Below are 115,343 nucleotides of genomic sequence, written 5' to 3' on the forward strand. Positions count from 1 at the left end.
AATCCAATGCGCCGTGCGTCCGAAAAGCCTTATGTCACCGGATTGAGCCAGTTTGGTATCCGCAATGTGTCCTCGACCGCCAAGGAAGGCTACGACGATGCGCGTGAGCGCGGTTCGGATATCTTGTCGGTGCGGCAGATCCGGTCCCTTGGCGTGCAGGCTGTCGCGGATCGCATACCGACAGAGGCCGACATTTACCTCACCATCGACATTGATGGATTTGATCCCTCCATTGCCCCCGGCACTGGCACGCCAAGCCATGGCGGCTTCATGTATTATGAAGTGTTGGACATGGTCGCAATCGTCGCCCAGCGGCAAAGGATTGTCGGTATTGATCTGGTCGAGGTTGCGCCCGATTACGACCACAGCGGCAGCACTACGACGCTGGCCGCACAACTGCTCCTAAACATTATTGGGCGCATCCTTTATGCAAGGAAATCCATAGTATGAGCTTTCGACCGCCTTCCACACCTGACCGTTTCGCCCCTCGGTTCAGCGAGGTTGCGACTTTCATGCGCGCGCCGCTGGCCGCGACCCTCGAGGAGGCTGACATTGGCATCTTTGGCATTCCCTATGACGGTGCACTGACGCACCGCGCGGGCGCACGTCAAGGCCCGCGTGAAGTGCGCAACCAATCGTCGTTGATGCGGGCGGTTCATCATGTCACCCGTATGGCGCCTTTCGAATTGGCGGAAGTTCGGGATATGGGGGATGTGCCCTTTACCGGCATTTTCGACATTGAGACCGCGCATAATGACATCGCGGCATTTGCCAACAAACTAGTCTCCAAAGACGTCATTCCATTTGGTATCGGTGGTGATCACTCGGTCAGCCTGCCGTTACTGAGGGCCGTTGCGCAAGACGGTCCGATTGCACTGATCCATGTGGATGCACATACCGACACACAGGATGAATTTCAGGGATCCAAATTCCACCACGGTGCCCCGTTCCGCCGGGCTGTCGAAGAAAACCTGATTGATCCCAAGGCTACCATTCAAATTGGGATCCGAGGCACTCAGAACAACACCGAAGGGTGGGACTATTCGGCTGAAACAGGCATGCGTGTCATCTTCTGCGAAGAGTTGCATGCCAAAGGGGCAGAGGCGATCGCTACCGAGACGCGCGCCCTTGTCGGGGACAGACCTGTTTACCTGACCTTCGATATCGATTGTCTGGACCCTGTCTATGCTCCGGGCACCGGCACACCGGAGATCGGTGGCATGACTACGCATCAGGCACAGGTTTTATTGCGTGGTTTGAACGCGTTAGATTACGTTGGCGCCGATTTGGTCGAGGTCTCGCCGCCCCTGGACAATGGCACGGGTACATCTTTGGCTGGAGCTGCACTGGCGTTTGAAATTCTGTGCCTTCTGGCGCAGAAGGTAGGGCAAAAGTAGCAAAACTGCCCAAAAATTGATCGCATTGACCATGAACGCCCACTTGGCGGGCAGTTCCTTGTATCACCCAGGTGTCGCCATGGTTTGGCATGCCATCCTGCATCATCACCTTTATGGATACCAAATAATTAAAGGGGATCGTAATGATAGGAAGAATACCACGCCACTTCGTTTTGGCCGCAGGCGCGTTTGCCGCCACAATATCCGCAGGCTCAACTCGAGCAGAAGATACGATAAACTGTGTGTTTCCGTTTTGGTTTGGCTTTGCGCCGGTTTTTGTCGCGGAAGCTAAGGGCTACTTTGCCGAAGAAGAACTGACAGTCACATGGGCATTTGATAATGACCGGGCCAATGTTCTGCCAGCGCTGGAAACCGGAGCCATCGATTGCACGATGCGTACCATCGGCGAAAGCATGGCACGGCCCCGCACGGCAGAAACATCCGGAACGATTATCGCGACGATTGACATCTCAATCGGTGCAGATGGGGTTGTAGCAGGCCCGGACATTGAAAGCGTCGCGGACCTGGTTGGAAAGACTTTCGCTGGTGAGATCAATCACCCCGGTACAGTCCTGACACAAGTTGCGCTGAACGAGATCGGGAAATCCGTCGCCGATATGGACATGCGCTTGATCAACACAGATGATTCCATCGCCGTTTTCGAAGATGACAGCATCGCTGCTGTGGCCACATGGGAACCAATGCTCAGCCAGATTGTGAACAACACATCACGGACCGGGTCCAAGGTTTTGTTGTCGTCTGCAGACTACGAAGGTCTGATCACGGACATCGTCCTTGTCCGCACGGACGATTATCAAGAGAACCCGGAGAAATACGCGAAGTTCTTGCGGGGTATTTTCCGTGCTATCGATGACTACATGGAAGATCCAGACGATTTCATCGCACTGTCGGCACCTGAATATGGAGTGCCCGATGCAGAGATGAAAGAAGCGTTGGAAGGGGTCAAATACACCACATACGAAGAGACAATAGAGTACATGCCGATGTCTGAAGACGGCAAGTTGCGCGCAGTCTTTGATACTTTCAATGACATCAATATCTCGCTTGATTTGCAAGACACACCATTGCCTTACACACCGTACATTGACGGTTCTTTGTTGCCAGATCTGTTTGAAGGCAAGACGCGTTAAGCCGTCGTAATGTTGTCCTTTCGCAAAGCGATCCCGCGGCGCCAAGAAATCATCCTTGGTGCCGCAGGGCTCATCGCATTCCTGGGCGCGTGGCAGTTGATCGCCATGTCGGGTTGGGTCAAGCCGCAGTTTCTGCCAACGCCGCCGGCAGTGCTGGCGGCTTTTTGGCGATTGTTTACAGAGGCTGGCTTTACCAGTGACATTCTGATTTCTGTCGGACGGGTTTGGTTTGCCTTCTTGTTGGCCGTCGTTATTGCGGTGCCCCTCGGGTTACTGATGTCATGCTATCGGTCCGTTGGCGCATTCTTCGAGCCCTTCATAGATTTCATCCGCTATCTACCGGTGCCTGCGCTTGTACCTTTGTTGATCATCTGGTTCGGTGTGGGCGAGGCATCAAAGATCGCGGTTCTTTGGATGGGCGTGTTCTTTCAGCTGGTTCTGTTGGTGACCGACGACTCCAAAAGGGTACCTGCTGAATACATTGAATCCGGGTTCACGCTTGGCGCGAACCAGTGGCAAGTGATCAGAGATGTGATTTTTCCTGCGGCTCTGCCCAATATGCTCGATAACCTGCGGATCACACTCGGTTGGTGCTGGACCTATCTGATCATAGCCGAAATCGTTGCGGCGTCTTCTGGGATCGGTCACGTAATTTGGTCGCTGCGCCGCTTTGTGAAAACGCCCGAAGTCATGGCAGGCATCATTGCAATTGGCATCATTGGGCTGCTGACCGATCAAGCGTTTCGGTTCATCCACCGCCGCGTTTTCACGTATTTAGATCGCTGACTATGGCTTATCTGTCGATCAATGATGTCTCAAAGACCTTCAGCACCCCAAGTGGTGATGTCCAAGCTGTAACGCCTCTCGATCTGGATGTGGCACAGGGTGAAATCGTAACTTTCCTCGGTCCGTCGGGATGCGGCAAGACCACACTGATGCGGATGGTTGGCGGGTTGGAAACGCCATCGTCAGGACAGATAGTATTGGACGGAGATACACTTGGCGGGCCTGACAGACGGCGGGGCATGGTGTTTCAGTCCTATGCTGCTTTTCCTTGGCTCAGCGTGGCTGGCAATATTCGGTTGGGGTTGAAGTACCGACCCGATCTGAATGGCACTCAAAAAGAGGCCGCGGTGGAACGGTTGATCACACTGGTTGAGCTGGACGGATTCGAGAACAGCTTTACCAACCGGATTTCCGGCGGCATGCGTCAGCGGGTGGCGATTGCGCGCACACTGGCGGCAAACCCCGATATCCTATTGATGGATGAGCCTTTCGGAGCGCTTGATGCGTTGACTCGCGAACATCTGCAAAACCAACTGATCCAGATTAACAGGGCCGAACAGAAAACAACCATTTTTGTGACCCATGACGTGGAAGAAGCCATTCTGCTGGCCCATCGGATCATTGTTTTTTCTGCGCGTCCGGCCCGCATTCTTGAAGACATTGACGTCAATGCGATCCTTCCCGCGGAAGGACGCGATCAGCAGGTGCGCGATCTTCCGGCATTTCTGTCCCTTCGACGCCGGATACAGGATATCTTGCGCAACGAACAACAAAGGGCAGAGGTTGCCAATGCAATTTGATTTCTCCGGCAAACATATCCTGATCACTGGCGGAAACATGGGGCTAGGCGCCGGGGTCGCACGTGGCTTCTTGCAATCAGGGGCGGTTCTGACCGTGGTCGGGCTGGAACCTGATGTATCAGAAGTTGCAGCGGCATGGTCCGCAGAATTCGACCGACAAGTCACTGGGTTGACCATCGACATCACGACGTCCGAGGGTATTGCACAACTTGCCGGTCTCGACACGCCACTGGACGCGCTGGTCAATAACGCCGGGCTGGAATTGATCACGCCGATCACCGACTCTTCACCAGACATTGATGCCGTTTTCCGCAGGATCACCGAGATCAACATCATCGGGACTTTCAGCGTCACACGTGCGCTGTTGCCTAAGCTCAAAGACGGTGGCCGGATCGTCAACACCGCCTCGATGTGGGGGAAAACAGCGGTGGCAGATTTCTCTGCCTACTGCGCGTCGAAACACGCCATCATTGGATTGACGCGCAGTTTGGCACAAGAACTGGCCCCGCGCGGCATTTCAGTGAACGCCGTTTGCCCCGGTTGGGTGCGGACGGAAGCGTCCATGCGGTCACTAACCGCCATGTCAAACCGCAGCGGACGCGATGAAGATGACTTGCTTGCCGAAATCACCGGCGCACAGGCCTTGCCCGGCTTGATGGAGCCGTCGGACATGGCCGACATGTATCTTTTTCTGGCATCGGATGCCGCGCGTAACATTACCGGACAAGCCTTTACAGTCGATCGGGGAGAGCTCATGCAATGAGCGCTTTGAAAGGACAACGCGCATTGGTGACAGGCGCAGCACGAGGTATCGGGCGGGCTTGCGGCGACGCGTTGGCAACACTTGGGGCCGAGGTCATTTGTGTTGACCTGACCTTGCCGAAACCGATCAGCGGTCCGTGTTTTCAAGCCGACGTAAGCGATGCGACATCGGTCAAGGAAACGTTCGCGCAAGTGGGACCGCTGGATATCGTGGTGAATGCAGCGGGCATCTTGATCGAAGAACCAACATTGGACATGGGCGTCGACGGCTTTGACAAACAGATCGCCGTGAACCTTCGCGGGTCGTTTTTGATCGCGCAGGCCGCACTCAACAACATGGCGCCACACGGTCAGGGACGGGTGATCTTGGTTGCCTCTGAATTGGCGCATCTGGGACGCGCGCGCTTTGCGGGTTATTGCGCATCCAAAGCGGGTGTCATTGGGCTAACCCGCGCGTTGGCCCGTGAATTTGCGCCAAACATTCTGGTCAATGCGGTGGCACCGGGCCCGACTGACACCCCAATGTTGTCTGCTGAAAACATGTCGCCCGAAACTCTGGATCTCGAAGCGGATAACCCCATGGGACGTATTGGCCAACCCTCCGAAATCGCGGCCGCGGTAGCATTCCTTGCCGGGCCGGGGGCGACTTTCATGACCGGACAAACCATCTGCCCTTCCGGTGGGGCTGTTATGCTATGAGGTTACGATGATCCAAAATCCAATTCCCTGGCCAAACGGAGCGAAAGTTGCGGTGGCAATCACCTTCGATATGGACGCCGACAGCCTGATCCACATCGAAAAAGGCAAAGCTGGGGTCAACTATCTTTCGTCCATATCAATGCTGCGCTATGGGCCAGAGGTGGCAATTCCCCGTATTTTGGACGGGTATAGACGACATGGGCTGACCCAGACCTTTTTCATTCCGGCCTGGTGCATCGAACAACATCCAAAGGCGGTTGATGCGATCCTGAAGGATGGTCACGAAATTGGCTTCCACGGCTACATCCACGAAGCGCCCAACGCCCTGCTCCCGGAAGAAGAACGGTATTGGATGCAACGGTCCATCGACGTGATAGAACGGTTTACAGGGAAACGACCACGTGGGAACCGCTCACCGCTGTACAACATGTCCGCCCAAACGCCGGGTCTTCTGGCGCAGGAGGGTTTCCTTTACGACAGTTCATTGATGGGGGATGACGTACCTTACATATTGGCCCCACCCGAGGGCGATATTTTAGAGTTGCCGGTCAGCTGGGCCACCGATGACTGGCCGCCCTACGTGCATTCCATCGATCTTGATTACATGTTCCAGATCATGTCGCCGGATCGGGCCATGGAAATCTTCATGGCCGAATTCAATGCCATGCGTGCAGCCGGGAATGGACTGTGGATCGGGATTTGGCATCCCTTTGTATCGGGCCGATTGTCGCGCTGGCAACGGGTGGAAAAAATGATCGAAGAGATGATGGAAACGGGTGATGCATGGTTCGCACCGCTCGAAGAGATCGCCAATCATTGCCTTCAGATGCAAGCGGAAGGCACAGTCACTTTGCGCCGGGACAGCCTGCCCTTCTACGATGGCCACTCTCCGATCCCTAACCCAATGCCCTCCACAATGCCAGGTGCAACAGGAGCGAAGTGATGACCCAGCAAGACCAATTTGGCTTCCGCAACTACGATCTGCCCAAAGAGGTGGAGCGGCACCAAACAGCGACGCCGCAGGCAAACTACACGGATCCCAAGCAATTTGAACAAGAGCTGGACTCGGTTTTTGAGAGCGATTGGGTGATGGTGGGACGGGTTGGGATGATCCCCAACCCAGGCGACTATTTCACCGCTCAGGTGGGGACAAAACCGGTGATCGTGATGCGACAATCAGACGGATCCATCAACGCAATGGGAAATTTTTGCCTACATCGCTATGCCTGCCTACTGGAAGGGGCAGGACATACAAAGCGGATCGTTTGTCCTTATCATCATTGGACTTATCAGATGGACGGCGCACTGATTGGTGTTCCCGACCGCGTGGGTTTTGAAAAAGACGCACTTCAAGGCCTGAAACTCGTCCAACTGTCATGCGACACAGCACTTGGCTTTATCTTCGTCGCTCTATGCGACGATCTTGACCCAGTGGCTGAACGGCTGGGTGACCTTGGTGATCTGATCGGCAACTTCGGGCTTGCCAATTACGAAGACCGGCATGTGGTTCACGAAGAACATTGGGATGGAAACTGGAAATTACTCATCGAGAACTTTATCGAAAGCTATCACACAACCTATACACATACCGGGTCGATTGGGCCAACAAACCCTACAAATCTTGCCGAGTTCGGTCCTTGGGGTGCACCGGGGTTTGCCATCCATTCCAACAGTTATCGCGAAGAAGATTTGCCCGAAATCTACAATCCCAATCTGACCGAGGACGAAAAACGTCGTTTTTATGTGATCTCGCTTTTTCCAAACGGACTGGCCGCGGTTGATGCAAACTTCGTCTGGTGGATGGCGTTGGAGCCTACAGGGGTCGCGCAAACAAACGCACGGTGGGGATTGAGTTACGCGCCGCAAACCATGGCTGACACGGCCGACGCAAACGCCTTTTGCGCGACAATTCGAGACGTCATCGAAACTGCAACTGCCGAAGACAAAGAAATGGTGCAACGGGTTCAAAAGGGAGCCAGTTTCGGGACCCAAACACCGGGATTTCTGCATGCGCCGCTTGAACTAAACATCAAAGAATTTAACAATTATCTTGCCCAGAAGATCGCAGGCGAAGAAGCGTCATGCTGACCGATACCGAACGCAGGATGTTGCGCATCGCCTATGACGAAGCCAAAGCCGGATTTGACGAAGGTGGCTGCCCGATCGGGTCGGTTTTGGCGCGGGGCGATCAACTGGTCTCCCAAGGTCGGAACCAACGCGTACAGGCAGGTGATCCGATTGCCCATGGGGAAATGGATGCCCTGCGCAAGGCCGGGCGGCAGAAAACCTATCGTGATACAACGCTTTATACCTCGCTGAGCCCCTGCATGATGTGCGCCGGCACGATTGTGCAGTTTGGTATCCCCCGTGTCGTAATTGGCGAGAACACGACATTCAGCGGCAACGAAGATTTTTTGCGAGAGCGCGGGATAGAAGTCGTCGTGGCAGATGATCAAGACTGTATCGACATCATGACCCGCTTCATTGCAGAAAAACCCGACCTATGGGCTGAAGACATCGCCGAAGATAACTAGTAGCGCGGCGGACGCTTTCTCGTTAGCGGACACAGGTGTCGGTCATGATTATGCACGCAACGGCGATGCTTCTAGTTGCTCTACGAGTGCATTGAGACGCAATCCGTAAAGCATGAAACAGTATTCGGAACACATTACACAATAGATTAGTTGGCTAGATCGGCTTGCCTAATTCAAATTTGTCTTTCACCTCACTAAGATCGGAAGCAGATCATTGACGCTTGAGCCGCGAAATCGTTTTCGCAAATTTTCTGCGACGCGACCAATGATTGATTTGCAAGAAGGCACCGACGCAATAGGGCACAAGGCGGTCGCGATCACAAGCGTCGCTTGCCACTAATCGTCGGCAGGCCTGTTTAGTCACCTGCAAACCCGCCGGAAGCTGACGCCCCTCTCCAGACGGCCAAAACCATTGCGGTCATCTAACATGGATATATGCGAGACGCATTTACAGCATCGCGCGTTCAATTCTCTGACTGAGCAAACAGACCCCGCGCAACATCTTCTGTGATTAAACCATCCGCAACATCTGCAGCAATTGCCTCTGCAGGCCGCAATTCAGGATCGCCATAGCCGCCGCCACATGGGCCATTTGACACCAGTTTGTCACCCGCATTCACTTTGAAAAAAGGGACTTTGGACGGCAATGACTGCGTCATCCCATCCGGGCGCACCAGCGTCAATGAGGCCACGTGCCCATCTGCGCCACCATCAAAGCCCCAGGGTTCAAAAGCGTGACCGTCACCCTCCAGCGAAAACCCCGCATCATCCAGGAAGGTAAATTCTCGGACGGCACCAATCCCACCACGCCATTGACCTGCGGCCATCACATCCTCTCGGAGTTCGTAACGTTCCACCCGCAACGGAATATGCGATTCAATGTCCTCGACAGGGTTATTGCGCGTGTTTGCATAAAGCGTGTCCACTGCATCCATCCCGTCCATACCCAACCGACCTCCATAGCTGCCTTCCATGATCTCCATATGGACCCAATGGTTGCCGTCCTCGAGCCCGGAAAATGCGACGACACGCAGATTGCCAATTCCGGCAGAAACCTGGTGCGGCACAACCTGCGCAAAGGCGCGCATAACGGTATCGGCCAATTGGTTGCCGGGACAGAACCTGGCTATGACTGGTGCGGGAAAAATCGGATTGGCGAGGCACCCTTTCGGGGCAATAATCTCAATCGGTCGCGTCAGGCCGGAATTCTGTGGAATCGCCCCGTATGTCACCGAGTCCAGCAAAATCGACCGGATGGTCAGCCAGACAGCACAGTCAACTGTACCAACCAAGGGCATGTTGATGGGTTTGTCAGGCAGTTGCGGTGCCGTTCCCGTCAGATCCACCGTCAGGCCGTCCCCTCGGACCTTAAGCGTCACGACCAAAGGTAGCTTACTACGTGTGGGGTCGGGATCATCAAGGAACCCATCAAGATAGGTCGTAGCACTGTAATCCCCATCCGGCAGATCCCGGATCGCGTCGCGCATAAGACGTTCTGAATAGTCCATCAGATCATGGAAAGCGGCCATTGTAGCCTCAATCCCGTGATGTCCGACCAGTTCAAGGAAGCGTTCGGCCCCGATCCGTGCAGATTCAATCTGCGCTTCCATATCGCCAACCACCAACGCTTGGGCGCGAATGTTCGCCCGCAGGATATGCCAGACAGCTTCGTTCCTGCGGCCTTCGTCAAAGACCTTGATCGCCTTGAACTGCAGGCCTTCCGCGTAGGTATCCACCGCATCAACAATGCCGCAACTGCCCGGTGACAGCGCGCCGATATCAAGATGATGGGCCGTCGTTACCGACCATCCGACCAGTGTTCCGTCTAGGAACACTGGTACACAAAACGCAACATCTGGCCCGTGGCTAGCCCCACCGTAGGGGTCGTTATGCATGATGACGTCCCCAGGGTGGATCGGATCGCCCCGCTGTTTCAACACGGAGAGCACGTTGCGGACGTAGCCGGGGATGGGCCCCGATTGCAGCGGGGTGGACATCTTGCACTCGCACATCTGTAAACCCGCCGCGTCCGTCAAGGCCGCGCCAAAATCCTCAGATTCACGAATAATGGATGAATAGGACATGCGCATCAGCTTATGGCCCATTTCGATAGCGATGTTCTCAAGACCCCCTTGAATAACGGCCGCGGTAACGGGATCAATCCTTGTCATGGCTGGCCCTCCAATGTGATGATAATGCTGCCGGATGGATGAACCCGGGCCATGCCCTTTGGCGGGATTACAGTCGTACTGTCCTTTTGCAGGAGAATGGCAGGACCTTCAAAGGGTTGATCTACAGGCAAGGTGTCACGGCGATAAACGCGCGTTTCAAAAACCTTCAAGGCACCCCCGTCGCGGAACACGCTGTCACGCTTGTACAAGAAGGCCGTATCAAGGCAGCCATCGGAAGTAGGCGGCATCTGTTCAAGCTTGCGCAGCTTGCCAATGGCGGTCACACGCAGGTTCACCACCTCAACAGGGTTGCTTTCAAAGGCATGGCCATATTCGGAAGCATGAATGACATGAAACTTGTCCCAAACATCTGCGATCGCATCCGCGTCGAGGGTGCCATCGACAACGGGTACATTCAATTCGTAGCCCTGACCTACATAGCGTAGATCCCCTGATCTTGCGAATGTCGCGTTGGCCGCATTAACGCCGTCATCTGAAAACCGGGCCATAAGTTCTGTTTCCATGGCCGCAAAATCACTGTTGATCCGGTCCAGATCATAGGTCGTTGACTGCTGAAACAGTGTGCGAATGGCGTCGTACTTGAGGTCGGCCGTCAAAAGCCCCATTGCCGATGTGATGCCTGGATGGGGTGGCACGATCACTTCTGGGATTTGCAACATGGCCGCAACTTCGGCCCCATGCAAAGGCCCGGCGCCGCCCATCGCGACCAAAGCAAAACCGCGGGGATCGATACCTTTCTGGACCGTGCGTGACCGAATGGCATTGGCCATATTGGCATTCAGGATCGTCAGAACACCTTCCGCAGCCTCCAGCTTGTCGATGCCCAGTTTGACCGCGAGTTTCGCGATCGCAGCGTCCGACGCGTCTGCATCAAGTCCCATTTCACCACCTAGGAAGTCTCGGGGCTCCAGGCGTCCGAGCACCAGATTGGCATCCGTAACGGTCGGCTGTGTCCCACCTTTGCCATAAGCAGCGGGCCCCGGCACAGCACCCGCGCTTTGTGGCCCGACACGGAAAGCACCGCCCTTATCCACATAAGCGATTGATCCGCCGCCTGCACCGATCGTGTGGATGTCCAGCATTGGCATCAGCAAAGGAAACCCGGCAATAGACGTGGACCGCGCATCGGTTTGAGCAAAAACCCCATCCACAGCAATTCCAATGTCGGCGGAAGTTCCGCCAATATCAAAGGTAATCAAGCGATCCCGCTCGCATTGTGCACCGATCCAACCGCCGCCAAGAACACCCGCCGCCAGACCCGACATCAGCGTCAGAGCAGGGTTTTCCGTTACCATGCGCGGGGTAGCGACGCCGCCATTTGACGCCATGATCCGCAAGTCTCCTTTGACGCCCAATCCGTGCAGTGCCGTCTCAAGGCCCGCGATGTAACTGCCAACTTTTGGCCCAACAAATGTGGCCAAAGCGGCTGTCGTGAATCGTTCAAATTCCCGAAACTGTGGTGAGATTTCTGCAGAAGTGGTCACAAAAGCGTCTGGCATAACGTCTTGCACGATGGCTTTTGCGCGCATTTCGTGGGCGGGATTCAAATAGGAAAACAAAAAGCAGATCGCAACCGAGTTGACACCTTCCAATCGCAGAGCTTCGGCAGCCTCTCGGACTTCGGCTTCATCCAGTGGGATCAACTCTTCGCCAGTTGGTGGGATAAGCCGTCCCGCCACAGTTTTGCGATAGCGGCGTTTGATCAACGGCCGGTTTTGCCAGGGGAGTTCCTGCATGATCGAATAATGTTCAACCCGCTGATGGCGACCGATGTGTAGCACATCGCGGAAGCCCTCGTTCGTGATCATCCCTGCCCGCGCACCTTTGCCTTCGAGCACGGCATTGGTGGCGGTCGTCGTGCCGTGGAACACGTGATCGATGTCCGCTGGACTGATCGCATTGAGGTGGCACAAAGCTTTAATCCCAGCTATCACGCCAACGGACGGATCGTCAGGTGTCGTTGCCACTTTGTGAATCCCGATGTCACCGGACTTTGGATCAAAATATATTAGGTCCGTGAAGGTTCCCCCAACATCGACGCCAATGGTCTTCATGACCGCTCCCCCCCCGTTCATATTGCGCGGAATAATCTCTGCATTGATGCGCGGGCGTTGCCCAGTTATCCAGAGGAGATCCAGTTTGATGGCATTTCGCCTGCTGTGCAGGTTGGCGACAAAGACGATAACGCCCATTCCTTAGGCAATCGGGAAGAATGAGCCCAAGGCGCCGCGCGCAGACCTGTCCTCCGCGAGGACAGATGTTAAGCCCTAAGCAAAGCCGAGGAAAAGTTTCATGCAAGCCAACCAAATCCCAGAAATCGACCCGAAAAAAGTCGCTGACATGATTTTTACGTTAGGCGAATTCGGAGCCCATTCCGGCACAGGTGTCTGGCGAACCGCGTTTTCTGAACAATGGGTTGCCGCGCAAGACTGTATCGCTGGATGGAGCCGTGAGGCGGGGCTCGAGGTCCGCTTTGATGCTGCTGGTAACTTATGGGCCCGCGCTGAAGGAACAGAAGGCGGCGACGCAATTGTCTCGGGATCTCACATCGACAGCCAATGCCCAGGCGGGCGCTATGACGGCGCGCTTGGAGTTCTATCCGCTCTGATTGCGATCACCGCTTTGAAAGATGCGTTTGGGCCGCCCCGAAAGCCATTGGAACTCGTTTCCCTTTGCGAAGAAGAAGGGAGCCGATTTCCCACCGCCGGGTTCTGGGGATCGCGCGCGATTGTTGGCCGTGTGCGGCCAGGAGACTGTGACAATACAGTTGACATATCTGGAATAAGCATTGGGACGGCAATGGCCAATGCGGGTTTCGACCCGGCCCAAATTTCACAGGCAGTACGTGATGACATCGCGGCATTTATTGAACTTCACATCGAACAAGGCCCTTTTTTGGAGGATGCCGATCTTCCGGTTGCAGTGGTAAATGCGATCACACATATTCGCCAGACAAAGGTCAAACTAACAGGACAGTCTAACCATGCCGGGGCCTTTCCGATGGATATCCGATGCGATCCGATGGCAGGGTTCGCTGAGGCCGTGACGACTGTGATCGACCATGCTAACGCCCTTGGACGACCTGCGGTCACAACAGTCGGAAAATGCAGCGTCGATCCCGGCGGTTCCGCAATTATCCCAAGCAGCGTAACCTTCACGATTGATGCCCGCCATCCCGACCCAAAGGCCGCCCTGGAGCTCTACAAGACCCATGACATAATGCTGTCGGATATCGCTGCCCGTCGTGGCTTGTCGGTTGAAACCGAAATTCTGCTGGATCTGCCACCGTGCCTAAGTGATCCCACATTTCTGCAAGCCATGGATCGGGCCGCGCAAGCTGCAAGTATTGCTACGATGCATATGGCCAGTGGCGCAGGCCACGACGCGCAGCAAATGGCCGAGATTTGCCCCGTTGCGATGATCTTTGTCCGCAGCGAAGACGGCCGCAGCCATACACCTGAAGAGTTTTCCACCATCGAGGACATCGTCGCCGGGATAAAGGTTCTGGCCGGAACCCTGTACCAACTCGCTTACTGAAAGAAGGGAATACCAATGCGCGCTGTTGTCTTCGAAAGGCCTGACCGGAATCCCGCTTCGACCGTGATCAAGGATGTCCAGATGCCATCGGCTGGTACCGGCCAAGTTGTTGTGAAGGTTGCTTACGCAGGACTGAACTACGCAGACTTAATGATGCGCACAGGCATTTATCCTCACCCGAAAGGGTATCCGCTTGTCGCTGGCCTCGAACTTGCGGGTACGGTTACAGACATCGGGGCCAACGTGATCGACATTGCGGTTGGTGATCGTGTCACCGCCTTTAGCGAGGATGCCGGGGCTTTTGCAGAATATTGTGCCGTTCCAATCGAACGCATCGTTCGACTTCCGGACGGCGTGGCTTTTGATGTCGGGGCTGCGTTCTACGTGCAGGCGCTGACCGCTTGGAATTTGCTGCATACAGTTAGCGAAACGAAGCTTGGCGATACGATCCTGATACACGCAATCGGTGGCGGTGTCGGGCTTTACCTGACGCAACTCGCGAAAGCAGCGGGTGCGCAGGTGGTTGGAACAATCGGAACCGCCGGCAAAGAAAAACGCGCCTTGGAGTTTGGCGCTGATCTCGTGATCGACCGGACCGATACTGATTTTGTTGAGGCCACACTGGCTTTCACGAACGGGCGCGGCGTTGACAAAGTTGTCGATTCAACCGGTGCCACGATCCTTGACAAAAGCTTCGAAACAATCCGCCAACTTGGCCATGTCGTCAGCTTTGGCGAAGCAGAAGGCCCCCCACTTCCCAACCTTTGGGAACAACTGATCAAGAAATCACTAACCTTCACCCGGATGCATTTGGGTCACATGGATTTTGGATCTGAAACCTGGTCGAAAGGAGTAGAGACGGTGCTCTCAATGATCATGGATGGCACACTCGCCTGTCCAATTGAGGGTGTATATGAGCTTGAAAACGTGAATGACATGTTCACGGCGCTTGCGTCCCGCAAACTCGCAGGCAAGGCAATTCTCAAGGTGTCGTGACAACAAGCGTCGCTGCTTGATCGCCAATGCATTCGCAAATTTGCTGGCTCATGTTCTAGTTGAGCGCCAGTTTTTATCAATAATATGGCCAACAGCCTTCGATTGTTCAGCGAAAGCTGGCCTTACTCGACGATCAGGCAGGTTGCAAAAACCAGGCAAAGCCATTGCAGCAAATCAAATCATTGCCATCAAAAAGAGACTTCAGCCTACTTCGATTGCGTTCGTCACGGCAAGATCTTCGCGGACTTTTGCGATGGCGAAACTTGGTTGTCTCCGATGCATTGTATTGTGATCTGCAACGAACATACTCTCGCATCTTTCAAACCATTGTCCGCATCGCTTGGTGTTACAGTAGCCTGTATCTTCCACGTCCAGTTTGGATCAGTCGCCCATCATTGCACAATGAACGAAGTGCTCGATAGCAAGCCTCATGGGTCAAATGAATACGGGTGGCAAACTCGGTGACCGCTCCTTCAAGATAGCCCGCCGATACAGCCGCCAGAACCCGTTCATCAGCAGACTTGATCGCAGTGATTTCCAAAAGGAACCGATAGCTTTGGACCTGTCGAGCCAGCAAAGCTGAGAATGACAATGCAAAGTCTTTGTCTTTGGACAATTGGTTCAGCGTCGCCGTCTTACAGATGTGCTGCACCTCGCCAGCCACCGTGCAGATGGCGTCGCAGTGATACTGATCCGAAAACACCGACGCTTCGGCAAAGAGCTCACCAACCGTTGCACGGTGTAGTGTCAATGTATCTCCCGCCTTTGTGGTCCTGCGAAGTGTCACGCAACCGGTTTGAACCCGGTAGAAACCAATCGCGGGCTCAGCTTGTCGGAACAATACGTCACCCGCAGACATCGGGAGTAACTGAATGGCTGTATCAGGTAAATTGTGAAATCTATTGTCCATATATGATCCAAATCATATCAAAGTTATGGAGGGTCGGCTACTGCATCTTCGAACGAAGGAGGTCCAAATGGCATTGATCCAATTAACAGGCACCATACTGCTGTTGATCGCCGCACCAGTCACGGCACAGCATTCTCACGATAGCCCCGGCGGCGGCGATCTGCTTCAGACAGGGCAAGCACAGTTTGCCGCTATTTCAGAGATCGTAGAAATTCTACGAAACGATCCCGCAACCGAATGGGAGAACGTCAATTTACGAGCGTTGCGAGATCATCTGGTTGACATGGACAACGTGACGGCCCGATCGACCGTGGTGACAAAAGCGGACGGTAACATTGTGACGTTTACGATCATCGGAGAAAATGAAGTTGTTCCTTCAATCCAAAGTATGGTGACTTCCCACAGTCCAATGTTGGCAGCGGAGACTGGCTGGTCAGTGGCTTCCACATCGATTTCGGATGGCGCCACCATGGCGATTGAAGTGCCGGACCACACAGATCTCAATCAGGTGTTGGGCCTCGGCTTCTATGGAGTGTTGACCATTGGCGCGCATCATAAAAAACACCACCTCATGATTGCAACTGGTAACTCGCCTCACTGATGAACCGGCGAACAGACCTTTAGGCGGAAAATTCCAAGGTCGCGATTTCTCCCTAGGAAACCTGGAACTGAAGCACAGCGAAAGCAGGCTCCTTACAGACTACGCTATCAATCGCCTATCAAGACGATAGTCAGAAGCGACGCGCTGAAGCCGCCCCTGCTCAGAGCGTTTTAACACTCATCAAGTCCTTGATCGGCGCGACGCGGGACAAATGGCTATGTCGCATTGCAAGGAAGTATGAGTCGTCGAGCCGGTCTCTTTCAACTCATTTCCACGTGATCGAATCCGTGCAAACGGCAAAAGCTCAAGATAGCGCGCCCGTAGGCGATTTCATGTTGTAAACAAGGTGCACACTGGTCCCTTAAAGCAATTGAAATGTAAGCTTAGACTGCTCGATCAGTGATCCGCGCAAAATATAGCAAAACGGGTTGTTTTATTTGTATTTTAAAACTGTTTCAGGGCAAATTTGCGGCCCAGAAAACCGCCCGAATTTCGCCCGATTTGTCCCTTTTCGACGACACAAGCCACACCCTATTGCCGCCACATGCAAGATTCTCAGTATTGGATGACCTATGTCCAGATCAAACGTAAAGGCCACCAAGCCATGCTATGACCGTTCACCGCCAAAAGGACGTACTCGTATGGGTCGTGCCCGGGCGGATAAATGGATCACAAAGTCCTCCGTCTCGATCGCCATGCGCCTTGGCGAGACCCGCCGCGGCCGACGGCTAAGGCTGGATGCTGAACACCTGAAACTCGAAGTCTACCACCGCAAGGTCCCAAGTATTATGATCGAGATTGACCAAGGCATCACGTTGATTGATGCCACCGGTTTCGACTCTTGGGTCTTGGTCAAGGCGCAGGGGAAACATCCAGAGAAGACTAAGGAAAAGGTCTTCCAATGTTTGTCTCGATTTGTCGGCATCGCTTTCTACCACGCTTATACACAAGCGCCTTTGAAATGCATGGATTTCCACGAATAGCACCATGAAGGCGCAAGCCGCAGTTTCGAAGCAGGTTCGGAGATCGAAAGAGAGATTTTCGGCCGCTTGTCGCGGAGGTTTCTTCAAAAAAACCTAAGTTGTCGACGTCGGGTACCAGAACGGCGGCGTCCGCCGGAAACGCTGGGAGAGATCAACCCGACTCTCGGCCCGGCCAAACAAGGCGCAGAGCAGGTCGAGACCATGCAGGTCGCCAACCGACGCGCGGCACTGCAAGCGCCTTCCGTTAACGACGATGTCCGCAGCTAAAACCACGTGCTTGTCTCTGCCATCCATCGTATCGCCGGACAAGGCTTCAGCGATCCAAGCGTTCATCAAACCAATACTGGGCTTCGAAAGAAGGCAAGGTTGGCGCAGGACGAAACTGCCGGTGCCGTATTGCGCGAAACGATCACCCCTAGCACTGGTCGCCAGCAAGGCCAGATTCAAAGGATCAAAGCTTCCGGCAATGCGGCGGCTCTAATTGGCGACTATTTTAACAACTGAACCGAGTACATTCTTGGCAAAAGCGTATCTGTCGTCGGCTACATGTTTGCTGACCTACATGTCGTTGCGGAGATCGTTTCCGTTTATTTCGTCAATATCTTACTGCCCTTTATAGAAGAACTTCTGGTCCCGATCTAGGCCGCTACGACTGTCGTCAGGAACAATTACTGCATACTTTCCGCAGCCTTTTTTGCTTTCACCGCACACAAGACTAATTTTGTTTTGATATCCGCGGCGATCACTACCCGGGCCTGTTTGACTAAACGCGCTGATTGCAGACTGTCGCTGATGCCTAGCTGTCGGCTGACCGCTTTTCAGACGAGACAGACAGCGGCACTATCGACGATGCCATTGCCACAGGAAAAGCGCGCCTCGCGGCCGCTGAATGGACCGACCGCTAGGTTGCAACTCAATAGCCTTCGCGCAAACAAGTTTGGAAAGAATCGATTATTATTTACTCAAAACCTGAACAAGCCGCCTGTTATGACCAGCATTTACTGGTCAAAATGAAAGTAGTGTTTCATCAGAATCGGGGGGCGATAAATGAAACAAGATATTTCTGAAGCCGATATCGCGGGGGCCGAACGACTTCTTGGGTTGGCATACACAGAACGCGAACGGGCGCAAATGCTGGATAATCTCGATGGACAACGTGAGGCTGCCATCGCAAGGCGTGCTCTTACTTTCGATAACAGCACACCTATGGCCGCGCGATTTGATCCACGTCTGCCAGGTTTTGCGATGCCGTTTGGCGCCGATACGCTGACGTTTTCAACCATTACGGACCCCCTGCCCGAAAATTCAGAAGACATCGCCTTTGCGCCACTGACACATCTTTCTCATTGGGTCCGTAGCGGTCAGATAAGTTCGCTTGATTTGACCAATCTTTATCTTGATCGTATCATCAGCCTGAATCCAAAGCTTGAATGTTTCGCGACAGTGACGGCTGACCTTGCCCGCGCCGAGGCCAGTGCAATGGATAGCCTCTTGTCTGCCAGAGTTTGGCTGGGGCCGCTGCATGGTATTCCCTACGGTTTGAAAGATCTTTTTGATACAAAAGACATAACGACAGGCTGGGGCGCTGAACCATTTGAGGATCGGATCCCCGACAGCGATGCGGCGGTCACAACCAAGCTGCGCGCTGCAGGTGCCGTATTGATCGGTAAAACGTCGGTGGGTGCATTGGCCTATAACGATCTGTGGTACGGCGGCTGGACACGCAACCCGTGGAACCGAAATGAAGGATCAAGTGGATCAAGTGCGGGATCAGCCTCTGCCACTGCGGCAGGTTTATGTGGCTTTTCTATTGGTACTGAAACACTGGGTTCGATCACGTCTCCCTCGCAGCGGTGCGGCACGACGGGTCTGCGCCCAACATTTGGCCGCGTCAGTCGCGCAGGCGCAATGGCGCTTTGTTGGTCGCTGGATAAGGTCGGCCCAATCTGCCGCGGAGTCGAGGATACCGCCATGGTGCTTGCCGCGATCAATGGCGGCGACATCAATGATCGTGGGTCAATTGCAGCCCCATTCCAATTTGATGCCACTACCAGCATTGACGGCATGACGCTGGGCTATTTACCGCAAGCCTTTGAGGAAGGTGCTACAGACATCGATCATGCAGCTTTGGCAGCCGCGCACGATCTCGGGATCACCGTCAAGGAAGTCGCGCTCGAAGATCTGCCCTACGGGTCACTGATGATTTCGGTTTACGCCGAAGCCGCCGCGGCATTCGAGGCACTGACACTCGACGACATTGACGACAGCTTGCGCTGGCAAGACGATGGCGCGTGGCCCAATACATTTCGGAAGGCGCGGTTCATTTCGGCAGTAGATCTGGTCCAGACCGACCGTCTACGCTACCGTGTGATGCAAGCGGTGGGCGAGATGATGGGAAGTGTTGACGCGCTGATCGGGCCATTTTCGACCGGTCCAATGCTGGTGGCCTCAAACTTCACCGGCCACCCGTGCCTGCATATTCGCGCAGGCTTTGACGAACTGGCCAGTCGCACAGCGGCTTCGCTCGGCTCGGGCAAACTGACCACAGGCGAAGCGATGGGCGAAAAAACATTCACCGTGCCTCAAGGTATTTCCCTTTGGGGGCAACTCTTTGACGAGGGGCCGCTATTGTCACTTGGTATGGCACTTGAGCAAAAACTGGGTGTTGCAGACAAACGCCCCACACTTCCAATCTAACATGCAAAAAAAACGACCCGCGCTAAGCGGGCATCTCAATTAAGAACCGGGCGGTCAAAGCAGTGCCCCAACATGGAGATGTCACTATGAAACGCAGAACTTTTCTTACAAATACATCCGCCCTATTCGGCGCTACGGTTTTTTCGGGTTGGGTCCCGCTGACCGCTTCAGCCCAGACCACGCCCGTCACCGGTGGGACCCTGATCTGGGGTCATTCAGAGACGACGCAAAATCTTGATATGCACCAGACCGGCACGGCCTCGACTGGTCGGGTCCTGCAGAACGTCCACAACTCAATTGTGACGGTCGATAAGGACCTGAACGTGATCCCCATGCTTGCTGAAAGCTTCAGCCAGAGCGATGATGGTTTGGTCTACACTTTCAATCTGCGTTCCGGCGTGAAGTTTCACAATGGGGCTGACATGACGTCAGCTGACGTGAAATACGCATTCGAGCGCTGTGCGAACCCCGATACAGGGGCCGTGAACTTCGAGGTCTTCAATGCTGTTGAAAGCATCGACACACCTGATCCCTTGACGGTTATCGTGACGTTGAATGCCGTCAATGCGCCTTTCCTGTCGCGCCTGGCTGAAAACGGCGCGGGCGTTGTGATGCCGGAAGGCAGCGGCGATGTCCAAGGGGAGACGCCGATTGGAGCTGGCCCTTTCAAATTCGTGCGTCGTGAATTCGGCAACGAAGTCGAACTGGAACGTTTTGATGATTACTGGGACGGACCTGCATACCTCGACAAAGTCATAGCCCGCGAAATACCCGAACCCACAGTGCGCCTGACCGGTCTGCGCACGGGCGAGTTGCACATGATCAACGATATCCCCGCCGACCGCATGTCGGAGATCGAAGATGCTGGCGAATTGCAGGTCGTCAAATGGTTCCCTCTGAACTGGGATTTCGTGAACCTCAACCACACCTACGAGCCGTTTCAGGATGCCCGCGTGCGGCGGGCATTTGATCTGATCATCGACAAGGAGGTTCTGCTGGAAGGCGCGCTTTGGGGCCAGGGCGCAACGACCGCGTCGCCCAGCTATCCAACCTCGGCCAGTTACAACAGCGATCTCAAACAGAGGGGACAGGACATAGCCGCAGCTCGCGCGCTACTGGACGAGGCCGGATATCCCGAAGGCAGCCTGGACATCGTGTTCAAGGCCACAACGAACTATCCTTACCACATTGAAAGCGCACAAATTCTGGTCGAATGGTTCCGTTTGGCGGGCGTCAACCTGACAATCGAGCAACTGACATGGGCCGATTGGCTGTCACAGTGCTGGGTCGACAAGGATTACCAGATGACCATGATGAACTTCTTCACATTGTGGGAGCCCGATTTCCTGTATTATAGTCTGTTCAACTCGACCGGAGCATTCAATTATCGTGGCATCAATGATCCGGAGATTGATGCGCTAACCGAACAAGCCCGGATCACCGTTGATCCAGCCGCACGCGCCGACATCTACAAGGCCGTACAGCAGCGGGTTTTTGACGAGGCGCATGACATCATCCTGTGGTTCCGCAATGGCACGATCGGCGCGCAGCCTGACGTAGGCGGTCTGGACACGATCGTACATCCGAACGGGTCCAATCTGAACTTCCACAAAGTCTGGCTGAATGCCTGATGCCTAGGGTTCGGGCGGTAATCGCCTGGACCATTTCTCCGATCGGACATTGCGATGGCTTATGTGATCAACCGCCTTCTGTCGGTCGCACTCACGCTCTTCCTAATTTCGGTGATCACCTTTGTGGTCACCAACATCCTGCCGGGCGATGTGGCGATGATGATCATGGGCACGCAGTCCAATCCTGAAGCCCTTGCAGGGTTGCGCCAGAGCCTTGGGCTCAATGATCCGCTGGTGGTTCAATACGGGCGTTGGGTGGGTGGCATTCTGACCGGAGATTGGGGCAAATCGCTGGTTTTCAAAGAATCCATAGGGCCTCTGATCGCGCAAAAGGTGGTCGCCAGCAGCGTGATCGTCTTCATGTCCATGGCGATTGCCTTGGCCATTGCCATTCCTTTGGGCGTCTGGGCTGCAATCAACCGCACGCGATGGCAGGATAACACAGCCAGCACATCCGCGCTGATCGGGGTCAGCTTGCCGGATTTCTTCTGGGGGATCGTGCTGATCCTGTTATTCGCGCGCTGGCTTGGCTGGTTTCCTTCGTCTGGCTTTGTTCACCCTGCGGAAGATCTGCTGGGCGCCATCCGCCACGCGTTCTTGCCATCTCTGGCGCTTGGGCTCGGCCTGATGGCTCATCTCACACGCATGACCCGGTCCACGATGATTGGCATTCTGGGCCAAGAATTCATCCGCGTGGCACGTGCCAAGGGCTTGCCGGAACGCGACGTCGTGTGGAGCTATGGGCTGCGCAACGCCATTGGACCGGTCATGACCGTAGCAGGGTTGCAGGTCGGGTATCTTTTCGGGTCAATCATCGTTATTGAAAGCCTGTTCAACTATACAGGCATGGGCTGGCTGACCTACCAGGCACTGCTGAATCGGGACATCCCGCTGATCCAATCCTCAGTCTTTGTGATTGCGGCGGTTGTGATGCTGACCAATTTTGTGGTCGATCTGTTATATGTACTTATTGACCCACGGATCAGGTTAAGCTGATGCGCGCGTTTCTTTCAGGAAAGGGGCTGATCGGCAGTGGGATCGTGGTTGCGATGCTGCTGATCGCTATCTTTGCACCCGGTTTCATTCCGGAAACAGCCGCAACGCAAATGGATATGCGCGCGCGCCTTTCCGGACCGACCGCGAGTCACATCTTTGGCACGGATCAGCTGGGGCGTGATCTGTTCTATCGCGTTGTTCTAGGGGCGCGAACCTCTGTCATGATTGCTGGATCGGCGGTGTTGATGAGCATCCTGGTTGGCCTGCCCTTGGGTATCATATCCGGCTACTATGGCGGTGTTATCGACAACATATTGATGCGGCTTGTAGATACGTTGCTTAGCTTTCCTGCATTGCTTCTTGCGCTGACCATCAGCGCCGTTCTTGGTCCCAATCTGACCAATACGATCATTGCCATCGGCGTTGCGTTTACCCCCTATCTGGCGCGCATTATCCGAGGCGAAGCCTTACGGGTCGCACAGATGCCTTACGTAGAAGCAGCCCGTGCCGCCGGAACCAATGACTTTCAAATGATCCTGCGCCATATCCTGCCAAACACAATGCCCGCCATAATTGTCCAAGGTACGATCAGTCTTGCCTTTGCCATCCTTGCCGAGGCGGGTCTGTCATTCCTTGGGCTTGGCACTCAACCGCCGGAGGCAAGCTGGGGTCTGATGATCCAGGCCAGCCGCGACTATCTGGACGTGGCCCCATGGACCGCTCTGGTGCCCGGTGCTGCCGTGGCCATTACTGTGCTGGGGTTGAACATGTTCGGCGATGTCTTGCGTGATGTGCTTGATCCGAGGACGCAAGAATGACCCCAATTGTCAGCATTGAAAAACTGCGTGTCACCTTTGGCAAAGGGCGGGACCGTGTCACAGCGGTAAAAGACGTTAGTTTCACGATCAATCCCGGCGAAACAGTGTGCGTTGTAGGCGAAAGCGGGTCGGGTAAATCGGTCACATCTCTCTCTCTGATGCGCCTAGTCGAATTTGGCGGTGGGAGCATTGTTGACGGTCGCATGTCGTTGCTACGCGACGATGGTCCTCTTGATCTGATAGGCGCTGATCCCGCCACCATGCGTGACATCCGTGGCAATGAAATCGGCATGATCTTTCAAGAACCGATGACATCGCTGAACCCTGTTTTCACTGTCGAACGCCAGTTGACCGACGGGTTGCATGTGCATCGCGGCTTGACCGGCCAGGCTGCGAAGGCCCGCGCGCTGGAACTGCTCATGGCAGTGCGAATTCCCGAACCGGAACAACGGCTAAAGCAATATCCGCACGAATTGTCTGGCGGCATGCGCCAGCGCGTCGTGATCGCCATTGCAATGGCATGCCAGCCGCGCCTGCTGATCGCAGATGAGCCGACAACCGCACTCGACGTAACTATTCAGGCGGAAATTCTTGCACTGATCAATCGGCTAAAACGCGACACCCGGATGGCGGTGATGTTCATTACCCATGATATGGCGGTGGTCGCACAAATTGCCGACCGCGTCGTCGTGATGTATCGCGGTGACATCGTAGAAGAAGGTCCAGTTGCAGATATCTTTGCCAATCCAAAAGCGGATTATACCAAAGCATTGCTGGCCGCCGTCCCGCGCCTCGGCGACATGCAGGACAAGTCCGCGCCCGAGCCGCTGCGACTTGTCGGTGACACATCTGTTCCAAAGCCCCTGCTCCCCAGCGACCGACCGGAACCGCTGTTGGAGGTCAAAAATCTCACCACTTATTTCCCCGTTAAGGGGGCGGTTCTGCGCCGTCATGTGGCCAATATCCATGCGGTCGAAGATGTGTCATTTACCCTCAACAAGGGCGAAACACTGTCACTTGTCGGTGAATCGGGATGCGGGAAATCTTCTTGCGGGCGTTCCATCCTACGCCTTGTCGAGCCAACGTCTGGATCAGTGATCGTTGATCGCAAAGACATCCTTGCCGCAAATCGACGGGATCTGCGCAAGTTACGGCGCGAAATGCAGATGGTGTTCCAGGATCCGTTTGCATCGCTGAACCCTTACATGAGGCTTTCAGCACAAGTCTCTGAACCTTTGCGCAATTTCAATCTGGCCAGTGGCTCTGAACTGGAAGAGCGCGTAGCACATCTTTTCGACCGGGTCGAACTGCCCCGCGACTATATGCGCCGATTTCCCCATGAGTTATCAGGAGGACAGCGGCAGCGTGTCGCTATTGCCCGCGCGCTTTCGGTATCCCCCAAACTTATAATTGCAGACGAAGCCGTTTCAGCGCTGGACGTTTCAGTGCAGGCACAAGTCCTGAACCTGATGATGGAACTTCAAGCTGACCTCGGCTTGTCGTTCCTATTCATCAGTCACGATATGGCGGTTGTTGAACGGGTCAGCCATCATGTTGCAGTCATGTATCTTGGCCGGATCGTGGAAATCGGCTCACGTGCCGCGATTTTCGAAAACCCGCAACACGCCTATACCAGGGCATTGATGCTGGCCGTCCCCATCGCGGACCCCGCCATCCGTCAGCTCAAGGGTGATTTGAACTTCAAGCCGATCCCCTCCCCCTTGCATCCTCGGGACTACGTTCCCGCACCTTCGCACTATGACATGATCGCTCCGGGACACCTTGTCCTGCGCGAAACTTGAGATAGTAGAGCCAGACCGATTCGTGACCAACTGGCCCACATGTATGCCGCCATCACTGTGCAGCGGTCTGATTTTACAATGCATCCCAATCTTCAATGCGACACGCACGGCACTTTTTGCGTTACAGCCGAAAATCTGCGCGCTTTTCGACTGCAATTTGATGGATCCCTGGATCATACGCATTGGCGTTGCCAGCTTGTTCCATGGCGAGTTAAACGACTCCGACTGTACCATCAGCATTCGGGCTGAAATCGATGCACTGGCCATCGTCAATGATGGGTTTCCCGACCGTTTTCATATTTGTGACGACGATGACATGCATGCTGGGCTTTCGCACCCGAAGGCGAATTCGAGTTACAGTGAGGCGCAATTTACAACGCCGCGAACGTGTTAGAGATCACTCTCAGCGCCAAAATCTCATAGGTCGTGAACGACGGAATATCCACATTCAAACCTGTCGGGTCAATTGAGCCATAACGGCGCGGGGCTTGGGGTCCAAAAGACCTAAGTGCCAAAGGTGTCCGTTAAGTTCGGAACCGACTCTTCGTTTTACGCGGAGTGCACCAGAAATACGTCAGCATCCAGTTTCCCGGTTGTAGCAGCAGTCGTAAGGTTGGCGTAATCTTCAGACAGCATGGTCGCCATGAACTCTGACAGACTACCGCCTGTTGCGATCAGAGTATGCGAAGGCCATTGAGTCCGGTCCTTGGCGCGCGGTTGCTCCCAAGTGTGTCAACTAAGGCGCAGGTATCGGGTCCGGTCGCATCGAACTTGGAAAAAACTGACAGGTCCGCCAATGCCACCTTTGTCGTCAAAGCAACCGTCTCCCCGGCGACATGAGAAACCGGTTTCGGCGCCGGCAACTGTAAGTCGAAGCATCTGCGAGTGCGGCCGAAAACCAATTGAACCGCTCCCATCCAAAAGTGAAACCTAAACGGCGTTCACACGGCGGACCGTTCCTCATAGAGATGTGCAGAAATCAAGGTCAAGCCGTTGGACTGCATTTTACGCGGTAATCGCGGTCCGGCCATGAACAGGAACGCTGGTTTTAAATCGCCAGTGGGCCCATTGGCAGACTACCGAGTGTCATTATTGGGCGAAGAACCACCATGCTCCAACTGCCTCCATCATCCATATCGACGATCCGGCGAGCTGCCATTCGTTATGTAAACCATTTCGCCAGTAAGTGGATTGGCATCAGACGTAAAACTAATCGGCCTGTTGATGAAGGATTTCACGCCGCTGTTGGCGAATGACGGTGCGCGGTTCATGGCCGCCTCAAGGTCGGCGCCAAAGGTGGTACACTGCTGATGGATCGGGGCTGGCCTTCCATCGCGTAAGGTCCAAGGATCAGGTAATCGCGCTCTTGCAGAACATACCAGCTTTCCTCAAGATCAAAAAAAACATGTTAAAGAGGATCTTTCCGACACGTGTTTAAGCGAGTCCTTAATCGCAACGGCGTGAGAGTCTAGATGCGCTTTTTATCCATTTCATTATTTGCGCCGCTTGAATGCGTCGGCGTTGAGTAAAAAGAACTAAGCTTGTCTTTTCCTGTTTTACGTCCAACTTTAGACCGGCTTGATAAATTGACGTCGCTCATCAGCTTGTCTGTTTTGCCAGTACTGTACCAAGCGCCATGCCCACCGCGGCTTGAGTCGGGTCGATGATGGGGCAGCCCAACCTCCCTTCCAATCGCTCTCGATGCACTGCCATGCCCGCGCACCCAAGGATAAGGGCTTCTGCGCCGTCCTTGATCAAGGCCGAGCCAACTTCGATCAACCGATCAAACGTCCCTGCCCCACGTGCGCTTTCGTCTACACTGATGTTGAGCGCACGTTCGCCCGCGACACGCTCCAGCACACCCATGCGCCGCATATAGAGCCGGTGGCGCCTTTCAGATGCGCTCGAAATTGCAATGATGCCTATCCGATCTCCACGACTGAGTGCCGTAAAGACCCCACTTTCCTGAATGCCAAATACCGGCACGGGCGACACGGACCGACAGGCGTCAATTCCAGGATCAGAATAACATGCAATCACAAATGCTGACGCGTCACTGCGGGTGTTGAGCAATGCGACCAGAGGTCCGACTACCGCATCAGAGTCTAGTTGGCTTTCGATCCCGAACGGGCCTTCGTGCAACGTAACACACTCAATCTGCGGTCCATTGCCAGGTATATTGAACCTCTGCAAGGCCGTGGCCAGACCATCGGTAACAGCCTGATTGGAATTGGGATTGATGACAATAATCGGGCCTGTGCTGTTTTGATCTGTCATGGGGCGATGCGCGCACCAAAATTCGTGACGGGATCAAGCTCCGGCACCTTGCCGCCGGGATGGCCGGTCAAATCAATGCGGGAGCGGGCGACGAATTGCCCGTGACCCGGCTCTGCGATCAGCGCACCATTCTCGATGACGCGGGCACCGCGCGATAAAACCGTCGACGGCCAACCGGTTACGGACATGCCATCGTAGGGTGTATAGTCCATATTGTCGTGCTGATCCTCGACAGTGACCGTGCGAGTTGCCTTAGGATCCCAGATCGCAATATCGGCGTCCATGCCGATGGCAATGCTGCCCTTCTTATCCAACCCGTAAAGCCGCGCAGCATTGGTCGATCCAAGGGCCACGAATTGTTGTAAAGTGATGCGGCCTTTGATTACGCCTTCGCTGAACAACAGCGGCAGACGCAGACCGATACCGGGCATACCATTTGCAATCTGTTTGAACGTGGCGTCAGGACCATTGGCCAGCTTACCCGTCTCGTCGTAACGATAGGGCGCATGATCGGATGAGAACACGCTGAAGGTTCCAGCCTGGAGGTGGCGCCACAGGGCCTCTTGTGTGGCCTCATCCCGCAACGGCGGCGAGCACATGAACTTCGCGCCCTCCATACCGGGACGGTCGAGGTCATGGCGCGTGAGGAACAGGTATTGCGAACAGGTCTCGCCGAAGATTTTGGCCCCTGCCATGCGGGCGTCTGCCACAAGCCCCGCGCCCTCTGGCGTCGACACATGCACAATCAGAAGCGCCGCATCTGCCAGCCGCGCAAGCGAGATGGCGCGATTGATGGCTTCGGATTCCGCCAAGGCGGGATGCGACACCGCATGATACCGTGGTTGCGTGTGACCAGCCGCCACCAGCCTGTCCGAGACCCAAGAGATCATTCCTGAGTTTTCTGCATGCACCATAGTCAACGCGCCGTGAGAAGCAGCAACACTTAAAATATCAAGGAACTGGCGGTCATCGACCCGCATCAGGTCATAGGTCATGAACACTTTGAACGACGTCACACCACGTTGAAACGCGGCAGGGAGTTCTTCGGTCAGGACCTTTTCCGTCGGGTCCGCGACAATTAGGTGATAGCCGTAGTCAATCACAGACGATCCTTGCGCGCGGCTGTCATAAAGATCCAGTGTCTCGGTCACGCCCATACCGCGATGCTGTGCGGCGAAAGGCACAAAGCAGGAATTACCGCCAAAAGCCGCGCTGATGCTTCCCGAACGGTAGTCATCCGAGGTCATGCCACCTGTCGCGCTTTCCTGCGCGATATGGCAATGCGCCTCAATACCACCGGGCAGAACCAGCTTATCCGTGGCATCAATCGTGTCAGAGGCTGCGAGCCCTGTGCCAATCGCCGCAATGCGACCTTCCGAGATACCTATATCGGCTTTATACCGGTCGCATGCTGTAACGATTTCTCCGTCTTTAATGACCAGATCAAACATGTGTACCCTCCCTAGATCGACTTGATTGACCCACCATCACAGCGGATCAGACCACCGGTGACATAACTGGCGCGCTCTGAGGCCAGAAAGGCCGCGACTGCGGCGAATTCCTCGACCGCCCCATAGCGCCCCATCGGTATCGTCGCACGTGAGGCCGCGCGAGTTTCGTCCATCGACTTGCCCGTCCTTTTGGAAACGGCGGCGTCCAGTTCATCCACACGTTCTGTGTGAATGCGCCCTGGAAGCAGCATGTTGACAGTCACGCCGTCCGCAGCGACATCCCCCGCCAACGATTTGGACCAACCTACCAGGGCAGACCGCAGGGCGTTAGACAGGCCAAGGTTCGGGATGGGTTGAATGACGCCCGAAGACCCAACCGCAATGACCCGGCCCCATTTACGGTCGCGCATGCCTGGAAGAAGGCGCTGGGTCAAAGAGATTACACTCAGAACCATGGCATCAAACTGCGCAGACAAGACACTCATATCTGCATCCACCATCTGACCAGGAGGCGGGCCGCCGGTGTTGGCAATCAGAATATCCACGCCACCCAAGATCTTTTCTGCAGCGGTTGCCAGCGTCTCGACCGCATCGCCATTGCTCAGATCAGCCACCACGTAGTCTGCTTTGCCTGGCCCTTGCTCCGTGAGTTCGGCGGCAGCCTCTGCGAGGCGGGTTTCGCTGCGTCCGGTGAGCAATACATGGCATCCCTCCGCTGCCAATGCTTGCGCAATCCCAAGCCCAAGTCCGCGAGAGGATGCCATTACAAGGGCACGTTTGCCAGTTAATCCAAGATCCATCAGTTCAGTTCCTTCAAACGGAGTTCAAGTCGGGTGGTGAGCCGTGTCAGTTCGGCCACGTCCAGTGCGGACAGCGACGGCCCAGGCGCGCGCACTTTGGCGCTGCCAAGAACACCACGCCGCCGCAGCACTTCCTTGCGAATGGCAAGGCCAAGACCAAGCTGCTGTTCATAGCGCACAAGTGGAAGGTAGGCGTCAAACAGATCCTCGGCGCCATCCACATCCCCTGCCTGATGGCGCGCAACAACCTGCACCAGCATTTCCGGATAGGCAAAGCCGGTCATCGCACCATCGGCGCCGCGTTGCATTTCTTGAGGCAGGAACAGGGCGGAATTGCCTGTAAGGATCGACATGCGCGGCACATCACCCGTGTCAGTCTCGGCGCGCATTCTGCTCAGTTTCGTCAATCCCGGCCAATCTTCGTGTTTAAGCATCACGATCTGAGGGTGATCAACGGTCATGCCGATAATTGTCTCGACCGAAACCTGAACACCAGTGGTTTGCGGGTAGTCCTGAAAACAGATCGGAATATCTTTTCCCAAGGCCGCGCAAACCTGAGCCAGATAGCCCTTGAGCTTGACTTCGGTGTTCATGCCCGGCTGCGGAGCGACCATCACGCCGCCCGCGCCCGCATCCATCGTTGTCTTGGCAAGCCGCACCATGTTATCCAGACCCGCCGCCGACACGCCGACAATGACCGGCACACGGCCATTTACCCGTTTCAGAACATGGCGCGCAAAGGTTTCCGCCTCATCGCCGCCAAGCTTGGGAGCTTCGCCCATTATCCCCAGAATGGTCATCCCGCTTACACCGCACTCGAGGTAGAAATCCACCATCCGGTCTGTGCTGGCCAGATCCAGTGCGCCCGCTTCATCAAACGGCGTTGCGGCAATTATGAAAACGCCGCTGGATTGTCTGTCTATCATAGGTTCTCTCCTCTTAAGGGTGGCGCAGGCGGGATTGATCTCGGTGCGATCTCCTCCAGCCGCGCGTAGCGGTCTGCAAATAGACGCGCGATTGGGTAGTCACCATTCCAATGGACATGCCAGTCGGAGGGATCGACAAGTCCGTCGCGTGCCGCAAGGCCCACGGCCTCGCCAATCACGATCTCGCGCTCTGCGGAATAAGTCCGCACATCGATCCGCCGACACTCAATTGCCACTGGTACGTCTGCCAGCCGTGGCGGTTTAACATGCGTTGAGGGTGCCGTCGCAAGGCCAAGCGCTCCTGTTTCGCTGATTGCAGGAACATAGGCCGCTGCTGTGTCGACCATCGCGTCCATCAGGTCCGGGGTCGCGATATTGATCACAAACTCACCAGTGTCGCGAATGTTGCGTGTCGTGTCCTTGGCCGACCCATCGGCGCGATGCTCTAGCCCAAGGATCACCAGTGCGGGATCCTTTCCGAAGAGATTGAAAAAGGAATAAGGAGCCGCGTTTATCACACCCGACGGGCTGATTGTCGTCACCCATGCAACCGGGCGCGGCAGCACGACAGCAGTGAGCAGCTTGTATCGGTCTTGCGGGTTCAGCGCGCCCAGATCTACATTCAAAGTCAATCCGGAACCTCGACCCCTGTTTGGGACGTGATCCGCGTATAATGTTCAACACGGCGGTGGCGCGCGAAATCAAAGATGGTTGTTTTGCCGAAGTTGCACAGATCCATGTCGCAGGCATGCGTGATCAGCTCGTCCCCTTCGGTTTGCGCCCTTGCAACAACAAATCCGTTCGGGTCGACGATGATCGAGCCCCCCATCAATGGGTGTCCGTCTTCATCCCCGGCCTTAGCCACGCCAACGACCCATGCGGAATTTTGATAAGCACCTGATGTCATAGACAAATCTGAATGGTACAGCCGCTGCTCCAGCCCCTCGGATCCCATCTGTGAATTAACCGAAGGCGTGTTATAGCCAAGCATGATCAACTCGACCCCCTGCAAGCCCATAACGCGGTACACTTCGGGCCAGCGCCGGTCGTTGCAAATGCACATGCCCATCACCGCATCCATGTTATGCCAAACAGGAAAGCCCAGATCCCCCGGCTCAAAGTAGCGCTTTTCCAAGTGCTGGAACGCCCGCTCTGTGTCGAATTCGGAATGGCCGGGCAAGTGCACCTTGCGATATTTCCCGACAATGTTGCCTGTACGATCGGTCAGGATGGAGGTATTAAAATATCGTCCTTCCGGGGTTTTTTCGGCAAATCCAAAGCTGATGGCAATATCGTGCGCGCGGGCGCGGTCAAACAGAGGCTGCGTGTCGGCATTCGGCATTTGGGTTTCAAACCACCGGTCAACCTCAGCCTGATCTGCCATATACCAGCGCGGAAAAAAGGTTGTCAGCGCCAGTTCGGGAAAGACCACCAGATCGCAGCCCGCATCCTTGGCCTGATCCAGCAGGGCGATCATCCGTCCAACAACCGCCGCTCGACTGTCGGCTTTTTGAATTGGCCCCATCTGGGCACCTCCGATAACGATCTCTCGCATAAAAAATCCTTTGGTCTTCAAGTTGAGATACGCCGCTCAAAACGGCTGACAAGGCGGACAAGAGGCCACAAAAGAGCTAGATAAATCCCCGCGGCAAGAACAAGGGGCGACGCGTTATATGTGAGCGACCGCACCAGCCCGGCCGCATGCAGCATTTCCCCAAGCGATACCACCGAAGCAAGCGAGGTCAGCTTTACCACTTCGACGACATTTGACAACAAGTCTGGCAGTACATTCCTTGTCGCTTGAGGCAATGTCACCCAAAGCAAAGTTTGCGCCCGGTTTAGACCCGTTGAGCGTGCCGCCTCTGTCTGTCCTTTGGGGACAGACAACAGCCCTGCACGAAAGATTTCGGCAAAATATGCGGAATTGTTCAGAAAAAACCCAATGGTCACGGCTGCAAACGGCGACAGGCGCAGTCCGGCAAAAGGCAAGCCCGCATAGATAAAAATCAGCAGGACAAGTGGCGGAATGGCCCGAAACAGATCAATGAAGGCAATCGAAACTATCCGCAGCCAACGACTTTCGCTGAGCGCGCCGAGTGCTGCAAACAGCCCTCCAAGAATACCCATAGGGATTACAACGGCACAGATCAAAAGCGTCATGCCCAGCCCTTTGATCACCAAAGGAACGGAGTTGGTCATCACCTCAAGATTAAAGAACTGATCAAGAATGGCCTCCATGTCTCAGACCTTCGGATGCGCAAAACGCATCTCCAGCCAGCGGGAAAAAACAACCAGAGGCAGGAACAGCAAGACATAAGCAATCGCTGCCAGCGTCAACGGCGAGGCGTTGGCAGAAAAACTCTGCGCGGTAGTTGCTTCACCCAGAATGTCCGGTACGCCGATCACCATGCCCAATGCCGTCATCTTGGTGATCGCGATGGCTCGATTAGTCAACGGCGGGATCACCATCCGAACGGCTTGGGGCAACACCACATAGCCCAGCGTCTGAGTATATCCCAGACCCGTCGAGCGTGCCGCTTCCCACTGTCCTTTCGGAGTTGCGGTGATCCCGGCCCATACAATCTCTTCTGCAAACGCGGCCAGAACCAGCGTCAGGATCAGGAACAACACTGTGAAGCTGCTCATCACCACACCGACGTTAGGTAACCCAAAAAACGCAAGCAGGATCAGAACAAGGGGCGGCAAGGCACGAAAGATATCCGCAAAGATCACGATGGCAAAAGAGATGGGCCGGATTCGGTATGCGCGCAAGCAGGCCAGTGCGGTACCAACGCCCACGCCCACCACCACGATCAACAGCGATAGCACAACCGTAACCCCAAGCCCGCTGAGAATAGCCGGGGTATATTTCACCAACACAGTGACGTTGAAAAATTGGTCGAGAAACTGTTCCAAGGTCAGACGGGTCCCGATACCCGTGACAGAAACGCCTGCGTTCTCGACTCGCGCGGGGAATCAATCACTTGCTCGGGTGTGCCCTGCTCAATGATAAGACCGGCATCCATAAATACGACTCGGTCCGCAGCATCACGGGCGAATTTCATCTCGTGACTTACGACGAGCATCGTCATTCCTTGTGATTTCATATCCCGCATCACTGCAAGCACGTCTCCGACGAGTTCGGGATCAAGCGCAGACGTCGGTTCGTCAAACAACATAACCGTTGGTTCCAGAGCGAGGCTACGGGCAATTGCCACCCGTTGCTGTTGCCCACCCGAAAGCTGCGATGGAAGACTGTCAGCCTTGTGCTTTAACCCAACCTGGTCAAGCGCCTCAAGCCCAAGGCTCTGAGCCTCGCCGCGCGTCATGCCGCGCACTCGGCGCAATGCAAGAGTGACGTTACCCAATGCACTAAGATGCGGATAAAGGTTGAACGATTGAAAAACCATTCCGATCCTCTGTCGCATCCTGTTCAGGTCGACGCTGGCCCCAGTCAGCCGGTCGCCTTCGATCAGAATTTCGCCTGCGTCCGGTTCTTCGAGACGATTGCAGCAGCGCAGCAAGGTGGACTTGCCCGATCCAGACGGACCAAGGACAAAAACCATCTCGCTGTGTGCAACATCCAGGTCAATGCCCTTCAAAACGGGGTCGGACCCGAAGGACTTGCGCAAACCCCGCACAGACAGCGTTTGCGGAAGAACCACCTGCGCCTCGCCCGGAGTCGCAGCCACTAATAATTCAGTCACAGCCGAGCGCGTGATCGTCCTCGACATAGCCCTCAAAACCCGGCTGACCAAATCCTGCCACAGGTGTGATCGCGGCCGATCCATCGGCAGGTTCAACGCCAAACCATTTCACACTGAGTTCCGCCATTGTGCCGTCAGTCTTCATGCATTCGATAACGCTTTCGACCTTTGCGCGAAGTTCTTCATCGCCCTTGCGGAATGGCATGCCCCAGTAAAGGCCCGTCGAATGCAGATAGCTCAACTTGATCGCCGGGCTCTGCTTAACCGCCCAGGCTGAAACCGTGTTGCCGGCTACGTTGGCGAATGCCCGCCCCGAAACAACCGCCTGCACCGCATCCGTGTTGGTACCGTAACTTTCCACGGTCCAGCCGATCTCGCTGGCCAACCCTTGTGCCCAGCTGTCGTAAACTGACCCCTTGTTGACCGCGATGATCTTGCCCGCAAACCCTTCGAGTTCAGCGACCTCTTCCGCGTCCGCTGCCACGACAAATTGGAAGTCAGTGTTCAAATAGCCCTCTGAAAACAGCAGGCTGGCTGCCCGTTCTTCGGTGATGGTTGTGGGTGCCACAACGAAGTCGTAAGTGCCTGCCGCAAGCCCCGGAAGGATGCCAGAGAACTGTGTGGCAACAATATCCATCTCCGCACCCAAACGCTCACCGATGATATTTGCCAGATCGACGTTAAACCCTTCAACGCCACCGCTCAAGCTGGGCATCGCATGCGGCGCAAACGTCCCATCAAGCGCTACCGTGTAAGAGGTGTCTTGCGCCAAAGTAGCCGTCCCAAAAGTAAGTGCGGCAATACCAGCACAAAGCATCGTTTTAACTGTCATATTTTTTCTCCCGTATTTTTGTCATTCGACAGAACGTTGCGCACTTTGCCCAATCAAACCAACGATTTCCGCCTTGGATGGCACTCATGAGCGATTGGGGCCGGTTCCGAGCCTTAAACATATAGGGCCATAGCACAATCGCCTAATTAATAATCGGAAAATAGACACGCGATAGAATTAACAAAGGCTACGTGAATACAACCATACCGTCAGGTATAGTGAATGAAGCAAGTGCACCGGTTTAGGAAAAGCTTTCCAGGTATCTTCATAAGCGAACACCGGAGCTTTACCGGGCGCTTGATCGACACCCATCGTCCGTAATCACAACGAAAAATTCAACTTATATGGTACCTGCGGAACAGATAATTGTGAGACGCTCGCACAAGATTACACTCTGCAGAAAATCTCCGAAGTGCCATTGGTAAAAGGTGGGCACATTAACGAAAAATACTATTCATCATTGTGTGACGGGATTGAGAGCGAGGCTGAGCGACCTCGTGCAAAGACAATTTCTTAGTGAGTTGCCAAATAAAAAGGCATTTCATTTTCGACCGCACATCTTGCGGTTGGCGATGTGGCAGCGCATTGTCAAATGAGGTTGCGATCATACACTTCGATGACCATCATGAAACCATGAAACAATTCCTGCTCACCGCAGCCTCCACGCGTCAAAGCGTAACGTTATGAGCAGCCTGCGCATCGGTGTGGATGTGGGAGGTACGTTCACCGATGTTGTTGTTACCGACACGGTAACCGGAGTAGAATGGCACCACAAAGAACGCTCGACACCGCAAGACCCGGCGCAGGCTATTCTAGATGGGACTCGTCACCTGTTGACAGCCATAGGTCGTACTGGCGCCGAAGTGTCTTTCTTTGGTCACGGAACAACCGTCATCACAAACATGATCCTCGAAAGAAAAGGTGCAAGGGTTGCTCTTGTCACGACAAGGGGGTTTCGCGATATCCTTGATCTGGGGCGTCAGGCGCGACCCCATGTCTACGACTATCGGCAGCGCAGACCGACCGCATTGGCCGCGCGCAGGGATCGATTTGAACTGTCTGAACGGATCGGGGCTGACGGAAATGTCATATCAGCTCTTGATGTTGGTGAACTTTCGACGCTGATCGAAAAACTTGCAACAGGCGGCTATCACTCTGTTGCAGTGTGTTTTCTGCACAGTTACCAGGCCCCTTCCCACGAGAAACAAGCCGTGGATGCACTGCGCTCCGCTCTTGGTTTGATATTTGTAACCGCGTCGCACGAAGTGGCTCCCGAATACCGCGAGTTCGAGCGCTTTGCGACAACCGCGCTGAATGCCTTTGTCGGTCCCCGAGCATCGAGATACTTTGGTGATCTTGAGTCTGGACTTCGCAACCTCGACATTACAGCTCCGCTTTATACCGTGACATCGAACGCAGGTCTTGTGGACAGTGACACAGCCCGGCAGGTTCCCGTGCGTACGGCCTTGTCTGGGCCAGCGGCGGCTGTTGGCGGTATCGGACGCATCCTTGCGCGACACGGGCTAGGGGATCTTGTGACCTTTGACGTTGGTGGCACCAGCACGGATATCGCCATTCTGCCGGGAGGTCAGGGACGCACAGCGCGCGCGCGCTCGGTTGCCGGGCATCCGGTGTTGGCACCAATGGTCGATATTGAAGTGATTGGCGCCGGGGGTGGATCGGTCGCTAGGCTCGATCCTGGTGGCGCGCTGATTGTCGGCCCCGAAAGTGCGGGTGCCGACCCGGGGCCCGCAGCCTACGGGCGTGGCGGCCAGGACGCGACAGTTACCGATGCAGCTCTTGTCATTGGCTGGATCGGCGACGGAAGCGGGTTGGGCGGAAACATGTCACTGGATCGCGCCGCATCCCAAGCGGCGGTTGCGCGCTCTGTCGGCACGCCTCTAAGCCTTAGCGCAGAACAGGCCGCTCAAGGCATTATTAAAATCGCGACGGCGGGAATGGCGCGTACGATCCGCACGGCAGCTTTGTCACGCGGTGTCGAGCCGGAACGGCTGTGCCTCGTGGCTTACGGTGGAGCGGGCCCCCTGCTGGGTGCCAGTGTTGCAACTGCGCTAGGAATCCGGCGTATGGTCGTGCCGAATGCGCCGGGCACGTTGTGTGCACGGGCGGTACTCGTCAGCGACATCGCTCGCGATTTTTCGGAAACGCGCCTCACACCGCTGGAAAATTCCCCGCTTCACAGTTTTATTGCTGCTTTCGAAAACATGCGCAGGCAAGGCAGCGACTGGCTGGCGGGCGAAGGTCTTGCGGAAGACGCGCAACACTTTGATTGCACAATCGAGTGCCGTTACACCGGTCAGAACTTTGAGATCGCCGTGCCCTTTGATCCGAAATCGGATGACGTGCACAGCATCCGCACCAAGTTCGACGAAGCACATGCGCAATCCCAAGGGTTTTCCCTGCCTGCCCGCGCTGTCGAGGCCGTCACATTCCGGCTGAAGGCGCGATCAAATTCAGTGTATACAGGCGACACTCGGCGGCGTCAGAAAACGCAACATGAATCAATCTGTGACAGACGGTCCGTCCATTTCGACGGACACGACTGGCCCGCGCAGGTATGGCAACGTGCCGTTTTGCCGGGGGCATCACCTGTGCTCGGCCCGGCTGTCATCGAGGAAGCGACATCCACAACAATCGTGCCGCCGGGGTGGATGTGTCACGTTCTGAATGACGGAACGCTTGAACTTACCCGCGATGAATCGATCCCCAGCCTTGAAGAAGCCCGACCATGAGCCCACCAACCCCAACCGATCCGACGCCTAAGTTGAACAGAATGGACGGGCTTGCCACTATCCGTATGGGCGTGATCCAAGAACGTCTGCTGGCCGTGGCGGAAGATGTGGGCCAACTGCTGATCCGCGGCGCGTTTTCCACAAACATCAAGGAACGACGCGACTGCTCTACCGCCATCTTTGATGCCGCCGGACGTTTGATTGCCCAGGCGGATCACATGCCGATCCATATCGGCTCGCTACTGTGGGGGTTGCGCGCGCTGCTGGCGCGTTATCCGCTCCAGGAGATCGTTGAGGGTGACGCCTTTGTCATGAATGACCCCTATCTCGCGGGCGGCACCCATTTGCCTGATATCTCTGTGCTGACCCCGGTTTTTGTTGCCGGACGGATCACACATTTCATTGGAAACATTGCGCATCATGCGGATGTCGGTGGGCCCGTCGCCGGGTCCGTTTCGGGCCAATCGCCGGACATCTTTTGGGAGGGTATCCGCTTGCCGCCGATCCGTATTGCGCGGGCTGGCGTTCCGGAGCTTGATGTGATTGATCTGATCGCCGCCAACACCCGCGCCCCGACCGAGCGCCAGCTTGATCTGACCACCCAGGTCGGGTCCAACGCGCGCGGTGTGGCTCTGTTGCAGGCCGTCATCGCAGAGTGCGGAGTGGATGAAGTGGCCGCGGCGGGCGAAGCCATTATCGCGCATACCGGTGCGCGGATACGCGCGGGGTTGCGCCACCTCAAAGACGGCCATTGGACCGCGACGCGCTATCTTGACGATGACGGCGCTGGCTCTGATCCGGTGCCCCTTTGTGTCACGGCCACGATCAAGGGCGACCATCTGACGCTTGATTTTGCAGGGTCCGGGCCGCAGGCAAAGGGGGCTGTGAATCTGAGCGCATCCTCGCTGGAAGCCACGGTCGCCTATTGCATCAAGGCGTTGATCGACCCGCAGGTCGCGGCCAATGGCGGCTTGCTGGATGCGGTGGAAATCCGAGCGCCTCATGGCAGCATTGTCTCGCCTAAACCGCCCGCTGCAGTCGCCGCACGGGCTGTAACCAGTAATCGGCTGGCCGGCGCCATCTTTGATGCGCTAGGTCCGGCCTTGCCCGAAAATCGGCGCATGGCCGCCAGCAACGACTCAACATCGCTTGTAGTGTTTTCGGGTAAGACTGCAGATGGGCTTGGCTATGTCTATCCTGAAAGCATCGGAGGCGGTGCAGGTGCCATGACCGACTGCGACGGGATGGATGCTGTACATGTTCACACTGTCAATTCAACCAATTTGCCTATCGAAGTGCTTGAAACTTCTTACCCGCTGCGCTGTGCGCGCTATGCTCTGGTCTCTGGCTCCGGGGGCGCGGGACGGCACTGCGGCGGGCTTGGCATCGCACGCGAGGTCGCGGCGTTGGAAGATGGAACACAGATGACCCTTCGATCGGACGGGCACCTTTTCCCAGCCCCGGGTGCCGCTGGCGGGCGAGACGGGTCCGTAACGCAGGCCACAGTCATTGGTGCAGACGGGAACGAAACAGAACTGGCTTCAAAGTCCAGCCTCACCCTAAATAAGGGCGATAGGCTGGTGATCGAAACCCTGGGCGGCGCTGGCTACGGCGACCCCGCAGAGCGCGCGCCGTCCGATCTGTGCGCGGACCTGCTGGATCAACGCATTACATTGCGCGCTGCACGCACAATCTACGGGACGGATGCAGTTGATGCGGCGCTGGGTACCAAGGACGAATGATCGCGGCTCAGACCCTTAAAATCAGGGACTTGTTGGCAGTCAATTTTGCGCCCTTTGAACCAATGCACATTTCGTGCAGAACGATACTCTCGGACGCAGCAGATCACAAACCGACCTGTTAATTAACTCCAAACCATCGCCGACTGCACCATCATTCGCCTATCCTCCCCTTGCCGCATAATAGGCCGCCAGCATTTCTGCGTTAGGCGGATAGGTGCCATCCAGCGGTGCGCCCTGTTTCAGCCGCTCCAGCAAAAACCGTTCCATCCGTTCTTTTTCTTCAGCAGCCTCCGCGATCTCGGCAACCATGGCCCAGGGGATCACAGCGGCGCCATTTTCATCCCCGACCAATACATCACCCGGACAGACCGTGACCCCCATACAATCCACCGGGCGCTCGAGATCGCCAACCAGCCAGCGCGCCGGGCCGGGGATAGGCGCGGAGCCTTGGCAGAACACCGGCAGACCAGTGGCCGCCACATCCGTGACATCCGCGATCCCGGCATCCGTAACGATCGCCGCAACGCCCTTACCCACGAGGAAAGTCAAGATCAACTCACCAAAGAACGATATCCCACGATCCCCACCACAGTCTGTGACGATCACCTGCCCTTCTGCCACGTCGCGCATGGCCTGGCGGTGCAGATTGGGCGCGGACCCGTCCGACACGGCACGCAGCATATCTTCGCGCACAGGCAGCGCACGCATCGTATAAGCCGTTGCCACAAACCGCGCATTGCCCGGATCAAGCGGCGTCAATCCGGCCAGAAATCCATTTGCAATGCCTTTGGCGGCTAGAGTTGCCGTGATTGTCGGCACTGGCAAGCCCATCAGCTTATTTTTCAACGCCGGATCGATCTGAATGGCCTGTGGCATCGCGTGGTCCCTTTCGCTGGATTGATCTTTCGGCATACCATCGGACGGACAAGGCGGGATTGTAAATGCCCGTTGCGGGGAGAAGACCATATGGAATTAATGGGTAAGCGCGCCTTGGTCACAGGGGCTGGAAGCGACGGGATCGGCCGCGCCGTTGTGCGCGCGCTGGCGGACGCAGGTGCGCGAGTTGCGATCCATCACTTGGGTCAGGCTGACTCTGCCACAGCATTGGCAGAAGAAGTCGCGGCGCCAGATGTACGACACTGTGTGTTGGAAGGTGATTTCGGCGATCCAGATCAGGCGCGTAGAGTCGTACGCGTGGCCTGTACGGCGATGGGTGGGCTGGATATCGTGGTGCATTGCGCAGCGACGCTGGCGCGCGTGCCATTTCTGGAGATCGACGACGCCGAATGGGACCGTGTCCACGCAGTGAACCTGCGCGGTGCCTTCGCCATTGGCCAGGAATCGGCGCGCGCGATGGTCAATAATCCTGATGGCGGCCGGATCATCTTTGTCTCTTCCGTCAATCAGGACAACCCAACGATGCATCTCGTGCACTACGTCTCCTCCAAAGGCGGGGTTCGCATGTTGGCGCGGTCGATGGCCATGGAATTGGCTGAGCACGGCGTCACCGTTAACCTCATCGCACCCGGCACGGTCGAGACTGACCTCAATCGCATTGCCCTCGCTGACACTGCGTTCCGGCAAAGCAAACTCGACATGATCCCGATGAAACGTATTGCGACCCCTGCCGAAGTGGCGGGCGCTGCTTTGTACTTTGCTGGGCCAACGGCGGGCTATGTGACTGGAACGACCATAACCGTGGATGGAGGGCTGACGCTATGAGCGACGATACCTACGAAATCTACGCGATCCGCTATGGTAAATCTGTGCGTAAACGCTCGGAAAGCTTTATTGGCGGAGATCCCCATGAGGGCCCGATGGATATGGCATATTACGTCTGGCTGGTGCGCAACGCAGCGCGCACAATCGTTATGGACACTGGTTTTGCCCCGGATGTCGCCAAGTCCCGTGCACGCGAGTTTCTGAAATGTCCCGGCGAGACAATCCGCGCTCTGGGCACTGATCCCGACAAGATTGACACTGTGGTTCTCAGTCATCTGCACTATGATCACGCAGGCAATCACAACCTTTTTCCGAACGCTACCTTTCACGTACAGGCCGCTGAGATGGCGTACGTAACGGGACCATGGATGCGTTTTCGACACTTGCGCGCGGGGTACGGCGCACAGGATGTTAAGGCGGTCGTGGACAGGATTTTTGCAGAACGCCTGGTTTGGCACGAAGGCGACAGCGCGTTGGCCCCCGGGCTCGATCTATTGCATATGGGAGGGCATTGTGCGGGGCTTCAAGCAATGGTTGTAAATACAAGGCGCGGTCCCGTCGTTCTCGCCTCTGACAGTGCCGTCTTTTACGAAGGGCTCGAGACCGGGCGCCCTTTCCCCCCTGCTTTCCACGTGGGCGATGAGCTAGCCGGATATGAGCGGTTGCTGGCGCTGACGGGAAGTGCAGATGGGATCATTCCTGGCCATGATGTACGGGTGATGGAGCGCTACCCCCAAACCATCGAGGGGCTAGCCTGGCGGGTCGACGAAACGCCAATAGCACCATGAACGATGTTGGCACCCTGCCCGCCACACCCCATATCGATCCTGTAACGCTCGAGATTTTGGGACACCAATTCCGCGCAGCTGCCGAAGAAATGGGCATCGCGTTGTCTAGAACGGCCCGAACAACTTATGTGCGCGAAGCCGCCGATTTCGGCACCGCTCTGGCAACGCCCGGCGGCAAATTCTTTGGCTATCCCGCGGCCCTTGGCGTGTCCGGATTTCTCGACCTTGACGCGGGTCCGGCGCTCCGTGCGGCTGGTCCCTACGAAGAAGGCGATGTCGTTCTGACCAACCATCCCTACGATTCGGGCGGGCTGTCTTCGCATATGCCCGACCTGCAATTGTTGCGTCCCTACTTTCACGACGGACGCATCGTGGCCATTGGATGGGCGTTCGTGCACACTGCTGATATCGGCGGCATGGTCCCGTCCTCCATCGCACCCGATCTGAACGAATTGTTTCAAGAGGGGCTGATCCTGCCGCCGCTCAAGCTGGTCAACGCAGGCGAGATGAACGCAGATGTGGTGACGCTATACCGGGCGAATTGCCGGATGCCGGATGCGAATATGGGCGACATTCAGGCGATGCTGACCGCGCTTGACACAGGCGCACGACGTGTCGCGGACCTGATCACGCGGCACGGGATCGACGTTTTTGTGGCCGGGCAACAAGCACTAGCAGACTACGCAAAGGCCAAGGCTACTGCCGTTCGCCGCCGCATTCCAGATGGCTCCTATACGTTCTGGGATTACCTCGACGACGATTACGTCAGCAAAATCCCGGTACGTGTGCGTTGTAAAATGACCGTCAGCGACGGAACGATCCATCTCGATTTTACCGGCACCGATCCCCAAGTGCCCGCAGCCTACAACGTACCAACCGGCGGGGTACGCCACCCGTGGCTGACGCTGCGGCTGATGCAGTTTGTGGCAAGCTATGATCACACCATCCCGATGAATCACGGTCTGTTCGAAGGGATCACGGTCACGGTTCCCAAGGGATCGCTTTTGAATCCGATCTTTCCCGCGGCTGTCGGCATCCGCTCAGCCCCGGCCATCCGGATTGGCGATGTAATGACCGGTTGCCTCGCCCTTGCGGCACCCGAACTGATCCCCGCCCCTTCCGGTGGTACGGTTGTGCCCACAGTTCTGGCCGAATACGACGCTGCTTTGGGCACGCGCCGGGTACAGGTAATGCAATCTTTGGTCGGGGGAACTGGCGCGCGGATGGGCGCAGATGGCGTGGACGGGCGCGATACCAGTCTTGCAAATTGCTTTAATACTCCAACAGAAGCGAGTGAGGCCGAAGTTGGCGCTGTCGTGACCCACTATGGACTACGACCGGGTTCTGGTGGCCCGGGCAAGTGGCGCGGCGGAACCGGCCTGATCTTTACGATGCGGATCGATCAGGCAGGTAGTGCTGTCCTGGGTCGCGGATTGGAACGATATGTGTTTCGTCCCTTTGGCCTGATGGGCGGTCGCCCCGGCGCACCGGCCCGCGTGATCTTGAACCTTGGACGATCCGGTGAGCGGGAACTGGGGAAAATCTCGATGGTAGAACCAGAACCCGGCGATACTGTGACACTGATGAGTGCAGGTGGCGGTGGCTATGGCGACCCGTTTGAACGTCCGATTGAACGGGTGATGCAAGACGTGCGCGCTGGTTTTGTCAGTGTCGACGAAGCGCGGCGCGATTACGGTGTTGTGGTGGTTGATCAAGAAGTCGATCACGCAGAAACATCTTCGCTGCGCAATGCGCCGCGCGATCCACCCGCGCGCTTCAGTTTGGGTCCAGAACGCGCAGCTTGGGATCGCGTTTTTACTGACGCGCGCATGATGAAATTGGTCTCGGCTTTGCTGACGCGGCCCCCTGCTCTCGCGACGCGGTTGCGCCAACAGCTTTTCGACGCGTTGCTACCCGAATTGGGCCGGGTTCCAATCGAGACACTGCTCGCCGAACCAGATGCAATTGGCAACCGGCTGGATGTATTGATCACCAAGATTACCGAGGATTGATTGTGGGCGTATGAGCCTATGCCTCTGTTGCCAGCGCTTCGAGTGCGGCCTCAATCAAGGGGCCCACGGCTCGACATTCTTCGGGTGTCGTGTACGGGGCCACCGAAAGGCGCACCCAGAACGCGCCAGCGAAAGGCATGATGTGGATCTCGGCGCGCTTTTCCACCCAAAGCCAGGTTTTTAGACGTTCGGAAATTGCGCGATCCGGCGGAAGCGATCCGGGCATACGAACGGTCGCCATCGTCCCGAAAAGATCATCAGAAGCACCCGTTTGCGTGCCCCAGCGTTTTGCAAGCGCGCGCCCTTCGGCAACCGCGACATTGTGACAATACTTGCGCAGGTGCGTTCCACCCAAGTCCTCATGCAGCGATATGGCCGCCGGAACCGATAGCCACGCCGAGGCATCTCGTGTTCCGATCTTGTCAAACTCGAAGGTAAAACCCTTGTTCATATCATGAGATATCACAGTCGGATGCAGCCCGTTCTGGCGCGCCGCGTCTGCCCAAAGAAACGCAGACCCTTTTGGCGCGCACAGCCACTTGTGGCAATTTCCGACATACCAGTCGACGCCGAGACTGCAAACGTCAAGGTCCAACATACCCGGCGCGTGGGCGCCATCGACCAGCACCGGAATACCGCGTTGCCGCGCAGCAGCTGCGATCCGGGCGACGGGAAACACCACGGCTGTGATCGATGCGATGTGATCAATCAAAATCAGACGGGTCGCCGGTGTCACCGCCGCCATCACGGCGTTGAAAATTTGATCCTCATCCGCAACTGGAAGCCCGATGTCGGCAACAACAATGCGCGCTCCGGCGGGGTCGGCGACAAATTTCACCGTGTTGCGCGTGGCGTTGTAAATATGATCGCTGATCACGATCTCGTCCCCCGACCCAAACGGGATTGATTGCAACACAGCGTTCAGTCCGCTGGTCGTGTTTTCAACAAAAACAGTATCTTCACCGTGGGTGCCGATAAAATTGGCAAGCATGCCCGCCGCGTCACGGATCGCGCGAGGCGCTACCACGTTGATGAACTGGCAGGGCTGGCTTTCGAGCTGACGTTGCCAATTTGCCTGTTCGGAAAGCACTTGTTTGGGCGCGGCTCCGTAAGAGCCGTGATTTAAGAAAATCATGTCTGGCTCCAACGGCCAAAGCTCTTTCAATTCAGCCCCATATCTGCTCATCATTTTTCCAATACACAGGCGGATCGTTGCGCCGCCGAAATACGTTGATGCAATTTGTTCAATCCGTTTGGAGCCCAGTTATGACCCATAAGCTTGAAGATGACACACGCGCGCTGCTTGAAGGCTGTTCGGTGCCGTCGGTGGTCTCGACACTTTACCGAATGGGGTTTCAGAATGTATTTTTGCGCGATGTGCGCCCGCTCGCACCAGATGCCCCTGTCATGGTCGGCCCGGCCATGACCTTGCGCACCATTCCCATTCGCGAAGACATGCGCAGGGAGATCACCGAAGGAAAGACCGAGAATCTGCAAGGGCGCGCTTTCAATGAAGCCGGTGCGGGCGAAGTCATGGTGTGCGAGGCTGCGGGCGTCACAGAAACCGCGCTTTTGGGTGATATGGTGACCACTGCATTCAAGGTGCGCGGTGTGGCCGGGATCGTGCTGGACGGCGGGGTGAATGATCGCGCGGCGATCGAGACAATCGGCTTTCCAGTCTATGCCTCGGGCGACGCATCGCTGCCGTTTACATCGCACCGCCATATCGTTGCGCTGAATGTGCCCATTGGCTGCGGCGGCGTCGCGATTTTTCCCGGCGACATTATGATCGGGGATCGCAACGGCGTGGCCGCTATCCCGCTTGGCGTGGCTGATGAAGTTGCCGCCAAAGCCCGTGAGCGTGAGGAGTTGGAAGCCTATTGTGCCGATCTTTTGCGTGCAGGCGCGCCGCTTTCGTCCAGTTATCCGCCAAACAATGAGACGATTGCTGCATTCCACGCGAGCCGCGCAGGCAAATAGCGTGGCAAGGGTGCCGTGTTGTGCCATTAACCGGTAGGCTCTGTTGCGTCGTAATTCGCGACAAAGCTTGAAGTCGGCGCAGAATGCGCTGTTTCACTGCTCAAGAGATCGGCGTTGACACAAGATCGCAAGCGACCGTCGCGCAGATAGTTCACCACATTTTCCGTTGCAATCCGGCGCATGTCGATGACCGAATCCGGGCTATAAAACGCTGCATGCGGGGTGATGATCAGCCTACCGTCCAGCCAATCTTCGGAGGCCTCAAACGCAGCGATCATGGGATGCGAATAGTCAATGGGTTCCTGCGGCAGCACATCAAGGGCGGCACCACCAAGACGCCCGTCCCGTAGCGCGGCCTCAATAGCGTCCAGGTTCATCGTCCCCCCTCTTGAGGTGTTGACCAGCAGCAAACCCGGCTTGGCCTGTGCCAAACTGTCTGCGCCGATGATCTCTGACGTTTCGCGTGTCAGAGGCGTGTGGACGCTGATGATATCACAGCTCGAAAACAACGCATCCATAGTCTCGCAGCGCACAAAGCCAAACGACTTTTCCGCCCCTGGATCTAGATAGGGATCAAAAAATGCGATTTCGAACCCAAAGGCCCGCGCGCGCAAAGCCGCAGCTGTTCCGATCCGACCAAGACCCAGTATGCCGAACCGCATACCCCTACTGCGACGTATGGTTTTTTGATCACGCGCAGCCCAGCCGATCTGCTTGCAGCGCAACTTTGAGTCGTAGGCTACGATGCCGCGGACAAGACACATCGCCAGAGTCACAGCGTGATCCGCCACCTCTTCTGTGCCATAGTCCGGCGCATTACACACCGGAATGCCCCTTGCGGCACAGGCTTGTATATCAATGTGATTAAATCCGACACCCGCCTGACTGACAATGCGACAACGGTCCATAAGTGCAACTGTTTGGGGCGATATGGCGTTTCGACTTCGGCAATTGATAAGCGCATCGCAGGTAGCGAATTCCTCATCTGGCGGAAAGCCCTGTTCAAGTGTACGCCAGACCACGATATCAGCGTCAGGACCCGTTACGGCTCTTTCGACATCTGGTGCGGCTTCGAATTGGGGATCTATGATGAGAATACGCATGCGCGCGATTAAACGTCCGTGAACATTCCCTTGCAAGTCATCACTGTGACGATGTTCGCAGTTTTTTGGGCTTTGAACTGGCCGCTTATGAAAATTGGGCTGACGGTGGTGGAACCGTGGACATTTCGGGCAGCAATTGTATTTGTCGGTGGGGCCGGATGTCTGATAGTTGCACGGCTTTCGGGACTCTCAATTGCGATTCCAAGACAGGATTTGCGCCCGCTTTTGTGGCTGACCCTGTTTCAGGGCGTTTTATGGAATGCATTTTCCGGCTTTGGTATCGCGATGGTTGAGGCCGGCCGGGCTGCGGTTCTTGGCTTCACGATGCCGATCTGGGCCACGATTCTTTCGATAATCTTTCTCAAAGAACCAGTAACCACGCGCCGCATGTCTGGTCTTGCTTTGGGCATGGCCGCCATGGGTTTGTTGCTTTGGCCTGCTCTGGACGCCTTGGGGTCCGAACTTTTCGGCGCGTTGTTGATGATAGCGGGGGCCATGGCCTGGGGCGTAGCAACCATTATCGTCAAGGCGGTGAATTGGAAAATGGGCGTGCTCGCGTTGTCGGGATGGCAGTTTTTGATTGCATCCGTGCCTCTGACCATCGCGGCAATCATGGTCGGTGATCCGGCAAGCCTTTTGCGCGTTGACTTTGTGACGGGCAGCGCATTGGCGTATTCGGCGCTGATCCCGATGGTGTTTTGTCAGGCTGTCTGGTTCACAATTGTACGCCGACTGCCCGCTTCGCTGGCCTCTACCGGCACGCTTCTTGTGCCACCTTTGGGTGTCTATCTTTCCGCGCTCATCCTCGACGAGCAAGTTGGTGTGTTCGAGGTACTCGCCCTCGTTTTTGTGATTGTCGCTCTTGTGCTGATCCTGCCGGGATTCAACTGGCGAGCCAGCCTCCGTCCACTGCCAAAGTCTCACCCTGAATAAAGCTGGCGTCGTCGCTGGCCAGAAAAAGTGCAGCGCCTGCAATGTCTTCCGGGCGGCCCAATCGGGGCCATGGCGTGCGCGATTCGGAGAACGCGATGACGTCAGGCGCGATGGCAGGTCCGGTTTTGCCAGTCAGCATCTTGCCCGGTGCAATGGCATTCACCATGATATTATGCGCCGCGTAGTCGCGCGCAACTGAGCGAGTCATATAGTCGATCCCGGCCTTGGACACCCCATAGGACAGATTACCCGGTGCTGCGCGGATGCCCAATTGCGAGGACAGATTGATGATGCGGCCACGCACCTCTCCCACGAGGTCCTGGTCGATCATCTGTGCGACGGCGCGTTTGCAGCCAAAAAAAACGCCTGTCAAATTGACATCAAGCACGGCCTGCCATTGCTCTTGGGATGTTTCCAACAGCGGTTTTGGCGAATACCGTGTGGTCATCGCGTTGTTGATCATGATGTCGAGCCGCCCGTGGTGGGCAACATGCCCTGCGACCAGCGCATCAATCGCACTCCAATCGGATACGTCGCAGGTCACAAACTCTGCCTGACCGCCCTCTTTTCGGACCAAATCTATCGTCGCTTCACCGCCTTCGCGCGGCGTCTGATCCAAATCGGCCACCGTGACGGCGGCCCCCTCTGCCGCAAAACGCAGTGCCATGGCCCGACCGAGGCCGGAAGATGCTCCCGTAATAATCGCTGAACGTCCTTGCAGCCGCATGGTTGTGCGTCCTGTCCTAAATTAAGCAATAAGCCATTGCAGCATTATTACTCTCCGCCCATCATCGCACAACGACCAAGTTCCACAGTCAAGCGCGCCGCCTGGTTTGCTTGACAAGATCAGGCAAACCCATGATGGGAGATGAAATGAGCGGCACTTTATGACCCTCTTCTTAGTGCAAAGACTGCTTCAGGGCGTTGTGATCATATTCGTGATGTCACTCATCGTTTTCATGGGGGTCTATGCTATTGGCAACCCGGTTGAGATTCTCATCAATCCGGACGCGACACCCGAGATCAAACAACAGGCGATTGAAAAACTTGGGCTGGATAAACCGTTTCATGAACAATACGGCTACTTCCTGATCCGCGCTCTTCAAGGTGACCTTGGCAATTCATTTATCTATGACGAACCCGCTTTGAAGCTGATCCTCGCGGCGATGCCGGCTACGCTGGAGCTGGCCATTTCTTCGCTTGTTTTGGCTATGGTCTTCGGCATACCGCTTGGTATGGTCGCGGGCTATTGGCCCGAGGCGTGGTTTTCAAAGCTCATTTTATCCGCGTCGATTCTGGGGTTTAGCCTGCCTTCATTTTGGGTCGGCCTGATGCTGATTGTGTTGTTTGCCGTGCATTGGGGCGTGCTGCCTTCTGGCGGACGGGGCGATACCGTGTCACTGTTCGGTGTCGAGGTCAGTTTTCTGACGTGGGACGGACTCAAACATCTATTCCTTCCAGCACTGAACCTTGCCCTTTTCAAGATCGCCTTGGTCATCCGTTTGACTCGCGCTGGCATGCGCGAAACGCTGCAACAGGACTACATCAAGTTCGCCTATGCAAAGGGTTTGTCTGTACCACGGGTCGTTTTCGTTCATGCGTTTCGCAATATCCTGATTCCCATCGTGACGGTTCTTGGACTGGAGCTTGGCACCGTCATCGCATTTGCTGTTGTGACGGAAACAATTTTCTCATGGCCTGGCATGGGTAAGCTGATCATCGATTCAATCAACCTGCTCGATCGACCTATTGTGGTCGCATATCTTATGCTGACGGTTCTGATGTTCGTGATTATCAACCTGCTTGTTGATTTAACCTACTCTTTCATCGATCCGCGCGTCCGCCTCACGGAGACCGACGAATGAGCCTGAACTCTGACATCCCTCCCCTGTCGCCGGCGCAGGACGGAGAGCCCGCAGAATACAAAGAGCGTACGGGTTTTTCAAAATTTGCAACCGACTACGTGGCAAGTCCGATTGCAGTATTTGCGTTGGTTCTTTGCATCATCATCGTGCTAGCTGCAGTCTTTGCGCCCTTTGTTACGCCGCAGGATCCGTATGACCTGATGAACCTCGATCTGATGGACAGTCGACTGGAACCAGGTGAAATCGGAATGACGGGAATGACTCATTGGCTGGGAACTGACGGTCAAGGGCGTGATCTTTTCTCGGCGATCATCTATGGGCTGCGGATCAGCCTCGGCGTGGGTGTGGTCGCGGGGATCATCGCGCTGACAGTTGGCACGACCGTTGGGTTAACTGCCGCATTTTTCGGAGGCCGGGTCGACACACTGATCATGCGACTGGTGGAGTTTCAACTGTCATTCCCGGCCATCCTGATCGCACTCATCATGCTCGCGGTTCTGGGTCAGGGCATCGACAAGATCATCATCGCGCTTGTCGCGGTTCAATGGGCCTATTTCGCGCGCACGATCCGATCCGCCGCACTTGCGGAACGGCGTCGGGAATATATCGATGCCGTGCATTGCTTGGGCTTGTCTAACAGGCGTATCATGTTCGGCCATCTGATGCCCAATTGCATTGCCCCGCTGATCGTTGTCGCAACCGTTCAGGTCGCCAATGCCATCGCGCTGGAAGCGACCCTTTCCTTCCTTGGCCTTGGCATGCCCGTCACGCAACCCAGCCTTGGATTGCTAATTGCAAACGGGTTCGATTATGTCCTGTCTGGCCGCTATTGGATTTCGACGTATCCGGGGGTCGCGCTGCTAATCACCATAGTGTCCATAAACCTTGTCGGGGATCGAATCCGCGACGTTCTCAACCCGCGGCTTGAAACATGACAACTGGCACAAAACCCGCGCTTGAAGTCACGAACCTCAAGACGCACTTCTTTACCAAAGCGGGCACGGTAAAGGCCGTTGACGGGGTCAGTTTCAGGGTCGCACCAGGCGAAATCATGGGACTGGTGGGTGAAAGCGGATCTGGCAAAACCGTCACCGGTTTTTCTGTGATTGGGCTTGTGGACCCCCCGGGCAAGGTGGTCGAGGGCAGCATTAAGATCGAAGGCGATGATATTGTCGGCCTGTCCCCCCGCACGCTGCAAGACATTCGCGGACGACGTGTTTCGATGATCTTTCAGGATCCTATGATGACGTTGAATCCTGTACTGCGCATCGATACCCAGATGACCGAAGCCATCCATGCTCATGAAAATGTCTCACGCAAAGCGGCAACGGCACGCGCGTTGGATGCATTGAAGAAAGTTGGAATACCCGCACCCGAAGAGCGGTTGCGCTCCCATCCCCATCAGCTATCTGGCGGGATGCGTCAGCGCGTGGCCATCGCAATTGCCTTGCTGAACCAACCGGCTGTCATCATTGCAGATGAGCCAACGACGGCGCTTGATGTCACAATTCAGGGTCAGATCCTTGCCGAAATTCGCTCCCTCGCGGCAGAGTTCGGCACTGCCATCGTCTGGATCACCCATGATTTGTCGGTGGTTGCGGGTCTGGCTGACAGCATTTCGGTAATGTATGCGGGACGGATTGTCGAAAACGGAACCGTCGACGATGTTCTGGACAATCCGGTGCACCCTTACACACGCGGCCTATTGGACAGTGTGCCGCAAATTGGGCAGTCGCGCGGACGGCTTCAGCAATTTCCCGGCATGACACCTTCCCTCTTGAACTTGCCAAAAGGCTGTCCGGTTCAACCCCGCTGCTCTCGCGCAACTGCACTGTGCGGAGAAGCCCCGGAATTGTCAGAACATGGCCTGGGGCACTTTGCGCGCTGTCATCATCCGCTTGGCGCTAATGAGGCTGCACATCCACCTGACACGCGGTCTAAAACCACACCAGCAGGGCTTTAAACATGACTTTTTCAGCCCCCCAACCCAAGCCCGCGACAAAACCCCCAAGCGCTGATACGGGCAGTGAACAACCAATTCTTGAGCTGTCCAACATCTCAAAACGGTTTACCAAGCGGATCGACATCGCGGCCCGGCTGCTGAATTTGGCTGGTGCAACCTACAAGGACAAGGTCGTTCATGCGGTGGACCGCGTTGACCTTCAGGTCGCCCGCGGCGAAGTCGTGGGTCTGATCGGCGAGTCTGGATGCGGAAAGTCCACATTGGGCCGCGTGGTCGCAGGTATACACCAGCCCAGCGACGGCACTTTGGCCTTCAAGGGGCGCAATCTCGCCTCCATGGCTGCCCACGACGCACTGGACGCCTCGATCAAGATCCAGATGATCTTTCAGGATCCGATGTCATCTCTAAACCCGCGTAAGCGCGTGATCGACACTGTTGGTGAAGCGCCGGTGTTCCATGGCATCGTTCAGCAAAACGATATTGAGGACTATGTCGATCAGTTGCTTGAGCGTGTCGGGTTGAACAGGGACGCAAAGCGACGCCTGCCACATCAGTTTTCCGGAGGTCAACGTCAACGCATCGGCATCGCCCGTGCCCTTGCCGTTCAGCCTGAATTCCTGGTCTGTGACGAAGCAGTCGCCGCCCTTGATGTATCTATTCAAGCGCAAATTCTCAACCTTTTCATGGACTTGCGAACTGATTTTGATCTAACCTACCTATTCATTAGCCATGATCTTGGCGTGGTGCATCACATCGCCGACCGCATTGTTATTATGTATCTGGGCCGTGTGGTCGAAATGGCGTCAAATGCCGATCTGTTCTCGAGTCCAAACCATCCCTATACACAAGCATTGCTGGCCGACGTGCCGCGGATTGATCGCCGGCGTCAAACCTACACACCGATCAAGGGAGAACTGCCGTCGCCGTTGAACCCGCCAACAGGATGCCATTTTCACCCTCGATGCCCGTTCGCGATGAAACGCTGTTCCGAAGAAACACCTAAATTGCGCGAGATTGCGCCCGGACGCCTTTCGGCGTGTCATCTCAACGACGGATAACCACCGCAGCCAAGTTGTGGCGTGGTCATGTTCGCCAGTATTTTTGCAACATGGCCAATGTATGACCACATCACCGTCGCACACCGCCTTAACCGTATTTGCAACCAAAACGCTGCCTCTTGTCAGCAGATGAATGCTCGAGGTGCAATCAAACACAGGCCAATTTCGGATGGAGGCGGAGTCACTCGCCAACAGCCGCTCCGGGCCCAAAGCAGCCGTTCCACAATCGGCCTTGCTGAAATGAGTTGCTCTCGAACTTAGTGCAGCTGGTTCTTGTATATTTTGCCGTCCTTCATGATCAGGTCAAAATTTTCATGTGGGTCCGCGATCAGGTCGATATCTTCCAGAGGGTTGCCATCAACAAGGATCAGGTCGGCATAAGCGCCCTCTGCGACCACACCCAAGTCGCCTTGTTGATAGGGGTGGCGCGGGCCGGAGAGTTTAAGCAGTTCGGCATTGGTCGAGGTCGCCATTTTCAGCACCTCGTAAGGTGAATACCAACGCTCCAATTTAGCGAGGAACGCGCCCTGACGTTCAGCCAATTTGGGATCGAACAGAATATCGGTGCCAAAGGCCACTTTCACACCAACTTCTTTCGCTGTTTTGTAAGTGAAATCTGTTCCGTCAGTAACGTCAATCCATTTCTGCTGGCTGACGGGATCGTCAAAAGAAAAGCCATCCTCGTCATCCAGAAGAGGTTGCACTGACAACCAAACGTCATTTTCCCGCATCAATTCCATGGTCTCCCGACTCATCAGGAAACCATGCTCGATGGATTTAACTCCCGCGGCAACGGCAATTTCCACTGCTTCGTCCGTGAAGACATGCGAAGCGACATAGGTGTTGTATGTCTCGGCTACTTCTACGAAAGCCTCGATCTCGGCCTTGGTATACTGGCGTACATCCAGAGGGTCATAAGTCGACGAAACCCCGCCGCCGGTGGAAACTTTAAGCTGGGTCGCGCCTATTCGCATGATCTCACGGGCGCGTTTAATTACCTCCGGCACTCCGTCAGCTTGCGCCATTAACCCAACGCTGTACCAGTACCACTGTGAGTCTGCGGCGTTGGACGGCACAGCTTGATAGGGGCGATAATCAAAGTGACCCCCGGTTTGTGTAACTGGCGGGCCTGACGGCAGGATACGGGGGCCTTCGATCTCTCCCGCGTCAATCATCCGTTTGATCGCAAATGAATTGCCGCCAACGTCGCGCACTGTTGTGAAACCGCGCATCAATGTGCCCTCGGAGCCGATAGCACCACGAACCGCGACTTCAAGAATATCGCCGGTTACAACCACGCTCTGCGGGTTGCAGCAGTATAGGGTGTGCCAGTGTACGTCGATCAGGCCGGGCATCAAAGTGCGTCCGCCGCCATCGATGACGATACCATTGGCGACTGCGAGGGGTTCTGAGGACACTTCTGTAATCAGATTGTCAGTTACAATGACATTCGCATTCTCAATAATTTCCTCATTCACACCGTCAAACACGTTGACGTTCGTGAACAGTATCGGTGCCCCGTTCTGGGAGAACGCTTGCGAACCGATAATGGTAAGGGCAATCGACGAAACCGCCGCAAGTTTGGACAAATGCATCGTCAAATCCTCGAAAAACTCTGTTGAGGAAACCATCCCAGCGGAAGCGAACTTTTACAAGAATTACCTGACTTTTCTAAAAGTCGGCTTTGTCCACACTGCCGACCTTCGGCGTGCCAATTGAACCAACGCCGCTTTGGGGCGGTTATGACCTCAGCGCAGTTGGAGGCTTACACCGCGGTGTTTAAGTAACTTTGATTGGAGCAGGATACCCAATTGAGCTTACCGCACGTTTGCCCCATTCTACAGGCCTCACACAAACAAAACATGCTAAGCTGCGATGATCCGTTCCGTTTTTGGTGTAAATGATGTCACGCCGATCTCGGTCATAGACTCCATGACAGCATTCAGGATCAGTGTCATATCCGCCTCTGTCAGATCTCCCATTGTACCGATCCGGAAGGTGTGGGCAGAGGTAAGACGGCCGGGAAAAATCAGGAAACCCCGTCGCTCCATTGCGGTGTAGAAAGCCTCGAACGAATAGCTCGGATCGTCCGGGTCGTGGAATGTCGCGATGATGGGCGAGGCGTGTTCATCAGGCAGGAACGTAGCAAAGCCATGCTGCCGCAAACCGTCGACCAACCGGCGCCAGTTGCGCACGTAGCGAGCTTGTCGGGGTGCGATGCCACCCTCGGCCTTGTGCAGTTCCATCGCCTTTGCGATTGCCAGCAACACATGGGTCGGAGGCGTTGTGCGAAAGCACCCTTTCTCCTCCATGAACGCCCATTGCGCAGACAGATCGAGCACCGAGGACTGCGCGCGGCCGATCCCCTCTCGCAGACTCTCTTTTTTGGCCAGAACAAGGGCCATCCCCGGCACAGCCTCAAAACATTTGTTTGGCGAGATAAAGACCGCTTCGACATCCAACGCAGGTGCATTGATTTCGAACCCGCCATAGGCCGCGATCGCGTCGATCATCAGCTTGGCCCCATGGGTGCGGCAGGCCTCGGCGATATCCTCAATCGGGTTGAGAATTCCGGTTCCGGTATCACAATGGCACACCGCAACGTGGGTAATGGACGGGTCAGCTGCGAGCCTTTGAGCCACGTCTGCACCCGACACAGGGGGCGACACGGCTCCTTCAAGCCGTGTTACGCGGTATCCATTCGCTTCGATCACTTCGCGCAAACGCAACCCGTAAAAGCCGTTTTCGACCACAAGCACGTGCGCAGTTTCCTTGTCGACCAGCGAATTAAACCCCGCCTCGATGCCATATGTGGCGCTACCCTGGATCGGCACGCAATCATAAGTATCGCCACCATGAGACAATTCGACGACATAATCGCGAATACTCTTCACCAGGGCGATCAATTCGGGACCGTTCGGGCTTTTATCGTACTGCATGGCCGCCTTGACCTCGACAGAAGTGGTCAGGGGGCCAGGCGTCAACAGGTAAGTCGCGTGTCTTTTCTCGGTCATTTCTGTCTCCCTTTACATCGCACGTTCTGGTCTAGCTTTTCGTAATCTGTGACGCCGTCCGTGCCGCAATCCTGTCGCGATGTGTGGCGTATCCGACGGAGGCCAAAATCACGCCAGCGCCAGCCCATGTCCAGATATCTGGCACTTCGTCAAAGATCATATAACCAGCACCAACCGCAAAAATCAGCCTTATGTAATCGACCGGCGCCAATGCTGAGGCTTCTGCCAGTTGAAAGGCTCCTACCATCAGGAACTGTCCGACCGTACCCGATGCACCCACAAGAGCCAGCATGGGCAGGTGGCGCGCTTCAAGAGGTCGCCAGGTCAACGCCGCTGGAATGCTGATCAGCAGCAAGCCCAGTGAGGCGGAATACAGCATGATCGCCATCCGGCTCTCAGTTGCGGACAGACTGCGCGTCAGGATCATAAGAAGCGATGAGGCGAATGCAGCGCCTAAAGCGATCAGCATTCCAGGTTCGATTACCGCCATGCCGGGACGCACCACGATCAGCACTCCGATGAACCCGACCACGACCGCTGCAATTCGGCGTGGGCCAATTTTTTCCCCGAGCAGAAGCGCTGCCAGCACAATCACGAAGGTAGCCTGCAAAAATGTCAGCGTTGTCGCAAGCGCCAGCGGCAGCATCACAAACGCCAGATAGAACATCAACATTCCGGTCGCACTGCACAGCGCGCGGCCAAAGTGGGCAGGAAGCCTTGCGGTCCGCATCACCGCTCCGCCTGTCCAAATTACCAATGGCGCCAATGCTACCGCCTGAGCAGTCAAGCGAAACACCGCGATCTGTGCCACTGACAAATCATCCGATAGAAGTCGTACAGTCACCATCTCAGTGGTAAAGAACACCCACGAAAATGCCAGCAATAAAGCGCCCAGTAAATTGCGTGATGGGCGGGTCACGGTGATCAAAGTGATACACGCGCGCCAGAGGCAACCGAGGTCGAGACACCTTCGAACACAGCAATGCCGTTGATCACGTCCTCCTTGGAAATCGGATAGGCCGCGCCTGTTTTGATCGCATCAGCGAAGGCTTCAAACTGCAACCGTTCGGTGGACACACCCGGATAGGTCCAGACTTCACGCACGCCGTCCACTGGCGTCCAGGTCAGGTCGTTTTCACCACGCAATTCAAGCCAGCCCTTTTCACCAAAGACCTGAATGCGAAAGATTGGAGCGGTCGCCGTCATGGCCGTAAGATAGCCCGTTGCGCGGTTTTCAAAACGCAACAACATGTTGGTTGTATCATCAAGGTCGATGTCATGGACCAGCCGATCGCTCTGGGAAAAGACGGAGGTGATCGGGCCCAGTAAATGGATCATAGCATCAATAACGTGGATGCCGGATCCCGCCAGACCACCTGCGGGGCTTTCGACCGGATCGACCCGCCACATGTCTGACGTATAACGCGCGCCAACATGGCCGCTCATGTTGCCTTCGATGTGCAAAACAGTGCCCAGATCGCCGCTGGCAACCATGGCTTTCATCCGCTCTATCGCTGGTAGAAAGCGTCGGTTGTGGCCCGCAGCGAATACAATACCAGCGTCCTTGACCGTTTGCATGGCAGCCTCAGCAGTGGCCCGTGTCAGTGTCACGGGCTTTTCGCAAAACACATGCTTTCCGGCGCGCGCGGCTTGTTTAATTTGCTCTTCATGTTGGGAATGGGGTGTGGCCAGCACAATGCCATCAATCGCTGGGTCGGCCAGCACGGCAGCGAGATCGTCGCCGAGCGCAATGCCATGCGCTGCGCACCAATCAGCCGCCTTTGAGGGCGTTCGTGCGACGGCGCGGGTGAAAGTGACAGTCTCCGAGACACCCTGAACAGCCTCGACAAGAATGCGCCCCCAGCGCCCCGGTCCGATAATTGCCAGACTGATCATACTCTTCTTTCCTTCCAAGAATACGCACCGGCGACCGATGGGCCGCCGGTGCGTTTTATGTGAATGCCTGACAGTGTTACTGAGTCGGCAACGCGTTGATCGCGAGTGTATCCTCATCTGCGCGCGGCAGATATGTCAGCTTTTCAGAGTCTCCTGCCCAGATTGCCGAAAGGTTCACGATCGGAATGGCCATCAAATCATCCATCGTCACCTTCATCGCCTGCTCAAGCAACGACTTGCGTTCACCCTCATCGATTGTGCCCAACGCCGTTTCGACCAACTCATCAATCTCCGGATTGGAGTAGGAGAAGTGGTTGAAAACGCCATAAGAGCCATCTTCGATCTTGGTGTGCACCATCGATGACAGGATGTAGGAGGCTTCACCCGTGAGCGACCCCCAACCATTCATCATCAGCGAGTATTCGCGACCGGATTGTGCCGGGAAATACACCGCACGTGGTGTAGCGTTCACACTTGCATCGATTCCGATGCGGGCAAGCATTGGTCCAAGTGCCGCACAGATATCGCCGTCCATTGGTAAACGGTCAGATGTACAATGCAGATCGACCTGAAAACCATCCGGGTATCCGGCCTCGGCCAAAAGCGCTTTGGCCTTATCAAGATCATAGGACAGTTCCCCTGCCTCGGGAGACCAGCCAAAGAACCCTTCGGTAATGATTTGCGACGCCGGAGTCGCTAGGTCTTCCATCACGCGGCTCGCAATCGCATCGCGGTTTACACCATATGAAATGGCCTGCCGCACCCGAAGATCCTGAAACGGGTTGCTGTCAAGTGCCCCGCCATCTTTGGCACGCACCAATGGTGTTTCATCCCGGTAGTCAGGGAACAGCATGAAAATATAAACCGAAGAGCCGGAAAAGACTTCCAGGCCGTCCTCACTGCGCAACCGTGCCACATCTGTTGGCGGCGCGTAGTTGATCAGGTCCACCCGATCCGACAACAACGCCGCGACACGCGCGCTGTCATTGGAGATTTCAGAGAAGGTGACTTTGTCCCACTTTGCTGCGTCGCCCCAATAAGCATCATTGGGAACAACGACCATGTCGCCCTTTGCAGCCCATGAGTCCAGCTTGTACGGGCCAGTCCCGATGGCCGCCGCGCCAGAGTTAAATTCGGACACAGGTGTGTCGAGAGCAATCTCAGATGGGATAACAAACAAGCGCGTGAGATCCAATGGTAGCGTCGCTGCCGGGCTGTCTGTCTTGAGGGCCACTGTCAAATCGTCAACGACCGAGGCCTCTACAATCCGACGCGTATAGGTGACAAGACCGCCATCGGGGCCCGCAGCCAATGGGATGCGATTGATCGACTGAACCACGTCGGCGGCATCCAGCGTCGAACCATCATGGAAAGTTACACCTTCGCGCAGTTTGAAATGCCATGTGAGATCATCGACCGGCTCCCAGCTTTCGGCGAGACCAGGCTGAAGCTGAAGATTGTCGTCGCGCGCTGTCAGTGTTTCATAGACGTTTTTCATCGCCGAGACGTTGATCCCAATGGCGGAGAAATGAGGGTCCATGGATTCTGCGCCGGAACGGACGCCTATCGTTAGCTCTTCCGCCGTTGCAGCGCCGGCAAGCGCAGTGCTTGCAGCAAGGGCTGCCAAAAGTGGTCTGTTTAATTTGAGTATTTTCATAGGTGAACGTCTCCCACTAGCTTTTTTTGTACGCCAAGGGTGGCGCTGTCATTAGAATAGCCAAGAAAGGCACCATCGCAAAACGCCAAAAAAGCAAAGTATCTACATGCCTTAGTGTCGGATGCCGATACGGTTACTTTGGAAAATTGCGAACAAAGCCCCTCAAGGTCTGTGAAAGTTGCAGCAGGTGTGGGTTTTTGCGCAAGGGCTAACTGTAATTCGCACCATCGCCTTGCAACCATGAATTGTATTCTTCGGCCGACTGATTAATATCACAGCAGGTCACAAGAAGGTCGTCCGCCCGAAGGCGATCCACGGACAACGGACGGCGATCGGTTGGCGCATGTAATGCGATGTTTGCTGCCTCTCCGGGCTCAGCCAATCGACACACGCCCCCCTCAAACCATACGGCCATCGCTTGTCCCCAGGCCAGAACGGACCAGGTCTGCCCGGTCGAAATATTGTAAAGCCGATAAGACAGATCCGTTGCCTGCATTATTGCATCCACGGCGCGGGCCACATCGGGTGCGTAAATCCAGTCGCGATTGTCCAGTCTCTCGACCAGCGCAGGTCGCCCGGCTCGCAGGGCTTCGACGATCTGAAACTGCGGGCTCGGCGTGTCACGCACCGAGGTGCGCCGTTCCCAACGACCAAACACACCCGACAGACGAACATTGATCACATCGAGACCCCAAACTTCCGACATGCGCGCACCTACCCGTTCGGACGCAAATTTTGTAATCGAATAGATACTTTGAGGGTCGGGCGCAGGATTGTCTTCATGCAAGGAGCCCTGCCCGGCGAACGCTGCAGCACCATATGCCCCTGCACTGCTCAGGTTGATGACCCGTCGCACACCCACGTCACGCGCGGCGCGCAAGGCTACCAGAAACCCGTCAAGATTGACCCCAATGGTCAATTCCGGCGTGTCCCTGTCCCGCTCAAGCCCCGCGGTAACGGCGGCTCCGTACACCATCGTATCGATCTTGGTTCTGAACGCCTCGGCCACAGCCCTTGAATCACACACATCGCCAGTTACCACGCGCAACGCACCCGGCAGTGCTGCCAGCGCATCAAGCGCCGATACGGGCGGGCGCGCAATATCAAAAAGCGTAACCGACCGACCCTGCGCCAGAAGATGTTCGACGATATTCAATCCAACGAAGCCGCCGCCGCCAATAACCAGAGTTCCCATTATGACCGTCCTTTTGGCACATTTATTCAATATCACGGATCAAGGCTATTTCTCTCCCCGGCGTGACAGGCTTGACTAAATATACATCGCGAATCCAGCCCGTTCTGTGCAGAGTTCTCACAAATCAGGTTTAGGCACACCAAACATGGTTCAGAACGCTGGAGGATTAGGCAATATGCAGATTTCACAAATGCACTGGCAACAGGTTGAGGAATATCTCAAAACCGATGACCGCTGCATTGTTCCGCTCGGGTCGACCGAACAACACGGGCCGCTAAGTCTAACGGTGGATGCAATCCTCGCCGAAAAGGTTGCGCTGGATGCGGCCCAGCCGCTGGGTGTTCCGGTTTTTCCACGCATGAATTATGGTCTTTGCCCCTATTTCGCAGCCTACCCCGGCAGTGTGACCTTACGGGTCGAGACTTTGCTTGCGGTGGTTCGCGACGTTCTGGACAGTCTCCGCGAAACCGGGTTTCGCCGTGTGTTGATCGTGAACGGACATGGCGGCAACGCCCCTGCGGGTGCAGCGGCGTTGGACGTGATGCGCGATCACCCCGAAATGGCCATCAAGTTTCACAACTGGTGGCAAGCCCCGGACACTTGGGCAAAGGTTCAAGACATCGACCCTGTCGCAAGCCACGCATCCTGGATGGAGAATTTTCCGTGGACGCGTCTTGCAGATGTGGCCATGCCAGATCATCAAAAACCAATGATAGATCTTGAACGGATGCGTGTGATGAGCCCTGAAGCCGTGCGCAACTACTTGGGCGATGGCGTGTTCGGAGGGTTTTACCAAAAACCGGATGAGACGATGCACGCACTGTGGGACGTGGCCGTTGAAGAAACGCGCGCCCTTCTTGAAGGGCCATGGTCGTGACAGCGCCCCTGTTGATCTGGGGCGCAGGTGCGATTGGCGGCACTGTCGGAGCCTATATGATCCGTGCCGGATATGATGTTCTGTTTGTCGATCAGGCCAAAGACCATGTTGATGCACTGAACGAAGCTGGCCTCGCAATCGAAGGCCCGATCGAGGAATTCCACGTCCCTGCCCGCGCCGTAACTCCGGACGATTTAGATGGCACCTTCCCTGTGATCTGGCTCTGTACCAAAGCGCAACACACCGAAGACGCGACACGCGCACTGGTGCCTCACCTGACACCGGATGGATATGTTCTGTCACTTCAAAACGGACTGAACGAAATGACCATCTCCGACATCATCGGGCGGGGTTCAACGCTTGGTGCCTTCGTCAATTTCGGCGCTGATTACCTAGGCCCCGGTCGGGTGTTGTTTGGCGGTCGCGCTGCCGTTGTTGTCGGGGAACTTGATGGTAGCCAAACCGACCGGCTGACGCAGACCCACCGTCTTTTATCGGTGTTTGAGCCCAACGCGATCACGACGCCTCACATCTGGGGGTATCTTTGGGGCAAGCTTGGCTATGGCGCATTGCTGTTTGCTACCGCTCTGACGAATGACAGTATCGCAGACGTGTTGGAGCATGTTGAATACCGCCCCACACTAACGGCGTTGGCGCGCGAGCTGACGGTTCTGGCCGATGCCCAACAGGTCGATCCGCAGGGCTTCAACGGTTATGATCCTGCGGCGTTCCGCCCGGATGCAGATCCATTAATCACGACGGCATCCTTTGCCGCGATGGTGGCCCACAACCGCACGTCCGCCAAAACTCATTCGGGCATCTGGCGCGACCTGGCGGTGCGCAAGCGACGCACAGAGGTGGACCCACAACTGACCAAACCCATCGAAGTTGGCGCCGCGCTTGGCCACCCGATGCCCCTGACCCGCCGCCTTGTGACGTTGATTCAAGATATCGAACAGGGCCATCGGTCGCTGTCTTACGACACGCTCGACGCCTTGAAGGCCGCATTTGATAAAGGAGACTGCTCATGAAGCTCGACCTCAAAGGCCACCGCGCACTTGTCACTGGCGCGGGCCAAGGCATCGGGCGCGCCATCGCTCAGACCCTGCAAGAATCAGGCGCAGCAGTTTCCGGGATCGACATTGACGCGGCAGCCCTGACAGCCCTTGATGGTACAGGCTTATCTACAGCCCAAATTGACGTAACGGATGCCGACGCGCTCGCGAATTACGCGCAGACCGCGGGTGGTTTTGACATCGCCGTTCATGTGGCGGGCGGCGTGCGCGGGCAAGTGGGACGCCCTGTCGAGGATATCTCACCACTGGATTGGGACGCAATCGTTTCGGTAAACCAGACGGCAGCATTCTACTTGGCACGAGCTGTCGCGCCGGAAATGAAAAAGACTGGCTGGGGACGCATTGTTACGATTTCCAGCCGCGCGGGGCTGGATGTGAGCCTGACAGGTATTCAGGCTTACGCCAGTGCTAAAGCCGGGCAAATCGGGCTGGCACGCCAGCTCGGTCATGAGCTGGGGCAATACGGCATAACCGTGAACTCTGTCGCGCCGGGTTTCGTCAGATCAAACCCAACAACAGAGCGTCAATGGGACGCCCTCGGGCCAGAAGGACAAGACAAGCTGGTAAGTGGGATAGCCATGCGCCGACTTGGCAAACCAGAAGACATTGCCGCGGCGGTGATGTTTTTGGTTAGTCCACAGGCATCATGGATAACTGGGCAAGTCCTGTCCGTTGATGGCGGTCGATAAGACGTTATTACTTGTCAGGAATTGGGGAGATCCGTCGCTGACCTGCCCTCAGGCTGGCAGCCCCTTTGTTAATTCGGTCAGTCGGGCGCGGATTCCAGCTGGATCAGCCATCAACGCGGGCAGTCCAACTTTGGCCACCTCGTCAAGGCCCGGCACAGCCGCTTCGATGATGCGGCGACGTGTCTGCGCCCGTATTGTGGCCGGCAGCTTAAGCAAACGGGCGGACAAGGCGCACAGCGTGGCATCATCAAACACACGCTCCCAGGCTTCTCGCTCTGGACCAAAATTGAACGCCGCCCGAAGTGCACCAACTGCCCGCAACGCCCTGGTTGCATCATGATCCACAAGGTTGCCTGAAATGACAACGCCATAATCAAGTTCTGCACGCTCTACCGATACGAACCCCGCGATCACATCGCGCAATACCGCGTCAGGATCGCGTGTGAACGGATCACCAAAACCACCGCCACCCGCTGTCAGGATCGTCAGCCTGTCACCGGCCTCAGCGACATACATGTCCAGTTTGCCGAGATCGCGCTCGTCTGCCAGACCATGATTCAGGATCACGCGACATACGGCACCCGGCCCGCCCTTGGAAATACCCCAGGGACGGAACACAAACCGCTCAAGCCCACGCCCCAGCACGGCGGTGCCGGACCGCGCAATGAAGATGCGCATTTCGAGACCGGTTCCCCCGCGCCAGCATCCAGGTCCGCCACTGTCAGGTCGCAGACCATAAGCCTCAACCACCACTTCGGTGTCGGCTTCCGACCGCTCTACCGGCGTATTGTAAAGATTGGCAAGACCGCTGTCGCGCCCATCCACGCCGTCGCCACCCTCGCGCGCACCGGTGCCACCGACAAGCGACTGGATGACAACCACCGACCGACTGCCCGTTTTAGCGTCTTGTTCGGCAATCACTGTTGGCACGACTGTGCCGCCGGACGGGGCCGGGATAAGTCCGGGCAGCGCGGTTGCAATAGCACCGACCACCGCGTCGTTGATCCGGATGGCAGTAGCATGGCGCACGCCGACCGCCGCAGGAAATTCCGGGTTCAGCACCGTCCCCTTTGGCACATGTACCGTGATATTCTCGAACAGGCCAAAGTTCAGCGGCACCGTGGGATCATAACTGCCGATCAAATGCATGAGCTTTAGGGTCAACCATGGGTGGCGCAATCCGCCTGTGGGCACATTGTAGGCCGCGATGACCTGAGGGTCCGACCCGGTGAAATCAAGGTGGACCTGACCATCCTTCACGGTCATCTCGACCCGGATCCGGATCGGGATGCAAGTGGCATAATCGTCGTCCATGTAATCCCAAAACACGTAGGTGCCGTCGGGGATGCGACGTTGCACCGCCAGCGCCTTTTGGCAGGCGTAGTCCACTGTATCAACCTGCGCGGTTTGAAACGTATCGATACCATGGCGCTCAATCAGATCAGCAACGCGTCGCTCTCCGACGGTGAGCGCTGCCAGCATCGCCCTGATGTCACCCATATTCAGATCAGGCACACGGCAATTCGCACGATAGATCGTCTCGAAGTCTTTGTTGAGAGTACCAGCCTTGACCAGCTTCATCGGCGGGATTTGCAGCCCTTCTTGAAACAGCTCGGTGAAACGAGGAGAGATTGAGGACGGAACACCGCCACCAATGTCGGCAGAATGGATGAAGTCCCAACCGTAACACACTATTTTGCCGTCATGGAAATACGGCTTGATCAGTTGAAGATCCGGCATGTGCGTGGAGAGCCCGCCACTGAGATACGGGTGATTGGTAATAATGACATCACCCGGTTCAAGATCGGGAACGGCGCGGATCGCAACACCGCAATCAAGATCAAGAAACCCCGATACGCCCATGTTGGACGGGTAACAAAAGAACTTGCCATCCAAGTTTGCAAGGGCGGTGGCAAAATCGGCGGCATCCTTTACGTAGGTGGAGCGTGCCGTGCGCGCCAGCGTGATTGCCATTTCCTCGGTAACGGCCTGCATCTGGGTTTGCAAAATCTCAAGCAGAACAGGATCAAGCTTCACGGTGCATCCCCCATCCGGCGGATAAGCAGATTGCCCAACGTATCCGATACAGCACGCCAACCCGGCAGAATGACAACAGTGGTATCGGGCTGTTCCACGATCGCGGGCCCGTCAATAGTTGCACCACTTCCAATGGCAGAACGATCATAGACCGGCACATCCCGCCAATCCTGATAATACATGCGCCGTACTGTCCTGGGTTTGGGCAGATCGCCCGATTCTGATTTTGGCAGCCCGATCTGTTCAACGCGCCCCACTACCGACAAGCGCAGCGTCGTCACTTGAACTGCAGAGTCCGTTTCGACAAACCCATAGAGCCGCTCGTGCTCGGCGTTGAAATGATCCATCAAGTCAGTTGGCGTCAGGCGGTCAAGTGCATAATCAGGAACCGCGATGGGCAGCTCAAACGCTTGCCCCGGATAGCGCATGTCGCAGGTCAGGCGCAGTTCGTGAGAGCCAATAAGGTCGCCTTCTGCCGCAACCCACTCCAAAGCTTCGGCTTCAATCTCGGCAAGCAGAGAGGTGATCTTTTCCCAATGCGCACCGCTGCGATCCGTTGTGATCCGGGCCTGACGCACATATTCGCGGCGCACGTCCGCCAAAATAGCACCTAGGGCGCAGAATGTTCCTGGAAGTTGCGGCACCAATACACCTTCAAGGCGCGCTTCCTCGGCCAGAAGGTTGGCGTGGGTCGGGCCCGCTCCTCCAAAGGCGGCCAGCACAAAGCCGCGTGGGTCCAATCCCTTTTCAGCCATCAGTTTACGCAATTCGGTCGCCATCCGGGCCGTCGCGACCATTAGGGCAGCTGATGCGGTGGCTACCGCCGTTTCCTGTCCTGCGGCGGTTCCCGTCTGCGCAAGCTTTTCAGCGGCGGACTCGACATCGAGCGCCAGACGCCCATCGTTAAATCGCAGCGGGTCGAGATAGCCCAGCGTCAGATAGCAATCCGTGATCGTGGGGCGTGTGCCGCCGCGTCCATAGCACACGGGACCAGGATCAGCGCCCGCGCTTTCAGGCCCGACTTTCAGTAACCCCTGTGCATCGCTCCAAACAATCGATCCGCCGCCTGCCCCAATGGCGGATACGTTCACGACAGGTAGCATCAAGGGATAATCCCCGATAAGCGTCGAGTTGGTAAACTCAAGCTGACCCCCTCGGGTGATCGAGATATCGGTACTGGTTCCGCCCATGTCGAATGTAATCAGATTTGGCGCATCGGGCGCTGTGCGTGTTGCCGCCAGCACACCGGACGCGGGGCCCGACAGCACAGTATCGACGGGGCGGGCGCGTGCAGTTTCCAGCGAAACGGTGCCGCCATTATTCGCAGTGATGTAGATTGGTGCGTTGATCCCCTGACCTGCAAAGCGTTTTTGCAGACGCTCGAAATAGCTTTCCATCAAGGGATGCACGTAACTGTTCATGCAGGTGACAAGAGCGCGCTCGTATTCCCGCATTTCGGGCCAGATCGAGGCTGACGGAGTGACGGGAATGCCCGGCAATGCATCGGCGAGGTGGCCAGCAACTTCGGCTTCGAGCATTGGGTCACGATAAGAATTCAGCAGCATGACCGCTACCGCTTCATGCCCTTCACGCGCGATCTTTGCGGCGACTGCTGCGATTTCATCTGGGTCGGCGGGTGTCATGACCGAGCCATCGCTCAGCCCACGCGCGCCTATTTCGAAAACAGATTCACGCGGGATCAGCGGTGCTTCTCGTCCGGCCGTGAAATCATAGGAATTCGGCATTCTTGCGCGGGCAATCTCCATAACATCGCGATTGCCTCGAGAGACCACAAGCGCAACACGCGCGCCCTTTTGCTGAATAATGGCATTGAGCGCGAGTGTGGTTCCGTGAACAACCAACTCGATAGCGCCCGGCGCGATCTTCTCGCGGGCAATAAGCACTTCAACACCCGCTTCAACGGCACGCGATGGATCGGAAGGCGCGCTCGGTTCCTTGTGAAAGGCGATCCGGCTACTTTCCATGTCTGCCAGAACAAAATCCGTGAACGTTCCACCCACGTCGATGCCTAACCGATACCGCCCGCCCGCCATCAGACGTATCCGCCGCAAGTAGTTAGAAAGGGTCGGAACAGCAGAGAATTGAGCGACCCCTTGTTGTGGCGCCTCATAAAATATTCACAGTCCATAAATCTTGAATGCTCCGGTTTGGTAACTGTCAACACGATCCGATGTTCGAGGTATTTCTGTTCAATAACGTGTTGCTCCAAAAAATCCTTCGGGGATGTCCGTAAGCGCATGCCGGCCGGTTCTCTCCAACATAGTTTCCGTGGCGGTTTGAGCTTCATTCAGAATAGCGGCCTCGTTCACCGACGCCAGTTGACGGCCTTGCATCAGTATATTTCCATTTACGATCACTGTGTCCACATCGGCGCCGTTGGCAAAACAGGCTACACGATAAGGTATCATGTTGTGGGGAAACAAATGTGGCTTGGCCACATCGATAAGAATAACATCCGCTTTCTTGCCAACGTCCAGCGATCCGATTTCATCCTCCATCCCAAGAGCTTTGGCGGCATCGATTGTGACCATTTCCAAGGCCTTCCCCGGGGGCAAAATACCAGGATCGCGGAAGTGGCGGCGATGATAATGCATGGCCTGCTGGACATGGCGGAACATATCGCCAGACCGGTCGGGCGCTGTAGCGTCCGAGCCAATGCCAACCGTAACGCCTGCATCCATCAATTCAATCGCCCGACACCGACCCAACACCGATCCAATCGCGGAGGCATTGTGCGCAATCTTGACATCAAAATCCGCACAAATGGCAATTTCGTCATCGGTAAAATCCGTGGAGTGCGACAGCAAAGCCTCGGGTCCTAAAATCCCAAGGTGGTCTTTGGCAAACTGCACGGTTCCGGTTTTGTGACCGTCTTGCGTAAAAACCAGACCATGTTCGCGCGCCACCCGGCTGGCCGTCTGGGCCTGACGCACCATCTCTGCTTTTTCGCTGCTCCCAGCGGTCTCCAAATGCTCGACCCGCAACGTCGGCGAAAGCATACAGATGTTCAACCGGCCTCCTTCTGCGCCATGATGGTCCCGGATCAATGTCTCACACGTGGCGATCTGCTGTTCAAAGCTGACGGATATCTCCGTGCGCTTTCCGCTTTCCCAATTAGCATAGGTCCAAGGATGGGTCGCCCGACACGGGCCCACCGCCAAAACGACCCGGATTCCGAGATCACGGATGGCGTCGAAATGCGCCTTGCCGTAAATCGGATCATCCGTGCGCATCACACTGTCGCCACCGCCGAGCAAGGACACACCACAAGTGACACCGGATTTCAGCCGCTCCAACCCAGCAAGAGCGGCCTCCGCGCGCCAGAAATGCGTGTCTGAAGCCGTTGTATACACTTCACCACAGGTTTCGTACCATGCTTCGCTGTCGCCACCCCCCATGGTTTTGATCAACCCGTGACCTGCATGGGCATGAACATCAACCAAGCCCGGCATGATCGCCATACGGGTCCCGTCAATTACCTTTTCCGCCGGGTAGTGGGAGGCAATTTCCTGCGTTGGACCGACAGCAGTAATCCGGTCGTCCTTGATCACAACCGAGCCGTTGTCAATCACACGGCGCGTCTTGTCCATCGTGATAACCGTGGCGTTGTCTATACGGATGCTGGCCATTGGGTGTCCTTTACTATGAGAGGTTGGAGGTCTGGCAGGCGTGGAAGATAGGAAATCAGGTCTTGGCTGTAGGCCGCCTTTGGAGTTTCGAAAAGCGTCTCAGTTGCCGCCACTTCGACGAGCCGTCCTTGATGCAACACCCCAACCCGGTCACACATCTGGCGCACGACCGGCAGATCATGGGTAATAAACAACATCGACAATCCAAGGTCATCGCGCAAATCTTTGAGAAGGTTCAGGATCTGAGCCTGAATGGAGACATCCAACGCAGAGGTTGGTTCATCACATATCAAAACATCTGGCCGACCCGCCAAGGCTCGGGCGATCGCGATCCGCTGTCGCTGCCCACCTGAAAACGCGTGCGGCTTACGTGTGGCAGCGTCTGCTGGCAGACCGACGCGCTCCAACAAGGTTGTCACCAGATGCAATGCTTCTGATCTCGGCACGTTCTGCATCGGTTCCATCACGGCTTCCATAACGCTCATACGGCGATTGAGTGAACTGAATGGATCCTGAAACACCATTTGCAAACCCGACCGATAAGCGCGCATAAAACGAGGATGCGTTGTGGCGCCAAACGGTTTTCCGAGCAAGCGGACCTCGCCCGACGTAGGACGCAACAAACCTGCGGCAATCTGAGCCAGAGTGGATTTGCCCGACCCGCTTTCACCAACCAAACCAAATATCTCTCCCCGGCCAATTTCGAAGGACACATCATCCAGCGCGCGCACGCCCCCACCTGAGCCAACGAAACGCCCGCCGCCAAACACTTTGCCCAAACCCGAGATCGAAAGAGGCACGTCTTTTGATGCACTCGGGCGGTTACGCAGCCACTTTTCAAGCCTGCGATCACTGGCGATCGCGCCACTATCCGGCAGAGCAAAACGGTCGATACGGCGATGACTTGGCGGCACCGCAGCAATCAACGTTCGGCTGTAGGGTGCCATGGGTCGGGACAAAATCTGTTGCTTGGTACCGGTTTCAACAGAGGCGCCGTGTCGCATGACGACAGCACGATCTGCAATTTCGGCCACCGCCCCCATGTCATGTGTGATCAGCAGACACGCCATGCCCCTGTTCTGACAAAGCGTGCGGATCAACCGCAGAATCTGAGCGCGGACCGAAACATCCAAGGCGGAGGTCGGTTCATCGGCAATCACGACACGCGGCTTACAGGCCAGAGCAAGGGCAATCACGACACGTTGGCGCATCCCACCTGAGAACTGATGGGGATAGGACTGAACCCGCGCCTCGGCATCCGGGATGCCAACCTCTTCCAGCATTTCAACAGCGCGCGTGCGCGCTTCGGATTTTGACAGGCCCAGATGATGGCGCACCATATGGACCAACTGGCTTTCGACGGTGAACAAAGGATTGAGCGCGGTTTGCGGGTCTTGAAAAATCACGCTGATATCGCGCCCCCGCACGTGTGAGGCGCTATAGTCTATAGGCACACCGTCAAGGCGCATCTCGTCAGCGTTCCAGCGGCCTGGCGGATCAACCAGATCCAGCAATGCCGCACCGACCGAGGATTTGCCCGCCCCGCTTTCGCCAACGACTGCGACCACCTCTCCGGGTGCGGCATCGATATCCAGATTGCTGACCGCAGGGACCTTCCCATAGACCACACTCAAACCGCGAATGCGAAGCCTATTATCCATGGCGCGGGTTAAGTGCATCACGCAGCCAATCCCCAAAAATATTGACTGACAGCACCAGCATCACCAGCGTCACGGCAGGAAAAACAACGACCCACCAGACACCGGAAAACAGGTTTTCGTTGCCGATGCGGATCAACGTTCCAAGCGAGGGCTGAGTGACGGGCATACCGACACCCAGAAATGAAAGCGTGGCCTCAGCCAGTACCGCCAACCCAAGATTGATCGTGGCAATGACGATCACCGGGGAAAGCACGTTTGGCAAGATGTGGCGATGCAGGATGCGCGTATCGCTGAGCCCTGAAATCCGCGCGGCCTTGACGTAGTCCAGTGCGCCTTCGGCCAGTGTCTGGCCTCGCACGGTCCGCGCGTATTGTGTCCACTCATTGATCGCAATTGCGAGGATCAGCACATAAATCGCATAGTCCCCCTGCCGGGTGTCGGGCAAAACGCCGCGTGCGATACCGCTGACCAACAGAGCGATCAGAATGGTTGGAAAGCTGAGAATGACATCTGCAAAGCGCATCAGGACCGCGTCCAGCCATCCCCCTCGAAAGCCCGCGATCAGCCCAATTAGGGTTCCGACCGATGCCGAAATCGCAACAGCTGCAAAGCCGACGATCAGCGACACGCGCATGCCATAGAGGATCGCTGACAAGACATCTCGCCCCTGCGTGTCGGTGCCCAGCAAAAACCGCGCATCCCCCCCATTGATCCAGATCGGGGGCAATTCGCTGTCCATGAGGTTGAAACTGCCCAATGCAAAGGGATCATGCGGCGCGATCAACGGCGCAAATGCGGCCGACAGAATGAGCAACCCGGCCACGATTGCCGAGACCAACGCTTTGGGCGACATCAAAACCTGACGACCCAGACCGATCGGAGCATTCAATGCCGTCACCCTTGCACCCGGAGCCGCGGGTCAACCAGTGCGTAAGTGATGTCTACGATCGCGTTTAGAGCGACGAAAACAAGACCCACAAACATCAGATAGGCTGCCATTACCGGCACATCGACAAATTGAACCGCCTGAATGAACAAAAGCCCCATTCCCGGCCATTGGAACACACTTTCCGTGACGATTGCAAAGGCGATCAACCCACCAATCTGCATCCCTGTAATCGTCAGAACTGGCATAAGCGCGTTCTTGAGCGCAAGGCGATAATGGATCGATGACGAGGGCAATCCACGTGCCCGCGCAAAGCGGATATAGTCGCTTTGGAGTATTTCAATCATCTCGGTGCGCACCAGACGCATGATCAATGTCATTTGAAACAGCGCCAAAGTCAGCGACGGCAGCGCAATCGCCCGCCACCCACTGGCTGTCAAAAAGCCGGTGGACCACCAGCCAAGATCAATGGTGTCCCCGCGTCCAAAGGATGGCAGCCATCGCAGTGTCACCGCAAAGAACAGGATAAGCATGATCCCTGTCACAAATGTTGGAGTGGAAACACCTATGAGCGATACCGCTTGCACCGCGTTCGACAGTACGCCGTTTGGACGGATCGCCGTAATGACGCCGAGCGGGATCCCGATGGCAAGTGCCAGAACTGTTGCCGCCAGTACAAGTTCCAGTGTCGCCGGAAGACGCTCGGCGATCAGATCCGAAACCGGGCGTTGGTTACGATAAGACACCCCGAAATCACCTTGCACGGCGCGCATAAGGAAGGCCGCAAACTGCACCGGCACTGGATCATCCAGACCCAATGCCGCGCGCAGTTCCTGCTTTTCCTGCACAGTTGCGTCTTCGCGGCTCATGGATTGAACCGGGTCACCGACGAAACGAAACATGACGAAGCTGAGCAAGCCCACCGCAAGAACAACGAGAACAGCTTGCCCAAGACGGCGCCGGATAAAACGCAACACTGCTTTAGTTTACGGTATAGTGCCACGCACGGAAGTAGTTGTCGGGGAATTGGATAACTTCGATCCCATCACGCGTTGCCCAGCTCAGTGGTTGCTGATGCAGCGGGATATACGCAATGTCTTCTCTCGCGATTTTCATGGACTCTGCGATCAACGCGACACGTTTTTCCTCGTCCATTTCAGACGCCGCCATCACTGCAATTTCGTCCATCCGCTCGCTGGAATAGCCATTTGGATTGTTCCCACCCCAGTCGTCTTTTCGCGTGGCCAGCATTGCCGAAAGCGGGCTAAAGCCGTCCATTGCGGGCAAAGTCGCCCAACCAATCATATAGATATCGGTTTCAGCCCGATCGACCTTGGGAAAATGGTTGGCTTTGGTCTGCGTTGTCAGGTCAACCTCAACACCAATCCCCGCCCACATCGACGCAATCGCAAGGCAGATCTCTTCATCGTTGATGTAGCGGTCATTCGGGCAGTCCAGGCCGGTGGTAAACCCATCAGCAAATCCAGCTTCGGCCAGCAAAGCTTTGGCCGCGTCAACGTCGAATTCGGGCTTTGTATCTGTTGCAGCTTCGTATCCGCCGATTTGTGGTGCGATCATAGAACCTGAAATGCGGGCATTGCCGCGCATCACTTTGGCCTTGATCGCCTCCATATCAATGGCACGCCACAAGGCTTCACGCACCCGCACATCTTTGAGCGGGTTCACCCCTGACCCAGGCATTGCGTGCAATTCGTCACCGCCCACATTGATGCCGAACATGATTGTCCGCAGCGATGGGTTTTGCAACGGTGTTACGCCTTCTGCCACTTCCAGACGGTCTGTATCCTGTAGTGGTGCCGGCGTGATCACGTCCACCTCCCCAGACAACAATGCCGACACACGGGTGGCATCTGAATTGATCGGAGTGAATTCAATCGACGAAATGTTGTGCGTAGGCGTATCCCACCATGCAGGATTTGCCGCGAGTACCGACTTGGCGTCTGGCTGGCGGCTTTCCAGAATAAAGGGACCCGTGCCGTTGGCATTGTCAGACGCATAGGTCACGACGCCGGTGGTTGTGTTGCCAGGCAATGTGGCATCATTGGCGGCCAACCATTCCGCGTCCATGATGAAGACACCTGACAGCTTGTTCAAGATCAGCGGGTCAGGTGCCTTCAGAAGGATGTCGACTGTCAGATCGTCGACGGCTTCTGCCCCCGAAACGCTCGCCAGGTTGCCTTTGGCCCGCGCGTCAGGATGGATCAATCTCGCGATGGAAACCACAACATCCTCTGCCGTGAATGGCGCGCCGTCATGAAACGTGACACCGTCGCGCAATGCGAAGCGAACGCGCGTCGGCTCTATAACCTCCCACGAAACCGCAAGGGCCGGTTCAAATTTTAGTTCTGCGTCGCGTCGCACAAGTGGCTCATAAATGTGGTGCAGAAAAGATGACGTGAAACTTTCGGTGTGTGCGTAAGGGTCAAGGGTCAAAACATCACCCGCATTGGCCCACCGCAGTGTCTCGGCGGACGCTGAGCCAGCGACCAGCATGACCGAAAAAGTACCCGTCATCATTAGTGTTCGAAGTGTCATGTAAGTTCCCCCAGATTCATAACATACATGAAAATCACCCTGCCTTGAAGGGCGGCTTTGCCCCTAACAAAAGAACGAAAAACACCGATATTGCTTCTTTGGATGAGCCAATTGCCTATTAAAAGGTCATTTGTTGTTCGGCGCCGTCATTCGAGCGACACATCAACATCCGCAGGCCAGGTTCGGATATGAATTTTGTTGTCCGGTATCAGGGTTTTAGAACGTCTCCATCAATTTAACCGAGAGCGTTCTCGGCTGATATCACCGGCATGGTAATCCCTCAGGAGTCCTGTCTTGCTCAGAGGTTACTTTGGTCCGCAGCATTTTAGTCGTCATAACCGGTGGGCATTCAAAGAGAAAACTAAGAAATGGCCGTTCTAGCCATTATTCAAGGAAAAACAGAAAAATGCACGGCGTGTGGTATGGGTTTTCGTTGACGTGATCACTGGGCGTCTTCGACGCAATAAATCAACTATATTCCCATAAACTCACAATCATTCTGCAGATGCAAAAACACCCCAGACCGACAACTATCACGATAACTTAGCATCCATGATGGGTCTGTGTCACTCGCCTCGCGACATTTGTTTCAAACCATTAACACGTGCCTTTCCTAGATTGGTGTTCTGACATCAAGTATGCAGTTTCAAAGCATCAAACTAACAAATCGGTCAAATATTTTTCCTGCGCGCGCGTTTCGATCGCGCCCGGTCTGATCGCGCGCACTTTTTCGATCGCACACTCGGCCGAACATCCCGAGCGCACAAGCAGTTCTGCGCAGAACATTCCTGTTCGGCCCAAGCCTGCCGCACAATGCACCACGACATGAGATGGTCCTGACAGAATTCCGTTCAATTGGTCCGCGTCGCGCGTCAATGCTTCTTTAAAAGCTGATCCGGGCGTCGACATGTCCCTGATCGGAAAATGGAACAACCTTAATCCGTGATTGTGAAGGGTCTCCGCATAGTCCGGCACGCCCATCGCTATAAGCTCGGCTGGTTCCACGAGGCAAATCACCGCCTCTGCGCCCCAGCGTTTCAACGGCTGCAAATCCTCCTCCAAGTTGCGCGACCAGACGCGCCCCTTCCCGTCTACGTGGCACCGTCCCGGTAAATGCGTCAAAAGCAGCGATGCAGGACCCACGTTCAGGACTGAATCGCACCGAAGCGTGCCAGTGCACGGATAGGGTTCGCCCATCTTATCGGACCCGCCACGCTTGACTGCGTTGGATCAGCCACGCGCCAAATCCAAGATGGAGCAACCGCACGATTACGCAAGCATAGACAATCAACATCCCCATGGCAGCAGCAGCAGCGGATTCACCCATCTCGTCCAGATGGATCGCTGCGACAGACGCGACTTTGGTTTCGGATCCATAGAGGAAAATTATTCCCGACACAGTCGTCATGGACGCAAGGAACAAGTAAATCGAGATCTCAAGCAGTACAGGAATGCTGATCGGTAAAGTCACACGAAAGAAGCTTTTGTAAAGTGGCACTTTGAGCGAAAGCGAGACCCCTTCCATCGCAGGATCAATCTGTCGCAGGGCCGACGTCGCCGTTAGGTGGGATACTGTATAGAAATGAATGATTGTACTAGCGATCAGTATTGTAAAGCCGCCATACAGAATCTGCATTGGGTTGTCCCGATGGTTGATGAACATCAGATGCGACAACCCCAGCACGAGGCCCGGCACCGCAATCGGAATCATCGAAAATCCACCGACGACGGTGCGTAATGGCGGTGCAGTTTTTGACTTTTCAATGATGTATGCACCCACAAAAGCGGCAGTGGTGCCGAATACGGAAACTGCCAAAGCAAGTTTGAGTGAGTTGAAGAAATTCTCCCAACCGACCCCTGCAACATTAAATTGGTAGTGATCGAATGTGAGTGAAAGGTTGTACGGCCAGAATTTTACCAAAGACGCGTATTGCGCCATGCAAACGATGCCAAGGGTCGCAATCGCAATCAGGCTACAATACGCCAGTGCGGCGAGATCAACCCAGCGATCTCTTTTCGGAGCATAGGGGACGGATTGCGAGGACATGGCAGTGCGCTGACGTTTTTTAACTTGCCGATCAATCAGAAAAGCGGCAACAGCTGGCATCAACAATACAACGGAAACAACTGCTCCCATTGAGAAATTCTGCTGTCCTACGACTTCTTTGTAGATATCCGTAGACAACACATTGTAGTTACCGCCAATCACCTTGGGCACGCCAAAATCGGTAATAACAAGAATAAACGCCACCATCGTCGCACTGATTATTCCATAGACTGCCCCTGGCAAAGTCACCGTGCGAAAGATGCGCCAACGTCCTGCCTTAAGCACTTGAGCAGATTCATAGAGCCTTGCATCGCTGAGAGAAAAAGCGGCCACAAGGATCACCAGGACATGTGGGAATGTCCACAAGACTGACCCCAACACAATCCCAATGGGACCGTAGATCGAGTTGCCAAACATCCAGGATTTGAGAACGCCTTGATTGCCAAAGAAGTAAACCAGCGAAATTGCCTTGATCACCGATGGCATCAGAAGCGGCGCAAAGCCGATGACCTTGAAGAATGGCTTGAAGGGCATGTTTGTGCGGGTCAATGCAAAGGCGAAACCGAAGGCAAGCGTCGTTACAATGATTGCCGTCAAACTGGACACGAACAGGCTGTTGGTCAAAGACACATACCGAGCGGGATTGCTCAGATAGGCCACGTAGTTTGATATGCCGACCCACCCACCACCTCGATCCGTAAAGCTTTTGGCAATCAGCATGCCCAGGGGAAGTGCCAACAGCACAGTGAACGCAGCCGCATAGAACCACAGCACCAGGCTGAACACACGATCACTTTGGCCCTTCGTTCGACGGGTATCAGGCGAAGAGGCGTTAACGTGTCCCAGCCCGGACGCCGCTTTAGTCATCGCTGGTCACCGTCTAGGATCACGACGGCATGAGCCGGGACATGGAGGGTAACCTGCGCACCAGGCGCCAGGTTGCCAAGCAGCGTATCAGCGCTCCACAGATCTGCGTAAAGTTCCCCTTCCAAAGCTGGTGATGCGAGAAAAATCCGGTCTGTCGCACCGCGGGTTTCACGATCAATGACCGTGGCCGAGATCGCGTTCTGCGTACCATCATCCGAAAGGCTCAGCACGACATGTTCTGGCCTAAATGCAAAGGTCACGTCGGAGCCAACCGCGCGTTCATCGGGCGCGCATTGTAATGTAAGGCCGCCGACAGATAGCTGGTCCTGTGCGACTTTGCGCCCCAGAAACATATTCATCGATCCAATAAAACTGGCAATGAAACGCGAGTTTGGCTTATGGTAGATTTCTGATGGTGCACCGATTTGCTTGATTTGGCCTGCTTCCATCACGGCGACACGATCCGCCATCGAAAGCGCCTCTTCTTGATCGTGTGTGACCATGATCGTCGTCACACCGAGGTTTTTTTGGATCTGTTTGATCTCTCGGCGCAAGTGGTGACGCACTTGTGCGTCCAACGCCGAAACTGGTTCATCCAGCAACAGCAAACCAGGAGAGGTCGCAAGGGCACGTACCAGCGCCACCCGCTGTTGTTCACCGCCAGACAATTGGCCGGGGTATTTGTTGCGATGCCCGGACAGGCGCACCATTGCCAGCAGCTCTTCAAGCCGTTTCATATCCGCTTGCCGCGCAGCCCCTTTGGTCCGGATACCGTAACAGATATTATCCCAGACTGTCAGGTTGGGAAACAGAGCGTATGACTGAAACACGATGCCAAAATCGCGTTGTTCCACCGGCAGTTGGCCAATGTCAGTTCCATTTTGAACAATATTGCCGGAACTCTGTGTCTCCAGGCCCGCAATGCACCGCAAAAGCGTCGTCTTGCCACAGCCCGATGGCCCAACGAGGCATAAGAACTCGCCTCTATCCACCGAAAAACCAACGCCTTTCAAAGCCTCGAATTTGCCGAAGGTCTTTTTGATCTGGAGGATTTCCAGATAGGGAGATGTGCTCGCGGCTTGTTCAGTCAACGTCATCTCGTTCATGTGTTTTCACTTAATGAAAGACAGACCCAATGTCTGAGCTGTGCGAAGGACGGGCGCGCAAATGCCTGCCGCGCGCCCTGGTTCACTTATTTTTTCGGTTCTGACTTGGCTTCATAGCGTGAACGCCACTCTGCAACTATCGCGTCTTTTTTCAGCGCCATTGCAGCAAAGTCATTGTCGATCATCGCAGTCAGGACAGCATCCGGAAAGAACGGACGTGGCTTGTTCAGCTCTGGGCGCGCGACCACAGAGGCCGTGTCCGCATAGAACTCAAGTACTTCGTCACTGATCGTCCAATTTAGAAACGTCTGTGCGTCGTCAAGATTGTCAGTGCCTGTCATAATCGCAGCCGCCTGCATTTCCCAACCGATACCTTCGCTTGGCACGATAATGTCAATCGGCGCACCTTTTTCTTTAAGTAGAGCACCGCGATAGGGCCACGAAACCCCAACAGTGTATTCACCTGCTGCAGCTTGCTGGCAAGGCTTGGAACCGGAATGGGTATAAGACGCGATATTCTCGTGCAACTTGTCCATGTAGTCCCAAGCGGCATCTTCGCCCATCATCTGGATCCAGGCAGACACATCCAGAAAACCAGTGCCTGAAGAGGCGGGATTGGGCATGGTAATGTGGCCTTTATAAACCGGGTCCAGCAAGTCAGCCCAGCTTGTCGGCGCAGGTAAGCCCAGTTTTTCAGCCTCGATGGTGTTGAAGCAAATAGCCCCTGCCCAACCATAAAGACCAACCCAGTGGTTTGGCTCCTGCTTGTCGCGGTAACGCGGATCCAGCGTCTCGACGCCTACGGGAGTGTAAGGTACGAACATGCCCAAAGCGTCCATGGTCAGCATGCTGGTCGCGGCCATGCCAAAAACGGCATCGGCACGGGGATTGTCCTTTTCGGCCATCATCCGAGCATGAATGATGCCAGTGGAGTCCCGCACCCAGTTGATCTTGATGTCCGGATGTGTGGCTGCGAACATCTCGCCAGCGGTTGCAAGCTTGTCTGCATCAATGGCAGCATAGACTGTTAGTTCTCCGGCAAGCGCGGTTGTCGGCTGCAAGACCGCAAGCGTTCCGGCCGCAAGGCAAAACGCTTTGAATGCGCTTGCAATTTGGGAGGATGGTTTCGTCGTCATTTTTTTTCCTTTGTTTCTTGTTCTTTAACTTCGGCTTGTATTTCCAAGGCGTACCCTGAAGGCCGCGCGCCTGGCTTTGGACGTTGAACCAGCACATGCAACAATTCGAACATGAGTGATGCACCGACCCAAGCTGTTCCTCCGCTCTGATCAAATGGTGGCGAGACCTCTACCACGTCGGCACCAACTAGATTTAATCCCACAAGACTGCGGATCATTTTCTGGGCTTCTCGGGTCGAAAACCCACCAATCTCAGGTGTACCGGTTCCGGGGGCAAACGACGGGTCGATACAGTCTATGTCGAAAGTCACATAAGTGCTCTCCTGCCCCACAATGGCACGCGCCTCCTGCATGACTTCATCAATCCCGCGGTCCAGAACCTCTTCCATGCGTATGATCCGAACGCCCTGTTCCTTACCCCACTGCACGTCTTCGTCTCCGTACATGGAACCACGGATGCCGATCTGCACCATCCGTCTGGGGTCAACCACACCGTCTTCGATGGCCCGCCGGAATGGTGTGCCGTGGGTCAGTTGAAAGCCGTCAAAATAGCTGTCAAAAAGGTCTGTGTGCGCGTCAAACTGGATCAACCCTACCGGCTCAGCAGCACCAAGCGCGCGCAAAATCGGCAAAGATACCAGGTGATCCCCACCTGCGGTCAGAGGCATAGTATCCGCCGCGACTAATATCCGAAAGAATTCCTCGATCCGTTGGATCGCATCGCTTACGTCGGCCGGATTGACAGGTGAATCGCCAATGTCCGCACATCTCATGACTTCAAAGGGATTGATACCAGTCACAGGATGCGTGGTGCGGATCATTGTCGACAGATCACGCAACTGACGCGGCCCGTGGCGCGCGCCGGGACGGTTGGTCGTGCCACCATCCCAAGGGACACCGGCTACACCGATCTCAACTTCGGAGAACCGATCGGAACCAGGCAAGACACTTGGCAGGCGCATAAATGTCGGAGCACCCGCATAGCGCGGCGAAACCAGGCCAGACACTGGTTCAAAAAAGCCGACGCCACTCTTTTGCGCATCCAAGACTTTCTGATCCACTATGTACGCCCTCGATGCCGAAACCCTTACCGTGATCCTTGCATCGAGACTTACGCTCATAAACAGTAAATCTAGAACCTTTAGGTCGGAAAATCCGAACTTTATGAAGCCTTCCATACCCCAAATATCTGATGTTGAGATCAGCCAGCTTAGAGTATTTCGGGCAGTTGTAACCAATGGCGGGTTTTCAGCAGCCCAATCGGAACTTGGCTTGTCACGCTCGACAATCAGCGGAAAGATGACCGAATTGGAAACCCGGCTTGGTCTGTCTTTATGTCGACGCGGAAGGCGTGGGTTTTCTCTGAGCGCTGAAGGGCAGCGCATTTTTGAGCAGACCGAAGATCTCTTTTCAGCGCTTGATAACTTTCGGAAACAGGCCAGTGAATTGCGCGGACAGATGACTGGTGTGCTCCGTCTCGGCGTGGTTGACCAACTCGCGGATCATTTGGATTGCCATCTGGACGATGCCTTGGCAGCTTTCGGCAAAACGGCACCTGCGGTGCACATCAAGCTTATCGTGATCCCTCCCAATCAGATTGAACAGGCCTTGTTGTCTGGTCAGATCGAAGCAGCAGTAACGCCCGGCGCTCACCATCAAAATGCAATTAAATCGCGCGCCCTATTCCGCGAGGATATCTATTTGTATTGTGGCGATAGGCATCCGTTTTTTGACAAAAGTGACAAAGAGATTTCGCTAAACAAGATCGCAGATACGCCTTATGCGCAGCGCGACTATTACATTACGATGCCGTACTACGCGGTCTTTTCACGACCGGCCTCAGCCAGTGCGGCGCAAATGGAAGGGCTACTGCATCTAATCCTTTCGGGACGCTATATTGGCTTTCTGCCCTCCAGTCTCGCCGACCCTTGGGTTGCCAAAAAGCGCATAAAGCGAATTAGAGCGGACCTGATGTCCTATTCAGTCAACATGAGTCTAGCTTACACCGAACAAGCATTGTCTTTGCGGATGGTTAGGCTTTTTCGCAAAAGCGTTGTCGATGCCCATTTGAGACCTGCTCAATGAGCCCGCTTAAGACGAGGATTGCATCATACGCTACCTTTGCCGCTGAGCTTGCCGGTTGCGCACGGCACTTGCTTGTCGAGTTCGAGCAAGCGCCTTTGAATGTGGAATTGAAAAAAGACCGAAGCTTCGTCACGGCTATGGACGCCAGAATAGAAGCGAACCTGCGCAAGATGATTTCCGCCAAATGGCCCGAACATGGTATCATTGGTGAGGAAGAAAATTGGCATGCCCCTGACGCAGAATGGGTTTGGGTATTGGACCCAATCGACGGGACGGCTGCATTTATCGCGGGCTTGCCGGTCTATGGCACCCTAATCGCTTTGGCATATCGGAATGTCCCTGTGATCGGCATCATAGACATTCCAAAACTGGATCTGCGCTGGACTGGCATCGCCGGAAAGAGAACAACGCTCAACGGCAACGCATCCATTGTGCAAGCGCCATCCTCCCTTTCAAGTGCGATCTTATCAACGTCAAATCCTGACTTTTATGAGCAAAGCGAGTTATCCTCGCTTGAGGCCATGCGTCGTGCCACGGCCTGGCGTATCTATGGCGGTGCTGCATTGTCCTATGGTCGCCTCGCGGAAGGAAGAATTCATCTTTCCATGGATAGCGGCCTCCAAATTTATGACTTCGCCCCTTTTCGGCCCATCATAGAAGGCGCCGGCGGTATAATAACCGATTGGAACGGCGCGCCGATTACGCTGGCCAGCGGCCCTCGCATACTTGCTGCAGCGTGCACGGACCAGCATCAAACCGCACTTTCGTTGATCACGGAATCGCAAACTCCTTTAACGCGATAGACGCACAAATTGATATTTGTGTGGCTTATTCCAGCAAATCCAGTTCTTCAACAATTGCATCCAGAGTTTCCATGCGTTGCTTGACGGCGGTCGCATTTTGTCCCGCATAAGCAATGGCCAACAGTCGCAGCATCGACACGACAGTCGCGTGGGTATTGAGCATACCGTAGCTTGCGACGTGGCAAGGCAAAACCATTTCGGAAAAGCGTTCGGCCTGGGCCTGATAACCGTGGTCTGTCAACGTGATGATCCGCATGCGCGATGTACGCGCATATGACAGAAGTGAGCGCAATAGTTTGGGGCGGAACTCCAACGTAATCAGGACAAGCGCATCCCGCGGGCCAGTCATGGCCAAATCGCTGGCCCAATCCTGCCCTGCACCATCGAGGCAGTGTACATCGTGGCGCAGACGCGAAAAAAGCGCCTTACCGATCCGCGCGGCACCGTCTTCGGTTCCGAACCCAAGGAACCACAAGCGCGGTGCAGCCGAAAGAATGCCCGCAATTTCCGGCAAACGATCAGAGCGCAGTTCCTCGAAAGTGCGGGTTAAGTTGCGCAACTCCAGATCCAGATGGTCGACGATCGAACGGCCCAGAATGATCTGATCTGGGGCTGCTGATTTTTGGGAATAGGGTTGCGTGCGATTGCGCTCCTCGCGGGCCTGAAGCCGAACTTCTTCAAAATCTGCATATCCCAAACTGCGGAAAAAACGGGCAGTTGTGGCTTTGGACACGCCTGCCATGTTTGCAAGTTCTGTGGCCGTGTGGGTTTCTATAAGTCCCTGATTCTCAATTAGAACGCTCGCAATTTTCTGCTCACTGCTCGTCAGGCGCGCATGTTTTTCGTGAATTCGTAGAATGAGTCGTGATGCCATGGAAGAGGAATATCCTGCGCCGCATTCAGTTTCAACTTGACCAATGAAACACAAGTTTCACTAATACGAAACAGTGAAACGCAAGGGAATCGTAATGTCTACCTCAAAGGTCGTCCGAGAGCGTATCTGGACAAAACTGCAGGATGTCGCAAAACCAGACACACGGTTTCATCTGAATTTTGCAGAAGTCATTCCGGACTTCCAAGGCTCCGAAGAAGCCACCGACTTTTTGATTGCCGAAGAGTCCTACTCGACCTCTCAGTTCGCGTTTATCACACCGGACAATTGCCTTGCCGACTTGCGTCGCCGAATGATCGAGGATGGCAAGCCCTTCGTTATGTCAACCTATGGCATATACCGCGGCTTTGTTCTGCTTGAGCCAGAAAACGTCCCCGAAGGCGCGGCCGTCTACGCGTCCTGGCTTGACGGTATGGAATACTTCGGCACACCTATTACTTTGGAGGAAATCGCAAACCGCGGTCGTTTTGACCTGATGGTCACCGGCGCCTCTGCAGTCTCCAAGAACGGTGTGCGTTTCGGTAAAGGACATGGGTTCTTTGATCTGGAATGGGGCATGTTCACCGATCTTGGCTTGGTCGATGAAACTACGCCGGTAATGGCCGTTGTTCACGACGTGCAACTCGTCGAAGACCAGCTGCAACCCTCCGAGACGGACATTCTGGTCGACAAGATCGCCACCCCTTCACAAATGTATACGGTCGAACGCCGCGCCAAACGACCAAGCGGCGTGAAATGGCCGCTGCTAGACCCCAAACAAATCGCAGAAACACCACCGCTGCAGGAATTGCAGCGTATCCAGGGCTTAGCCTGAACCTATAAAATAGGAGACGTACGACATGACTTTGAAACTAAACCGCCGCCACTTTTTGGGCACAGCAGGTGCTGTCGCGGCAGCATCTTCCATACCAATACGAGCCATTGCTGCAACGTCAATGACAATGCAAGCCGCTTGGATCAACGACGCCGAATTCGCCGGCTACTTTCTGGCTATGGATAAGGGCTACTACACCGACGAAGGGCTGGATCTGACCTATCTGTCCGGCGGACCCGACGTGATCCCCGAGAGTACGATCATCGCGGGCCGAGCCGATCTTGCGCTCACCACACCGGACACAACAATCAAAGCAATTGTCGACCAAGGTGCCCCCTTCAAGATTATTGGCGCGCAATACCAGAAGAACCCAATTGGGATCGTTTCGCTGGTCGGCAGCGACATTAATTCTCCAGCTGATCTGGTCGGCAAAACCCTTGCTGTGCCACCTGTAAACGTGATCTCAGTTGAGGCAATGCTGAAGTTGAACGACATTGATCCCGGCGACGTCAACATCGTGCCTTACGCTTACGATCCGACGCCCCTCATCAAGGGCGAGATCGACGCAAGCCTCGATTTTACAACGAACGTGCCTTACACGATCAGCCTGCAAGGCGTTGAAGCGACTTCGTTCTTGCTCTATGATTTTGGTTACACGACTTACAACGATACCGTCGTCGTGACGGAAGAGATTTTGAGCACCAAACGCGCTGAATTGGTGGCTTGGCTGCGCGCCAGCCGCAAAGGCTGGATCGAGAACAATGTTGATACCGCTCTTTGGCCACCAAAGTGGGCGGATACACATTTCGCAGGCACCGGTCGGACGATCGACAACGAGATATTCTTCAATGAGGCGCAAAAACCGTTGATGGAAAATCCAGCGGGTATATTTGCGATGACCGAAGAAGGGATCGAGGCAAATCTCAGCGCCTTGGCCCAAGTCGGCATCAACGGGACGCGCGAAATGTTCGACACGACCTTGTTAGAAGAGATCTGATGGCTGCCCCGGACGGGATTTCCTTTTCCGGGGTCTCCAAAACCTTTGAGGGGCGCGGAAAGACAGTTGAGGCATTGCACGATGTGACGCTGCGCTGTCCGCCCGCGTCTTTCACTGCTTTGATTGGCCCGTCAGGCTGCGGCAAATCCACAGCGCTGCGTGTCGCTTTGGGGCTTGAGAAGGTTGATGCCGGGGAAGTTTTAATCAACGGTGAAGCACCCATCGTCTCGGCAAAATCCGGCAAGACAGGCGTTGCGTTTCAAGACTCCGCATTACTTCCATGGCGCAGCGTACGTCGCAACATCGAGGTACCGCTGGAAGTCATTGGCCTCAAACGCAAAAAGCACGCCTCCCAAGTGCAGTCGATGATTGACCTTGTAGGATTGAAGGGGTTTGAAAACGCGCTCCCGTCAGAGCTATCAGGTGGCATGCGCCAGCGTGTAGCGATTGCTCGTGCGCTTGTGACCCAACCCAACGTTCTGTTCATGGACGAACCTTTTGGCGCTCTGGACCAAATTTTACGTCGGCAGATGAACGTCGAGTTGCAGCGAGTGTGGCAGGAAACTGGCGCGACGGCGCTGCTGGTGACGCACGGCATTGACGAGGCTGTTTTTCTGGCCGACCGCATTGCTGTGATGCACGCGAACCCGGGTCGAATTGTCCAAATTATAGATGTGCCTTTTTTACGCCCGCGCCATCCAGACTTATTTTCGGACTCTGCGTTTCACGCTTTGACAAACCGCATCGCATCGGCGCTTCATGTCTAAGGTGCCAAAAGGTCTCCGCAATGTAGTGATCTTGCTTTTGATCTGGGAGTTCACGGGTCGACTTGATCTGGTCGCCAGTGGTGCCTTGCCTGGCTTCAGCGAAATCCTGACCCGTTTGTGGGAAGACCGTGCTGATTATCCGCGCCACATCTGGGCGACACTTTATGCCTCTGGCCTGGGTTTCTTGATTGGCAATTCAATTGCACTGATAGCGGGGGTATCTTTTGCGATGTCGCCGACATTGCTGCGGCTCTTTCGCGGCGTGAACATCGCCGTTTTTGCACTTCCACCCATTGCGATTGCGCCGATCCTTGTGCTGACCTTATCCGACATGACCCCACGCATCGTGCTTGCTGCTTTGGCGGTCTACTTTGTGACCATGACCGCAACCGTTATCGGAATTAGCCAATCAGACGGTCGGGCAAGTGACCTCGTGAAGGCGTATGGAGGCGGCCGCTGGCAAGTTCTTTGGCTGGTTCAATTGCGCAGCGCTTTGCCCACCGTCATATCTGGCTTAAAAATTGCCGCTCCCAACGCAGTATTGGGTGCGATTTTGGCAGAGTTTGGGGGAGGTGGACGCTGGGGGCTGGGAGCATATCTGCTTGGATCGCTTGGTCGAGGAGAACCAGACAGGCTTTGGGGCATTGGACTGGTTGCAACGGCGATTGCAGGGTTAGGGTATTTGTTCTTTGCGTTGATTTCTCGGCGCTTGCTCGGGTCGACGCGCGCCGTGACGTTGAACACCGCTACTCCAGTTGGCGAAGTAATGAATGCACCACCGCTGAAGCGGTTGATCATGCTGATAGGTGCTATCTCGCTCCCCTTTCTCTTTTGGTGGGGCTTTATCATGTTCACGGGCGTGCCAGCGATGGTCGCAAAAACACCGGTGGGTGTGGTCGAATACTTGTTTTTCGACAAGACAGCGCCAGTTGCTCAGGCGAAGCTCTTGCAAGCATTGTCCGAGACGCTTCCCATTACATTCGCAGGAATGGCTGCGGGGATCGGTTTCGCCTTTCTGCTGGCAATTTCGACAAGGTTGTTCCCAAACGCCATTCGCGCCTTCATGCCCGTCGCTCTTGTCACGCAGACTATGCCACTTGTGGCTTTGACGCCGCTTTTGGTTCTCATATTTGGGCGCGGTACCTCCTTGACTCTATGGGTGACCATTTCGGTGACGTTCTTTCCCGCCTTCGTTACCCTAGCGCAGGGCGTCGCGTTGGTGCCGCGCAGCGCAAAAGATTTGCCACGCGCCTATGGGGCATCTGCCTGGCAAGAAATGCGGATGGTGACGATCCCTGCATCCCTCCCGTATCTTTTTGCATCAACGCGTCTCACTGTCCCACGGGCGCTGCTCGGTGTCATGATTGCTGAGTGGCTAGCCACGGGACGTGGGCTTGGAAATCTGCTGAACCAGTCGCGCGGATATCTGGATTTTGGGATGATCTGGACGGTCGCGTTTGTCTCGGTTCTTTTGTCGGTCGTTTTGTACCAACTCGTGGTCGTGGTCGAACGAAGGGTGTTGCAGCATCTGGGTATGCACACCGCAGAATGAATGTGACTTTACCATAACTGAATCTGGTGAAGCCGCACGCGTTGGTTCAGTCTAGGCCTTATGGCCATGGACGTTATCGCTCTAATGACGAGGGTCACTTCACTTGTATTGTCGTCATTACATCGCAGTGTACTTAGCCGTTGTCCGGGCCAGGCTTTGGTAGATACGGCATAAATTCGGTCCCGATTACTCCGCCAATTCAACAAATTCACATACCTTCAAACACACGGCAGAGCAATCCAGACGGCAATTATTACTGCGCAAATAGCGCACAGGCATTGGCGCGGTCGATCTAGAAGCACAATGTCACGATCAATGGCCACAATTGTAAAAGTAACAAAGCCTGTTGCCGCTACACAAAACAGACCCTTAAGCACCCACGTTACGAAAGATGGTTACTGCACTAGTCAACCCCACCGATCTCATGAAACTTGCGCGCAAAATATACGCTGGCAACCGCATCTTGCGAAACCAAAATGTCCCGAATGGTACAGAGCAAAACACTGTGCGTTCCCGCAACCACGATTTGTGAAATATCACAGTCAAAAGAGACAAGTGCGTCTTTCAGGACTGGAGCGCCTGTCTTGCCATCGTACCAGTCTGCGACGGCAAACCGTTCTTCCGTCGGTGTCTTTCCACCGAACAGTGTCGCCACGTTCTGATGTTTCGGCCCCAGAGTGTTGACACACAGAGAGACGTTCTCGCGAAACGCTGCGCCAACCGAACTGGAGTTGTTCACGCACACAAGAAGCGTTGGCGGGGTGTCGCACACGCTGCATACAGCGGTCGCAGTAAAGCCTGCGCGCCCGGCGGGTCCATCGGTCGTGATAACGTTCACCGCCCCCGCGAGCCTGGCCATACCCTCTTTGAAACGGTCCTTGGAAACATATTGCTGATCCATGGAGGGATCAGCAATATTTGTATCGAGCGTTGATTTGGCGGAAAGCTCCATCCGCCTCAATCCTGCAACAGGTTTTCACGTAGTGTCGGTCCGGCGTACGAAGTCCTGTACCGGCCACGACGTTGCAGTTCGGGCACAACGTGATCAACGAATTCTTCAAAACACCCCGGTGTATAGGTTGCAGCAAGCATAAATCCATCTGCGCCACCTTCATCCATGAAGAACTCCATCTTGTCGACAATGTCTTCCGCGGTCCCGATCAGCACCGGCATACCCATGCCCTGCGCATAGATCATCGCCGCCTCACGGACGGTGACCGGCAATTCACCCTTGGGGTCTTTCGCATAGATGATTGATTCAAAGAGTCCCTGAATCCCTGGCACTTCGAGGTTCTTGACGTTTTCATCCAAGTCCATTTTGGAGAAATCCAACCCGAAATGGCCCGACATCCAAGCAACGGCACCTTCCAGCGGAATGCACGACACGATCCGCTCGTATTTGGCCTGCGCCTCTTCGCGAGTCGCGGCGACCACGGTCTGGATGCCATAGATCAGTTTCACGCTGCCTTCAGGCCGCTCGAATTTGGCGACACGTTGTTTCAGATCCGCGGCATATTCCTGCATGCGCTCCACGCCGGGATGAACAGCAAAGATCGCTTCAGCGTTTTCCGCTGCAAAATCCCGCCCCCTTGGCGAAGAGCCAGCTTGCCAAAAAACCGGTCGACCTTGCGGTGAAGGCTCACAAAAGTGCCGGCCCTTGCACTTGAAGAACTTACCATTGTGATCGATGACCTTCACCTTTGACGGATCGGCATAGACGCCACTTTCCTTGTCTGCGATCACCGCATCTGGCTCCCAGGAATCCCAGAGTTCGCAGCACAGCTTGATGTATTCATCCATGCGGTCATACCGTTCGTTGCGCGGCGTCATATTTTCGTGCCCGTGAGCATCCCATTCGCTTTGCGAATAGGAACTGACAATGTTCCAGGCCACCCGACCGGCTGACAGATGGTCGAGGCTAGAAAGCAACCGGCACATCGAATACGGATGCACGAACATGGTCGACATGGTTACACCAATGCCAAGGTTCTTGGTGGCCGCAGCGATGATTGGAACGATGGTGGACGGTTCGTGTGTGGGACATTGCACGGCATATTTAACCGTCGCGTCCGAGCTACCTTCGTAGGTGTTATAAGGGGCCAGTTCATCGGCGATGAACATCGCGTCAAACAATCCCCGCTCCATGGTCCGGCCCATATGCTGCCAGTAATCGGGGCGCGAAAAATGGTATCCGATCTTGTCGGTAGGATTGCGCCACATCCCGGTGGCATGACTGTTCACTCCGTGTTGGACAAATCCCAGAAGGTGAGTTTTTTTCTTAGACATTTCTGTATTTCCATTTCATTTATTTAGCTCGTTCGGCCTTCGACACAGAGATCTTCAATGTGCGGGAAGAACATCCTTCCGTTCTATTTGCGCGCGGACAGGCGCCACGACTTCTTGCATGAACAGGGCCGCATCCCGTTCAGGGTGGTCGAACTGGCATAGGATGCGGTCTACTCCCATGTCATGGAGAGCCGCCAAACGAGACCGCAGTGTGTCGTAATCCCCGATCATGCCGGCGGCGAAGCCCGCGTTTGAATCGACCATTTCGAGATCGCTCAACCCCTTCCAGCTTTCCGCGCCAGATTGCGCCATGACGTCGCGAAAGTAGGCAATGGAGGTCTGATCCTTTTTCGCAACGAAACTCTCCAACCGATCATTTGCAGCGGATTGCGTGGGCGCGGCGATAACATGCGCGTTGATGGCCACAGTCACGTTGGTCTGGTTTGTGCCGCTTGCTGTTTTGACTTTTCGGACTTGCCGGGCAAGCGCCTCATCGTCCATGCCATTGAGAAACAAGCAGCCTCCGTTTCTGGCGGCCATGTCAATCGCGCGTGCAGAGTGACCCGCAACCCAAAGACAGGGGCGGTGCTGGCGCGAAACGCCCATTTGCGATCCTTCGAACAGGGCATAGAGATCATCCAAAAATGCATCTGCGCGGTCATATCGCCTGCTGTGGTCCAGCCAGGGCACCCCTGCCCTGTCAAACTCTTCCTCCCACCAGCCGCAAACGATGTTGAGCGACACTTTGCGATTGGCCAGGGATGCGGTGGTGTCAATGATCCGAGCTGCCTGAAGCGGTGAGCGAAATCCGGGTTTGATCGCACCGATCAAACCGACGCGTTCCGTCATGGGAGCCAGTGCTGCGATAAGGCTCCAGGCATCGATGAGATTTGCGCTGAGCCCATGAATCGGGTTCAGGAGGTTTTCGGACGCATACAGAAAGTCATAGTTCAGCGCGTCGGCGTGTTGCGCAAGGGCAAGGCACGCTTGAACGTTACTGGAAATGGGAAGTTCTGTGGTGCGGAGCCAACTGCCATAGACCGGCAGCCAAACGCCAACCTGCAATTGTGCTGCACGCGTCCGTCTGGCTCCCTCTTGCACTATTTGCATGTCAGGTGTCGGAAGACTTGTCGACGAAGAAGGCTATACCGTTCGCGGCAGCTGTCACCATTGCGAGGAAGGGCCCGAGGTAAATGAAGACTGGTGAGACACCGACCAGAAAAATTACAGTCGAGGCGGCCAGAACGGCAGCGCCGAACATCCACCATTTGGCGTCGAGGTCACCAGAAGTATCGGGGTCGACTGCTTTGTCGTTGTTGGACCGCAGCGCTCCTGCGACGCCACGCGCATAACCCGCAATAAAAAGCGCGGTGGCAGCGGCGCCGCACAGAAGAAAGAAAATCATGAGAGTAGACATGTGTACTTATCCTTTGAACATGGGGCTTTAGGCGTTTTCAATTGACGTTGCCTGACCGCGCACCGCTGGCGCGCGCGATCAGACTGAGCTGCGTTCAGGTGGGCACACTCGGGTTCGAAGCAGGAACAGCCTCCTCTTCGGAGCGTCCAAGCATACCGGCGAGGACGACGACGCCACCGCTGATCGCGAGTATGGACAGTGTTCCAATCAACTCGCCATAAACTGAGCGCAAGGGCATGCCGATCGCGATGGCAAGTACGATACCGCCAACGAACCCAATGGTGTTTGTGCGCTTCCAGACGATCGCGAAGACAAGCGGTAGCAAAATTGAGGTCTTTAACGCGTAGGTCGTCAGAACAAGCGAGGTGAAATCGACGCCTGATAGCACGATCATCGCCGCGACCAATCCCCCCACAAGCATCGACAGTTTGGTGATGAAGAACTGAGTGCGCTCTAGGGTTTGGGGACGGAACCGGCGGATGATATCGACCGCAACGATCGAGGACATTGCCGAACTTGCACCATCAATTGTCGAGTAGCAGGCCGCCAGAATGGCCAGAACATAAGCGATGATCAGGATCATCGGCAGACCGATGTGGCTGACAATATAGGGCCCGACCGCAATGATATCACCGCCGAAGTCTTCAGGTACAACTCCATAGGCCAATGCCACCAACCCGAGCATCCCGAGGCAGATCGGAATCGGGTAAAACAGAAGGCCCGACCACATGAACGTGCGACCAACCTGATCCGGACGCACCGCCCAGACCTTTTGCCAGAAGGTTTGATCCGCGACCGTCGCTGCCAGCAGACCGAAAGCCAGCGTGATCCCGAAGCCTGCTGCAGCACCTGGTTCAAAGATTGACAGATCCTGAGGGTTGTTGTCTTGGATGGTCGAGAACACGGTGGAAGCACCGCCATCAATGGCACCGAAGACAGCGACAACGACGATAGCTGCCGGCACGGTGATCATCCACGTGTTGATTGTGCCCGTCATGACACTGGTCCAAAGCCCGCCAAAATAGGAATAGCCCAACACAACGGCCACCGTCAGGATGGTCGCCACACGCCAGTCGATCGGAAAGACGATCGACATCACAACTGATGTGCCTTTCAAGTTGATCAAAATCTCCAGCAATATTCCAAAGATCATCGTTGTGGTTGTGACGCCAGCGGCAACTTTCGAATAGGAAAACCGAGAGTAAACGAACTCACCAATGGTGAACCCTTCTGGCATACGCTTGCGTAGCATTTTCGCCAAAGGCACCATGGCCAAAACGGCAAGGCCGTTTGGAACAACAAACCAGAACAAGCCGGACAGTCCCCACTGATAGGTGAGGGCCGAGCTCATCATCACTGCCATCGCCCAAGTCCAGACGGACACAACTGAGCCGACGCCAAAGCCCAAACCTACCTTGCGATTGGAAATGATGTAGTCGTCAGTCGTTCGCACCAAACGCGACTTGATAAAATATGCGATCGCAAGGAAGACGATTCCTGTCCCGATCATCAACGAAAATCCTAACAAGGATGTGAGCCCCTCGGAGGGCGTCAATTCCAATTTGTCCATATTTTTTGCTCCAAGAGGCAAGCTTTGCGCTCCGAGCGCTGCGAAATCAGGTCGCTCAGACACAGCAAGACTGGGAGCAGACAAAGACCTCGATCAAACCGGAAATACTGATCTGGATGTTCAGTTTTTTTGATGAAATGTCCTGGATCGATGTAACAAATCATCACGATTTCTAAATTGAGAAATTCTTTCTCGTTTTGAATAACACAGAAGCAACTTTGCTCTTTAAGGTCAAAGTTTCAGCGCTGGAGAAACCCAGTTTGAGAAGAAAACGTCGGTTTTCTGATTTCGAAATTCGGACAATTCGAAATAGTGGGAATCATTGGTCGTTTTACGAACAGTCCAGGCGATTAATATTTATACATGGTGGACTGTAATTTGGAGCTGAATTCTAGTGCTGGTAGCAATGTGCGATAGCTCCCCATAGACACCTGATTCCAACTTTGGTTGTGGTCGGTGCGAACAGCGCATGGCGGTCATTGGTCGACCGTACATGATCGCGGACATCAATGACTTGCCCGCTCAGGCAAAGGGTCGCCGCCTCCAAGAAATGCTCAGGCCGGGTTTGCGAGCATACACGAACACGTCCATTCTCGACGCAAAGAAACTAGCCGATGCGGCACCAGAACCCGTGAATAGCATATTCAAGTATCGCTGAATATTTCGGCGTGTCATGTATTCCTGCTCCTTGAGTCGCCGCAACTCCCGCCCAACGCGCGGTGCGATTGCCATTTGCGCACCAATGTCTTGCCACGCTTTTTTTGATCTGTGCCAATTGGGATCGTCTTCCAAGTCCATGTCACACGTTAGGCGCCGGACCATTCAGGAGACTGCAATTGGTTGGATTACTTTGTTATACCCGTGACGCGCGTTCGCAGGCGCGAACCCTTTTTTGTTGTGAACATTGCCTGCCGCAAACGCCGCGCAGGTCTTCAAATTGGGACCATCTGTCGAATGAAAAACACCATGAGCTTCAGCGGCATACGATTACGGCAATAGACGCAGGAAATCAGGATATGACGTCTTGAATTTGCGCCAACTCGAAACCTTTCGCGACGTTGTGCAACTGGCCTCCTTCACAAAGGCGGCTGGTCGGTTGAACTCTACCCAATCGACGATATCGATGCGCATTTCGGATCTGGAGAACGAGCTTGGCGTACAACTGCTGGATCGATCGCAGCGGCGGATAGAAGCGACGCCGATTGGACGCAGGCTGCTTCCCTATGCAGTAGAGATGTGCCGCTTGCGCGAAGAACTCTTCGCTGAAATCGGGCGTGCCGACAAGTTAGCTGCCACTATTCGTCTTGGCGTTGCAGAATTGGTTGCCTTGACCTGGTTGCCCGATCTGGTTGCCAAGATCAACGAAGACTATCCGAACGTTGAGGTTGACTTGGAAGTTGGTTTGACCGGCGATTACTTTAAGAAAATCTTGAACAGGGAGAGCGACCTGTTGTTTCTTGCCACTGACGGGACCTGTCCGTCAGGTCTTGTTTATGATCCTCTTTACAAGATTGATTTTCAGTACATGGCAAGCCCGTCCCTCAATCTGCACGGGCGAAAACTCGGGTCTGACGAGTTGGAACAATGTCATATGATTTCTCTTGCCCCGTCGTCCACTGTTGCAGGCATCGAAGACAAGTGGTTGCGCCAAAATAGTATCGACGCAAAAAAAATGACGAGATCCAATTCCATGGAGGCAAGTGCCAGGCTGGTGCGGTCAGGTCTGGGCATGTCGCTCCTGCCAGTGTCACACTATGCCAAGGATATTGCCGAAGGACGTCTTGTTACTTTAGAAACAATGAATGCAATGCCACGGGTCCAGTTTTCAGCAATACATTCTGAATCTGACGTTGCTCCGCTCACCCGCATTGTCTTGAACTATGCACGTCAATTGGCGTCCAATTCAGAATTCTCCAGGATCTGGGCTGACATTTAAGGGGCAACGATCAAAGCGCATGGAGCTGTAATGCAATGCTCGCTGCATGTCGCAACGCAGGGCTCGTGATGGATTTTTTCCAATCGACCAAATTGCGTGCTATTCAAACGGCCGACAGTTCTTATACCAACATTCGTTCTCCGAAGAAAAACACGATACCGCAGGAGACACTAGATCGGCGACCGACATCAGCGCATTTGACCATGACACGTGGCATACCGCTCACAACGTTGAATTTGCGAAACGTGATCTCGACCCACGAACCTTCCGAAACATCGACCGTATCCGCCTTACCGCCAGTTTCGTCGGCTGTGCAGCCATACGCTTCGCCATTGGGAACCTTTGCTCTGACTGTGGCAAACCGACGAACTGTTGCAGCCTCCAAGCCGCTTTCAGCACAAGTATTCGACAAGGAAATGTCCTTAAAATCATTCACTCGCTCCCTTGAATGAAGGATTAGTTAAAAATAATTCGTCATTGAACACATATTTTACATAAGTTACAATGGATTATCACCCTTCCTTAATTCTTTTCAAGCCGCACGAAACTTTGAGCTATTTCTAAGAAACAAACGCGACCGCAGCTTCCGACAAAGCCCCTCGGAATAGACCGACGAGGGCCGAAGCATTTTCCTCGGACCGCGCCATGATACCGACCGCGCCCTCCGTTTGTGCCATATCGATATTCAAAGCGACCAGTCGCCCATCTTCCAGGTCATCGGCTACTACACCGCGTGAGATGAACCAAACTGGCTTCAATGAGCCCAAGGTCATGACACGCCCGAGGGCGCCGGACGCACATTCAATCCGGTCACCAAAGAGCGGCAAACCCCGGGTCAGCATCAACCGAGCCATCAAGGGCCTGATGGCAGCTGCTTCCGGAGGGTAGACAATCACCTCGTCTTCGATCTGCTCAAGCCGCGTGGCTTCCCGTTTGTGGTGATCAGGGGCCACCACTGCGACCACCCTTTCCATATAGAGTGCCGTGAACGACAGCCCTTGCATCGTGTCGGCATTGCCCAATCGGCCGACCACAAGATCAAGATCACCACTCCGGAGCCGGTCGGTCAAGAAGCTATGCGACCCTTCTTCAACTTGCAGGATCGTTTTTGGAGAACTGCGACGGAACCGTTCGATGGCCAACGGCAAGACCTGTGCCGCAACACTTGGCAAAACGCCGATCTTCAGGACATGGCCACCAGCCTCGCTCAGGGATGCAATACTGCTGAGACCTTTGTTCAGCGCTGCCGTGCTTTGTTCAGCATATTGCAAGAACACCTGCCCCTCGGGCGTCAGCCGCACGCCAGATCGGTCGCGGGTCATCAGCGAAACGGACAGAATGTCCTCAAGATCGCGCAGGGTTTTGGAAATGGCTGGCTGTGTCAGATTCAACTGCACGGCAGCGCTCTTCAGTCGCTTCGCGCGGGCGATGGTGACAAACGCCTCAAGGTGACGGAACTTTATTCTACGGTCCATATGTTTCCATAATTGGCAACTATCAGAGGAAAATTATCAATTTACTTTCACTTCTTATGCATCAAATTGGGACTTGGGGAAATAATCCAGGATGCAAAGGCGTTCCATGCAAACTCAGGTTGCGATCATCGGAGGCGGCCCGTCTGGGCTCTTGCTGGCACAGCTTTTGCACCGACGCGGCATCGACAGCATCGTACTGGAACGCAAGACCAAGAACTATGTGCTTGGTCGCATTCGTGCCGGGGTATTGGAACAGGGGCTGGTGCGCCTCATGGAAGAAGCTGGATGCGCGGATCGTCTGCATGCCGAAGGGTTTCAGCACGATGGAACGCTCATTTCTTATGGCGACGAGATGTTCCGCATCGATTTCAAGAAACATACCGGCAAGCCGGTCATCGTCTACGGTCAAACAGAAGTCACACGCGACCTTTACGAGGCGCGGGAACAAGCGAACGGGTTAATCGAATTCAACGTTGAAAACGTTGTGATCAACGGAGCTGACACAGACAATCCACATGTGACTTACGCCGTTCATGGCGAGATCCGGCGGATCGAGTGCGATTTTGTGGCTGGATGCGACGGTTTTCACGGCGTCAGCCGCAAGACGATCCCCACAGATGTGCGGCGCGAATATGAAAAAGTCTATCCCTTCGGGTGGCTCGGTATTCTGAGTAAAACGCCGCCTGTGAACCACGAATTGATCTATGCGAACTCACCGCGCGGCTTCGCCCTTGCCTCCATGCGCAACGAAAGCCTCTGCCGATATTACATCCAGTGTTCACTGGATGACGATGTTGAAGACTGGTCCGACGACGCATTCTGGGAAGAGTTCAAAAAACGCATTCCCGCAGATCAGGCCAAACAACTGATCACGGGGCCGAGCATAGAGAAATCCATAGCACCATTGCGGTCCTTCGTCACAGAACCAATGCGTTGGGGAAGATTGTTTCTGTGCGGTGACGCGGCGCATATCGTGCCTCCGACAGGCGCAAAGGGTCTGAATACCGCTGCTTCAGATGTTCACTATCTTTATGAAGCATTGCGCGGCTATTACGAGACCTCTAGCGCAGATGGGATAGACGCCTACTCCGCGAAGGCGCTGGCACGTGTCTGGAAAACGGAGCGCTTCAGTTGGTGGTTCTCTTCTTTGATGCACCGCTACCCAGGCCAGACCGCCTTCGATCACCGAATTCAGGTGGCCGAGTTGGAATTCCTACGCAGTAATGAAGCGGCCCAAAAGGCAATGGCCGAAAACTATGTGGGTTTGCCCTACTAAAGGAGAGTGACATGACCAACAGATACGATGGGGGCATGCAAACACGCCGTCAGGTTTTGGGTGATGCCCATGTGGACCGGGCCGAGGCCAACAAAGTGGGGTTTGACACGCCCTTTCAAACGATGATCACCGAAGGGGCCTGGGGCACTCTTTGGTCGGACGACACGATTACCCGCCGCGAACGCTCAATGCTGACGCTCGCGCTGCTGGCAGCGACAGGAAATTTCGAGGAAATCCCGATGCATATCCGCGCCACTCAGAACACCGGCGCTGCTCCACAAGATGTGTTGCAGACTTTCATGCATGTAGCCGTCTATGCAGGCGTTCCAGCAGCCAACCAGGCGATCAAAATTGCGAAACAAACATATGCTGAAATGGGAGTTGAGATATGAGCCTCACAAACACGCCACCGTTGTCGGGCGGGTTCGTCCCCCGCGATCGCAACTGGCATCCTGACGCGTTGACGCCAGCCTACAAGACAAGCATCAAGCGCAGCCCACAAGCAGCACTGGTTTCGTTCCCGACGACCCTGTCCGAAGAGACCTCTCCTGTGTTCGGTCACGGGATGCTCGGTGCGCTCGACAATGATCTGCTGTTGAACTACGCCCTACCGGACGAAACGGCGATCGGTCCGCGGATTATCGTCCATGGCCGCGTGCTGGACGAAATGGGGCGCGGTGTGCCAGGTGCCCTGATGGAGGTTTGGCAGGCCAATGCCGGCGGGCGTTATCGTCACAAGAAGGAAAGCTACCAGGCCACCCTCGATCCGAACTTCGGTGGCTGCGGACGCACAATTACCGCAGAGGACGGTTCATACGAATTCCGCAGCATCCAACCCGGCCCCTACCCCTGGCCCAATGGTATGAATGACTGGCGCCCCGCCCACATCCATTTTTCGATCTTTGGCCACGGCTTCGCACAGCGCCTCATTACCCAGATGTATTTCGAAGGCGATCCCCATATTCCGCTTTGCCCAATTGTCGGCGTTCTGAAATCTCAAGACGCCGTCGACGCGCTGACCGCCGCTCTTGACATGAACCGTACCGTGCCGATGGACAGTCGCGCCTACAAGTTCGACATCGTCCTGCGCGGACAGCGTCAGACCTACTTTGAGAACCGCAAGGAGGGTATGTGATCATGGTCCAGAAACACGACCATTTGCGCGAAAGCCCGAGCCAGACCGCCGGACCTTATGTCCACATCGGATGTACACCCAACATCACCGGCATCGATATATATGGTGGCGATCTGGGGACATCATTGAAAAGCGGCCCCGTGCAGGGGAAAGAGATCATCATCAAAGGCATCGTCTACGATGGTACCGGTACGCCGCTGCGTGATGTGATGATCGAAATCTGGCAGCCTGATGCAGCGGGCCTGTTCCCGTCCGCGAATGAAACGCGCGGCACCGCTGACCCAAATTTCACTGGCTGGGGCCGCTCTCCCGGCGACATGGAAACCGGGGAATTCACTTTCGATACGGTCAAACCCGGGTCGGTCCCCTGGCCCGATGGCCAGATGCAGGCGCCGCATAGTACCGCTTGGGTGGTCGCGCGCGGGATCAACATCGGCCTGCACACCCGTATCTACTTCGACGACGAAGCTGAGGCCAATGCGAAAGATCCAATCTTGACGCGGATCGATCATCAAAACCGCGTCCCCACCCTACTCGCCGGGAAAACCGACGAAGGCAAATATCGCTTTGATATTCATCTGCAAGGTCCGAACGAAACCATCTTCTTTGATATGTGAGGGGCCTGTGATCGCTCCTTTTACCCTATGAGTCGCTACCACCGGCTCCTGGTCAAAAGATGACAACAACTCGGCGCCACCGATCAGCATTACCGAAGAGAGCTTAAGCACAAAAGAGGCCTTTGAGATCGGTGCCAAGCGTAGCCCGTTGTCAACCGTGTGATGGTGATGGAAAGCCGACGTCGGATCCCAATCGCTTTGCCCTCCTGAAAGAAGGTTTGCGGCAACAAAGTCCCGACATGATCGTCCATCTCGCAATCGAGGGCCGCTCTATGTGCGATTTATCGTGGGCGCGAAGAGCTGCACGCTTGCGAACAAACCAATTTTTGATTTCTAAATCGAAAGCCTGTACCGCCTTGCACTGGAGGCAAGTGGAATGCGGAGGAAATTGACTCTACGCAACTGACAATTAATGAATGGACTATGTCGCGGGCCATACTCCTATGGGATTTTAGGATACCATTCGGCTGCATCGTGACACGCTTGCCCCGTCTAACGTGGCACTGGTTCGGCGCGCTGTTGATCCGTGCGAAGAATACGAACTACCCATAGCCACATGGCACCAAGCGAGGGAAAATTTGGGATTGATAGGCGTTGCCTTCAGAAAACCTTCTATCCCAGCGCAAATGCGGCACACGACAAAACGGGCGTTCCGACAAACGCAAAGGTCGCATGATGTCCTTAACAACTCTCAATGATGTCGCATGGCATTGCCACGGTCGGGCAGGCTTGGATAGTCTGATCGTGTGTCTCAACGCACTCCGGACCGACTTGCGGATTCGGAATGAGGCTATTGCCCAGTTGTCCGATGGCGCACCCAGTGTATGAATGGGCAGTCGCTCGTTAGAAAACATCGACGCCTTCAATACCCTAAAACAGCCTTCCATGTGTTACTTGGTCAGTTAAGCGCAGTAAGCTGATAACCAGGTGCTGCCACCGCTTGTACGGAGGTGATCGGATCTTGACCAATCCATGTCGTGCGCTCGATAACAAGCAACGCAGTGCCAGCATCGGTGGACAGGTGCGCGGCGTTCTCACCTTCAGCATTCACGGCGTAGAAACGCACATCAACACGGCTGTAGGGCTTGTGATGCACCAGCCATTCGTTCGCACTTTCAACATTCAGATCGACCTTCAGAATATCCGGGGTTGATCTGGTATCCACCCATCGATCCTCAAAGATATAAGGTCGATTATCAGCAAGATGTAGCGCTTTGACATGCAGCATTTGCACAGGTTGCTGGATGCCAAAACGCACCATGACAGACATCGGAGTGTCGTCCAACGTACTACTGATCAATTGGTAACCGTATTTGCTGCCGCGCTGTTCGACCTCGCACCGCGTGATGGCGATGTCAAAGGTGGCGCGCGTAACGGGGTCGGTTCTGACCTGCGTGCCACCTTTGCGTTTCCGCTCTACCAAGCCAATCTGCGACAGGTCCTGCATTGCGCGATGTACCGTTGTGCGCGCGCAACCAAGCTCATGAGCTATGTCTTCGTCACGAGGCAGCTTGTCTCCAGGCGCGTAGGTCCGGCTCAGAATCCGCGCGCGGATTTCGTCACGCACATCGGTCCAGGAAAGGCGCGTTTGTTCTGTCAAATGTTGGTCTCCAACTCGCGCATCGTGATCTTGAAGTTGTTGATTATCGCATCCCTCCGAAAGTGACGGCCCTCCTGCACCACATGCCGCCCTGCGCTCCAGACATCCCGGATACAGGCCTGCCCGCCACCACTGAATATCAGACTGTCCAGGGTCGCATCGCCCGCGCGGTTGCAAAGCCATTGGTTGTCGTCATCTAGGCCTACCAAATCGGCCCAGGCACCCACCTCAATCACACCGCTTTGTCGCCCACCCGCAATTGCGCCGCCCTTGGCCGCTGCCTCGTAGAGCACGCGCCCCGTCGAACGATTTTGCGTCGCCAGTGCTGCGCGCGACAGATCACGCAAGCGCTGGGTGTATTCCAGCGTCTTGAGTTCCTCGAACAATGTGACGTGGATGTTTGAATCGGAACCAATGCCAATCGTTCCACCCTGCCCCAGATAGCTTGTCCCGTTGAAGATACCGTCGCCAAGGTTTGATTCCGTCAGCGGGCAAAGCCCCGCCACCGCACCTGTCCCGGCAAGAGCAATGGTCTCGGCTTGCGTCATCTGGGTGCAGTGGATCAGACACCAGCGCTCATCAACCGCGTGGTTTGACAGCAACCATTCCGTGGGTCTGGCACTCAAATGGGCCACAACTTCATCGACCTCCGCCACTTGTTCAGCAAGATGCATGTGGATGGGGCCCGATGTCGCTTGATTCAGGATTGCACCAAGCCCTGCAGGATCGACCGCACGCAAAGAGTGAGGCGCCATTCCTGAATTAAAGTCTGCTGCTCCAGAAGAAACAGCTGCGACGGTGTCTTGGTGAAGGCGCAAGAACCGTTCGGGATCATTGCCAAAACGTTGCTGCCCACCGCTCAAAGCCCGCAGATCGCATCCGCCGTACTGGTAGTGAACCGGCAATAGGGTCAGACCGATACCGGACTTCAAAGCCGCAGAGGTGATCCTTTCAGACATTTCAGCCAGGTTTTCGTATGGCACGCCGCCTACATCATGGTGCAGATAGTGAAACTCCGCGACTGCACCATACCCCGCCTCCAGCATTTCCATGAAAACCAGTGCGGCGATTGCCTCGACATGGTCTGGCGTCAACTGATCAAGGAAACTGTACATCAGCCGCCGCCAGCTCCAGAAACTATCTCGGGGGTCCGGACCTCGCGCTTCGGTCAGCCCCGCCATAGCGCGCTGAAACGCATGCGAATGCAAATTCACCGGTGCGGGCAGCAGCAAAGCCACGCGGTCTGTCGGCATTTGGTGCTGCTCCCCTACCGTGGCGATTCGACCATTTGCGTCGATCGTAATCTCAAGATCGTTTTGCCAACCGAGCGGGGTAATCACCTGTTTTGCATGGATGGTCTGCACCGCAATAACTCCGTTGACATTAATAAGTAGGAACATATTAATATTAAGTAGCTTTTATAGCAAGGAATCTTGATGGCTCGTCCCTACGTCGTTACCGAAATCACAGCCGCAACGATGGCACCAGGTGCGGGTGACTATGGCCTTGTGCGTGATGCGGCGATTGTCGTCACCGAGGGTCGGATCGCTTGGGCCGGGCCCGAGTCGGACTTACCGTCAGACTATGTTGGTTTCGATCGTCAGACATGTGGCGGACGGCTCGTAACCCCTGCTTTGGTCGATTGCCATACGCATATCGTCCATGGTGGCAACCGCGCGCGCGAGTTCGAAATGCGCCTCAACGGAGCCAGCTACGAGGAAATTGCCCGTGCTGGGGGCGGAATTGTCTCGACCGTTGGCGACACACGCGGCGCCAGCGAAGCTGAACTGCTGGCCTCGGCCCTGCCCCGTGTCGATGCACTCATTGCCCAAGGTGTCGGCACGGTCGAAATCAAATCCGGCTATGGCCTTGATACGGGGACCGAACTCAAGATGCTGCGCGTTGCCCGCGCCCTTGGCCAGCACCGTCCAATACAAGTCTTGACAAGTTTTCTTGGTGCGCATGCCGTGCCTGCCGGCGACGACGCTGACACATATATTGACAGGATTTGCCTGCCAACGCTTGAGGCCGCTCATGCGGAAGGTTTAGTCGACGCGGTGGACGGTTTCTGTGAAGGCATCGCATTCGATACCGTCCAGATCGCACGGGTCTTCGACAAAGCACACGCCCTCGGCCTACCGGTAAAGCTCCATGCAGAACAACTCAGCCATATCGGTGGCACGGCTTTGGCCGCCAAGTACGGCGCGCTCTCGGCTGATCATGTGGAATATTCCACAGAGGTCGATGCCGCCCTCCTTGCCGACGCAGGCACGGTGGCGGTTGTGCTGCCTGGCGCCTTTTACACCATTCACGAAACTCAGCCGCCTCCCGTTCAGGCCTTCCGCGATCATGGCGTGCCCATGGCTGTCGCCACCGACTGGAACCCGGGGTCCTCACCCCTGGGCTCAATTCTGCTGGCGATGAACATGGCTTGCACACTGTTTCGCATGACACCTGCCGAGGCACTGGCGGGTACCACGCGCAATGCATCGCGCGCCCTCGGCCTGCTTGATTGCGGCGTGATCGCAGCGGGCATGCGCGCAGATCTGGCGATCTGGAACGTCTCTGATCCTGCGGAGCTCTCTTACGGCATCGGAATAAACCCACTGCACCTGCGCATCTTTGGAGGTGTCTTTTGACCCAGACCATATTCCCTGGAACCACAACACTCGCCGAACTGGAAACACTTTGGCGTGGACAAGGACCCGTGCAGCTTGACCCTAGCGCGCGCGCTGCGGTCGAAGCATCCTCTCACACCGTCGCGCTGGCCGCGCAAGGGGACGCGCCTGTCTATGGCATCAACACCGGTTTTGGCAAACTCGCTTCGGTCCGCATCGCGCCGGAAGACACCGAAACCCTGCAGCGCAACCTGATCCTGTCGCATTGCTGTGGCGTCGGCGAACCGCTGGAGCCCGCCGCCACGCGTCTCATGATGGCGTTAAAACTGCTCTCACTCGGGCGCGGAGCGTCCGGTGTGCGCTGGGATATCTGTGCCTTGATCGAAGCAATGCTGACGCGCGGCGTTCTGCCTTTGATTCCGGTCCAAGGTTCGGTCGGTGCGTCGGGCGACCTGGCGCCGCTGGCGCACATGACTGCCGTCATGATCGGGACAGGCGAAGCTACGTTTGAAGGCCAGCAGATGGAGGGTGGTGCCGCTCTGGCCAAAGCAGGTTTAACGCCGGTGGTTCTTGGTCCGAAAGAGGGCCTTGCTCTGATCAACGGCACGCAGTTTTCAACCGCTCTCGCTCTGGTCGGATTGTTTGACGGGTGGCGCGCGGCGCGGGCGTCCGTTGTGACATCGGCACTCTCTACCGACGCCATCATGGGATCAACGGCGCCCTTGAATTCGGCCATCCACAGCCTGCGCGGCCATCAGGGCCAGATCGAGGTCGCGGCCGCGATGACCCAGCTTCTGGATGGCAGCATAATCCGTGAAAGCCATCGGGAAGGCGATACCCGCGTCCAAGATCCATATTGCATCCGTTGTCAGCCACAGGTCACGGGTGCGGCAATCGACCTGCTGCGATTTGCCGGGCAGACGCTCAAGATCGAGGCAAACGCCGTAACCGACAACCCTCTGGTCCTGGCGGAAACAGGTGAAATCCTGTCAGGAGGTAACTTCCACGCCGAGCCGGTCGCTTTTGCCGCCGATCAGATTGCCCTTGCGCTCTCTGAAATCGGGGCCATTGCGCAACGGCGGGTGGCACTGATGGTCGACCCGACGCTGTCGTTTGATTTGCCGCCCTTCCTGACGCCGGAACCCGGGCTTAACTCGGGCTTGATGATCGCTGAGGTGACCACCGCAGCGTTGATGAGCGAAAACAAGCATTTGGCCAATCCCTGCTCGACCGACAGCACACCAACCTCTGCCAACCAAGAAGATCACGTCAGCATGGCCGCTCATGGTGCGCGCCGACTAAACCGGATGACCGCCAACCTGAACGTCATTCTCGGGGTCGAGGCAATTTGCGCCGCCCAAGGGATTGAGCAGCGCGCACCCCTGACAACCTCGGATGCATTGCAGTCGGCGATGGTATGCCTGCGCGCAGTTGTGCCGAGCTTGCAGCAGGACCGTTTTCTCGCGCCTGACATCAAGGCAGCGGCGGCATGTATAAGTCACGACAGCCTTGCGGCGTCCACTGATCTGGCGTTAGCTTTATGAGCCTGATCGAAATTACCCGGGGTGACAGCCCACTGGTGCTGGGCTTGCCTCACACCGGCACCGATATTCCGGACGATTGCCTTGCACGCCTAAACAACACTGGCCGGGCCATTGCCGATACCGACTGGCATATCGACCAACTTTATGCGGGACTGGTCAACGGTGTGACCAGCGTACGTACGACCGTCCACCGCTATGTTATTGACGTCAATCGCGACCCTTCAGGCGCAAGTCTTTATCCTCGCCAGAACACCACAGGCCTTTGCCCGACGATCGATTTCGACGGGCTGCCCATCTATCGCGATGGCCAGGAACCAAGCCCGCTGGAAGTCGAACGCAGGCGCATCGCCTATCATGCGCCCTACCACGCGGCGCTGGCCGCCGAGTTGGAGCGCATCAAGGCGATCCATGGGTTTGCTTTGCTCTACGATTGTCATTCGATACGATCGCATATTCCGTTTCTATTCCACGGTACTCTGCCGGATTTCAACATTGGCACCAATGAAGGTATCACCTGTGCTCCAGCGATTACCGAAACGATGCTGGATATTTGCGAAAGAGCAGCCGATTACACGGCTGTCCTGAACGGTCGTTTTAAGGGGGGATGGACCACACGACACTATGGTCAGCCCACACAAGGCCTGCATGCAATCCAGATGGAACTGGCGCAATCTTCCTACCTTGCGTCTGAAGCGCCACCCTGGACCTTTGACAAGGTCCGCGCAGAGCGTCTGCGCAGTCATCTCAAATCCATCCTCGAATCCCTTTCCGTCTGGAGGCCCCAATGAGCGATCCGCGCAAGAACACCCGCGACATCTACCCTGCAACGGGTACGGAACTGACTGCGAAAAGCTGGCAAACCGAGGCCCCCCTACGGATGCTGATGAACAACCTGCACCCGGATGTGGCCGAAAACCCGCACGAACTTGTTGTCTATGGCGGCATCGGGCGTGCTGCGCGGACGTGGCTGGATTTCGATTGCATTGTAGCCAGCCTGCGAGATTTGGAAGCAGACGAGACTCTGGTAGTGCAATCCGGCAAGCCCATTGCCATTGCCAAAACCCATGCGGATGCCCCGCGCGTGCTGATCGCCAATTCCAACCTGGTGCCGCATTGGGCGACATGGGACCACTTCAACGAGCTCGATAAAAAGGGTCTGGCCATGTATGGCCAGATGACTGCAGGATCGTGGATATACATCGGCAGCCAGGGCATTGTGCAGGGCACCTATGAGACTTTTGTCGAGGCGGGCCGCCAGCACTATGACGGCAATCTGACCGGCAAGTGGATCCTCACGGGCGGTTTGGGTGGCATGGGCGGCGCACAACCTTTGGCGGCAGTGATGGCAGGGGCGTGCTGTCTCGCCGTCGAATGCAACCCCGAAAGCATCGATTTCCGCCTGCGCACCCGCTACGTGGACGAACGCGCCGATACGCTGGACGAAGCGCTGGAGATGATCACTCGCTGGACCAAAGCCGGCGAGGCCAAGTCGGTCGGGCTTTTGGGCAATGCCGCTGATGTCTTCCCCGAGCTTTACCAGCGCGGCATCCGTCCCGACATTGTGACCGACCAGACCAGCGCCCACGACCCACTGCACGGATATCTGCCGCAAGGCTGGTCCATGGCCGATTGGAAGGACAAGCAAGAAAGCGATCCGAAAGCCGTTGAAAAGGCCGCGCGCGCATCAATGAAGACCCATGTGGCAGCCATGGTCGACTTCTGGAACGCCGGTGTGCCGACGCTGGATTATGGAAACAACATCCGGCAGGTCGCGCTGGAGGAAGGGCTGGAAAATGCCTTTGCCTTCCCTGGCTTTGTGCCAGCTTACATCCGTCCCTTGTTTTGCCGAGGCATCGGCCCCTTCCGCTGGGCCGCACTGTCGGGCGACCCAGAAGATATTTACAAGACGGACCAGAAGATGAAAGAGTTGTTCCCGGAAAACACTCATTTGCACAACTGGCTGGACATGGCGCGCGACCGCATCGCTTTTCAAGGCCTGCCTGCCCGCATCTGCTGGATCGGACTCGGCGAGAGGCATCGCGCCGGCCTCGCGTTCAATGAGATGGTCGCAAGTGGTGAGTTGAAAGCCCCCGTCGTCATTGGCCGCGACCATCTGGACAGTGGCTCGGTCGCCTCGCCCAATCGCGAGACCGAGGCAATGAAAGACGGCTCTGACGCGGTATCGGATTGGCCTTTGCTGAATGCACTGGTCAACACCGCGTCCGGCGCCACATGGGTCAGCATCCATCACGGCGGCGGTGTCGGCATGGGCTTTAGCCAGCATTCCGGCGTTGTGATCTGCGCCGATGGCACGCCCGAAGCCGCAAAACGGATTGAACGAGTGCTTTGGAATGACCCGGCCAGCGGCGTCTGGCGACACGCGGATGCGGGTTATCAGGAAGCGATTGACTGTGCTCGAGAAAACGGGCTGCGTCTGCCACGCATTCTGGGAAACTGACAAATCCAAAAGGCCGCGCCATACGGTCGACAACTTTTCAATCAAACAAAATCCAACAAGGAGACGACAAGATGGATAGACGTAAATTCTTGGCTGCCGGCGGTGTCGGTGCCGTGGCAACGGGACTTTCTACACCTGCTATCGCGCAAGACGTGCGCAACTGGAAACTGGTTTCAGCATGGCCCAAAAACCTTCCTGGGCCCGGCGTGGCCGCACAAACGCTGGCGGACCGCATCACCACGTTGTCTGGCGGACGGATCAACGTCACGCTCTATGCGGCAGGTGAACTCGTACCGGGCAATGGTGTTTTCGACGCCGTATCAGAGGGCACAGCGGAGCTGTACCACGCCGTTCCGGCCTATTGGGGTTCAAAGTCCAAAGGGATCCTGCTGTTCGGCTCGCAGCCCTTTGGTCTGCTTGCGGATGAACAATTTGGCTGGATGTATCACGGCGGCGGTCAGGCTCTGTATGATGAGATGTATGGCCGTTTCGGCATCAAGCCGTTCCTTTGCGGCAATTCTGGTCCGCAATGGGCTGGCTGGTACAAGAACGAGATAAATTCGATTGAGGACCTCAAAGGTCTCAAGTTCCGCACGACGGGTATCGCGTCGCAGATGGCCGCAAAGCTTGGCATGGCTGCCGAAGCAATGAGCGGTCCGACGATGTTCCAGGCATTGCAAACCGGAGCATTGGACGCAGGCGAATTCATTGGGCCTTGGACCGACAGCGCACTCGGCTACTATCAGGTGGCGCCGTATTACTACTGGCCTGGTGTGGGCGAGCCGTCTTCGGCAGAAGAATGTGGGGTGAACGCGGAAGTCTTTGCCGAGTTGCCGGACGATCTGAAAGAGGTGGTCACACAAGCCTGTCAAGGTCTCTACAATCCGGTTTTGACAGAATACATGACCAAGCATGCTCAGTCGCTGCAAACCTTGGTGTCCGAACATAACGTTCAGGTGCGCAAGCTACCCGACGATGTGATCGCAGCTATGGGTGTCGCGGCGCAAGAGATCATGCAGGAATATCTGGCCGATGACGACGAACTCGTTGTGCGGATCACCGAAAGCTTTATCGCTTACCGTGATTTGGTTGGCGGCTACAAAACCAACGCCGATAACGGGCAGATGAATGCCCGCGCAAGTGTCTTTGGCTACTGATGCAAACTGTGGTGCGCGGCCTTCGTCGCGCACCAACACCATGCCAGAAAGGGCAAACTGAATGCTGAGGTTTGCCGAAGCGATTGAGCGGATGAACCAAATTGTCGCCAACGTGATCCGCTGGCTGGCGCTCACCATGGTACTGGTGCAATTCTGCATCGTCATCGGGCGATATGTCTTTGGTTTCAATTCCATCGCAGCTCAGGAAAGCGTGCTATACATGCATGCAACACTCTTCATGCTCGGAGCGGGCTACACCTTGTTGGTAGACAAACACGTCCGCGTTGACGTGTTTTACGCAAAAGTCTCCGAGGCAACCCGGCGCCGGATCGACATCTTTGGTCACCTTTTTCTGTTGATCCCCTCTATGACCGCACTTCTCTACTGGTCGTGGCCTTCGGTGCGCAATTCGTGGAAAATCCTCGAAGGCCCTATTTCCGTAGGCGGAATCGAGGCAGTTTTTCTTCTAAAATCTCTGATCCCTGCATTCTGTGTACTGATACTTTTACAATCGCTGGCTCTTTTGGTGCGCCTGTTTCATCAAAAGAGCGCCACATGACAGACTATCTAGACCTTGTAATGTTCGCCGCCCTCATGGTGGCGGTCCTATCCGGCTTTCCTGTCTCGTTCAGCATCGCGGGCGTCGCCGTCGCTTTCGCCTATCTGGGCTGGATGCTGGGGGTTATGGACGTGTCACTGTTGGGGGCATTGGGCCAGCGCGCGTTCGGTCTCATCACCAACACGGTGCTCATCGCCATTCCTGTCTTCGTTCTAATGGGCGCAATTCTGGAAAAGAGCAAGATCGCCGAGGACTTGCTGGATACAATGGGCCGAAGCTTTGGACAATTGCGAGGCGGCCTTGGGATTTCAGTGGTTCTGGTCGGCGCGCTTCTGGCCGCCTCCACGGGCATTGTCGGGGCCACGGTGGTGGCTATGGGCATGATCGCCCTGCCGACCATGCTGCGCGCAGGCTATAACCCCGCCCTGTCCGCCGGTATCGTCTGCACCGCCGGCACGCTGGGACAGATCATTCCGCCCTCAACATTGCTAATTATCCTCGCGGATGTGATGTCCAATGCCTACCAACAAGCGCAGTACGAGCAGGGGAAGTTTTCGGTCGAGGCGCTTTCGGTTGGTCAGTTCTTTGCTGCCGCGATGATCCCCGGTTTGCTGTTGGTGACGCTCTATTTAGTCTACATACTGATCCGCGGCGCACTGCGCCCGCACGACATGCCGCCTGCCGACATCGGCCTTGCGCGTCCAGATCGCCGCGAAGTCGTGGCAGCCATTGTTCCGCCTGTTCTGCTGATCTTTGCTGTCCTTGGTGCAATTCTTGGCGGTATCGCCACACCAACCGAGGCCGCCTCTGTTGGTGCTATCGGTGCGCTGCTGATGGCCGGGCGCAAGATCGGGATCAACCCAAAGCTGATCCTGATCGGTGCCGCTGCTTTGGTACTTCTCGGCCTTCTGGCTGGGATGTATCCTGTCAGGCTGCAACGTAACGACAACGGTGTTCTGGAATGGGCGCTCGGCGCATTTTATGCGCTGCTGGCCATTGTCGGATTAGGCGCAGTCATTCTGGCACTCCGCGCAGCCATAGGCGAAAAGATCATCCATGACGCGCTGAACTCAACCCTGACCATGACAGCGATGATCTTTGCTACCATCCTCGCCGCCGGTTTCTTTTCGCTGGTTTTCATCGGACTCGGCGGAGAAGAACGCGTCGCACACATGCTGGAGAACCTGCCTGGCGGACCGAACGGTGCCTTGTTGTTTGTGATGCTCTTTGTTTTTGTGCTCGGGTTTTTCCTCGATTTTGTCGAAATTTCAGTGATCGTGCTGCCGCTTGTCGCGCCATCATTGATCGTAATGGGGCATGATCCAATCTGGCTGGGCGTGCTTTTGGCCATCAATCTGCAAACCAGCTTTTTGACCCCGCCGTTTGGGTTTTCGCTGTTCTATCTGCGCGCTGCGGCCCCAAAGGAAATTACAACCACGCACATCTATCGCGGCGTTGTACCTTTCATCGGCTTGCAAGCCGTTGGTATCCTGCTGGTGTGGGCTATGCCATTCTTGGCTACTTGGTTGCCGGACGTCTTGTTTTAGGGACTGGACACATGACCAATAGACGGCGCTAACAGTAATCGCGTTTGCTCTGGTCTTTCAACGCATCACCTGACCAGTCAACGTTGTTTCCGCGATCCATGTTTGCCCCAAGCCGACCTGCATCTCGAAAAGCCCTCCTCCAGAGCGCAGCAGGCAAAAAAACCCGAGCGTTATTCAAAACCATGCAAGGTTCCAAATTCATTCTGGCTTCAATGCGCATCAATCCGATTACAGCCGCGCCATCCCCAATAGGCCTGCCCAAATGTAACTTCGAGTTTCACACACATCGCACAGAAAACCTCATAAATTTTTGAAAATAAATAGAAACCATCCCACCCTACGCCGGTTCCTGACCAAAAAGCGGCCAGCACTCCCAAGCAATGCTTGACTAGCCCGCGTCTCGAGCATTTTTGAGCAAAGCAGCCAAGCGATAAAATCCGTGGACGAACTTCGAATAGGGCAGTGTCAAGAACAAGGTCAGCACCGTGGCAAGATGGAACGTCAGCAGATAGGGTACGAGGCCAGAATATGTTGCGGCATAGAGCAACAGACCGGAGGTGCTGACCGCAAAAAGCAACAATACAAACGCCATATCGCCGCCGCGCACTCGGCCATCTGACAGATCCCCATCCGCTTGCAGCTTCAACACGACCATCCAAAAGGTCCCTGCGCTCAACATCAACCCACCGGGCACACCGAATAGCTTGGGCAGGCTGAAAACTCCGTAAGGAGCCTGCATATCAAAAGCGTAGTGCAAAACCGTTGCTGACGAGGTCGACGCGAAGCACAAGAGAAAACCCCAGAGCGTCAACTGATGCGCGATACGACGCGCGTTGCTGAAACGGTCCTCATCCTCGAAATTGCAACCCTGATCCTGCCCGCCCCCCAGATTTCGCAGAGTCGCCACGTCATGGAACGCCCGCGCCATTGCGATCCATCCGATCGCACCACCGCCGACATGGCGCCAGTACCGTCGGATCGAGATCACCATTGCCAACAAAGGAACAATAAACGCCGGAGCAAAGATCGCCACCATAAAGCCGTGGCTCAAATATTGGTAAAATCCCTCTCCGTCGCCCGCGCCGCGCATTGATCCGGCGCCGAGTATAAGGAAAAAGAGGCACAAAACCGTCATCGCCCCCATGGCGACCCCATGTCGGTCATATGCCTTGGCAAACCCGGACGGCCATGCAAGTTCTCTCCAACTGTCAGTGCGCACTTCGGCCAGCACACGCGGCAAGTTGATCGCGAATTCATGTGGCTCGGTGTATTGGCAGGCATAATAACAGCCACGGCAGTTGTGGCACAGGTTGGCCAGTTGTGTGATGTCGCCATCCGCGAAAGCGGTTTGCCGGGTAATTGCAGGAAACACTGCACAATAACCTTCGCAATAGCGGCAAGCGTTGCAAATCTCGATTTGGCGGCGGGCTTCTTGCAGTTTTTCAGCTGACATGGGCTGCGGCCTCCCTGCCTGCGATGCGGCCAAAGACCGTGCCGATGGTCATCCCGAACCCGGCCAGATAGCCCTGCCCGAGGATTGATCCCGCCATGATCTCCCCGGCCGCCCAGACATTTGTCAGCGGCGCACCATTGGCGTGCACGCGCGCTGTTTCATCCACTTTGAGGCCCAGATACGTAAAGGTGACGCCGGGACGCAGCTCATAGGCGTAGAAGGGCGGTTCTCTCAGCGGACGCGCCCAGTTGGTCTTGGCGGGAGTGAGCCCTTCAGTGGCCAGACCGTCTAGTTCCTGCGGGCTGAACGGGCCATCCCGACAGGCCGCATTGAACGCCGCGATGGTCCGGAGCGCATCTTCAGGTAGCCCCAGTTTGAGGCACAATTCATCAAGCATATTAGCCTGGATCGGCGGAAAAACAGACGGCATGAACAGATCGCGTGACCTTGAGTCGATGATGGAGTAAGCAACCTGATCGGGTTGGGCGGCCACCAACCGCCCCCAGATCGCATAGCGCTTGGGCCAGACATCTTCGCCCTCGTCATAAAACCGCTGCCCATTCTTGTTGAGCACAACGGAAAACGGCACACAGTCCAACCGCGTCACGGTACCGCCGTCGAATTTGGGCGCGCGCCCGTCAATGGCTACGGCATGACACTGGGTCGGATCGCCGACGCTGCCCGCCCCTTGATCCAGCATATCGCGCAGTACGACACCGCGATTGTAAGGCGTGCCCCGAATCAGGAAGTTGCGCGCCGCAGGGCCCCATGCCTCGACCAACCAATCCAGATCGGCCTGAAATCCGCCCGAGGCGATGACCAGCGCCCGCCCTTGAATCCGCGTGCCGTCCTTGAGTTCCACGTGATCAAAAACACCTTCGGCCATCTCCACATGCACCACCTCGGCCTCATAACGCACTTCGACGCCCAATGCCTGCGCAGTGCGGTAGTAGGCGTTTACCAGCGCTTTGCCGCCGCCAAGAAAGAAAGCATTGGTACGACCTAGGCTTAGCGTTCCCGAGAGCGACGGTTGGAAGCGGATCCCATGCGTCTCCATCCACGGTAGACAGTCTTGCGAGCTGCGAATGGCCATTCGAGCCAGCATCTCATCTGTGTTGCCTTTGGTGACGCGCAGCAAGTCGTCGAAATATTCGTCCTCATCATAGATTTCGGTCAGCACTGACAGCGGGCCGTCATGCATACATCTGAAATTGCGCGTGTGGCGCGAGTTGCCACCGCGATAGGGTTTCGGCGCAGCTTCAAGAATCAGCACGTGCGCACCGACCTCGGCGGCCTCGATGGCCGCGCAGAGTGCGGCATTTCCGCCACCAACCACTACGATGTCATACGGTGAAGTCATTTAGCGGTCTTAAACAGATCCTAGCCCAGAGTCATCAATGCACCGAGATCGATCAGGCATTGAATGAAGCAATTTTCACCGCTGGCCAGTGCCTGTTCTAGAGCCGGGCCCGTATCCCCATGCCCTTCGGCCCAAAATCCGCGCGCGCCGCAGAGTTCAGCAAATTTGTCAAAGCGCGGACTGTCAATTTCCGCGCCCAGTAGTCTCCCGCCAAAAAATTCCTGTTTATAGGCTTTCTCGGCGCCCCATGCCTGATTGTCGAGGACATTGAAAATGACCGGTAGCTTGTGGCTGACCGCCGTCTGCACCTCGATCATAGCGTAGCCCATGGAACCAACGCCCATGATGGCCACCAAAGGCCGGCCGGGGGCGGCAGCCTTGACGCCGATGGCGGCTGGCATGCCAAAACCGACCAGTCCGAAATCCTACGGCGTTACAAGGTCGGGGGATTGGTAACGCGCCAGGCGGTCGCCGGCCTGCAGGCAGGTATTGCCGGTATCCAGCGTGACGATGACCTCTTCCGGCAGAGCCTCGCGGATTTCGACCAGAACACGCTTCGGATGTATGGAGAGAGTTGTGATTTCCGCCTCATCGGCTCGGTCTGCAACTAGCGAGGTCATATCTGCGGCAAAAGCTTCGCGCCACGGGTCTACATCGGACGCAGGTGTTTTCATCAACACCTGCGCCGACTGGAAAGCATCCGCCTGCACCGCGATTTCTACTGGTGAATACCGACCCGCGGCACTGTCATCTATATCAACATGGGCAATGCAAGCCTTGAAGTTCACAAATTCCGAGGTATAGAATTTGGAGTTGAATCCGAGCCGCGCGCCAAGCACAACGATCACATCTGCTTCGCGGGTCAAACGGCTCGCAACCCGGTTTCCGCGCGGGCCACCCTGCCCAGCACGCCATGGATGATCATGGCGCGTGACATCAACATGGCCAGAAGAGGCGACGACGGGCACCTGCAATGCTTCGGCCAAAGCTTCCAAGACCGCTGTACCTTGCGCCCACTTAAAACCGGCACCGGTGTGTCGTTGCGGCGCATGAATTCATTCTTGGTCCGCTCAACAACGAAGATGTCATCGGCGAAGTAACCATAGCGACGCAGGTCCATGCTGCGTGTGTTCTGGCTGGTCTGACCGGTGGTCATCCATTCGGCCACAATTTGCCCCGCACCGCCGCCCCGGCGAGGCCGATGGACGATCCGCGTGCCAGCCAGACGTTGCGCGCACCTGACGGCCCGACCAGCGTACCGCCGTCAGATGTATGAGTGATGGCGCCGCACACCACACGCTTGATGCCAAGCTCGGCCAAGATTGGCTTCCGATCAAAGGCGCGCATGTGGAAGTCGCCAATCGCGTCATAGTCTGCGTCAAACAGCTCGTTTTCGGCCTGCCACGGAGCAGCATCTGGCATGGTCCAGACCGTGGGACAGGCAAGCCCTTCATAGATACCGATCAGGCCTGATTTCTGTTCCTGCCGGATGTAGCCACCGAAAGAGTTTTCGCGCATCATCGGAAGCTCCGGGCGACCCAAAAATTCCGGTACCGTGTCGGTCACCAGGTAGTGGTGCAAACAAGAGACCAAGGGAATCTTCACCCCGAACCATGCACCGACCTGATAGGCGTAGGAGCCAGCGGCGATCACCACATGTTCGGCCAGCATGTCCGTCGTCAGGCGCCACATGTCACCTTTACGGGCGGCCCCTGTGATCAAGGTATGCCGCGCAATCTTCGCGCCTCGGTTGCGCGCGGCGCTTGCGAGTGCCTGCGTGACGCTGGACGGGTCAATGTGCCGATCCTCAAACGTCTGCACCGGCGCTTTCATCCCTTCAGTATTGTAGAAAGGATTTCCCTTTTTGGCTT

The 115,343-nt window shown here is 55.7% G+C and carries 104 protein-coding genes (1 of these 104 running past the window's edge); 52 read left to right on the forward strand and 52 right to left on the reverse strand.

Annotation, left to right across the window (positions count from 1 at the left end):
• The 10 genes from AB8B75_RS13300 to AB8B75_RS13345 all read left to right on the forward strand — a co-directional run.
• On the forward strand, nucleotides 1–450 hold a 450-nt coding region (locus AB8B75_RS13300; RefSeq protein WP_405362923.1), incomplete at its 5' end, for an arginase family protein.
• Entirely contained in the window at nucleotides 447–1,397 is a 951-nt protein-coding gene (gene speB, locus AB8B75_RS13305; RefSeq protein ID WP_405362924.1) for an agmatinase, read from the forward strand. The genes AB8B75_RS13300 and speB (AB8B75_RS13305), both read left to right, overlap by 4 nt.
• A 143-nt stretch (nucleotides 1,398–1,540) precedes the next feature.
• Entirely contained in the window at nucleotides 1,541–2,548 is a 1,008-nt protein-coding gene (locus tag AB8B75_RS13310; RefSeq protein WP_405362925.1) for an ABC transporter substrate-binding protein, read from the forward strand.
• Nucleotides 2,549–2,557: 9 nt separating this feature from the next.
• Nucleotides 2,558–3,334 (forward strand): ABC transporter permease, encoded by a 777-nt coding sequence (locus AB8B75_RS13315; protein WP_405362927.1) that lies wholly within the window; start codon nucleotides 2,558–2,560, stop codon nucleotides 3,332–3,334.
• A 2-nt stretch (nucleotides 3,335–3,336) separates the two neighbouring features.
• A complete protein-coding gene (locus AB8B75_RS13320) occupies nucleotides 3,337–4,134 on the forward strand; it encodes an ABC transporter ATP-binding protein (RefSeq protein WP_405362928.1) in 798 nt (265 codons plus the stop codon).
• A complete protein-coding gene (locus AB8B75_RS13325) occupies nucleotides 4,124–4,897 on the forward strand; it encodes an SDR family NAD(P)-dependent oxidoreductase (RefSeq protein WP_405362930.1) in 774 nt (257 codons plus the stop codon). Before AB8B75_RS13320 ends, AB8B75_RS13325 begins: the two co-directional genes overlap by 11 nt.
• Complete coding sequence (locus AB8B75_RS13330) at nucleotides 4,894–5,595, forward strand: SDR family NAD(P)-dependent oxidoreductase (RefSeq protein ID WP_405362932.1); 702 nt, start codon at nucleotides 4,894–4,896, stop codon at nucleotides 5,593–5,595. The genes AB8B75_RS13325 and AB8B75_RS13330 overlap by 4 nt, the downstream gene beginning before the upstream one ends.
• 7 nt (nucleotides 5,596–5,602) lie before the next feature.
• Nucleotides 5,603–6,538, forward strand: a complete 936-nt coding sequence (locus tag AB8B75_RS13335; RefSeq protein ID WP_405362934.1) for a polysaccharide deacetylase — start codon at nucleotides 5,603–5,605, stop codon at nucleotides 6,536–6,538.
• Nucleotides 6,538–7,683: an aromatic ring-hydroxylating dioxygenase subunit alpha gene (locus tag AB8B75_RS13340; protein ID WP_405362936.1), complete on the forward strand. Its 1,146-nt coding sequence runs from the start codon at nucleotides 6,538–6,540 to the stop codon at nucleotides 7,681–7,683. Before AB8B75_RS13335 ends, AB8B75_RS13340 begins: the two co-directional genes overlap by 1 nt.
• Nucleotides 7,677–8,129 (forward strand): nucleoside deaminase, encoded by a 453-nt coding sequence (locus AB8B75_RS13345; protein ID WP_405362937.1) that lies wholly within the window; start codon nucleotides 7,677–7,679, stop codon nucleotides 8,127–8,129. Before AB8B75_RS13340 ends, AB8B75_RS13345 begins: the two co-directional genes overlap by 7 nt.
• Nucleotides 8,130–8,593: 464 nt before the next feature.
• Here AB8B75_RS13345 and AB8B75_RS13350 read toward each other — a convergent pair whose 3' ends face one another.
• Nucleotides 8,594–10,300 (reverse strand): hydantoinase B/oxoprolinase family protein, encoded by a 1,707-nt coding sequence (locus AB8B75_RS13350; RefSeq protein ID WP_405362938.1) that lies wholly within the window; start codon nucleotides 10,298–10,300, stop codon nucleotides 8,594–8,596.
• Entirely contained in the window at nucleotides 10,297–12,375 is a 2,079-nt protein-coding gene (locus AB8B75_RS13355) for a hydantoinase/oxoprolinase family protein (RefSeq protein WP_405362939.1), read from the reverse strand. Before AB8B75_RS13355 ends, AB8B75_RS13350 begins: the two co-directional genes overlap by 4 nt.
• A 238-nt stretch (nucleotides 12,376–12,613) precedes the next feature.
• Between AB8B75_RS13355 and AB8B75_RS13360 the strand changes: the two genes are divergently transcribed.
• Both AB8B75_RS13360 and AB8B75_RS13365 read left to right on the forward strand, forming a co-directional pair.
• The gene (locus tag AB8B75_RS13360; RefSeq protein WP_405362940.1) at nucleotides 12,614–13,858 is read left to right on the forward strand and encodes a Zn-dependent hydrolase; all 1,245 of its coding nucleotides are present in this window, start codon (nucleotides 12,614–12,616) and stop codon (nucleotides 13,856–13,858) included.
• A gap of 15 nt (nucleotides 13,859–13,873) precedes the next feature.
• A complete protein-coding gene (locus AB8B75_RS13365; protein WP_405362942.1) occupies nucleotides 13,874–14,854 on the forward strand; it encodes a zinc-binding dehydrogenase in 981 nt (326 codons plus the stop codon).
• Between the two features lie 346 nt (nucleotides 14,855–15,200).
• Here the strand turns inward: AB8B75_RS13365 and AB8B75_RS13370 are convergent, their stop codons facing one another.
• On the reverse strand, nucleotides 15,201–15,764 hold the full coding sequence (locus tag AB8B75_RS13370) for a Crp/Fnr family transcriptional regulator (RefSeq protein ID WP_405362943.1): 564 nt from the start codon (nucleotides 15,762–15,764) through the stop codon (nucleotides 15,201–15,203).
• Between the two features lie 67 nt (nucleotides 15,765–15,831).
• Here AB8B75_RS13370 and AB8B75_RS13375 point away from each other — a divergent pair, with 67 nt between their 5' ends.
• On the forward strand, nucleotides 15,832–16,365 hold the full coding sequence (locus AB8B75_RS13375) for a hypothetical protein (protein ID WP_405362945.1): 534 nt from the start codon (nucleotides 15,832–15,834) through the stop codon (nucleotides 16,363–16,365).
• Nucleotides 16,366–16,937: 572 nt separating this feature from the next.
• Nucleotides 16,938–17,348, forward strand: coding sequence for a hypothetical protein (locus tag AB8B75_RS13380; RefSeq protein WP_405362947.1), 411 nt, complete (start codon nucleotides 16,938–16,940; stop codon nucleotides 17,346–17,348).
• A 93-nt stretch (nucleotides 17,349–17,441) separates the two neighbouring features.
• On the opposite strand, the gene AB8B75_RS13385 is transcribed toward AB8B75_RS13380, so the two are convergent.
• Entirely contained in the window at nucleotides 17,442–17,681 is a 240-nt protein-coding gene (locus tag AB8B75_RS13385) for a hypothetical protein (protein WP_405362948.1), read from the reverse strand.
• Between the two features lie 714 nt (nucleotides 17,682–18,395).
• Between AB8B75_RS13385 and AB8B75_RS13390 the strand changes: the two genes are divergently transcribed.
• The 5 genes from AB8B75_RS13390 (at nucleotide 18,396) to AB8B75_RS13410 (ending at nucleotide 25,292) form a co-directional block, all read left to right on the forward strand.
• A complete protein-coding gene (locus AB8B75_RS13390; protein WP_405362950.1) occupies nucleotides 18,396–20,045 on the forward strand; it encodes an amidase in 1,650 nt (549 codons plus the stop codon).
• Nucleotides 20,046–20,131: 86 nt separating this feature from the next.
• Nucleotides 20,132–21,676 carry an ABC transporter substrate-binding protein gene (locus AB8B75_RS13395; RefSeq protein ID WP_405362951.1) on the forward strand — a complete coding sequence of 515 codons (1,545 nt, stop codon included), beginning with the start codon at nucleotides 20,132–20,134 and terminating at the stop codon, nucleotides 21,674–21,676.
• A 54-nt stretch (nucleotides 21,677–21,730) separates the two neighbouring features.
• Complete coding sequence (locus AB8B75_RS13400) at nucleotides 21,731–22,672, forward strand: ABC transporter permease (protein WP_405362952.1); 942 nt, start codon at nucleotides 21,731–21,733, stop codon at nucleotides 22,670–22,672.
• Nucleotides 22,672–23,490 carry an ABC transporter permease gene (locus AB8B75_RS13405; RefSeq protein WP_405362954.1) on the forward strand — a complete coding sequence of 273 codons (819 nt, stop codon included), beginning with the start codon at nucleotides 22,672–22,674 and terminating at the stop codon, nucleotides 23,488–23,490. The genes AB8B75_RS13400 and AB8B75_RS13405 overlap by 1 nt, the downstream gene beginning before the upstream one ends.
• Nucleotides 23,487–25,292, forward strand: a complete 1,806-nt coding sequence (locus tag AB8B75_RS13410) for a dipeptide ABC transporter ATP-binding protein (protein WP_405362956.1) — start codon at nucleotides 23,487–23,489, stop codon at nucleotides 25,290–25,292. The genes AB8B75_RS13405 and AB8B75_RS13410 overlap by 4 nt, the downstream gene beginning before the upstream one ends.
• A gap of 1,599 nt (nucleotides 25,293–26,891) precedes the next feature.
• On the opposite strand, the gene AB8B75_RS13415 is transcribed toward AB8B75_RS13410, so the two are convergent.
• Genes AB8B75_RS13415 through AB8B75_RS13460 form a run of 10 tightly spaced genes read right to left on the reverse strand, consistent with a single transcriptional unit; the run spans nucleotide 26,892 to nucleotide 35,285 of the window.
• Nucleotides 26,892–27,569 carry an aspartate/glutamate racemase family protein gene (locus AB8B75_RS13415; RefSeq protein ID WP_405362958.1) on the reverse strand — a complete coding sequence of 226 codons (678 nt, stop codon included), beginning with the start codon at nucleotides 27,567–27,569 and terminating at the stop codon, nucleotides 26,892–26,894.
• On the reverse strand, nucleotides 27,566–29,020 hold the full coding sequence (hydA, locus tag AB8B75_RS13420) for a dihydropyrimidinase (RefSeq protein WP_405362959.1): 1,455 nt from the start codon (nucleotides 29,018–29,020) through the stop codon (nucleotides 27,566–27,568). Before hydA ends, AB8B75_RS13415 begins: the two co-directional genes overlap by 4 nt.
• An 11-nt stretch (nucleotides 29,021–29,031) precedes the next feature.
• On the reverse strand, nucleotides 29,032–29,820 hold the full coding sequence (locus tag AB8B75_RS13425; protein WP_405362961.1) for an SDR family oxidoreductase: 789 nt from the start codon (nucleotides 29,818–29,820) through the stop codon (nucleotides 29,032–29,034).
• On the reverse strand, nucleotides 29,820–30,746 hold the full coding sequence (locus AB8B75_RS13430; protein ID WP_405362962.1) for a dihydrodipicolinate synthase family protein: 927 nt from the start codon (nucleotides 30,744–30,746) through the stop codon (nucleotides 29,820–29,822). The genes AB8B75_RS13425 and AB8B75_RS13430 overlap by 1 nt, the downstream gene beginning before the upstream one ends.
• Nucleotides 30,743–31,378: a flavin reductase family protein gene (locus tag AB8B75_RS13435; protein WP_405362964.1), complete on the reverse strand. Its 636-nt coding sequence runs from the start codon at nucleotides 31,376–31,378 to the stop codon at nucleotides 30,743–30,745. The genes AB8B75_RS13430 and AB8B75_RS13435 overlap by 4 nt, the downstream gene beginning before the upstream one ends.
• Nucleotides 31,375–32,301, reverse strand: coding sequence for an N-carbamoyl-D-amino-acid hydrolase (locus AB8B75_RS13440; protein ID WP_405362966.1), 927 nt, complete (start codon nucleotides 32,299–32,301; stop codon nucleotides 31,375–31,377). The genes AB8B75_RS13435 and AB8B75_RS13440 overlap by 4 nt, the downstream gene beginning before the upstream one ends.
• A 17-nt stretch (nucleotides 32,302–32,318) precedes the next feature.
• On the reverse strand, nucleotides 32,319–32,984 hold the full coding sequence (locus tag AB8B75_RS13445; protein ID WP_405362968.1) for an amino acid ABC transporter permease: 666 nt from the start codon (nucleotides 32,982–32,984) through the stop codon (nucleotides 32,319–32,321).
• 3 nt (nucleotides 32,985–32,987) lie between these two features.
• Complete coding sequence (locus tag AB8B75_RS13450; protein WP_405362970.1) at nucleotides 32,988–33,662, reverse strand: amino acid ABC transporter permease; 675 nt, start codon at nucleotides 33,660–33,662, stop codon at nucleotides 32,988–32,990.
• Nucleotides 33,663–33,664: 2 nt separating this feature from the next.
• The gene (locus AB8B75_RS13455) at nucleotides 33,665–34,453 is read right to left on the reverse strand and encodes an amino acid ABC transporter ATP-binding protein (protein ID WP_405362972.1); all 789 of its coding nucleotides are present in this window, start codon (nucleotides 34,451–34,453) and stop codon (nucleotides 33,665–33,667) included.
• Nucleotides 34,446–35,285 carry a transporter substrate-binding domain-containing protein gene (locus AB8B75_RS13460; RefSeq protein WP_405362974.1) on the reverse strand — a complete coding sequence of 280 codons (840 nt, stop codon included), beginning with the start codon at nucleotides 35,283–35,285 and terminating at the stop codon, nucleotides 34,446–34,448. Before AB8B75_RS13460 ends, AB8B75_RS13455 begins: the two co-directional genes overlap by 8 nt.
• Nucleotides 35,286–35,968: 683 nt before the next feature.
• On the opposite strand from AB8B75_RS13460, the gene AB8B75_RS13465 reads away from it, so the two are divergent.
• A complete protein-coding gene (locus AB8B75_RS13465) occupies nucleotides 35,969–38,038 on the forward strand; it encodes a hydantoinase/oxoprolinase family protein (protein ID WP_405362975.1) in 2,070 nt (689 codons plus the stop codon).
• Nucleotides 38,035–39,780, forward strand: a complete 1,746-nt coding sequence (locus AB8B75_RS13470) for a hydantoinase B/oxoprolinase family protein (RefSeq protein WP_405362976.1) — start codon at nucleotides 38,035–38,037, stop codon at nucleotides 39,778–39,780. Before AB8B75_RS13465 ends, AB8B75_RS13470 begins: the two co-directional genes overlap by 4 nt.
• A 159-nt stretch (nucleotides 39,781–39,939) precedes the next feature.
• Here the strand turns inward: AB8B75_RS13470 and AB8B75_RS13475 are convergent, their stop codons facing one another.
• Nucleotides 39,940–40,656 (reverse strand): ribonuclease activity regulator RraA, encoded by a 717-nt coding sequence (locus AB8B75_RS13475; protein ID WP_405362978.1) that lies wholly within the window; start codon nucleotides 40,654–40,656, stop codon nucleotides 39,940–39,942.
• Between the two features lie 90 nt (nucleotides 40,657–40,746).
• Between AB8B75_RS13475 and AB8B75_RS13480 the strand changes: the two genes are divergently transcribed.
• Genes AB8B75_RS13480 through AB8B75_RS13490 form a run of 3 tightly spaced genes read left to right on the forward strand, consistent with a single transcriptional unit; the run spans nucleotide 40,747 to nucleotide 44,302 of the window.
• Nucleotides 40,747–41,502 (forward strand): SDR family NAD(P)-dependent oxidoreductase, encoded by a 756-nt coding sequence (locus AB8B75_RS13480; protein ID WP_405362980.1) that lies wholly within the window; start codon nucleotides 40,747–40,749, stop codon nucleotides 41,500–41,502.
• A complete protein-coding gene (locus AB8B75_RS13485; protein ID WP_405362983.1) occupies nucleotides 41,499–42,290 on the forward strand; it encodes an N-acyl homoserine lactonase family protein in 792 nt (263 codons plus the stop codon). Before AB8B75_RS13480 ends, AB8B75_RS13485 begins: the two co-directional genes overlap by 4 nt.
• Entirely contained in the window at nucleotides 42,287–44,302 is a 2,016-nt protein-coding gene (locus AB8B75_RS13490; protein WP_405362985.1) for a hydantoinase B/oxoprolinase family protein, read from the forward strand. The genes AB8B75_RS13485 and AB8B75_RS13490 overlap by 4 nt, the downstream gene beginning before the upstream one ends.
• Before the next feature lie 16 nt (nucleotides 44,303–44,318).
• On the opposite strand, the gene AB8B75_RS13495 is transcribed toward AB8B75_RS13490, so the two are convergent.
• Nucleotides 44,319–45,488: an aminotransferase class V-fold PLP-dependent enzyme gene (locus AB8B75_RS13495; protein WP_405362986.1), complete on the reverse strand. Its 1,170-nt coding sequence runs from the start codon at nucleotides 45,486–45,488 to the stop codon at nucleotides 44,319–44,321.
• A gap of 80 nt (nucleotides 45,489–45,568) precedes the next feature.
• Between AB8B75_RS13495 and AB8B75_RS13500 the strand changes: the two genes are divergently transcribed.
• The gene (locus tag AB8B75_RS13500) at nucleotides 45,569–46,282 is read left to right on the forward strand and encodes a hypothetical protein (RefSeq protein WP_405362987.1); all 714 of its coding nucleotides are present in this window, start codon (nucleotides 45,569–45,571) and stop codon (nucleotides 46,280–46,282) included.
• A 26-nt stretch (nucleotides 46,283–46,308) separates the two neighbouring features.
• Here the strand turns inward: AB8B75_RS13500 and AB8B75_RS13505 are convergent, their stop codons facing one another.
• Nucleotides 46,309–47,385 carry a C-terminal binding protein gene (locus tag AB8B75_RS13505; protein ID WP_405362989.1) on the reverse strand — a complete coding sequence of 359 codons (1,077 nt, stop codon included), beginning with the start codon at nucleotides 47,383–47,385 and terminating at the stop codon, nucleotides 46,309–46,311.
• Between the two features lie 51 nt (nucleotides 47,386–47,436).
• Between AB8B75_RS13505 and AB8B75_RS13510 the strand changes: the two genes are divergently transcribed.
• Nucleotides 47,437–48,318 carry a DMT family transporter gene (locus AB8B75_RS13510; RefSeq protein ID WP_405363222.1) on the forward strand — a complete coding sequence of 294 codons (882 nt, stop codon included), beginning with the start codon at nucleotides 47,437–47,439 and terminating at the stop codon, nucleotides 48,316–48,318.
• On the opposite strand, the gene AB8B75_RS13515 is transcribed toward AB8B75_RS13510, so the two are convergent.
• Nucleotides 48,269–49,045: an SDR family NAD(P)-dependent oxidoreductase gene (locus tag AB8B75_RS13515; protein WP_405362991.1), complete on the reverse strand. Its 777-nt coding sequence runs from the start codon at nucleotides 49,043–49,045 to the stop codon at nucleotides 48,269–48,271. The two genes, AB8B75_RS13510 and AB8B75_RS13515, sit on opposite strands and share 50 nt — an antisense overlap.
• A 160-nt stretch (nucleotides 49,046–49,205) precedes the next feature.
• Here AB8B75_RS13515 and AB8B75_RS13520 point away from each other — a divergent pair, with 160 nt between their 5' ends.
• The 4 genes from AB8B75_RS13520 to AB8B75_RS13535 are packed head-to-tail and all read left to right on the forward strand — an operon-like array spanning nucleotide 49,206 to nucleotide 53,204.
• A complete protein-coding gene (locus AB8B75_RS13520) occupies nucleotides 49,206–50,183 on the forward strand; it encodes an ABC transporter permease (protein WP_405362993.1) in 978 nt (325 codons plus the stop codon).
• Nucleotides 50,180–51,118: an ABC transporter permease gene (locus AB8B75_RS13525; RefSeq protein WP_405362995.1), complete on the forward strand. Its 939-nt coding sequence runs from the start codon at nucleotides 50,180–50,182 to the stop codon at nucleotides 51,116–51,118. The genes AB8B75_RS13520 and AB8B75_RS13525 overlap by 4 nt, the downstream gene beginning before the upstream one ends.
• A complete protein-coding gene (locus tag AB8B75_RS13530) occupies nucleotides 51,115–52,146 on the forward strand; it encodes an ABC transporter ATP-binding protein (protein WP_405362996.1) in 1,032 nt (343 codons plus the stop codon). Before AB8B75_RS13525 ends, AB8B75_RS13530 begins: the two co-directional genes overlap by 4 nt.
• A 2-nt stretch (nucleotides 52,147–52,148) precedes the next feature.
• Nucleotides 52,149–53,204 carry an ABC transporter ATP-binding protein gene (locus AB8B75_RS13535; protein WP_405362998.1) on the forward strand — a complete coding sequence of 352 codons (1,056 nt, stop codon included), beginning with the start codon at nucleotides 52,149–52,151 and terminating at the stop codon, nucleotides 53,202–53,204.
• Between the two features lie 257 nt (nucleotides 53,205–53,461).
• Here AB8B75_RS13535 and AB8B75_RS13540 read toward each other — a convergent pair whose 3' ends face one another.
• The 6 genes from AB8B75_RS13540 to AB8B75_RS13565 form a co-directional block, all read right to left on the reverse strand.
• Nucleotides 53,462–54,799 (reverse strand): amidohydrolase family protein, encoded by a 1,338-nt coding sequence (locus AB8B75_RS13540; RefSeq protein WP_405363000.1) that lies wholly within the window; start codon nucleotides 54,797–54,799, stop codon nucleotides 53,462–53,464.
• A 270-nt stretch (nucleotides 54,800–55,069) separates the two neighbouring features.
• Complete coding sequence (locus AB8B75_RS13545) at nucleotides 55,070–56,218, reverse strand: 2-aminoethylphosphonate--pyruvate transaminase (protein WP_405363002.1); 1,149 nt, start codon at nucleotides 56,216–56,218, stop codon at nucleotides 55,070–55,072.
• Nucleotides 56,219–56,249: 31 nt separating this feature from the next.
• Nucleotides 56,250–57,101: a DMT family transporter gene (locus tag AB8B75_RS13550; protein WP_405363003.1), complete on the reverse strand. Its 852-nt coding sequence runs from the start codon at nucleotides 57,099–57,101 to the stop codon at nucleotides 56,250–56,252.
• Nucleotides 57,102–57,142: 41 nt separating this feature from the next.
• The gene (locus AB8B75_RS13555) at nucleotides 57,143–58,114 is read right to left on the reverse strand and encodes a Gfo/Idh/MocA family protein (RefSeq protein ID WP_405363005.1); all 972 of its coding nucleotides are present in this window, start codon (nucleotides 58,112–58,114) and stop codon (nucleotides 57,143–57,145) included.
• Between the two features lie 76 nt (nucleotides 58,115–58,190).
• Complete coding sequence (locus tag AB8B75_RS13560) at nucleotides 58,191–59,771, reverse strand: ABC transporter substrate-binding protein (RefSeq protein WP_405363006.1); 1,581 nt, start codon at nucleotides 59,769–59,771, stop codon at nucleotides 58,191–58,193.
• Nucleotides 59,772–59,979: 208 nt separating this feature from the next.
• The gene (locus AB8B75_RS13565; RefSeq protein ID WP_405363008.1) at nucleotides 59,980–60,966 is read right to left on the reverse strand and encodes an NAD-dependent epimerase/dehydratase family protein; all 987 of its coding nucleotides are present in this window, start codon (nucleotides 60,964–60,966) and stop codon (nucleotides 59,980–59,982) included.
• Between the two features lie 175 nt (nucleotides 60,967–61,141).
• Between AB8B75_RS13565 and AB8B75_RS13570 the strand changes: the two genes are divergently transcribed.
• Genes AB8B75_RS13570 through AB8B75_RS13580 form a run of 3 tightly spaced genes read left to right on the forward strand, consistent with a single transcriptional unit; the run spans nucleotide 61,142 to nucleotide 63,608 of the window.
• A complete protein-coding gene (locus tag AB8B75_RS13570; RefSeq protein WP_405363010.1) occupies nucleotides 61,142–61,843 on the forward strand; it encodes a creatininase family protein in 702 nt (233 codons plus the stop codon).
• A complete protein-coding gene (locus AB8B75_RS13575) occupies nucleotides 61,840–62,874 on the forward strand; it encodes a ketopantoate reductase family protein (RefSeq protein WP_405363011.1) in 1,035 nt (344 codons plus the stop codon). Before AB8B75_RS13570 ends, AB8B75_RS13575 begins: the two co-directional genes overlap by 4 nt.
• Complete coding sequence (locus AB8B75_RS13580; RefSeq protein ID WP_405363012.1) at nucleotides 62,871–63,608, forward strand: SDR family NAD(P)-dependent oxidoreductase; 738 nt, start codon at nucleotides 62,871–62,873, stop codon at nucleotides 63,606–63,608. Before AB8B75_RS13575 ends, AB8B75_RS13580 begins: the two co-directional genes overlap by 4 nt.
• 48 nt (nucleotides 63,609–63,656) lie before the next feature.
• On the opposite strand, the gene AB8B75_RS13585 is transcribed toward AB8B75_RS13580, so the two are convergent.
• The 12 genes from AB8B75_RS13585 to speB (AB8B75_RS13640) form a co-directional block, all read right to left on the reverse strand.
• Nucleotides 63,657–65,645, reverse strand: a complete 1,989-nt coding sequence (locus AB8B75_RS13585) for a hydantoinase B/oxoprolinase family protein (RefSeq protein WP_405363014.1) — start codon at nucleotides 65,643–65,645, stop codon at nucleotides 63,657–63,659.
• Nucleotides 65,642–67,699, reverse strand: a complete 2,058-nt coding sequence (locus tag AB8B75_RS13590; protein ID WP_405363016.1) for a hydantoinase/oxoprolinase family protein — start codon at nucleotides 67,697–67,699, stop codon at nucleotides 65,642–65,644. Before AB8B75_RS13590 ends, AB8B75_RS13585 begins: the two co-directional genes overlap by 4 nt.
• A 156-nt stretch (nucleotides 67,700–67,855) precedes the next feature.
• Nucleotides 67,856–69,295 carry an amidohydrolase family protein gene (locus AB8B75_RS13595; protein WP_405363018.1) on the reverse strand — a complete coding sequence of 480 codons (1,440 nt, stop codon included), beginning with the start codon at nucleotides 69,293–69,295 and terminating at the stop codon, nucleotides 67,856–67,858.
• On the reverse strand, nucleotides 69,277–70,974 hold the full coding sequence (locus AB8B75_RS13600) for a dipeptide ABC transporter ATP-binding protein (protein ID WP_405363223.1): 1,698 nt from the start codon (nucleotides 70,972–70,974) through the stop codon (nucleotides 69,277–69,279). Before AB8B75_RS13600 ends, AB8B75_RS13595 begins: the two co-directional genes overlap by 19 nt.
• On the reverse strand, nucleotides 70,949–71,809 hold the full coding sequence (locus AB8B75_RS13605) for an ABC transporter permease (protein WP_405363225.1): 861 nt from the start codon (nucleotides 71,807–71,809) through the stop codon (nucleotides 70,949–70,951). Before AB8B75_RS13605 ends, AB8B75_RS13600 begins: the two co-directional genes overlap by 26 nt.
• 41 nt (nucleotides 71,810–71,850) lie before the next feature.
• Complete coding sequence (locus AB8B75_RS13610) at nucleotides 71,851–72,819, reverse strand: ABC transporter permease (protein ID WP_405363020.1); 969 nt, start codon at nucleotides 72,817–72,819, stop codon at nucleotides 71,851–71,853.
• A gap of 4 nt (nucleotides 72,820–72,823) precedes the next feature.
• On the reverse strand, nucleotides 72,824–74,398 hold the full coding sequence (locus AB8B75_RS13615; RefSeq protein WP_405363021.1) for an ABC transporter substrate-binding protein: 1,575 nt from the start codon (nucleotides 74,396–74,398) through the stop codon (nucleotides 72,824–72,826).
• Between the two features lie 654 nt (nucleotides 74,399–75,052).
• Complete coding sequence (locus AB8B75_RS13620) at nucleotides 75,053–75,595, reverse strand: dual specificity protein phosphatase family protein (RefSeq protein ID WP_405363023.1); 543 nt, start codon at nucleotides 75,593–75,595, stop codon at nucleotides 75,053–75,055.
• A gap of 1 nt (nucleotide 75,596) precedes the next feature.
• A complete protein-coding gene (locus AB8B75_RS13625) occupies nucleotides 75,597–77,312 on the reverse strand; it encodes a putative 2-aminoethylphosphonate ABC transporter permease subunit (RefSeq protein WP_405363024.1) in 1,716 nt (571 codons plus the stop codon).
• Complete coding sequence (locus AB8B75_RS13630; RefSeq protein ID WP_405363025.1) at nucleotides 77,309–78,418, reverse strand: putative 2-aminoethylphosphonate ABC transporter ATP-binding protein; 1,110 nt, start codon at nucleotides 78,416–78,418, stop codon at nucleotides 77,309–77,311. The genes AB8B75_RS13625 and AB8B75_RS13630 overlap by 4 nt, the downstream gene beginning before the upstream one ends.
• Nucleotides 78,419–78,504: 86 nt before the next feature.
• Nucleotides 78,505–79,554 carry a putative 2-aminoethylphosphonate ABC transporter substrate-binding protein gene (locus tag AB8B75_RS13635; RefSeq protein ID WP_405363026.1) on the reverse strand — a complete coding sequence of 350 codons (1,050 nt, stop codon included), beginning with the start codon at nucleotides 79,552–79,554 and terminating at the stop codon, nucleotides 78,505–78,507.
• Nucleotides 79,551–80,615: an agmatinase gene (speB, locus tag AB8B75_RS13640; protein ID WP_405363028.1), complete on the reverse strand. Its 1,065-nt coding sequence runs from the start codon at nucleotides 80,613–80,615 to the stop codon at nucleotides 79,551–79,553. The genes AB8B75_RS13635 and speB (AB8B75_RS13640) overlap by 4 nt, the downstream gene beginning before the upstream one ends.
• Before the next feature lie 103 nt (nucleotides 80,616–80,718).
• On the opposite strand from speB (AB8B75_RS13640), the gene AB8B75_RS13645 reads away from it, so the two are divergent.
• Both AB8B75_RS13645 and AB8B75_RS13650 read left to right on the forward strand, forming a co-directional pair.
• The gene (locus AB8B75_RS13645; protein ID WP_405363030.1) at nucleotides 80,719–81,639 is read left to right on the forward strand and encodes a LysR family transcriptional regulator; all 921 of its coding nucleotides are present in this window, start codon (nucleotides 80,719–80,721) and stop codon (nucleotides 81,637–81,639) included.
• Nucleotides 81,636–82,442, forward strand: coding sequence for an inositol monophosphatase family protein (locus AB8B75_RS13650; RefSeq protein WP_405363032.1), 807 nt, complete (start codon nucleotides 81,636–81,638; stop codon nucleotides 82,440–82,442). The genes AB8B75_RS13645 and AB8B75_RS13650 overlap by 4 nt, the downstream gene beginning before the upstream one ends.
• Before the next feature lie 25 nt (nucleotides 82,443–82,467).
• On the opposite strand, the gene AB8B75_RS13655 is transcribed toward AB8B75_RS13650, so the two are convergent.
• The gene (locus tag AB8B75_RS13655) at nucleotides 82,468–83,316 is read right to left on the reverse strand and encodes a MurR/RpiR family transcriptional regulator (protein ID WP_405363033.1); all 849 of its coding nucleotides are present in this window, start codon (nucleotides 83,314–83,316) and stop codon (nucleotides 82,468–82,470) included.
• 94 nt (nucleotides 83,317–83,410) lie between these two features.
• Between AB8B75_RS13655 and AB8B75_RS13660 the strand changes: the two genes are divergently transcribed.
• The 4 genes from AB8B75_RS13660 to AB8B75_RS13675 are packed head-to-tail and all read left to right on the forward strand — an operon-like array spanning nucleotide 83,411 to nucleotide 87,464.
• Nucleotides 83,411–84,148 (forward strand): 5-formyltetrahydrofolate cyclo-ligase, encoded by a 738-nt coding sequence (locus AB8B75_RS13660; protein ID WP_405363034.1) that lies wholly within the window; start codon nucleotides 83,411–83,413, stop codon nucleotides 84,146–84,148.
• Between the two features lie 25 nt (nucleotides 84,149–84,173).
• Nucleotides 84,174–85,145, forward strand: a complete 972-nt coding sequence (locus AB8B75_RS13665; RefSeq protein WP_405363035.1) for an ABC transporter substrate-binding protein — start codon at nucleotides 84,174–84,176, stop codon at nucleotides 85,143–85,145.
• A complete protein-coding gene (locus AB8B75_RS13670) occupies nucleotides 85,145–85,912 on the forward strand; it encodes an ABC transporter ATP-binding protein (RefSeq protein WP_405363036.1) in 768 nt (255 codons plus the stop codon). The genes AB8B75_RS13665 and AB8B75_RS13670 overlap by 1 nt, the downstream gene beginning before the upstream one ends.
• A complete protein-coding gene (locus tag AB8B75_RS13675) occupies nucleotides 85,905–87,464 on the forward strand; it encodes an ABC transporter permease (RefSeq protein WP_405363037.1) in 1,560 nt (519 codons plus the stop codon). Before AB8B75_RS13670 ends, AB8B75_RS13675 begins: the two co-directional genes overlap by 8 nt.
• Nucleotides 87,465–87,867: 403 nt before the next feature.
• On the opposite strand, the gene AB8B75_RS13680 is transcribed toward AB8B75_RS13675, so the two are convergent.
• The 5 genes from AB8B75_RS13680 to AB8B75_RS13700 form a co-directional block, all read right to left on the reverse strand.
• Entirely contained in the window at nucleotides 87,868–88,416 is a 549-nt protein-coding gene (locus AB8B75_RS13680; protein ID WP_405363039.1) for a flavin reductase, read from the reverse strand.
• Nucleotides 88,417–88,421: 5 nt separating this feature from the next.
• Nucleotides 88,422–89,750, reverse strand: a complete 1,329-nt coding sequence (locus AB8B75_RS13685) for an LLM class flavin-dependent oxidoreductase (protein ID WP_405363040.1) — start codon at nucleotides 89,748–89,750, stop codon at nucleotides 88,422–88,424.
• Nucleotides 89,751–89,804: 54 nt separating this feature from the next.
• Nucleotides 89,805–90,860: an LLM class flavin-dependent oxidoreductase gene (locus AB8B75_RS13690; RefSeq protein ID WP_405363042.1), complete on the reverse strand. Its 1,056-nt coding sequence runs from the start codon at nucleotides 90,858–90,860 to the stop codon at nucleotides 89,805–89,807.
• Between the two features lies 1 nt (nucleotide 90,861).
• Nucleotides 90,862–91,167 (reverse strand): hypothetical protein, encoded by a 306-nt coding sequence (locus AB8B75_RS13695; RefSeq protein WP_405363043.1) that lies wholly within the window; start codon nucleotides 91,165–91,167, stop codon nucleotides 90,862–90,864.
• Nucleotides 91,168–91,261: 94 nt separating this feature from the next.
• The gene (locus AB8B75_RS13700) at nucleotides 91,262–92,737 is read right to left on the reverse strand and encodes a sodium:solute symporter family transporter (protein WP_405363045.1); all 1,476 of its coding nucleotides are present in this window, start codon (nucleotides 92,735–92,737) and stop codon (nucleotides 91,262–91,264) included.
• A gap of 1,024 nt (nucleotides 92,738–93,761) precedes the next feature.
• Between AB8B75_RS13700 and AB8B75_RS13705 the strand changes: the two genes are divergently transcribed.
• A complete protein-coding gene (locus AB8B75_RS13705; protein WP_405363047.1) occupies nucleotides 93,762–94,673 on the forward strand; it encodes a LysR family transcriptional regulator in 912 nt (303 codons plus the stop codon).
• A 121-nt stretch (nucleotides 94,674–94,794) separates the two neighbouring features.
• Here the strand turns inward: AB8B75_RS13705 and AB8B75_RS13710 are convergent, their stop codons facing one another.
• Nucleotides 94,795–95,109: a hypothetical protein gene (locus AB8B75_RS13710; RefSeq protein ID WP_405363048.1), complete on the reverse strand. Its 315-nt coding sequence runs from the start codon at nucleotides 95,107–95,109 to the stop codon at nucleotides 94,795–94,797.
• Nucleotides 95,110–95,233: 124 nt separating this feature from the next.
• A complete protein-coding gene (pcaQ, locus tag AB8B75_RS13715) occupies nucleotides 95,234–96,148 on the reverse strand; it encodes a pca operon transcription factor PcaQ (RefSeq protein WP_405363049.1) in 915 nt (304 codons plus the stop codon).
• Between the two features lie 106 nt (nucleotides 96,149–96,254).
• On the opposite strand from pcaQ, the gene pobA reads away from it, so the two are divergent.
• The 5 genes from pobA (at nucleotide 96,255) to AB8B75_RS13740 (ending at nucleotide 99,874) form a co-directional block, all read left to right on the forward strand.
• Nucleotides 96,255–97,424, forward strand: a complete 1,170-nt coding sequence (gene pobA / locus AB8B75_RS13720; RefSeq protein ID WP_405363050.1) for a 4-hydroxybenzoate 3-monooxygenase — start codon at nucleotides 96,255–96,257, stop codon at nucleotides 97,422–97,424.
• 11 nt (nucleotides 97,425–97,435) lie between these two features.
• Nucleotides 97,436–97,816 (forward strand): 4-carboxymuconolactone decarboxylase, encoded by a 381-nt coding sequence (gene pcaC / locus AB8B75_RS13725; protein ID WP_405363052.1) that lies wholly within the window; start codon nucleotides 97,436–97,438, stop codon nucleotides 97,814–97,816.
• A complete protein-coding gene (pcaH, locus tag AB8B75_RS13730; protein ID WP_405363053.1) occupies nucleotides 97,813–98,559 on the forward strand; it encodes a protocatechuate 3,4-dioxygenase subunit beta in 747 nt (248 codons plus the stop codon). Before pcaC ends, pcaH begins: the two co-directional genes overlap by 4 nt.
• A gap of 2 nt (nucleotides 98,560–98,561) precedes the next feature.
• On the forward strand, nucleotides 98,562–99,176 hold the full coding sequence (pcaG, locus tag AB8B75_RS13735; protein WP_405363054.1) for a protocatechuate 3,4-dioxygenase subunit alpha: 615 nt from the start codon (nucleotides 98,562–98,564) through the stop codon (nucleotides 99,174–99,176).
• A 497-nt stretch (nucleotides 99,177–99,673) separates the two neighbouring features.
• Entirely contained in the window at nucleotides 99,674–99,874 is a 201-nt protein-coding gene (locus tag AB8B75_RS13740; RefSeq protein ID WP_405363056.1) for a hypothetical protein, read from the forward strand.
• A 200-nt stretch (nucleotides 99,875–100,074) separates the two neighbouring features.
• Here the strand turns inward: AB8B75_RS13740 and AB8B75_RS13745 are convergent, their stop codons facing one another.
• Nucleotides 100,075–100,776 carry a GntR family transcriptional regulator gene (locus tag AB8B75_RS13745; RefSeq protein ID WP_405363058.1) on the reverse strand — a complete coding sequence of 234 codons (702 nt, stop codon included), beginning with the start codon at nucleotides 100,774–100,776 and terminating at the stop codon, nucleotides 100,075–100,077.
• Nucleotides 100,773–102,140: a formimidoylglutamate deiminase gene (locus tag AB8B75_RS13750; protein ID WP_405363060.1), complete on the reverse strand. Its 1,368-nt coding sequence runs from the start codon at nucleotides 102,138–102,140 to the stop codon at nucleotides 100,773–100,775. Before AB8B75_RS13750 ends, AB8B75_RS13745 begins: the two co-directional genes overlap by 4 nt.
• A 72-nt stretch (nucleotides 102,141–102,212) precedes the next feature.
• Between AB8B75_RS13750 and hutI the strand changes: the two genes are divergently transcribed.
• The 7 genes from hutI to AB8B75_RS13785 all read left to right on the forward strand — a co-directional run bounded on the left by hutI (nucleotide 102,213) and on the right by AB8B75_RS13785 (nucleotide 110,659).
• Entirely contained in the window at nucleotides 102,213–103,415 is a 1,203-nt protein-coding gene (gene hutI / locus AB8B75_RS13755; RefSeq protein WP_405363062.1) for an imidazolonepropionase, read from the forward strand.
• Entirely contained in the window at nucleotides 103,412–104,938 is a 1,527-nt protein-coding gene (hutH, locus tag AB8B75_RS13760; RefSeq protein ID WP_405363063.1) for a histidine ammonia-lyase, read from the forward strand. The genes hutI and hutH overlap by 4 nt, the downstream gene beginning before the upstream one ends.
• 2 nt (nucleotides 104,939–104,940) lie before the next feature.
• Nucleotides 104,941–105,726, forward strand: coding sequence for an N-formylglutamate deformylase (gene hutG / locus AB8B75_RS13765; protein WP_405363227.1), 786 nt, complete (start codon nucleotides 104,941–104,943; stop codon nucleotides 105,724–105,726).
• Nucleotides 105,723–107,396 (forward strand): urocanate hydratase, encoded by a 1,674-nt coding sequence (gene hutU, locus AB8B75_RS13770; protein WP_405363065.1) that lies wholly within the window; start codon nucleotides 105,723–105,725, stop codon nucleotides 107,394–107,396. Before hutG ends, hutU begins: the two co-directional genes overlap by 4 nt.
• A 71-nt stretch (nucleotides 107,397–107,467) precedes the next feature.
• A complete protein-coding gene (locus tag AB8B75_RS13775; RefSeq protein ID WP_405363066.1) occupies nucleotides 107,468–108,553 on the forward strand; it encodes a TRAP transporter substrate-binding protein in 1,086 nt (361 codons plus the stop codon).
• 61 nt (nucleotides 108,554–108,614) lie between these two features.
• Nucleotides 108,615–109,112, forward strand: coding sequence for a TRAP transporter small permease subunit (locus AB8B75_RS13780; protein ID WP_405363068.1), 498 nt, complete (start codon nucleotides 108,615–108,617; stop codon nucleotides 109,110–109,112).
• Nucleotides 109,109–110,659 carry a TRAP transporter large permease subunit gene (locus AB8B75_RS13785; RefSeq protein ID WP_405363069.1) on the forward strand — a complete coding sequence of 517 codons (1,551 nt, stop codon included), beginning with the start codon at nucleotides 109,109–109,111 and terminating at the stop codon, nucleotides 110,657–110,659. Before AB8B75_RS13780 ends, AB8B75_RS13785 begins: the two co-directional genes overlap by 4 nt.
• A 388-nt stretch (nucleotides 110,660–111,047) precedes the next feature.
• Here the strand turns inward: AB8B75_RS13785 and tcuB are convergent, their stop codons facing one another.
• The 6 genes in view from tcuB to AB8B75_RS13815 are tightly spaced (at most 20 nt apart) and all read right to left on the reverse strand, a layout consistent with a single transcriptional unit that may run on beyond the window.
• A complete protein-coding gene (gene tcuB, locus AB8B75_RS13790) occupies nucleotides 111,048–112,112 on the reverse strand; it encodes a tricarballylate utilization 4Fe-4S protein TcuB (protein ID WP_405363070.1) in 1,065 nt (354 codons plus the stop codon).
• Entirely contained in the window at nucleotides 112,102–113,472 is a 1,371-nt protein-coding gene (tcuA, locus tag AB8B75_RS13795) for an FAD-dependent tricarballylate dehydrogenase TcuA (RefSeq protein WP_405363072.1), read from the reverse strand. The genes tcuB and tcuA overlap by 11 nt, the downstream gene beginning before the upstream one ends.
• Before the next feature lie 20 nt (nucleotides 113,473–113,492).
• Nucleotides 113,493–113,888: a thiamine pyrophosphate-dependent enzyme gene (locus AB8B75_RS13800; protein ID WP_405363228.1), complete on the reverse strand. Its 396-nt coding sequence runs from the start codon at nucleotides 113,886–113,888 to the stop codon at nucleotides 113,493–113,495.
• A gap of 9 nt (nucleotides 113,889–113,897) precedes the next feature.
• On the reverse strand, nucleotides 113,898–114,446 hold the full coding sequence (locus tag AB8B75_RS13805; protein ID WP_405363230.1) for a hypothetical protein: 549 nt from the start codon (nucleotides 114,444–114,446) through the stop codon (nucleotides 113,898–113,900).
• The gene (locus AB8B75_RS13810; RefSeq protein ID WP_405363235.1) at nucleotides 114,335–114,640 is read right to left on the reverse strand and encodes a hypothetical protein; all 306 of its coding nucleotides are present in this window, start codon (nucleotides 114,638–114,640) and stop codon (nucleotides 114,335–114,337) included. The genes AB8B75_RS13805 and AB8B75_RS13810 overlap by 112 nt, the downstream gene beginning before the upstream one ends.
• Nucleotides 114,625–115,343, reverse strand: partial view of an NAD(P)/FAD-dependent oxidoreductase gene (locus tag AB8B75_RS13815; RefSeq protein ID WP_405363074.1) — the 3' portion only. 64 nt of this gene lie beyond the right edge of the window; the window shows 719 of its 783 coding nt (coding positions 65–783); its start codon lies off the right edge, out of view; it ends in the stop codon at nucleotides 114,625–114,627. Before AB8B75_RS13815 ends, AB8B75_RS13810 begins: the two co-directional genes overlap by 16 nt.

It is taken from the genome of Roseobacter sp. (genome assembly GCF_045106495.1).
Classification (GTDB): domain Bacteria; phylum Pseudomonadota; class Alphaproteobacteria; order Rhodobacterales; family Rhodobacteraceae; genus Roseobacter.

Coding starts and splice junctions, on each gene's coding strand:
- AB8B75_RS13780 (WP_405363068.1), top strand. CDS start 108,615: ATGCTGAGGTTTGCCGAAGCGATTGAGCGGATGAACCAAATTGTCGCC.
- AB8B75_RS13555 (WP_405363005.1), bottom strand. CDS start 58,114: ATGATCAGTCTGGCAATTATCGGACCGGGGCGCTGGGGGCGCATTCTT.
- AB8B75_RS13460 (WP_405362974.1), bottom strand. CDS start 35,285: ATGACAGTTAAAACGATGCTTTGTGCTGGTATTGCCGCACTTACTTTT.
- AB8B75_RS13655 (WP_405363033.1), bottom strand. CDS start 83,316: ATGGCATCACGACTCATTCTACGAATTCACGAAAAACATGCGCGCCTG.
- hutI (WP_405363062.1), top strand. CDS start 102,213: ATGGCTCGTCCCTACGTCGTTACCGAAATCACAGCCGCAACGATGGCA.
- AB8B75_RS13375 (WP_405362945.1), top strand. CDS start 15,832: ATGGCATTGATCCAATTAACAGGCACCATACTGCTGTTGATCGCCGCA.
- AB8B75_RS13485 (WP_405362983.1), top strand. CDS start 41,499: ATGAGCGACGATACCTACGAAATCTACGCGATCCGCTATGGTAAATCT.
- AB8B75_RS13695 (WP_405363043.1), bottom strand. CDS start 91,167: ATGTCTACTCTCATGATTTTCTTTCTTCTGTGCGGCGCCGCTGCCACC.
- AB8B75_RS13570 (WP_405363010.1), top strand. CDS start 61,142: ATGCAGATTTCACAAATGCACTGGCAACAGGTTGAGGAATATCTCAAA.
- AB8B75_RS13355 (WP_405362939.1), bottom strand. CDS start 12,375: ATGAAGACCATTGGCGTCGATGTTGGGGGAACCTTCACGGACCTAATA.
- AB8B75_RS13775 (WP_405363066.1), top strand. CDS start 107,468: ATGGATAGACGTAAATTCTTGGCTGCCGGCGGTGTCGGTGCCGTGGCA.
- speB (WP_405362924.1), top strand. CDS start 447: ATGAGCTTTCGACCGCCTTCCACACCTGACCGTTTCGCCCCTCGGTTC.
- AB8B75_RS13515 (WP_405362991.1), bottom strand. CDS start 49,045: ATGCGGCTGCAAGGACGTTCAGCGATTATTACGGGAGCATCTTCCGGC.
- AB8B75_RS13475 (WP_405362978.1), bottom strand. CDS start 40,656: ATGCCACAGGCCATTCAGATCGATCCGGCGTTGAAAAATAAGCTGATG.
- AB8B75_RS13315 (WP_405362927.1), top strand. CDS start 2,558: ATGTTGTCCTTTCGCAAAGCGATCCCGCGGCGCCAAGAAATCATCCTT.
- AB8B75_RS13405 (WP_405362954.1), top strand. CDS start 22,672: ATGCGCGCGTTTCTTTCAGGAAAGGGGCTGATCGGCAGTGGGATCGTG.
- AB8B75_RS13440 (WP_405362966.1), bottom strand. CDS start 32,301: ATGCGAGAGATCGTTATCGGAGGTGCCCAGATGGGGCCAATTCAAAAA.
- AB8B75_RS13370 (WP_405362943.1), bottom strand. CDS start 15,764: ATGGACAATAGATTTCACAATTTACCTGATACAGCCATTCAGTTACTC.
- AB8B75_RS13600 (WP_405363223.1), bottom strand. CDS start 70,974: ATGCACTTAACCCGCGCCATGGATAATAGGCTTCGCATTCGCGGTTTG.
- AB8B75_RS13565 (WP_405363008.1), bottom strand. CDS start 60,966: ATGGGAACTCTGGTTATTGGCGGCGGCGGCTTCGTTGGATTGAATATC.
- pcaH (WP_405363053.1), top strand. CDS start 97,813: ATGAGCCTCACAAACACGCCACCGTTGTCGGGCGGGTTCGTCCCCCGC.
- AB8B75_RS13685 (WP_405363040.1), bottom strand. CDS start 89,750: ATGTCTAAGAAAAAAACTCACCTTCTGGGATTTGTCCAACACGGAGTG.
- AB8B75_RS13635 (WP_405363026.1), bottom strand. CDS start 79,554: ATGACGACGAAACCATCCTCCCAAATTGCAAGCGCATTCAAAGCGTTT.
- hutU (WP_405363065.1), top strand. CDS start 105,723: ATGAGCGATCCGCGCAAGAACACCCGCGACATCTACCCTGCAACGGGT.
- AB8B75_RS13650 (WP_405363032.1), top strand. CDS start 81,636: ATGAGCCCGCTTAAGACGAGGATTGCATCATACGCTACCTTTGCCGCT.
- pobA (WP_405363050.1), top strand. CDS start 96,255: ATGCAAACTCAGGTTGCGATCATCGGAGGCGGCCCGTCTGGGCTCTTG.
- AB8B75_RS13545 (WP_405363002.1), bottom strand. CDS start 56,218: ATGACCGAGAAAAGACACGCGACTTACCTGTTGACGCCTGGCCCCCTG.
- AB8B75_RS13670 (WP_405363036.1), top strand. CDS start 85,145: ATGGCTGCCCCGGACGGGATTTCCTTTTCCGGGGTCTCCAAAACCTTT.
- AB8B75_RS13400 (WP_405362952.1), top strand. CDS start 21,731: ATGGCTTATGTGATCAACCGCCTTCTGTCGGTCGCACTCACGCTCTTC.
- AB8B75_RS13535 (WP_405362998.1), top strand. CDS start 52,149: ATGACTTTTTCAGCCCCCCAACCCAAGCCCGCGACAAAACCCCCAAGC.
- AB8B75_RS13415 (WP_405362958.1), bottom strand. CDS start 27,569: ATGACAGATCAAAACAGCACAGGCCCGATTATTGTCATCAATCCCAAT.
- pcaG (WP_405363054.1), top strand. CDS start 98,562: ATGGTCCAGAAACACGACCATTTGCGCGAAAGCCCGAGCCAGACCGCC.
- AB8B75_RS13335 (WP_405362934.1), top strand. CDS start 5,603: ATGATCCAAAATCCAATTCCCTGGCCAAACGGAGCGAAAGTTGCGGTG.
- AB8B75_RS13590 (WP_405363016.1), bottom strand. CDS start 67,699: ATGGCGGGCGGGCGGTATCGGTTAGGCATCGACGTGGGTGGAACGTTC.
- AB8B75_RS13395 (WP_405362951.1), top strand. CDS start 20,132: ATGAAACGCAGAACTTTTCTTACAAATACATCCGCCCTATTCGGCGCT.
- AB8B75_RS13595 (WP_405363018.1), bottom strand. CDS start 69,295: ATGGCCAGCATCCGTATAGACAACGCCACGGTTATCACGATGGACAAG.
- AB8B75_RS13320 (WP_405362928.1), top strand. CDS start 3,337: ATGGCTTATCTGTCGATCAATGATGTCTCAAAGACCTTCAGCACCCCA.
- AB8B75_RS13365 (WP_405362942.1), top strand. CDS start 13,874: ATGCGCGCTGTTGTCTTCGAAAGGCCTGACCGGAATCCCGCTTCGACC.
- AB8B75_RS13505 (WP_405362989.1), bottom strand. CDS start 47,385: ATGCGTATTCTCATCATAGATCCCCAATTCGAAGCCGCACCAGATGTC.
- AB8B75_RS13325 (WP_405362930.1), top strand. CDS start 4,124: ATGCAATTTGATTTCTCCGGCAAACATATCCTGATCACTGGCGGAAAC.
- AB8B75_RS13445 (WP_405362968.1), bottom strand. CDS start 32,984: ATGGAGGCCATTCTTGATCAGTTCTTTAATCTTGAGGTGATGACCAAC.
- AB8B75_RS13690 (WP_405363042.1), bottom strand. CDS start 90,860: ATGCAAATAGTGCAAGAGGGAGCCAGACGGACGCGTGCAGCACAATTG.
- AB8B75_RS13665 (WP_405363035.1), top strand. CDS start 84,174: ATGACTTTGAAACTAAACCGCCGCCACTTTTTGGGCACAGCAGGTGCT.
- AB8B75_RS13520 (WP_405362993.1), top strand. CDS start 49,206: ATGACCCTCTTCTTAGTGCAAAGACTGCTTCAGGGCGTTGTGATCATA.
- pcaC (WP_405363052.1), top strand. CDS start 97,436: ATGACCAACAGATACGATGGGGGCATGCAAACACGCCGTCAGGTTTTG.
- AB8B75_RS13620 (WP_405363023.1), bottom strand. CDS start 75,595: ATGGGCGAACCCTATCCGTGCACTGGCACGCTTCGGTGCGATTCAGTC.
- AB8B75_RS13660 (WP_405363034.1), top strand. CDS start 83,411: ATGTCTACCTCAAAGGTCGTCCGAGAGCGTATCTGGACAAAACTGCAG.
- AB8B75_RS13560 (WP_405363006.1), bottom strand. CDS start 59,771: ATGAAAATACTCAAATTAAACAGACCACTTTTGGCAGCCCTTGCTGCA.
- AB8B75_RS13310 (WP_405362925.1), top strand. CDS start 1,541: ATGATAGGAAGAATACCACGCCACTTCGTTTTGGCCGCAGGCGCGTTT.
- AB8B75_RS13340 (WP_405362936.1), top strand. CDS start 6,538: ATGACCCAGCAAGACCAATTTGGCTTCCGCAACTACGATCTGCCCAAA.
- AB8B75_RS13675 (WP_405363037.1), top strand. CDS start 85,905: ATGTCTAAGGTGCCAAAAGGTCTCCGCAATGTAGTGATCTTGCTTTTG.
- AB8B75_RS13360 (WP_405362940.1), top strand. CDS start 12,614: ATGCAAGCCAACCAAATCCCAGAAATCGACCCGAAAAAAGTCGCTGAC.
- AB8B75_RS13490 (WP_405362985.1), top strand. CDS start 42,287: ATGAACGATGTTGGCACCCTGCCCGCCACACCCCATATCGATCCTGTA.
- AB8B75_RS13525 (WP_405362995.1), top strand. CDS start 50,180: ATGAGCCTGAACTCTGACATCCCTCCCCTGTCGCCGGCGCAGGACGGA.
- AB8B75_RS13465 (WP_405362975.1), top strand. CDS start 35,969: ATGAGCAGCCTGCGCATCGGTGTGGATGTGGGAGGTACGTTCACCGAT.
- AB8B75_RS13580 (WP_405363012.1), top strand. CDS start 62,871: ATGAAGCTCGACCTCAAAGGCCACCGCGCACTTGTCACTGGCGCGGGC.
- AB8B75_RS13615 (WP_405363021.1), bottom strand. CDS start 74,398: ATGACACTTCGAACACTAATGATGACGGGTACTTTTTCGGTCATGCTG.
- AB8B75_RS13330 (WP_405362932.1), top strand. CDS start 4,894: ATGAGCGCTTTGAAAGGACAACGCGCATTGGTGACAGGCGCAGCACGA.
- AB8B75_RS13350 (WP_405362938.1), bottom strand. CDS start 10,300: ATGACAAGGATTGATCCCGTTACCGCGGCCGTTATTCAAGGGGGTCTT.
- AB8B75_RS13385 (WP_405362948.1), bottom strand. CDS start 17,681: ATGAACGCTTGGATCGCTGAAGCCTTGTCCGGCGATACGATGGATGGC.
- tcuA (WP_405363072.1), bottom strand. CDS start 113,472: ATGACTTCACCGTATGACATCGTAGTGGTTGGTGGCGGAAATGCCGCA.
- tcuB (WP_405363070.1), bottom strand. CDS start 112,112: ATGTCAGCTGAAAAACTGCAAGAAGCCCGCCGCCAAATCGAGATTTGC.
- AB8B75_RS13470 (WP_405362976.1), top strand. CDS start 38,035: ATGAGCCCACCAACCCCAACCGATCCGACGCCTAAGTTGAACAGAATG.
- AB8B75_RS13630 (WP_405363025.1), bottom strand. CDS start 78,418: ATGAACGAGATGACGTTGACTGAACAAGCCGCGAGCACATCTCCCTAT.
- AB8B75_RS13495 (WP_405362986.1), bottom strand. CDS start 45,488: ATGAGCAGATATGGGGCTGAATTGAAAGAGCTTTGGCCGTTGGAGCCA.
- AB8B75_RS13425 (WP_405362961.1), bottom strand. CDS start 29,820: ATGGATCTTGGATTAACTGGCAAACGTGCCCTTGTAATGGCATCCTCT.
- AB8B75_RS13430 (WP_405362962.1), bottom strand. CDS start 30,746: ATGATAGACAGACAATCCAGCGGCGTTTTCATAATTGCCGCAACGCCG.
- AB8B75_RS13785 (WP_405363069.1), top strand. CDS start 109,109: ATGACAGACTATCTAGACCTTGTAATGTTCGCCGCCCTCATGGTGGCG.
- AB8B75_RS13625 (WP_405363024.1), bottom strand. CDS start 77,312: ATGACTAAAGCGGCGTCCGGGCTGGGACACGTTAACGCCTCTTCGCCT.
- AB8B75_RS13390 (WP_405362950.1), top strand. CDS start 18,396: ATGAAACAAGATATTTCTGAAGCCGATATCGCGGGGGCCGAACGACTT.
- AB8B75_RS13700 (WP_405363045.1), bottom strand. CDS start 92,737: ATGGACAAATTGGAATTGACGCCCTCCGAGGGGCTCACATCCTTGTTA.
- hydA (WP_405362959.1), bottom strand. CDS start 29,020: ATGTTTGATCTGGTCATTAAAGACGGAGAAATCGTTACAGCATGCGAC.
- AB8B75_RS13530 (WP_405362996.1), top strand. CDS start 51,115: ATGACAACTGGCACAAAACCCGCGCTTGAAGTCACGAACCTCAAGACG.
- AB8B75_RS13410 (WP_405362956.1), top strand. CDS start 23,487: ATGACCCCAATTGTCAGCATTGAAAAACTGCGTGTCACCTTTGGCAAA.
- AB8B75_RS13380 (WP_405362947.1), top strand. CDS start 16,938: ATGTCCAGATCAAACGTAAAGGCCACCAAGCCATGCTATGACCGTTCA.
- AB8B75_RS13645 (WP_405363030.1), top strand. CDS start 80,719: ATGAAGCCTTCCATACCCCAAATATCTGATGTTGAGATCAGCCAGCTT.
- AB8B75_RS13480 (WP_405362980.1), top strand. CDS start 40,747: ATGGAATTAATGGGTAAGCGCGCCTTGGTCACAGGGGCTGGAAGCGAC.
- AB8B75_RS13500 (WP_405362987.1), top strand. CDS start 45,569: ATGACCCATAAGCTTGAAGATGACACACGCGCGCTGCTTGAAGGCTGT.
- AB8B75_RS13345 (WP_405362937.1), top strand. CDS start 7,677: ATGCTGACCGATACCGAACGCAGGATGTTGCGCATCGCCTATGACGAA.
- AB8B75_RS13540 (WP_405363000.1), bottom strand. CDS start 54,799: ATGCATTTGTCCAAACTTGCGGCGGTTTCGTCGATTGCCCTTACCATT.
- AB8B75_RS13680 (WP_405363039.1), bottom strand. CDS start 88,416: ATGGAGCTTTCCGCCAAATCAACGCTCGATACAAATATTGCTGATCCC.
- AB8B75_RS13605 (WP_405363225.1), bottom strand. CDS start 71,809: ATGTCGCCCAAAGCGTTGGTCTCGGCAATCGTGGCCGGGTTGCTCATT.
- pcaQ (WP_405363049.1), bottom strand. CDS start 96,148: ATGGACCGTAGAATAAAGTTCCGTCACCTTGAGGCGTTTGTCACCATC.
- AB8B75_RS13510 (WP_405363222.1), top strand. CDS start 47,437: ATGTTCGCAGTTTTTTGGGCTTTGAACTGGCCGCTTATGAAAATTGGG.